The sequence below is a fragment of the Streptomyces sp. NBC_01260 genome (assembly GCF_036226405.1).
Classification (GTDB): Bacteria; Actinomycetota; Actinomycetes; order Streptomycetales; family Streptomycetaceae; genus Streptomyces; species Streptomyces laculatispora.
Genome location: NZ_CP108464.1, coordinates 8,930,179 through 9,043,403 on the forward strand (window position 1 = coordinate 8,930,179; position 113,225 = coordinate 9,043,403).

94 protein-coding genes and 28 pseudogenes (2 of these 122 only partly in view) are annotated in these 113,225 nt (G+C 68.7%); 64 read left to right on the forward strand and 58 right to left on the reverse strand.

Annotated elements, in window-relative coordinates; genetic code table 11:
• Positions 1 to 646 (forward strand): annotated as a pseudogene (locus tag OG322_RS39740) (IS5 family transposase); it begins 346 nt to the left of the window's first position.
• An 82-nt stretch (positions 647 to 728) separates the two neighbouring features.
• Positions 729 to 881 carry a hypothetical protein gene (locus OG322_RS39745; protein WP_329305896.1) on the forward strand — a complete coding sequence of 51 codons (153 nt, stop codon included), beginning with the start codon at positions 729 to 731 and terminating at the stop codon, positions 879 to 881.
• Positions 882 to 893: 12 nt separating this feature from the next.
• Here OG322_RS39745 and OG322_RS39750 read toward each other — a convergent pair whose 3' ends face one another.
• A complete protein-coding gene (locus tag OG322_RS39750; RefSeq protein ID WP_124286043.1) occupies positions 894 to 1,352 on the reverse strand; it encodes an HNH endonuclease family protein in 459 nt (152 codons plus the stop codon).
• Between the two features lie 347 nt (positions 1,353 to 1,699).
• On the opposite strand from OG322_RS39750, the gene OG322_RS39755 reads away from it, so the two are divergent.
• The 9 genes and pseudogenes from OG322_RS39755 to OG322_RS39800 all read left to right on the forward strand — a co-directional run bounded on the left by OG322_RS39755 (position 1,700) and on the right by OG322_RS39800 (position 12,193).
• Positions 1,700 to 3,091 carry a phenylacetate--CoA ligase family protein gene (locus OG322_RS39755; RefSeq protein ID WP_329305895.1) on the forward strand — a complete coding sequence of 464 codons (1,392 nt, stop codon included), beginning with the start codon at positions 1,700 to 1,702 and terminating at the stop codon, positions 3,089 to 3,091.
• Between the two features lie 311 nt (positions 3,092 to 3,402).
• Positions 3,403 to 4,326 carry an ABC transporter ATP-binding protein gene (locus OG322_RS39760; RefSeq protein WP_329305894.1) on the forward strand — a complete coding sequence of 308 codons (924 nt, stop codon included), beginning with the start codon at positions 3,403 to 3,405 and terminating at the stop codon, positions 4,324 to 4,326.
• On the forward strand, positions 4,319 to 5,113 hold the full coding sequence (locus tag OG322_RS39765) for an ABC transporter permease (protein ID WP_123465903.1): 795 nt from the start codon (positions 4,319 to 4,321) through the stop codon (positions 5,111 to 5,113). Before OG322_RS39760 ends, OG322_RS39765 begins: the two co-directional genes overlap by 8 nt.
• A complete protein-coding gene (locus OG322_RS39770; RefSeq protein ID WP_185095533.1) occupies positions 5,106 to 5,903 on the forward strand; it encodes an ABC transporter permease in 798 nt (265 codons plus the stop codon). Before OG322_RS39765 ends, OG322_RS39770 begins: the two co-directional genes overlap by 8 nt.
• 91 nt (positions 5,904 to 5,994) lie before the next feature.
• A complete protein-coding gene (locus OG322_RS39780) occupies positions 5,995 to 7,983 on the forward strand; it encodes a PfkB family carbohydrate kinase (RefSeq protein ID WP_398912395.1) in 1,989 nt (662 codons plus the stop codon).
• A complete protein-coding gene (locus tag OG322_RS39785; protein WP_329305893.1) occupies positions 7,980 to 8,579 on the forward strand; it encodes a D-glycero-alpha-D-manno-heptose-1,7-bisphosphate 7-phosphatase in 600 nt (199 codons plus the stop codon). Before OG322_RS39780 ends, OG322_RS39785 begins: the two co-directional genes overlap by 4 nt.
• A 261-nt stretch (positions 8,580 to 8,840) precedes the next feature.
• Positions 8,841 to 8,948, forward strand: a pseudogene (locus OG322_RS39790) (IS5/IS1182 family transposase); the annotation flags it as partial.
• A 606-nt stretch (positions 8,949 to 9,554) separates the two neighbouring features.
• On the forward strand, positions 9,555 to 11,663 hold the full coding sequence (locus tag OG322_RS39795; RefSeq protein WP_124286046.1) for a phosphocholine-specific phospholipase C: 2,109 nt from the start codon (positions 9,555 to 9,557) through the stop codon (positions 11,661 to 11,663).
• Positions 11,664 to 11,860: 197 nt separating this feature from the next.
• Positions 11,861 to 12,193, forward strand: a complete 333-nt coding sequence (locus tag OG322_RS39800) for a hypothetical protein (RefSeq protein ID WP_123465913.1) — start codon at positions 11,861 to 11,863, stop codon at positions 12,191 to 12,193.
• A 112-nt stretch (positions 12,194 to 12,305) separates the two neighbouring features.
• Here OG322_RS39800 and OG322_RS39805 read toward each other — a convergent pair whose 3' ends face one another.
• Complete coding sequence (locus OG322_RS39805) at positions 12,306 to 13,988, reverse strand: ISAzo13 family transposase (protein ID WP_266411580.1); 1,683 nt, start codon at positions 13,986 to 13,988, stop codon at positions 12,306 to 12,308.
• 103 nt (positions 13,989 to 14,091) lie between these two features.
• On the opposite strand from OG322_RS39805, the gene OG322_RS39810 reads away from it, so the two are divergent.
• Positions 14,092 to 14,436 (forward strand): DUF2750 domain-containing protein, encoded by a 345-nt coding sequence (locus OG322_RS39810; protein WP_123467438.1) that lies wholly within the window; start codon positions 14,092 to 14,094, stop codon positions 14,434 to 14,436.
• On the opposite strand, the gene OG322_RS39815 is transcribed toward OG322_RS39810, so the two are convergent.
• Positions 14,433 to 15,280 (reverse strand): IS5 family transposase gene (locus OG322_RS39815; RefSeq protein ID WP_260147306.1). Its coding sequence is split into 2 segments (ribosomal slippage): positions 14,433 to 14,917 and positions 14,917 to 15,280, totalling 849 coding nucleotides; the frame shifts between segments, so codons are not numbered across the junction. The genes OG322_RS39810 and OG322_RS39815 overlap by 4 nt on opposite strands.
• A gap of 106 nt (positions 15,281 to 15,386) precedes the next feature.
• Here OG322_RS39815 and OG322_RS39820 point away from each other — a divergent pair.
• From OG322_RS39820 to OG322_RS39830, 3 genes and pseudogenes are all read left to right on the forward strand, one after another.
• Entirely contained in the window at positions 15,387 to 17,069 is a 1,683-nt protein-coding gene (locus OG322_RS39820; protein WP_266411580.1) for an ISAzo13 family transposase, read from the forward strand.
• Between the two features lie 71 nt (positions 17,070 to 17,140).
• Entirely contained in the window at positions 17,141 to 18,823 is a 1,683-nt protein-coding gene (locus tag OG322_RS39825) for an ISAzo13 family transposase (RefSeq protein WP_266411580.1), read from the forward strand.
• Positions 18,824 to 19,016: 193 nt separating this feature from the next.
• Positions 19,017 to 19,244 (forward strand): annotated as a pseudogene (locus tag OG322_RS39830) (MmyB family transcriptional regulator); the annotation flags it as partial.
• A gap of 27 nt (positions 19,245 to 19,271) precedes the next feature.
• Here the strand turns inward: OG322_RS39830 and OG322_RS39835 are convergent.
• The 9 genes and pseudogenes from OG322_RS39835 to OG322_RS39880 all read right to left on the reverse strand — a co-directional run.
• Positions 19,272 to 19,968, reverse strand: a pseudogene (locus OG322_RS39835) (IS256 family transposase); the annotation flags it as partial.
• 425 nt (positions 19,969 to 20,393) lie between these two features.
• A complete protein-coding gene (locus OG322_RS39840) occupies positions 20,394 to 21,005 on the reverse strand; it encodes a hypothetical protein (protein ID WP_123465917.1) in 612 nt (203 codons plus the stop codon).
• Between the two features lie 888 nt (positions 21,006 to 21,893).
• Positions 21,894 to 22,128: pseudogene (locus OG322_RS41850) on the reverse strand (IS6 family transposase); the annotation flags it as partial.
• 246 nt (positions 22,129 to 22,374) lie between these two features.
• The gene (locus OG322_RS39855; protein WP_443066514.1) at positions 22,375 to 23,613 is read right to left on the reverse strand and encodes an alpha/beta fold hydrolase; all 1,239 of its coding nucleotides are present in this window, start codon (positions 23,611 to 23,613) and stop codon (positions 22,375 to 22,377) included.
• Between the two features lie 427 nt (positions 23,614 to 24,040).
• On the reverse strand, positions 24,041 to 24,961 hold the full coding sequence (locus OG322_RS39860) for a TniB family NTP-binding protein (protein WP_329305892.1): 921 nt from the start codon (positions 24,959 to 24,961) through the stop codon (positions 24,041 to 24,043).
• Positions 24,962 to 24,979: 18 nt separating this feature from the next.
• Positions 24,980 to 25,252 carry a DUF6225 family protein gene (locus tag OG322_RS39865; protein WP_123465927.1) on the reverse strand — a complete coding sequence of 91 codons (273 nt, stop codon included), beginning with the start codon at positions 25,250 to 25,252 and terminating at the stop codon, positions 24,980 to 24,982.
• A 67-nt stretch (positions 25,253 to 25,319) separates the two neighbouring features.
• Positions 25,320 to 26,197, reverse strand: a protein-coding gene (locus tag OG322_RS39870; protein ID WP_370375188.1) for an IS5 family transposase whose coding sequence is annotated in 2 segments (ribosomal slippage) — positions 25,320 to 25,852 and positions 25,852 to 26,197 — 879 coding nt in all. Because the reading frame shifts where the segments join, the coding sequence is not laid out codon by codon here.
• A gap of 96 nt (positions 26,198 to 26,293) precedes the next feature.
• The gene (locus OG322_RS39875; protein ID WP_123465929.1) at positions 26,294 to 26,728 is read right to left on the reverse strand and encodes a DUF6083 domain-containing protein; all 435 of its coding nucleotides are present in this window, start codon (positions 26,726 to 26,728) and stop codon (positions 26,294 to 26,296) included.
• Between the two features lie 181 nt (positions 26,729 to 26,909).
• On the reverse strand, positions 26,910 to 27,464 hold the full coding sequence (locus OG322_RS39880; protein WP_241200389.1) for a hypothetical protein: 555 nt from the start codon (positions 27,462 to 27,464) through the stop codon (positions 26,910 to 26,912).
• A 768-nt stretch (positions 27,465 to 28,232) separates the two neighbouring features.
• Here OG322_RS39880 and OG322_RS39885 point away from each other — a divergent pair.
• The 6 genes and pseudogenes from OG322_RS39885 (at position 28,233) to OG322_RS39910 (ending at position 34,863) form a co-directional block, all read left to right on the forward strand.
• The gene (locus OG322_RS39885; RefSeq protein ID WP_266412963.1) at positions 28,233 to 28,388 is read left to right on the forward strand and encodes a hypothetical protein; all 156 of its coding nucleotides are present in this window, start codon (positions 28,233 to 28,235) and stop codon (positions 28,386 to 28,388) included.
• 399 nt (positions 28,389 to 28,787) lie between these two features.
• Positions 28,788 to 29,720, forward strand: a complete 933-nt coding sequence (locus tag OG322_RS39890) for an NmrA family NAD(P)-binding protein (RefSeq protein ID WP_123465933.1) — start codon at positions 28,788 to 28,790, stop codon at positions 29,718 to 29,720.
• A gap of 586 nt (positions 29,721 to 30,306) precedes the next feature.
• Positions 30,307 to 30,513: pseudogene (locus OG322_RS39895) on the forward strand (IS982 family transposase); the annotation flags it as partial.
• A gap of 562 nt (positions 30,514 to 31,075) precedes the next feature.
• Positions 31,076 to 31,645 (forward strand): 2Fe-2S iron-sulfur cluster-binding protein, encoded by a 570-nt coding sequence (locus OG322_RS39900; RefSeq protein ID WP_398912400.1) that lies wholly within the window; start codon positions 31,076 to 31,078, stop codon positions 31,643 to 31,645.
• The gene (locus tag OG322_RS39905) at positions 31,642 to 32,625 is read left to right on the forward strand and encodes an FAD binding domain-containing protein (protein WP_123465935.1); all 984 of its coding nucleotides are present in this window, start codon (positions 31,642 to 31,644) and stop codon (positions 32,623 to 32,625) included. The genes OG322_RS39900 and OG322_RS39905 overlap by 4 nt, the downstream gene beginning before the upstream one ends.
• 9 nt (positions 32,626 to 32,634) lie before the next feature.
• Positions 32,635 to 34,863, forward strand: a complete 2,229-nt coding sequence (locus OG322_RS39910; RefSeq protein WP_123465937.1) for a xanthine dehydrogenase family protein molybdopterin-binding subunit — start codon at positions 32,635 to 32,637, stop codon at positions 34,861 to 34,863.
• A 240-nt stretch (positions 34,864 to 35,103) separates the two neighbouring features.
• On the opposite strand, the gene OG322_RS39915 is transcribed toward OG322_RS39910, so the two are convergent.
• Positions 35,104 to 35,280 (reverse strand): hypothetical protein, encoded by a 177-nt coding sequence (locus OG322_RS39915; protein WP_241200390.1) that lies wholly within the window; start codon positions 35,278 to 35,280, stop codon positions 35,104 to 35,106.
• A gap of 343 nt (positions 35,281 to 35,623) precedes the next feature.
• Here OG322_RS39915 and OG322_RS39920 point away from each other — a divergent pair.
• Positions 35,624 to 35,983 (forward strand): annotated as a pseudogene (locus tag OG322_RS39920) (SDR family NAD(P)-dependent oxidoreductase); the annotation flags it as partial.
• 184 nt (positions 35,984 to 36,167) lie between these two features.
• On the opposite strand, the gene OG322_RS39925 reads toward OG322_RS39920, so the two are convergent.
• Positions 36,168 to 37,067 carry an MBL fold metallo-hydrolase gene (locus tag OG322_RS39925; protein WP_329305891.1) on the reverse strand — a complete coding sequence of 300 codons (900 nt, stop codon included), beginning with the start codon at positions 37,065 to 37,067 and terminating at the stop codon, positions 36,168 to 36,170.
• A gap of 566 nt (positions 37,068 to 37,633) precedes the next feature.
• On the opposite strand from OG322_RS39925, the gene OG322_RS39930 reads away from it, so the two are divergent.
• Positions 37,634 to 38,092: an IS110 family transposase gene (locus tag OG322_RS39930; protein WP_266412970.1), complete on the forward strand. Its 459-nt coding sequence runs from the start codon at positions 37,634 to 37,636 to the stop codon at positions 38,090 to 38,092.
• A gap of 82 nt (positions 38,093 to 38,174) precedes the next feature.
• On the opposite strand, the gene OG322_RS39935 is transcribed toward OG322_RS39930, so the two are convergent.
• Both OG322_RS39935 and OG322_RS39940 read right to left on the reverse strand, forming a co-directional pair.
• Positions 38,175 to 38,915 (reverse strand): SDR family NAD(P)-dependent oxidoreductase, encoded by a 741-nt coding sequence (locus OG322_RS39935; RefSeq protein WP_123465943.1) that lies wholly within the window; start codon positions 38,913 to 38,915, stop codon positions 38,175 to 38,177.
• Entirely contained in the window at positions 38,912 to 39,499 is a 588-nt protein-coding gene (locus OG322_RS39940) for a DUF4158 domain-containing protein (protein WP_329305890.1), read from the reverse strand. The genes OG322_RS39935 and OG322_RS39940 overlap by 4 nt, the downstream gene beginning before the upstream one ends.
• On the opposite strand from OG322_RS39940, the gene OG322_RS39945 reads away from it, so the two are divergent.
• Complete coding sequence (locus OG322_RS39945) at positions 39,498 to 40,427, forward strand: IS5 family transposase (protein ID WP_329307685.1); 930 nt, start codon at positions 39,498 to 39,500, stop codon at positions 40,425 to 40,427. The genes OG322_RS39940 and OG322_RS39945 overlap by 2 nt on opposite strands.
• A 37-nt stretch (positions 40,428 to 40,464) precedes the next feature.
• Here the strand turns inward: OG322_RS39945 and OG322_RS39950 are convergent.
• A protein-coding gene (locus tag OG322_RS39950; RefSeq protein WP_370375188.1) for an IS5 family transposase occupies positions 40,465 to 41,342 on the reverse strand; the annotation gives its coding sequence in 2 pieces (ribosomal slippage) (positions 40,465 to 40,997 and positions 40,997 to 41,342; 879 coding nt in all).
• A 303-nt stretch (positions 41,343 to 41,645) separates the two neighbouring features.
• Between OG322_RS39950 and OG322_RS39955 the strand changes: the two genes are divergently transcribed.
• Positions 41,646 to 41,945, forward strand: a complete 300-nt coding sequence (locus tag OG322_RS39955; RefSeq protein WP_329305889.1) for a hypothetical protein — start codon at positions 41,646 to 41,648, stop codon at positions 41,943 to 41,945.
• Positions 41,946 to 41,990: 45 nt separating this feature from the next.
• Here OG322_RS39955 and OG322_RS39960 read toward each other — a convergent pair whose 3' ends face one another.
• The gene (locus OG322_RS39960) at positions 41,991 to 42,731 is read right to left on the reverse strand and encodes a class I SAM-dependent methyltransferase (protein WP_329305888.1); all 741 of its coding nucleotides are present in this window, start codon (positions 42,729 to 42,731) and stop codon (positions 41,991 to 41,993) included.
• Positions 42,732 to 42,871: 140 nt separating this feature from the next.
• Between OG322_RS39960 and OG322_RS39965 the strand changes: the two are divergent.
• Positions 42,872 to 43,064: pseudogene (locus OG322_RS39965) on the forward strand (IS630 family transposase); the annotation flags it as partial.
• A 623-nt stretch (positions 43,065 to 43,687) separates the two neighbouring features.
• Here OG322_RS39965 and OG322_RS39975 read toward each other — a convergent pair.
• Both OG322_RS39975 and OG322_RS39980 read right to left on the reverse strand, forming a co-directional pair.
• Entirely contained in the window at positions 43,688 to 43,963 is a 276-nt protein-coding gene (locus OG322_RS39975) for a hypothetical protein (RefSeq protein ID WP_123465953.1), read from the reverse strand.
• 129 nt (positions 43,964 to 44,092) lie between these two features.
• Positions 44,093 to 48,860 (reverse strand): annotated as a pseudogene (locus tag OG322_RS39980) (RHS repeat-associated core domain-containing protein); the annotation flags it as partial.
• Positions 48,861 to 48,895: 35 nt separating this feature from the next.
• Between OG322_RS39980 and OG322_RS39985 the strand changes: the two are divergent.
• Positions 48,896 to 50,136 (forward strand): IS3 family transposase gene (locus tag OG322_RS39985; RefSeq protein ID WP_260147196.1). Its coding sequence is split into 2 segments (ribosomal slippage): positions 48,896 to 49,169 and positions 49,169 to 50,136, totalling 1,242 coding nucleotides; the frame shifts between segments, so codons are not numbered across the junction.
• A gap of 22 nt (positions 50,137 to 50,158) precedes the next feature.
• Here OG322_RS39985 and OG322_RS39990 read toward each other — a convergent pair.
• From OG322_RS39990 to OG322_RS40005, 4 genes and pseudogenes are all read right to left on the reverse strand, one after another.
• Positions 50,159 to 51,391, reverse strand: a pseudogene (locus OG322_RS39990) (sugar-binding protein); the annotation flags it as partial.
• 687 nt (positions 51,392 to 52,078) lie between these two features.
• Positions 52,079 to 52,299 (reverse strand): annotated as a pseudogene (locus tag OG322_RS39995) (HNH endonuclease); the annotation flags it as partial.
• Positions 52,256 to 52,468: a hypothetical protein gene (locus OG322_RS40000; protein ID WP_164494447.1), complete on the reverse strand. Its 213-nt coding sequence runs from the start codon at positions 52,466 to 52,468 to the stop codon at positions 52,256 to 52,258. The pseudogene OG322_RS39995 and the gene OG322_RS40000, both read right to left, overlap by 44 nt.
• 287 nt (positions 52,469 to 52,755) lie before the next feature.
• The gene (locus OG322_RS40005) at positions 52,756 to 53,661 is read right to left on the reverse strand and encodes a LysR family transcriptional regulator (protein ID WP_164494521.1); all 906 of its coding nucleotides are present in this window, start codon (positions 53,659 to 53,661) and stop codon (positions 52,756 to 52,758) included.
• Positions 53,662 to 53,764: 103 nt separating this feature from the next.
• Between OG322_RS40005 and OG322_RS40010 the strand changes: the two genes are divergently transcribed.
• The 3 genes from OG322_RS40010 (at position 53,765) to OG322_RS40020 (ending at position 56,556) form a co-directional block, all read left to right on the forward strand.
• The gene (locus OG322_RS40010; protein ID WP_329305887.1) at positions 53,765 to 54,598 is read left to right on the forward strand and encodes an oxidoreductase; all 834 of its coding nucleotides are present in this window, start codon (positions 53,765 to 53,767) and stop codon (positions 54,596 to 54,598) included.
• A 364-nt stretch (positions 54,599 to 54,962) separates the two neighbouring features.
• On the forward strand, positions 54,963 to 56,378 hold the full coding sequence (locus tag OG322_RS40015) for an MFS transporter (RefSeq protein ID WP_329305886.1): 1,416 nt from the start codon (positions 54,963 to 54,965) through the stop codon (positions 56,376 to 56,378).
• Between the two features lie 7 nt (positions 56,379 to 56,385).
• Positions 56,386 to 56,556, forward strand: coding sequence for a hypothetical protein (locus OG322_RS40020; RefSeq protein WP_266412976.1), 171 nt, complete (start codon positions 56,386 to 56,388; stop codon positions 56,554 to 56,556).
• A 141-nt stretch (positions 56,557 to 56,697) separates the two neighbouring features.
• On the opposite strand, the gene OG322_RS40025 is transcribed toward OG322_RS40020, so the two are convergent.
• Entirely contained in the window at positions 56,698 to 56,940 is a 243-nt protein-coding gene (locus OG322_RS40025; RefSeq protein ID WP_266413257.1) for a helicase associated domain-containing protein, read from the reverse strand.
• On the opposite strand from OG322_RS40025, the gene OG322_RS40030 reads away from it, so the two are divergent.
• From OG322_RS40030 to OG322_RS40060, 6 genes are all read left to right on the forward strand, one after another.
• On the forward strand, positions 56,896 to 57,162 hold the full coding sequence (locus OG322_RS40030) for a hypothetical protein (RefSeq protein WP_329307815.1): 267 nt from the start codon (positions 56,896 to 56,898) through the stop codon (positions 57,160 to 57,162). The two genes, OG322_RS40025 and OG322_RS40030, sit on opposite strands and share 45 nt — an antisense overlap.
• Before the next feature lie 272 nt (positions 57,163 to 57,434).
• Positions 57,435 to 58,058, forward strand: coding sequence for an RNA polymerase sigma factor (locus tag OG322_RS40035; RefSeq protein ID WP_123465961.1), 624 nt, complete (start codon positions 57,435 to 57,437; stop codon positions 58,056 to 58,058).
• Entirely contained in the window at positions 58,055 to 59,110 is a 1,056-nt protein-coding gene (locus tag OG322_RS40040; RefSeq protein ID WP_329305885.1) for a CU044_5270 family protein, read from the forward strand. Before OG322_RS40035 ends, OG322_RS40040 begins: the two co-directional genes overlap by 4 nt.
• A 937-nt stretch (positions 59,111 to 60,047) precedes the next feature.
• Complete coding sequence (locus OG322_RS40050) at positions 60,048 to 60,947, forward strand: serine hydrolase (RefSeq protein ID WP_123465967.1); 900 nt, start codon at positions 60,048 to 60,050, stop codon at positions 60,945 to 60,947.
• 255 nt (positions 60,948 to 61,202) lie between these two features.
• On the forward strand, positions 61,203 to 61,601 hold the full coding sequence (locus OG322_RS40055; protein WP_329305884.1) for a hypothetical protein: 399 nt from the start codon (positions 61,203 to 61,205) through the stop codon (positions 61,599 to 61,601).
• Between the two features lie 332 nt (positions 61,602 to 61,933).
• The gene (locus OG322_RS40060) at positions 61,934 to 63,484 is read left to right on the forward strand and encodes a N,N-dimethylformamidase beta subunit family domain-containing protein (protein WP_260147218.1); all 1,551 of its coding nucleotides are present in this window, start codon (positions 61,934 to 61,936) and stop codon (positions 63,482 to 63,484) included.
• A 289-nt stretch (positions 63,485 to 63,773) separates the two neighbouring features.
• Here the strand turns inward: OG322_RS40060 and OG322_RS40065 are convergent, their stop codons facing one another.
• From OG322_RS40065 to OG322_RS40095, 7 genes and pseudogenes are all read right to left on the reverse strand, one after another.
• A complete protein-coding gene (locus tag OG322_RS40065) occupies positions 63,774 to 64,196 on the reverse strand; it encodes a hypothetical protein (RefSeq protein ID WP_329305883.1) in 423 nt (140 codons plus the stop codon).
• Positions 64,197 to 64,281: 85 nt separating this feature from the next.
• Positions 64,282 to 66,408, reverse strand: coding sequence for a phosphocholine-specific phospholipase C (locus tag OG322_RS40070; RefSeq protein WP_329305882.1), 2,127 nt, complete (start codon positions 66,406 to 66,408; stop codon positions 64,282 to 64,284).
• 132 nt (positions 66,409 to 66,540) lie between these two features.
• Positions 66,541 to 66,738, reverse strand: a pseudogene (locus tag OG322_RS40075) (ArsB/NhaD family transporter); the annotation flags it as partial.
• Positions 66,739 to 66,794: 56 nt separating this feature from the next.
• Positions 66,795 to 67,241 (reverse strand): hypothetical protein, encoded by a 447-nt coding sequence (locus OG322_RS40080; protein WP_266412983.1) that lies wholly within the window; start codon positions 67,239 to 67,241, stop codon positions 66,795 to 66,797.
• A 301-nt stretch (positions 67,242 to 67,542) separates the two neighbouring features.
• Positions 67,543 to 67,755, reverse strand: a complete 213-nt coding sequence (locus OG322_RS40085) for a hypothetical protein (protein WP_123465977.1) — start codon at positions 67,753 to 67,755, stop codon at positions 67,543 to 67,545.
• A gap of 278 nt (positions 67,756 to 68,033) precedes the next feature.
• Positions 68,034 to 68,474: a hypothetical protein gene (locus tag OG322_RS40090; RefSeq protein ID WP_123465979.1), complete on the reverse strand. Its 441-nt coding sequence runs from the start codon at positions 68,472 to 68,474 to the stop codon at positions 68,034 to 68,036.
• 409 nt (positions 68,475 to 68,883) lie between these two features.
• On the reverse strand, positions 68,884 to 69,462 hold the full coding sequence (locus tag OG322_RS40095) for a plasmid pRiA4b ORF-3 family protein (RefSeq protein WP_206432452.1): 579 nt from the start codon (positions 69,460 to 69,462) through the stop codon (positions 68,884 to 68,886).
• A 48-nt stretch (positions 69,463 to 69,510) separates the two neighbouring features.
• Here OG322_RS40095 and OG322_RS41855 point away from each other — a divergent pair.
• The 3 genes and pseudogenes from OG322_RS41855 to OG322_RS40105 form a co-directional block, all read left to right on the forward strand.
• Positions 69,511 to 69,954, forward strand: a pseudogene (locus tag OG322_RS41855) (helix-turn-helix domain-containing protein); the annotation flags it as partial.
• A 47-nt stretch (positions 69,955 to 70,001) separates the two neighbouring features.
• Positions 70,002 to 70,529, forward strand: coding sequence for an IS630 family transposase (locus OG322_RS40100; protein WP_266413258.1), 528 nt, complete (start codon positions 70,002 to 70,004; stop codon positions 70,527 to 70,529).
• Between the two features lie 629 nt (positions 70,530 to 71,158).
• Entirely contained in the window at positions 71,159 to 71,767 is a 609-nt protein-coding gene (locus OG322_RS40105; RefSeq protein WP_266412986.1) for a TetR/AcrR family transcriptional regulator, read from the forward strand.
• 135 nt (positions 71,768 to 71,902) lie between these two features.
• Here OG322_RS40105 and OG322_RS40110 read toward each other — a convergent pair whose 3' ends face one another.
• From OG322_RS40110 to OG322_RS40120, 3 genes and pseudogenes are all read right to left on the reverse strand, one after another.
• Positions 71,903 to 72,664 carry an SDR family NAD(P)-dependent oxidoreductase gene (locus OG322_RS40110; protein ID WP_164494524.1) on the reverse strand — a complete coding sequence of 254 codons (762 nt, stop codon included), beginning with the start codon at positions 72,662 to 72,664 and terminating at the stop codon, positions 71,903 to 71,905.
• Positions 72,665 to 73,019: 355 nt separating this feature from the next.
• A pseudogene (locus OG322_RS40115) lies at positions 73,020 to 73,704 on the reverse strand (SMI1/KNR4 family protein).
• A gap of 572 nt (positions 73,705 to 74,276) precedes the next feature.
• Positions 74,277 to 74,471, reverse strand: coding sequence for a hypothetical protein (locus tag OG322_RS40120; protein WP_124286060.1), 195 nt, complete (start codon positions 74,469 to 74,471; stop codon positions 74,277 to 74,279).
• 313 nt (positions 74,472 to 74,784) lie between these two features.
• Between OG322_RS40120 and OG322_RS40125 the strand changes: the two are divergent.
• A pseudogene (locus OG322_RS40125) lies at positions 74,785 to 75,051 on the forward strand (ISAzo13 family transposase); the annotation flags it as partial.
• 10 nt (positions 75,052 to 75,061) lie between these two features.
• Here OG322_RS40125 and OG322_RS40130 read toward each other — a convergent pair.
• Positions 75,062 to 75,993 (reverse strand): IS5 family transposase gene (locus OG322_RS40130; protein ID WP_266411293.1). Its coding sequence is split into 2 segments (ribosomal slippage): positions 75,062 to 75,643 and positions 75,646 to 75,993, totalling 930 coding nucleotides; the frame shifts between segments, so codons are not numbered across the junction.
• A 37-nt stretch (positions 75,994 to 76,030) separates the two neighbouring features.
• Here OG322_RS40130 and OG322_RS40135 point away from each other — a divergent pair.
• Positions 76,031 to 77,485 (forward strand): annotated as a pseudogene (locus tag OG322_RS40135) (ISAzo13 family transposase); the annotation flags it as partial.
• Positions 77,486 to 77,551: 66 nt separating this feature from the next.
• Here OG322_RS40135 and OG322_RS40140 read toward each other — a convergent pair.
• The 3 genes from OG322_RS40140 to OG322_RS40150 all read right to left on the reverse strand — a co-directional run bounded on the left by OG322_RS40140 (position 77,552) and on the right by OG322_RS40150 (position 78,978).
• Positions 77,552 to 77,695 (reverse strand): hypothetical protein, encoded by a 144-nt coding sequence (locus OG322_RS40140; RefSeq protein WP_329305881.1) that lies wholly within the window; start codon positions 77,693 to 77,695, stop codon positions 77,552 to 77,554.
• Positions 77,696 to 77,797: 102 nt separating this feature from the next.
• On the reverse strand, positions 77,798 to 78,670 hold the full coding sequence (locus tag OG322_RS40145) for an IS3 family transposase (protein ID WP_329305880.1): 873 nt from the start codon (positions 78,668 to 78,670) through the stop codon (positions 77,798 to 77,800).
• Positions 78,667 to 78,978, reverse strand: coding sequence for a transposase (locus OG322_RS40150; protein ID WP_443066513.1), 312 nt, complete (start codon positions 78,976 to 78,978; stop codon positions 78,667 to 78,669). The genes OG322_RS40145 and OG322_RS40150 overlap by 4 nt, the downstream gene beginning before the upstream one ends.
• Positions 78,979 to 79,491: 513 nt before the next feature.
• Between OG322_RS40150 and OG322_RS40155 the strand changes: the two genes are divergently transcribed.
• Complete coding sequence (locus OG322_RS40155) at positions 79,492 to 80,151, forward strand: NADPH-dependent FMN reductase (protein ID WP_123466001.1); 660 nt, start codon at positions 79,492 to 79,494, stop codon at positions 80,149 to 80,151.
• 478 nt (positions 80,152 to 80,629) lie between these two features.
• Here the strand turns inward: OG322_RS40155 and OG322_RS41860 are convergent.
• A pseudogene (locus OG322_RS41860) lies at positions 80,630 to 81,093 on the reverse strand (ISAzo13-like element transposase-related protein); the annotation flags it as partial.
• Positions 81,094 to 81,305: 212 nt separating this feature from the next.
• On the opposite strand from OG322_RS41860, the pseudogene OG322_RS40170 reads away from it, so the two are divergent.
• The 4 genes and pseudogenes from OG322_RS40170 to OG322_RS40185 form a co-directional block, all read left to right on the forward strand.
• Positions 81,306 to 81,536: pseudogene (locus OG322_RS40170) on the forward strand (transposase); the annotation flags it as partial.
• Between the two features lie 73 nt (positions 81,537 to 81,609).
• Positions 81,610 to 82,086: a hypothetical protein gene (locus tag OG322_RS40175; protein WP_329305879.1), complete on the forward strand. Its 477-nt coding sequence runs from the start codon at positions 81,610 to 81,612 to the stop codon at positions 82,084 to 82,086.
• A 496-nt stretch (positions 82,087 to 82,582) separates the two neighbouring features.
• A pseudogene (locus tag OG322_RS40180) lies at positions 82,583 to 82,980 on the forward strand (CehA/McbA family metallohydrolase); the annotation flags it as partial.
• A gap of 340 nt (positions 82,981 to 83,320) precedes the next feature.
• Complete coding sequence (locus OG322_RS40185; RefSeq protein WP_123466562.1) at positions 83,321 to 83,827, forward strand: SigE family RNA polymerase sigma factor; 507 nt, start codon at positions 83,321 to 83,323, stop codon at positions 83,825 to 83,827.
• Between the two features lie 84 nt (positions 83,828 to 83,911).
• Here the strand turns inward: OG322_RS40185 and OG322_RS40190 are convergent, their stop codons facing one another.
• On the reverse strand, positions 83,912 to 84,400 hold the full coding sequence (locus tag OG322_RS40190; protein ID WP_123466005.1) for a hypothetical protein: 489 nt from the start codon (positions 84,398 to 84,400) through the stop codon (positions 83,912 to 83,914).
• A 43-nt stretch (positions 84,401 to 84,443) separates the two neighbouring features.
• On the opposite strand from OG322_RS40190, the gene OG322_RS40195 reads away from it, so the two are divergent.
• The 4 genes from OG322_RS40195 (at position 84,444) to OG322_RS40210 (ending at position 88,744) form a co-directional block, all read left to right on the forward strand.
• Positions 84,444 to 85,739: a bifunctional glycosyltransferase family 2/GtrA family protein gene (locus tag OG322_RS40195; RefSeq protein WP_329305878.1), complete on the forward strand. Its 1,296-nt coding sequence runs from the start codon at positions 84,444 to 84,446 to the stop codon at positions 85,737 to 85,739.
• Positions 85,736 to 87,010, forward strand: a complete 1,275-nt coding sequence (locus OG322_RS40200) for a glycosyltransferase family 39 protein (protein WP_241200397.1) — start codon at positions 85,736 to 85,738, stop codon at positions 87,008 to 87,010. The genes OG322_RS40195 and OG322_RS40200 overlap by 4 nt, the downstream gene beginning before the upstream one ends.
• 442 nt (positions 87,011 to 87,452) lie before the next feature.
• Entirely contained in the window at positions 87,453 to 88,097 is a 645-nt protein-coding gene (locus OG322_RS40205) for a DNA polymerase ligase N-terminal domain-containing protein (RefSeq protein WP_123466008.1), read from the forward strand.
• On the forward strand, positions 88,094 to 88,744 hold the full coding sequence (locus OG322_RS40210; protein ID WP_123466009.1) for an endonuclease: 651 nt from the start codon (positions 88,094 to 88,096) through the stop codon (positions 88,742 to 88,744). The genes OG322_RS40205 and OG322_RS40210 overlap by 4 nt, the downstream gene beginning before the upstream one ends.
• 145 nt (positions 88,745 to 88,889) lie before the next feature.
• On the opposite strand, the pseudogene OG322_RS40215 reads toward OG322_RS40210, so the two are convergent.
• The 10 genes and pseudogenes from OG322_RS40215 to OG322_RS40260 all read right to left on the reverse strand — a co-directional run.
• Positions 88,890 to 89,168 (reverse strand): annotated as a pseudogene (locus tag OG322_RS40215) (GNAT family N-acetyltransferase); the annotation flags it as partial.
• Between the two features lie 104 nt (positions 89,169 to 89,272).
• Positions 89,273 to 89,877: pseudogene (locus OG322_RS40220) on the reverse strand (GlxA family transcriptional regulator); the annotation flags it as partial.
• A 34-nt stretch (positions 89,878 to 89,911) separates the two neighbouring features.
• Entirely contained in the window at positions 89,912 to 90,799 is an 888-nt protein-coding gene (locus tag OG322_RS40225; RefSeq protein ID WP_266412989.1) for a recombinase family protein, read from the reverse strand.
• 99 nt (positions 90,800 to 90,898) lie between these two features.
• Positions 90,899 to 92,173: a HAMP domain-containing sensor histidine kinase gene (locus OG322_RS40230; RefSeq protein ID WP_329307688.1), complete on the reverse strand. Its 1,275-nt coding sequence runs from the start codon at positions 92,171 to 92,173 to the stop codon at positions 90,899 to 90,901.
• Between the two features lie 35 nt (positions 92,174 to 92,208).
• Positions 92,209 to 92,916 (reverse strand): two-component system response regulator CseB, encoded by a 708-nt coding sequence (gene cseB, locus OG322_RS40235; RefSeq protein ID WP_266412990.1) that lies wholly within the window; start codon positions 92,914 to 92,916, stop codon positions 92,209 to 92,211.
• Between the two features lie 152 nt (positions 92,917 to 93,068).
• Positions 93,069 to 94,097: an endonuclease/exonuclease/phosphatase family protein gene (locus tag OG322_RS40240; protein WP_329305877.1), complete on the reverse strand. Its 1,029-nt coding sequence runs from the start codon at positions 94,095 to 94,097 to the stop codon at positions 93,069 to 93,071.
• Entirely contained in the window at positions 94,094 to 94,948 is an 855-nt protein-coding gene (locus tag OG322_RS40245; RefSeq protein WP_329305876.1) for a D-alanyl-D-alanine carboxypeptidase family protein, read from the reverse strand. The genes OG322_RS40240 and OG322_RS40245 overlap by 4 nt, the downstream gene beginning before the upstream one ends.
• Positions 94,949 to 95,289: 341 nt before the next feature.
• On the reverse strand, positions 95,290 to 95,514 hold the full coding sequence (locus OG322_RS40250) for a hypothetical protein (protein WP_329305875.1): 225 nt from the start codon (positions 95,512 to 95,514) through the stop codon (positions 95,290 to 95,292).
• Entirely contained in the window at positions 95,451 to 96,203 is a 753-nt protein-coding gene (locus OG322_RS40255) for a Tn3 family transposase (RefSeq protein ID WP_329305874.1), read from the reverse strand. Before OG322_RS40255 ends, OG322_RS40250 begins: the two co-directional genes overlap by 64 nt.
• A 420-nt stretch (positions 96,204 to 96,623) precedes the next feature.
• A pseudogene (locus OG322_RS40260) lies at positions 96,624 to 97,342 on the reverse strand (IS6 family transposase).
• 411 nt (positions 97,343 to 97,753) lie between these two features.
• On the opposite strand from OG322_RS40260, the gene OG322_RS40265 reads away from it, so the two are divergent.
• Positions 97,754 to 100,630 (forward strand): PDZ domain-containing protein, encoded by a 2,877-nt coding sequence (locus OG322_RS40265; RefSeq protein WP_329305873.1) that lies wholly within the window; start codon positions 97,754 to 97,756, stop codon positions 100,628 to 100,630.
• Between the two features lie 643 nt (positions 100,631 to 101,273).
• Positions 101,274 to 101,453, forward strand: a pseudogene (locus OG322_RS40270) (hypothetical protein); the annotation flags it as partial.
• 202 nt (positions 101,454 to 101,655) lie between these two features.
• Here OG322_RS40270 and OG322_RS40275 read toward each other — a convergent pair.
• Positions 101,656 to 102,168 (reverse strand): hypothetical protein, encoded by a 513-nt coding sequence (locus OG322_RS40275; RefSeq protein WP_329305872.1) that lies wholly within the window; start codon positions 102,166 to 102,168, stop codon positions 101,656 to 101,658.
• 3 nt (positions 102,169 to 102,171) lie between these two features.
• On the opposite strand from OG322_RS40275, the gene OG322_RS40280 reads away from it, so the two are divergent.
• From OG322_RS40280 to OG322_RS40290, 3 genes and pseudogenes are all read left to right on the forward strand, one after another.
• A complete protein-coding gene (locus OG322_RS40280; RefSeq protein WP_266412996.1) occupies positions 102,172 to 102,345 on the forward strand; it encodes a hypothetical protein in 174 nt (57 codons plus the stop codon).
• 284 nt (positions 102,346 to 102,629) lie between these two features.
• Complete coding sequence (locus OG322_RS40285) at positions 102,630 to 103,052, forward strand: FKBP-type peptidyl-prolyl cis-trans isomerase (protein WP_329305871.1); 423 nt, start codon at positions 102,630 to 102,632, stop codon at positions 103,050 to 103,052.
• Positions 103,049 to 104,040: pseudogene (locus OG322_RS40290) on the forward strand (IS5 family transposase). The gene OG322_RS40285 and the pseudogene OG322_RS40290 overlap by 4 nt, the downstream one beginning before the upstream one ends.
• 310 nt (positions 104,041 to 104,350) lie before the next feature.
• Here the strand turns inward: OG322_RS40290 and OG322_RS40295 are convergent.
• From OG322_RS40295 to OG322_RS40305, 3 genes are all read right to left on the reverse strand, one after another.
• Complete coding sequence (locus OG322_RS40295) at positions 104,351 to 104,596, reverse strand: DUF2283 domain-containing protein (protein ID WP_329305870.1); 246 nt, start codon at positions 104,594 to 104,596, stop codon at positions 104,351 to 104,353.
• A 219-nt stretch (positions 104,597 to 104,815) separates the two neighbouring features.
• Positions 104,816 to 105,160 carry a hypothetical protein gene (locus OG322_RS40300; protein ID WP_123466022.1) on the reverse strand — a complete coding sequence of 115 codons (345 nt, stop codon included), beginning with the start codon at positions 105,158 to 105,160 and terminating at the stop codon, positions 104,816 to 104,818.
• Between the two features lie 288 nt (positions 105,161 to 105,448).
• Complete coding sequence (locus OG322_RS40305; RefSeq protein ID WP_260147223.1) at positions 105,449 to 105,721, reverse strand: hypothetical protein; 273 nt, start codon at positions 105,719 to 105,721, stop codon at positions 105,449 to 105,451.
• Between OG322_RS40305 and OG322_RS40310 the strand changes: the two are divergent.
• Positions 105,696 to 105,929: pseudogene (locus OG322_RS40310) on the forward strand (transposase); the annotation flags it as partial. The gene OG322_RS40305 and the pseudogene OG322_RS40310 sit on opposite strands and share 26 nt — an antisense overlap.
• Before the next feature lie 39 nt (positions 105,930 to 105,968).
• On the opposite strand, the gene OG322_RS40315 reads toward OG322_RS40310, so the two are convergent.
• The gene (locus OG322_RS40315; protein WP_329305869.1) at positions 105,969 to 106,997 is read right to left on the reverse strand and encodes a winged helix-turn-helix domain-containing protein; all 1,029 of its coding nucleotides are present in this window, start codon (positions 106,995 to 106,997) and stop codon (positions 105,969 to 105,971) included.
• Positions 106,998 to 107,179: 182 nt separating this feature from the next.
• On the opposite strand from OG322_RS40315, the gene OG322_RS40320 reads away from it, so the two are divergent.
• The 8 genes and pseudogenes from OG322_RS40320 to OG322_RS40350 form a co-directional block, all read left to right on the forward strand.
• The gene (locus OG322_RS40320; RefSeq protein WP_185095544.1) at positions 107,180 to 107,341 is read left to right on the forward strand and encodes a hypothetical protein; all 162 of its coding nucleotides are present in this window, start codon (positions 107,180 to 107,182) and stop codon (positions 107,339 to 107,341) included.
• A gap of 28 nt (positions 107,342 to 107,369) precedes the next feature.
• Positions 107,370 to 107,609 (forward strand): annotated as a pseudogene (locus tag OG322_RS41865) (MauE/DoxX family redox-associated membrane protein); the annotation flags it as partial.
• Entirely contained in the window at positions 107,509 to 108,012 is a 504-nt protein-coding gene (locus OG322_RS40325; protein WP_329305868.1) for a MauE/DoxX family redox-associated membrane protein, read from the forward strand. The pseudogene OG322_RS41865 and the gene OG322_RS40325, both read left to right, overlap by 101 nt.
• Positions 108,013 to 108,022: 10 nt before the next feature.
• Positions 108,023 to 108,571, forward strand: coding sequence for a hypothetical protein (locus OG322_RS40330; protein WP_329305867.1), 549 nt, complete (start codon positions 108,023 to 108,025; stop codon positions 108,569 to 108,571).
• Positions 108,572 to 108,582: 11 nt separating this feature from the next.
• Positions 108,583 to 110,475 carry an ABC transporter ATP-binding protein gene (locus OG322_RS40335; protein WP_329307687.1) on the forward strand — a complete coding sequence of 631 codons (1,893 nt, stop codon included), beginning with the start codon at positions 108,583 to 108,585 and terminating at the stop codon, positions 110,473 to 110,475.
• Positions 110,472 to 111,125, forward strand: a complete 654-nt coding sequence (locus OG322_RS40340) for a S26 family signal peptidase (RefSeq protein ID WP_123466034.1) — start codon at positions 110,472 to 110,474, stop codon at positions 111,123 to 111,125. Before OG322_RS40335 ends, OG322_RS40340 begins: the two co-directional genes overlap by 4 nt.
• Before the next feature lie 146 nt (positions 111,126 to 111,271).
• Complete coding sequence (locus tag OG322_RS40345; RefSeq protein WP_329305866.1) at positions 111,272 to 111,928, forward strand: hypothetical protein; 657 nt, start codon at positions 111,272 to 111,274, stop codon at positions 111,926 to 111,928.
• 71 nt (positions 111,929 to 111,999) lie between these two features.
• A pseudogene (locus OG322_RS40350) lies at positions 112,000 to 112,269 on the forward strand (hypothetical protein); the annotation flags it as partial.
• 120 nt (positions 112,270 to 112,389) lie between these two features.
• Here OG322_RS40350 and OG322_RS40355 read toward each other — a convergent pair.
• Together OG322_RS40355 and OG322_RS40360 are read right to left on the reverse strand one after the other, a co-directional pair.
• Positions 112,390 to 112,974, reverse strand: a pseudogene (locus tag OG322_RS40355) (reverse transcriptase/maturase family protein); the annotation flags it as partial.
• Positions 112,944 to 113,225, reverse strand: partial view of a hypothetical protein gene (locus OG322_RS40360; RefSeq protein WP_329305865.1) — the 3' portion only. The gene runs 111 nt beyond the window's last position; the window shows 282 of its 393 coding nt (coding positions 112-393); the start codon falls outside the window, past its right edge; it ends in the stop codon at positions 112,944 to 112,946. The pseudogene OG322_RS40355 and the gene OG322_RS40360, both read right to left, overlap by 31 nt.

Below are 113,225 nucleotides of genomic sequence, written 5' to 3' on the forward strand. Positions count from 1 at the left end.
GAGTGCTCGACGCCCTGGAGAGGGCTGCGGAGGAGGAGAAGGCCCGTTCAAAGGGGGCACCGAAGATGAACAAACCGGGCCGGGAGCCGATGGTGCTGCCGGGCGAAGACGTCTCCGGCGGCGCCGCAAGCTCCGGCTGAAGGCTGCCTTGCTCGGGCGCTCGCGTGGCGGGCAGACCAGCAAGGTCCACATCGCCTGCGACCGTCAGTGCCGACCGCTCGTGCTGACTCTGAGCGCGGGACAGGCCGCCGACAGCCCGCAGTTCATCCCCGTTCTCGACAAGCTGCGGATCCGTGGCCCGGCCGGCAGGCCCCGCACCCGGCCCGACGCAGTCGCCGGCGACAAGGCGTACTCCTCGCGCGGCAATCGCGCCTACCTGCGCAGACGCAGCATCAAGGCCGTCATCCCGGAGAAGAAGGACCAGACCGCCAACCGGAAGAAGAAAGGCCGCCGGGGCGGCCGGCCTCTCACTCACGACACCGCCCTGTACAAGGAACGGAACACGGTCGAGCGCTCGATCAACAAGCTCAAGGCGTGGCGCGGCATCGCCACCCGCTACGACAAGACGCCCGAGAGCTACCAAGCCGGACTCCACCTCCGGGCCTCCATGATCTGGATCAAGGACCTCACGCGAACCGCTCAGTGATCACAACCCAATACGGGCCCTAGTCACCGACGCCGAGCAGGACCGGGTCCGGCTGTCGGCCCGGCTCGACCAGGTCCTCGCCGTGCATGCCGGAACAGCCCTTGCCGATGCGCCGGTGACGGGGAAACTGCGGGCCGGAGACGGGTCGTACACCGGAATCGACACGGACCTGGTGGTCGAGATCCTGGCCGGGTCAGGCCGGCACGGGACACTGACCGTGACCCGGATGCGGTGACCCCAAGTCAGGTCAGCCGACCTTGTACTTCACGACCGTGTTGGCGCAGCCCTTCGCGAGCTTCGCCAGTGCCGCACGCTCCTTGGTGTCCGCGGTGAGCTTCCACCGCAGCTTCGTCGCGATCCAGTCGGCACCGTAGGTGCACTGCGCGGACGCGGCCGGCGGAAGCCACTGCGCGGGGTCGCGGTCGGCCTTGCTGCGATTCGTCCTCGCCGTGACCGTTACCAGCGACCGTTCAGCGGTGAGGTCGTCGGCGTACTGCTCGCGCCGGTCGGCGTCCCACTTCGATGCCCCGGAATCCCAGGCTTCGGCGAGCCGCACGAGGTGGTCGATATCGAGTTTCGTCGCGGAGGTCACGGTGACTTCGTCGGAGTAGCTCAGCCACTCTCCGCCCGTCAGCGCACACCGCGCGCCTTGTTCCAGCACCTTGACCGCCTCGGCGATGAGGACTTCCTTCCGGGTTGTCTGCATAGCCTCTGAAGGGCTGAGCCACGTACGCCACAGGTGTTCCCACCTGCTGTGCCTCACAGGTCGTGATGAGAGCGTGAGGCACAAGCGTCTGGGCGATCGGCTTGCCCGTCTCCGTCACGATCCGTACAGCTCCCTCACGGAACTCCGGCTTGAACCTTCGTCGCTTCTCCGCCATGACTCCCAACTTCCCCTGCAGTCACGGACTCCACGCTACGAGGGGAAGCTCACCTCAGCAGCGACGCGTTAGCGAGACGTTAGCTCGACGCAAGAGGCGGTCATCAGACTGGTCGGCGTGAGGCACAGCGCCGGGGTGTTGGACACGGGCGCGGAGCGGAGGCGGTGGGGCATTGCGGCAGCGATTCGATCCGCTGGTGGAGCCGGAGGACGAGCGGCACTGGCGGTCGCAGTTGATCCATGAGGGGTTGCTCTTCCCGCGCGTGTACGAGGAGTACGAGCGGTACTCCGAGATCGCGAGACGGCCCGGAGCACTCAGGGACCTGCAGGGCGAGCGCCTTTCCGCGTCGCTCCGGCACGCCATCGACGCCGTCCCGGCGTATCGGCGGGCGGGGATTACGGCAGATGACCGGGGAGATCCCTGGCGGTTGCTCTCCACGTTCCCTCTGGTGAGCAAGCTCGAGCTGGCCGAGGGCATGGTCGACCATTGCGACGACGACATCGATCCGACGACCTGCCGGGTTCTGGAGACGTCGGGGACCAGCGGAGTGCCGTTGCGGATGGTCCGTCACGATGATGCGCTGGTCCACGAGTGGGCTACCGCGCTCGTCAGGAACCAGCGGCAGGGCAAGGCGTTCGACCGTACGGTGCTGATGCCGTGCCTGGCGCGGATGGACCGCTGGTTCGAGTACACCTCTCCCGGGGCGGGGTTCGCGCGGGTCGCGCAGTTCGGTCTCGCGGGACGCGAGGCGTCCGACCGCGCCGGATCCGCCGAGCGCGCCGCGTTCGCCGAGCGCGCCAGGAGCCTCCGTCCGGACGTCCTGGCGGGCACACCACGCAACCTCTTGGACTTCATGGAGCTGCTGCGCTCGCACGGCGGCCCGCTGCTGTCGGTCCGGTCCGTCGTGACGTGCGGTGAGCTTCTCGTCCCCGCCGTACGGGAAGCGCTCACGGAGTTCTTCGGCCTACCAATGATCGACATGTACGCGATGAAGGAAGCCGGCACCATCGCGGTGCAGTGCGAGGCGGGCTCTTATCACATCGAGTCCGAGCGGCTCTGGCTGGAGGTCGTCGACGACGACGGTGTACCGCTGTCGGAGGGGCACACCGGGGAGATCGTGATCACCGACCTGACCAATCGGGCGATGCCTCTGATCCGCTACCGGACCGGTGATTTCGGCTCGCTGGCGTCCGCCGCGTGCGGCTGCGGTCTCCCGCACAAAGTGATGGACCTTGTGGAAGGCCGCAACCCCGGCGAGTTGCGACGGCCTGACGGGACGGTTCTTCCCGTGCTCTGGGTCGCGCGGGCGGCTCGCCGCCACCCGGTTCGGCGTTACCAGATCGTGCAGGAGGCGGACTTCTCCGTGGCTGTACTGGTCGCACCGGCCCCGTCATTCACTGCGGCGGACGCCGCGGAGCTGACGCGGAACCTCGAGGACGTTCTCGGCGCCGGCGTCAGGTGCCGGGTGCGGACGGTCGCCGACGGCGACTTCCACAGCGCCGGCCGACGCAAGGACGTCGACTTCGTGAGCTTCCTCCCCGGCACGTCCACGGCCCCCGGGTAGAGCGTGGTCGTGGGGCGTGAAGGCGGCGCCCACGCTGCGGGAGGCCCGTCGTCCGATCAGAGGAGGAGGTGACCGACATGACCAAGGAGGAGCGCATCGCGCAGATTCAGCAGTTCCTTCGCGCCGACGGCGTGATCTAGCAGATCGCCCGGAATTCCGTCCGCGGAAGCCGGGTCCCGGGCTGGCCGGTGCCGCGCCAGCCCGGGGCAGGTCAGGTCTCTGCCGCACACGCCCGGAATATGACGAGGTGACGTGGAATGAGGATGAGGACTGTCGTAGGGCCGTGCCAGCCGGACGGAGAAGTACTACAGGTGGAGAACCTCCGCAGAACCTTCCAGGGAACCCCTCCCGTCGAGGCACTGCGCGGGGTCGGCCTTACCGTACGAATCGGTGAGATTGTCGGACTGCTCGGGGACAACGGTGCGGGCAAAACCACGCTCCTGAAGATCCTCTCCACGCTCCTCCTGCCGTCGGCGGGGGGAGCCAGCGTCTGCGGCATCGACCTGGCCAGGGATGGGCGCCTGGCGCGACGTCACCTCAGTGTGGTCTTCGGCGGCGACCGGGGCTTGTACCCCCGACTCTCGGCCCTCGACAACATCATGTTCTTCGGCGGTCTGTCCGGATCGCACCGTCACCTGCGTACGCGCTCGCTCGCTGCCCTGGAAGAGGTCGGGCTTGCCGAGCGCGCGGGGAGCCGGGTCGAGACGTTCTCCAAGGGGATGCGGCAACGCCTCCATCTGGCCGTGGGGCTGCTGAACTGGCCGTGCCTGCTCATGCTGGACGAGCCGACCATCGGCCTCGACCTCGCGGAGGCGGAGCGTGTCCGCGACACCATCGCCCGCCTCGCCCGCGCGGGCACGGCGGTCATCCTCACCAGCCATTACCCCACGGACATCGACCGCCTGGCGGGCCGGGTCGTCCTGCTCGACTCCGGAACGGTCTCCCACGACCTGCCCATTGCCGAGTTCCGGCAGCAGGCCGGTTTCACCGCCGAGGTGCGGCTGTCCGGCCCGGGAGTCGCTCCGCGCGACGCCGCCGCGCTCCTGACCGACGCGTCCGTGCGGATCCATCAGGACGAGGAAGGGTGGAGGCTCACCTTCCAGGTTGGCGCCTGGGACGCGGCCGTACTCGACCGGCTGGCCGAGGTCGTACGACGGCATCCGGTGGCGGACATCGACGTTGCCTCGCCCGGTGTCGAGGCCGTGCTGCGACGACTGGCGCTGAACCATGGGTGAGGCTCTTCGTGTTGCGAAGGCCGAGGCCTGGGCGATGTGGCGCGCCGCCGTCCTCCAGATGCGGGAGACAGCCCAGGTCAAGACCGCGACGGTCGTCTCCGTGATCCAACCGGTCGTGCTGCTGGCCGTCGTCTCCCGGGACGGCGCGCACCTGGGCCCGGAGCGGACGACCGAGATCGTGTTCGGCGTCGTGATGATCGCCCTGTGGTCGTCCACCCTCTGGGGAGCGGGAACGCTGCTCCGTCGTGAGGCGTCGCAGGGTACCCTCGCGGCCCTGCTGGTCCGCCCGGTGTCGCTGCTGTCGGTGCTGTTGGGCAAGACTCTCGGTGTCGCGGCGGCGGGTTTCGTACGCACCCTGGCCGCGGCGGCCATCGCCGTTCCCGTACTCGGGCTGCACCCGCAGCTTCCCCGGCCATCGGTGGCCGCGCTCGTCATTGTGGCGGCCGTGGTCTCCGCAGCCGCCATGGGGCTCGTCCTGAGCTGTGTCGTCTTCCTCTCCCGGGCGGGCCTGCGCATCATCGAGGCCCTCGGTTACCCGGTCTTCGTCCTCGGCGGCATCGTCATCCCTCCGGACATGCTCGCCCCGGTGCTGCGCTGGCCGGCCCAGGCCGTCAGCCTGCACCACGTGGCCGGCTTGGTCCAAGACGCCTCCCACGGCCGGGCGTTCGCCTACGCGCATCTGGCGGGCGTCCTGCTGCTGACCATGCTCTATCTCGCTGGCGGGGTGTGGGCGTTCAACGCCGTGCTGCGGCGCGGCCGAGCCGGGGGGACCCTTGAACTTGCCTGACACCGTTCGCCATGTGCTCACCACGGCCCTGAGGATCTGCCATCTTTCGTGGAAGGACTACCGTGTCGCCTCGGCCGGACTCGCGGCGTCGGCCAGCATCGGAGTCCGGACCGTCTTCCAGGTCGCCTTCTTCACCCTCCTCGGGCAGCTCACTGCCGGAGACGCCGGACGCGCCCACGCGTTCGTCGGCTCCGTCGCCTTCGCCCCGGTGGCCGCGGTCACCAGCCATGTCTCCGCCGTGGTGACCTCCGAGGTACCCCAGGGGACCATGTACCGCCTGCGCCTCGGCGACACCCCGCTGCTCGTCGTCCTGCTCCTGCGCTCCTGGGTGTACGTCGCCGAAGGGCTGGCGGCCTCGCTCCTGGCGCTGCTCGTCCTGGGGCCGACCGTTCTGGGCGGGCACGGGACGGCCGATGTTGCGGCCGGGTATCCCCTGGTGCTCCTCACCACGGTGGGCTGCCTCTGCACGGGCCTGTTCTGCTGTGCCCTCGCTCTGTCCGGCCTTGACGAGGGGCTCGTCGTCAACGTCGCCGGCTATCTGATCCTGCTCTGCGCCGGCGTGGTCGTTCCCGTGGGTCCGGAGGGCGTCCTTCATTTGGTCGGCCAGGTGCTGCCCCTGGGAGCCGGGCTGGACGCCCTGCGCTCCCTGGGCACCGGCACGGCCGGCGAGCTGTGGGGCGCGGTCGTGCACGAGACGGTCGTGGCAGGACTGTGGCTGCTCGCGACCGCTCTTCTGCTGCGGCTTCAGGCCCGGCGCGTCCGCGCCGGTGTCGCACCCGAGCCGGTGTGACACCGGCGCGTGTGACACCGGGGCGGGTGGTCGCGTGCCGCCCGGACTTCAACGGCCCTCTCCCTGTCCCAATCCTTTCGGAAGGCACATCGTGACCATATCGGGCCGAGACCACATCCATGCCCTGACCGGGGCATTGCACCGCCTCGACACCGCTGCGCTGGACCGGTGGGGTCGAGCCCTCGCCGCCGTCCTGACGGCCGGCGGGCGGCTCCTGGTCGCGGGCAACGGCGGCTCGGCGGCCGAAGCCCAGCACCTCACCTCCGAGCTCGTCGGGCGCTTCCGCGCCGAGCGTGCGCCGCTGTCGGCGATCGCACTGCACGCCGACTCCTCCTCGGTCACCGCCCTCACCAACGACTACGGGCCCGAAGAGGTCTTCGCCCGGCAGGTCCGCGCGCACGGGCGGCCCGGTGACGTCCTCCTTTTGCTCTCCGCCTCCGGAACCAGCCCCAACGTGCTCGCCGCAGCCCGGGCGGGTCGGGAGACGGGCCTGACCGTCTGGGCACTGACCGGCCCCGGCCCGAATCCCCTGGCCGAGGCGAGCGATCTGGCCGTGTACGTGGACGCCGCCCAGGTGGCGACCGTCCAGGAATGCCACCTGGTCGCCATACACCTGCTGTGCGCGGCCGTCGACGCCCACTTCGTCGAGGCCGACGCCGCCGCTGCCGAGGAACCAGGTGACACACGGCGGCTGGTGGTGGTCGGCGACGTGCTGCTAGACCGTGACATCACCGGTACGGCCGAGCGGCTGTCTCCCGAAGCCCCCGTCCCCGTCGTCTCCAACGTCCGCACCACTGAACGGCCGGGCGGCGCGGGGCTGGCCGCCGCACTCGCCGCCCGGGAACCCAACTGGAGGATCACCCTCGTGTGCGGCCTCGGGCAGGACGCGCCCGGGGCCCGGGTCCGCGCCCTCTTGGACGAAGCGGGAGTGGAGATCATAAGCCTCGCAATTGGAGGCGCCACGCCGACGAAGACCCGCGTCCGCGCGGCTGGCCGTACACTGCTGCGATTCGATGCCGACAGTGACTCCGGTGCCGACAGCGTCGGCACCGCGGCACTTCGGCTCGGCCCACTCCCGCCCGAGGCCCGTGCCCGGCTTGCGGAAGCCTCCGCCGTCCTCGTCTGCGACTACGGGCGCGGCATCACAGCCCACGACGACGTCCGTCAGGCGCTGACTGATGCGGCCACGGGCCGACCACTGGTGTGGGACCCGCATCCCCGGGGCACCGCCCCGGTACCGGGGACCGCGCTGGCCGTCCCCAACGCGGAAGAAGCCCTGGCCCTCACCGGGGACGCGGCGCCGCGCGACCTCGCGGGCGATGCAGCGAGGGCCGTACGGCTGCTCGCCCGATGGCCCGTCAAACAGGTGGCCGTCACCCGGGGCTGCGATGGCGCGGTCCTCGTCGCGGATCCCGAGAGCCACCCCCTGGTCGTCCCGGCCCGGCGGGCCACCGGGGACGCCTGCGGGGCCGGCGACCGACTGGCCGTCACCGCCGCGCTGATGCTGGGCACCGGACGACTGCCCTCGCACGCGGTGGCCGCGGCCGTCGACGCCGCCACGCAATACGTCACCTCGGGCGGCCCCTCCTCGCTGACCGCCCGGCCCGTCACCGCCACGACAGACCCGCAGGAACTGGCCGCCCGTGTGCGGAAGCACGGCGGGCGCGTGGTCGGCGCCGGGGGATGCTTCGACCTGCTGCACGCCGGGCACTTGGCGCTCCTGGAACAGGCCCGCCGCCTCGGAGACACACTGATCGTGTGCCTCAACAGCGACGCCTCCGTGCGCCGTCTCAAGGGCGAGAGCCGACCAGCCGTTGGCGAGCGGGAACGGGCGATGCTGCTGGAAGCGCTGGATTGCGTGGACGGCGTGCTCGTCTTCGACGAGGACACCCCCGAGAGGATCCTGGCCGAGCTGCGCCCGGACGTCTGGGTCAAGGGCGGCGACTACGCGGGGCAGCGCGTCCCCGAGGCCGGCCTCGTGGAGAGCTGGGGAGGCAGTGTCGTCACCGTGCCCTACCTGGACGGGCATTCGACCACCAGCCGGATCGACCGGCTCACCGGGCGGGTCGGTGCCCAGTGACCGCCACCGGCGGCAACGCGGACCGGCCCCGGCGTCCGGCGGTCCTCCTCGATCGCGACGGCACCCTCACGGAGCACCGCCACTACCCTGCCCACCCGGACGAGCTGGCCCTCCAGCCGGACATTGGTGCACCGCTGCGCGCCCTTCAGGAGGAGGGCTTCGCTCTGGTCGTGGTCACCAACCAGAGCGGGGTCGCCCGGGGCCTGCTCGACGCCACCGTCCTGGACGCGATGCACGACCGGCTCCGCGCCCTCCTGGGCCGCCAGGAGGTTCGGCTCGACGCCATCTACGCCTGCCCGCACCACCCGGAGGGCACGGTGCCCCGATACCGGCTCGTCTGCCGCTGCCGGAAGCCGGCCCCCGGCATGCTTCTCCAAGCCGCCCGCGACCTCGATCTCGACCTCGCCCGGTCGTGGATGGTCGGCGACTCCCCGCGTGACGTGGAGGCCGGCCACCGGGCGGGAACCCGTACCGCACGGGTGGGTCCTGGGCTCGATGGGGGCGTTGATCCCGAGGTGACCGGTGCAACGACGTCCGAGGTTCTCCGCCACATGCGTTTGCTCGGCGCTGTCACGTTGGCTGACCGGGTGGGATGATCTTGTGGTTGGTCGTGCCGGGGAGGGGTTCGCTCGTGTCGGGGCCTTGACCCCCGCCCCAAGAGCAAGGACACCCGTGCCCGGGAGGACTGCGGTCACCGGCAGGGCAAGGGCCGTGCAGCCGGCCAGGCCGATGACGGGCACGAGACTGTTGGGGCGGCCTCTTCAGGGGTGAGGCTCCAGACAGAGGCGTTGGCGATGGCGTCGTACCGGTGTGATGATTCGGCCGTTCGTGAGCGTGTGAGCACTCGGCCGTGGACCGTGTACGACAACTTGTGGGCACTGATCGAGCCGCTGCTGCCTCCGTGGCCGGAGCGGGCGCCGGGGCCGAGGCCGGTATCCGACCGGCTCTGTCTTCAGGGGATCCTGTTGCATCCGCCACGGACCGCTGTAGTACCCGTGCACCTTCCCCGTCAGCACCCCGCACACCGGGCAGGGCAGGGCAGGGTAAGGGAGCATCCCGGGTCCGGACGCGACCCGGATCGCCTCACCGCCATCCACCACCTCCTCGACGACCAGCGCCGCGAGCCCCGAAAACACCGTGCCCACAAGGGAATTGGCGTCACGCATGTGATGTCAACGAGACTCGTCACATGTCGTCACCACCGACTACAGAACCGAGCCGAACGTTTTGCGGTCCCGGCCCTGGACATCGGGAACCCGCCCGAGACGGTCGCCCAGCACTCTCGTCCCACAGACGGCGGGGGCCACTTTGGTGCACGGTGGGCAGCTCCCGTGCCCCAGGCGCTACGGCGCGGGCCCAGGAGCCGTCCGCATGCAGCATCTCGTCGGTGATGACCGCCGGGCGCCCACCGTGCTTTCCCTTGCGGGCCGCGGCGTGAGGACGTCGGCAGGCGGGACGGGATGTCCAGTCCGGCCTGCTGGACGTTCACCACCGGTCTGTACGCAGTCCTTCCCACCGCCACCTGGCCTGGCTAGTTTCCCGCCTGTAACCACCGGAACCGGGAGGCTTCCTTGACCACGGACATGTCACGGCGACGGCTCTTCGCCCTGGGCGGCGGAGCGCTCGGCGCCGCTGCGGCCGGATCGTTCCTGCCGCCGTCGCTCCAGGCGGCCATCGCCGCGCAGCCCGACCGCACGGGGTCCGGCGAGGGGCTGGGGTCGATCAGGCACGTGGTGATCCTCATGCAGGAGAACCGTTCTTTCGACCACTACTTCGGGACCCTGCGCGGGGTGCGCGGCTTCGCCGACCGCAACGCGATCGAGCTGCCCTCCGGCAAGAGCGTCTTCGAGCAGCCCGGCCCGCTCGGCTCGACCGTGCTGCCGTTCCCGGTGCGCGGGGCGGCCGAGCAGCAGAAGAAGGACCTCCAGTACATCGGCGCCCTCGACCACTCCTGGAACGGCGGCGCCGAAGCGTGGGGCGAGGGCTGGATGAACGGCTGGATCAGCGCGAAGACGGCCGCCACCATGGCGTACTACGACCGCCGCGACATCCCGCTGCACTACGAACTGGCCGACACCTTCACCGTCTGCGACGCTTACCACTCCTCGGTCCACACCTCGACCAGCCCCAACCGCAACCACCTGTGGAGCGGGAAGACGGGCTTCGAGGCGAACGGCGAGCGGGCCGTGGGCAACGACGCGTACGACGAGGGGACCCACCCCGGCTACGACTGGTCCACCTACGCCGAGCGGCTGGAGAAGGCCGGGCGCAGCTGGCGCACGTATACCGAGTGGGAGAACTTCACCGACAATCAGATCGAGTTCTACGCCACCTTCAAGGCGATTGCCCGCAAGGCGCTCGCCCGCACCGGCGGCCACACGTACATGGAGGCGTTCTACGCCGCCGTCCGGGACACGGACGACGCGGCGGAGCGGGAGCGGATGCTCGGGCTGCTGGAGGAGGGCGTGGTCACGCTCACCCGCCATGAGCGCAGCCTGTTCGAGCGGGGACTGCGGCGGGTGGAGACGGGGACGCTGGCGGACGAGTTCGCCAAGGACGTCGCCGCCGGAACCCTGCCCGAGGTCTCCTACCTGGTGCCCTCGGCGATCGACTCCGAGCATCCGAGCGTCTCCTCGCCCGTGCACAGCGCCACCGTCGTCTACAAGATCCTCGACGCCCTCGGCCGGAACCCCGACGTGTGGCGGCACACCGCCGTCCTGATCAACTACGACGAGAACGACGGCTTCTTCGACCACGTACCGCCGCCCGTCGCGCCCCCCGAGGTCGCCGAGGAGCGCTGGGAGGGCCGTCCCACCGGCCTCGGCATCCGGGTGCCGCTGCTGGTCGTTTCCCCGTGGACGGTCGGCGGATACGTCTGCTCGGAGGTCTTCGACCACACCTCGGTGATCCGCTTCCTGGAGCGCTGGACCGGCGTGCGCGAGCCGAACATCAGCGACTGGCGGCGCACCGCCACCGGGGACCTCACCTCCGCCTTCGACTTCACCCGCGCCCGGCGGCGGCCCGCCCTCCAGCGGCCGGGCGCCATCCCTCCGTTCGGCGGGCGCTGGCAGCCCAGGCCGCCGTCCGTCCAGCGGCTGCCCGAGCAGGAGCCCGGCGCGCGCCCGGCGAGGCCGCTGCCCTACCAGCCGGACGCGCAGGTCCGCCGCTCGCCGGGCGGCCTGCGGGTCGAGCTCCGCAACACCGGCCGTGCCGGCGCGCACTTCGCGCTCTACCCGTACGCGGACGAGGTCCCGGCCCCGCTCCACCGGGACGTGAACGGCGCGGCGCACTGGACCGTGCGGCCGGCGGGGGAGGCGTACCGGTTCACGGTCACCGGTCCGAATGGCTTCCGGCGCGAGTTCGCCGGACCGGCCGACGGCGGCGCCGAGGTCTCCTCGCGGATCGACGCCCGCGAGCGCGACCTCCACCTCACGCTGCGCAACACCGGCCGCCGCACGCTGACCTTCACCGTGCGCCCGCTCGGCTACGTCGACGAGGACGACCTGCGGGACTGGACGCGCCGGGTCGCCGTCAAGCCGGGGCGCAGCCGTACCGTCGTGCACTCGGCGGCGGACGCGCACGGCTGGTACGACCTCGACGTCACGGCGGACGGCGAGGACGGATTCCGGCGGCGGCTCATGGGGCACATCGAGAACGGCCGGGAGAGCGTCTCCGGCTGAACGGGCCCGGCGCCCCTGCGCGGGGAGGTCGCCCGGCGCACCCTGTGCAAGGAGCGGACCAGATTCTGTGACCGTGGACACGAAACAGACAAAGGATGTTTTGCTGTCAAAGTGGCGGTCTCAGGTCATGTGACGTCCACCGGCCGACCACGCTGTCCGCCGGTGGACGTCCATGAAACCGCAGGGCCTCCGTCCCGTTGGCCGCAATCGCCCGCTGGTGCATCAGGCACCGTCTCGCCGCTCTCCTCATCTGGCTCGCCGCCCTCGGAGGCACCGCCACCGCGGCGGGCTTTGCGGGTTCCGACCTCGACTTCTCACACCTGGAGGGCGGGGAGGACGAGCAGGCCGCAGGCATCGTGCGGGACGTTGTGCTCTGGCACAGCACCCAGCTCGCCTCCGAGCACCGCTCTGCGGTGCTGCTGGTGCAGCCGGCCCGGATCGGCCGGCCGCACCCGAGCGTCTGGCCCCTGCCCGTTGCCTACCGGGCATCGGCCTACGCCTTGTCGAGCTCCTTCGGCCGGGCCGCGTAGAGCGCGGCGATCCCGGCCGCCTCCTGCGGATCGGCGGTCCCGGGCCGGCGACGGTCCTGAAGGTCGGCGTGTGCGAGCGCTGAATTATTCGGCGCTTAGGGCTTGCCGGGAATCAACACGTCGGTTTGATCTTGTTTTTGTCGAGGTCGAGGAATCTCGCGATGTCAGTCGGTGTGCGAAAGCGAGCGGTCGAGGCAGGGATGTGAATTCCGTGGGCTTCCAGGAGTGGGCGGACGTCTTTCGCCGCGCGGCTGATGGTCATGGCGGTGGTGTTGAAGAGCTGGCCCAGGAGGTCCATGGTCGCGAGTTTTCGCAGGTGGAGCACGGTGGCCAGGACCCGGTCGGCTGAGGTGAGCTTGGGTTTGGCTCCTGTGCCAGGGGCCACCAGGCGTTCGTGGCCTCTGCGGGTGCGGAGCACTTGCTCGCGTTGAATCTCCATCGCTGGAGTCAGCACGTCGATGAGTTCGTTGAGCTGCCGGCGGGTCATCCCGGTCAGTTCCGGGTCCTGTAACGAACGCTGCGTGAGGCGGGCCGGTCCGTCCGCCAGGGCCTCGTCCTGTGTGCTGGTGGTGGTCGTCGTGTCCTTCGGGCGCTGGGGGTGGAGGGTGTAGTTCCAGTCGCCGTGGAAGCGGTGGCGGGTGATGGGCAGGGCGGCGATCTCGTCGTCGCTGACGCGGATGCCGGTGGGGTACTCACCGCTGTCGAGTTCGGCCTGGACGGTGAGGCCGGTGCGGCTGGTGGTCGCAGCGATGGTCTGGAGCATGACTTCATGGCTGGTCAGGGGCCTGCCTCTCCAGTTCATGGTGATGTGGGAGAACAGTCGGTGCTCGATCTTGTTCCACTTCGAGGTGCCGGGCGGCAGGTGACACACCGTGATCTCAAGGCCGGTCTCGGCGGCGAGATCGGCGAGCTGGGTCTTCCAGCCCCGGGTGCGGTAGCCGTTGGAGCCGCCACCGTCAGCGGTGATCAGCAGCCGGCGGGCGCCGGGATAGTCGTGCCGGCCGACCGCCTGCCACCAGCGCCGGATCGAGGCGACGGCGAACGCCGCCGTGTCGTGGTCGGTGCCGATGCTGACCCAGCCGGTGTTCGCCGCCACGTCGTAGATTCCGTACGGAATGGCCTTCTCGGCCTGTCCGGGGAAGTCGTGCGTCTTGACCCTCACGGGACGGCCTGCCGGCTGCCACTCGTGCCCGGCGTTCCTGTAGTCGCCGATCAGCTCCTTCTTCTTGCTGTCCACGCTGATCACCGGGTCACCGGCGTCCCGGTGGCCTCGTGCCTGCTCGTTGAGGTAGCGGAACTGGGCATCCCTGTCGGGGTGCTGGGCACCTTCGATGGTCTTGGCGTTGGCCTGCAGGCTGAAGCCTTCCTCCCGCAGCAGGCCGGCGACGGTATCGGCGGAGACCCGGTGCCCCTGGCGGGTGAGCTCCGCCGCCAGCTTCCGGGTCGACTTCGTCGTCCAGCGCAGCGGCGACATCGGGTCGCCCCGCTCGTCGGGCTCGACCAGCGCCAGCAGTGCCGGCCGCAGCCCAGAGTCCAGCTCGGCCGCCTTCTTCCGCCCTCCGCCGGGATGGCGCACCCGCCCCAACGGGGCCTGACCGGAGTCCAGTTCAGCCGCCCCACGCGAGACCGTGGCCTCCCGGACCCCGGCCGCAGCGGCGACGATCCTGATCCCACCATGCCCCAGCGACAGTGCTTCCGCCCCTATGGCCAGCCGACGCTGACGCTCGTCCAGATGCGGCAACAGCACCTGGAACTTCGCCGCCAGAACGGACTCGATCCCCTCCGGTCTCCCCATACCAGACCAACGAGCCCCACAGCTGGAAGCCACGACTTGTTTCCCGGCAAGCCCTTAGAACTCCTAACGAAATGGGTCTTGGGGAACGCTAGGCTCGGTGGCCATGAGTCAGAGCGGTTCGCAAGCGGCGGCATTCTTCCGAAACGTCCGTGAAAACAGAGTGGTCTGGCTTGTCCGGCATGACGACGGAAGTCCGACTCACCTCTCCGCGGACGGCACGCGAAGTTTTCCCTTCTGGTCGACCTCGCCCCGGGCTCAGAGGGCGGCGAAGATCTGGGGGCACGGGCTCCGCGTCGATTCCATGCCCTTGGGCACCTGGTGCGATCTTGTACTGCCCGATGCCGCCAGGGACGGACTCGTGATCGGCATCAACTGGAGCGGGCCGCGTCTGGTCGGCTGGAGCTTCACCCCCGGGGAAGTCCTTAACCGGCTAGCGGCAGATAGCTAGCCCACGGCATCGGTCACCAGAGCGCGCAGTCGCCGCCAGCAGATGAGTGCGCATCCGAGGGTGAGGAAGGCTTCGTGGATGTCGTCGCGGATCTCCCAGCGGATCCGCAGCCGGCGGAACCAGTGCAGGTGGGCGAATGCGCGCTCCACTACCCAGCGTTGGGTGCCCAGTCCTGAGCCGTGCTCGGTGCCGCGCCGGGCGATCACCGGCTTCACGCCGAGGTCCCAGACCATGCGGCGGTACTTGTCGTGGTCGTAGCCGCGGTCACCCAGCACCACGTCCGGGCGGCGCCGGGGCCGGCCACGCTTGCCCCGCACGGACGGTACGGCCTGGAGGAGTGGGATCAGCTGGGTGACATCGTTGCGGTTGCCGCCGGTCAGGGTGGCGGCGAGCGGGATGCCGGTGGCGTCGGTGATCAGGTGGTGCTTGCTGCCCGTCCTGCCCCGGTCAACAGGGCTTCGTCCCGTCTTGGAGCCCCCTTTAACGCGCGGATATGGGAGCCGTCGACGGCCGCCCGGGAGAAGTCCAGGGCGTTCGCGCTGCGGAGCCTGGCGAGGAGGGCCTCGTGCAGTCGCGACCACACCTCAGCCTCGGTCCACTCGGCCAGCCGGCGCCAGCAGGTCATTCCGGAGCCGAAGCCGAGTTCCTGCGGCAGGTGTTCCCATGCGATCCCGGTGTGCAGGACGAACAGGATGCCCTGGAACACGAGCCGGTCCGGATGCCGCTTGCGCCCGGGGTACCGGGTCCGGCGCTCAACCTTGGGCAACAGCGGCTCCAACACCGCCCACAACTCGTCATCAACTTCCCACGGCTTTGGCCGAGCCACCCCGCACCCCCGGATCATCAGTCCCGGAGCGATCCAATCACCTCGAAGATCATTTCGTTAGGAGTTCTTAGGGCTTGCCGGGAAACAAGTCGTGGCTTCCAGCTGTGGGGCTCGTTGGTCTGGTATGGGGAGACCGGAGGGGATCGAGTCCGTTCTGGCGGCGAAGTTCCAGGTGCTGTTGCCGCATCTGGACGAGCGTCAGCGTCGGCTGGCCATAGGGGCGGAAGCACTGTCGCTGGGGCATGGTGGGATCAGGATCGTCGCCGCTGCGGCCGGGGTCCGGGAGGCCACGGTCTCGCGTGGGGCGGCTGAACTGGACTCCGGTCAGGCCCCGTTGGGGCGGGTGCGCCATCCCGGCGGAGGGCGGAAGAAGGCGGCCGAGCTGGACTCTGGGCTGCGGCCGGCACTGCTGGCGCTGGTCGAGCCCGACGAGCGGGGCGACCCGATGTCGCCGCTGCGCTGGACGACGAAGTCGACCCGGAAGCTGGCGGCGGAGCTCACCCGCCAGGGGCACCGGGTCTCCGCCGATACCGTCGCCGGCCTGCTGCGGGAGGAAGGCTTCAGCCTGCAGGCCAACGCCAAGACCATCGAAGGTGCCCAGCACCCCGACAGGGATGCCCAGTTCCGCTACCTCAACGAGCAGGCACGAGGCCACCGGGACGCCGGTGACCCGGTGATCAGCGTGGACAGCAAGAAGAAGGAGCTGATCGGCGACTACAGGAACGCCGGGCACGAGTGGCAGCCGGCAGGCCGTCCCGTGAGGGTCAAGACGCACGACTTCCCCGGACAGGCCGAGAAGGCCATTCCGTACGGAATCTACGACGTGGCGGCGAACACCGGCTGGGTCAGCATCGGCACCGACCACGACACGGCGGCGTTCGCCGTCGCCTCGATCCGGCGCTGGTGGCAGGCGGTCGGCCGGCACGACTATCCCGGCGCCCGCCGGCTGCTGATCACCGCTGACGGTGGCGGCTCCAACGGCTACCGCACCCGGGGCTGGAAGACCCAGCTCGCCGATCTCGCCGCCGAGACCGGCCTTGAGATCACGGTGTGTCACCTGCCGCCCGGCACCTCGAAGTGGAACAAGATCGAGCACCGACTGTTCTCCCACATCACCATGAACTGGAGAGGCAGGCCCCTGACCAGCCATGAAGTCATGCTCCAGACCATCGCTGCGACCACCAGCCGCACCGGCCTCACCGTCCAGGCCGAACTCGACAGCGGTGAGTACCCCACCGGCATCCGCGTCAGCGACGACGAGATCGCCGCCCTGCCCATCACCCGCCACCGCTTCCACGGCGACTGGAACTACACCCTCCACCCCCAGCGCCCGAAGGACACGACGACCACCACCAGCACACAGGACGAGGCCCTGGCGGACGGACCGGCCCGCCTCACGCAGCGTTCGTTACAGGACCCGGAACTGACCGGGATGACCCGCCGGCAGCTCAACGAACTCATCGACGTGCTGACTCCAGCGATGGAGATTCAACGCGAGCAAGTGCTCCGCACCCGCAGAGGCCACGAACGCCTGGTGGCCCCTGGCACAGGAGCCAAACCCAAGCTCACCTCAGCCGACCGGGTCCTGGCCACCGTGCTCCACCTGCGAAAACTCGCGACCATGGACCTCCTGGGCCAGCTCTTCAACACCACCGCCATGACCATCAGCCGCGCGGCGAAAGACGTCCGCCCACTCCTGGAAGCCCACGGAATTCACATCCCTGCCTCGACCGCTCGCTTTCGCACACCGACTGACATCGCGAGATTCCTCGACCTCGACAAAAACAAGATCAAACCGACGTGTTGATTCCCGGCAAGCCCTTAGGGCTTGCCGGGAAACAAGTCGTGGCTTCCAGCTGTGGGGCTCGTTGGTCTGGTATGGGGAGACCGGAGGGGATCGAGTCCGTTCTGGCGGCGAAGTTCCAGGTGCTGTTGCCGCATCTGGACGAGCGTCAGCGTCGGCTGGCCATAGGGGCGGAAGCACTGTCGCTGGGGCATGGTGGGATCAGGATCGTCGCCGCTGCGGCCGGGGTCCGGGAGGCCACGGTCTCGCGTGGGGCGGCTGAACTGGACTCCGGTCAGGCCCCGTTGGGGCGGGTGCGCCATCCCGGCGGAGGGCGGAAGAAGGCGGCCGAGCTGGACTCTGGGCTGCGGCCGGCACTGCTGGCGCTGGTCGAGCCCGACGAGCGGGGCGACCCGATGTCGCCGCTGCGCTGGACGACGAAGTCGACCCGGAAGCTGGCGGCGGAGCTCACCCGCCAGGGGCACCGGGTCTCCGCCGATACCGTCGCCGGCCTGCTGCGGGAGGAAGGCTTCAGCCTGCAGGCCAACGCCAAGACCATCGAAGGTGCCCAGCACCCCGACAGGGATGCCCAGTTCCGCTACCTCAACGAGCAGGCACGAGGCCACCGGGACGCCGGTGACCCGGTGATCAGCGTGGACAGCAAGAAGAAGGAGCTGATCGGCGACTACAGGAACGCCGGGCACGAGTGGCAGCCGGCAGGCCGTCCCGTGAGGGTCAAGACGCACGACTTCCCCGGACAGGCCGAGAAGGCCATTCCGTACGGAATCTACGACGTGGCGGCGAACACCGGCTGGGTCAGCATCGGCACCGACCACGACACGGCGGCGTTCGCCGTCGCCTCGATCCGGCGCTGGTGGCAGGCGGTCGGCCGGCACGACTATCCCGGCGCCCGCCGGCTGCTGATCACCGCTGACGGTGGCGGCTCCAACGGCTACCGCACCCGGGGCTGGAAGACCCAGCTCGCCGATCTCGCCGCCGAGACCGGCCTTGAGATCACGGTGTGTCACCTGCCGCCCGGCACCTCGAAGTGGAACAAGATCGAGCACCGACTGTTCTCCCACATCACCATGAACTGGAGAGGCAGGCCCCTGACCAGCCATGAAGTCATGCTCCAGACCATCGCTGCGACCACCAGCCGCACCGGCCTCACCGTCCAGGCCGAACTCGACAGCGGTGAGTACCCCACCGGCATCCGCGTCAGCGACGACGAGATCGCCGCCCTGCCCATCACCCGCCACCGCTTCCACGGCGACTGGAACTACACCCTCCACCCCCAGCGCCCGAAGGACACGACGACCACCACCAGCACACAGGACGAGGCCCTGGCGGACGGACCGGCCCGCCTCACGCAGCGTTCGTTACAGGACCCGGAACTGACCGGGATGACCCGCCGGCAGCTCAACGAACTCATCGACGTGCTGACTCCAGCGATGGAGATTCAACGCGAGCAAGTGCTCCGCACCCGCAGAGGCCACGAACGCCTGGTGGCCCCTGGCACAGGAGCCAAACCCAAGCTCACCTCAGCCGACCGGGTCCTGGCCACCGTGCTCCACCTGCGAAAACTCGCGACCATGGACCTCCTGGGCCAGCTCTTCAACACCACCGCCATGACCATCAGCCGCGCGGCGAAAGACGTCCGCCCACTCCTGGAAGCCCACGGAATTCACATCCCTGCCTCGACCGCTCGCTTTCGCACACCGACTGACATCGCGAGATTCCTCGACCTCGACAAAAACAAGATCAAACCGACGTGTTGATTCCCGGCAAGCCCTTAGGGGGTCATGCCGAGCCGGGCCGAAGTCGCGGGTCGGCTGGGGAGCCGTGGGCAAGGGCCGCGTGCCGTCGCGGACACCGGACCAGCCCGGGTGAGGTGCGGGTGGGGCGAAACGGCCGGCGCTCCTTCTCGCCGTCGATGGCGTCCCGGCGATAGTGCTCGGCCGTCGTACGGACGTGCTGGCGTGGAACACCCTCGGGCATGCCCTGCTGGCCGGTCACCTGGACTTCCGAGACCCGGATGACCCGGTGCGACGCCCGAACATGAGCCGGATGCTGTTCCTGGACCTGCACTGTCAGGAGCTGTACGCGGACTGGAAACGCAAGGCGCGCGCGGGGGTGGGCAACCTGCGCATAGCCGTCGGCAGGTACCCGGAGGACGCGCTGCTCGCGGAGCTGATCCGCGAACTGTCGATGAAGAGCCCGGAGTTCGTCGGGCAGGCTCCTGAGCCCGTCGCAGACCAGCATCAGGTCGTCGTTGACGCTGCGGTTCTTGATCTCGGTGAGAGTGTGCATCCAGTGCTTGGCGCCCTCGTCGCCGTCGCCGGCCCACAGCTCGAGGATGTCGCGCCGGCCCTCGGCCGTGACGGCCAGGGCGACATAAATGGGCCGGTTGGCGACCGCGCCGTCGCGGATTTTCACGTGGATGGCGTGATGAAGACTATGGGGTAGACGGCGTCCAGGGGCCGGTTCTGCCATTCGGCCGTGCCGTCGAGGACCTTCTCGGTGATCGTGGAGATGGTCTGGCGGGACCCGTCGGCACCGTAGACCTCGGCGAGGCGGGCCTGTACCTCGCCGGTGGTCAGACCCTTCGCCGTGAGCGAGACGGCCATCTCGTCCACACCGGACAGACGCTTCTGCCGCTTCTTGACGATCTTCGGTTGAAGGAGCCCTCACGGTCGCGGGGCACGGTTATCTCCACCGGGCCGACATCGGTCAACACGGTCCTGGCACGGGTGCCGTTGCGCGAGTTGCCGTCGTTCTTCCCGGCCGGATCGTGCTCGTCGTAGCCGGCGTGGTCGGTGATCTCACCCTCGAGAGCCGACTCCAGGAGCCGCTTGGTCAGCTGCTGGAGCAGTCCGCCCTCGCCGGTCAGCTGAAGGCCCTCGGCCTGAGCCCGGCCCACCAGCTAGTCAATCAGCCGGTCGTCCACAGACTTCGACGGCGTCGCCTCAGACCTCTCAACGGTCTCGACCTTGGTCACGTTGTCACTGGTCATCGACGCATCATCCTGATCGGGAGTTACACCGAACGTTTTACAGTTCCACGTTCAGATCAACCGCGACATCCTTGAACGTTCGCCTGCCGGCCGAGGCCCGCCACAGCGCGATCGCGTCGGACCGGAACTCCGCACTGTACTTCGAGAGCCGTGCCACAGAGATCTACACCTTCCAGGATCAACAAGATTCATTGTCAGGTGTGTCCACACCGCGGGGGTCATCTCACACGGCGGTGCCCCGCAACGGCACCACACACCGGTGCGCCGGTATGTGTGGTACGCCGGCCCGATTCCGGCGGGCCGGCGTACCACGTCACGTCGCGCGGGCGATCCGGTCAGTAGTCGTAGTGGTCGTTCTCGATCACTCGGAAGCTGCCCCCTACTCCGTTGCTGACGAACACACCCCCTTCGACGCGGTTCGGGAACACGCCTTCAGTGGAACCGTGGGGGCCGACGGTGGCGACGGGGGCGCCGTTGTCGCAGGTCGCCCCGCTGAAGACCTCGACGGTTCGCCGGCTGTCGTTGAAGATGTTGAAGCTGGTGGAGCCCAGGCCGCTGGCCACGCTGACGCAGCCGCCGGGGGAGGCGGAGTACGTGCGCTCGTTGAGGTGAATCCTGCCCTCGTCGTCGTCCCGGCCTCCGTGACCCCGGTCCTGGTCGCCTCCGCGCTCGCCGCCGCCTTCGTCGTTGCCTCGGCCCTGATTGCCGCGGTCCTCGTCGTTGCCGCCTCGGCCTTCGTTGTCGCTCCGGCCTTCGTTGCTCCTTCCGGCGTCACCTCTGTCCTTGGGAGCCCTAGCGGGGGCTGGGGCTGGGGCTGCGGCCTTTTGGACGACCGGGGCGGCTTGGGGCGGCTCGTTCGTGGCGGCCGAGGTGAAGGTGCTGCCGGTGGCGGTCAGGGCCGCGGCGGCGGTGATGGCGGCAGTGAGGACGGTGGAACGTGCGGTCATGTCGTTTCTCCTGTCTCGGAGTGAGGCCGGCTGAGCAGCGGACCCGTGATTGAACGTACGTAGGGACTCCATAGCTGTCATATCGGGGCATAACGAAACGCCGATGCCGGAGCATCGGCTGGGACGGCAGTCACCCGTATGTCATTCGGGTGCAACGTGGCGCATCTGTCCGGGCTCGGGGAGCACCGGACCACTGCAGGTCAGAGACCGGTCGTCCCCTGCGCGTACGGGCTGCACCTCACCTCACCAACCCCCACCCAGGACGGCCAGGGTCGTCCCCTGCGAGTACGGGCTGCACCCTTCGTGACGTGCAGTGTTAGAACAGCCTTGTCTGCTCTTCACTCGAGTTGGGGGACGTCGGCGAATTGCTCCGCCGAGGTGACACCGTGCCAGGTGGTCCGGTGCCTTCCCGTTTCGCTGTCTCCTGCTTCCGGCCCCGAGAGGCCGGGAGTCTGATGGGGACTCCACTGGCGTTCTGCGTCTCCCCCATACCGAGGGAGACGGGTGGAACGGGGTGTGCGTCAGCGACGACGGCGTGCCGTTTGATGTTTCAGGCGGCGTTCAGGTCCCGATCCATCGCCAGGCCGCAGACGGCGCAGTGGAATACCCGGTCGGCGAGCTGGGAGCCGTACCAGGAAGCTTTGTAGGTGAGCTGACGGCGCAACTCGCCGGGGGGCGGAATCCAGGATGGCCCGGTTGAGGCCAGCTTTCTGTCGGACCTTCTTCCCGCGCGCTTCGATGGTGCGCGGGCTGAGCGGGTCATGCCCGCCACGTGCAGGTCTTCCACGGCAACTGTCGCGCAGCCGGTCGTGGGCGTTGTCACGTTGTTGGGTATGCGGGTCTCTGACGGTGCGTCGAGGCGTGGCGGGGCCGGGTGCCGGCCTGGGCTCAGGCCGCGGTAGGCCGGCCGGTGGCGCCGGTGATCTGCTCCCAGATGGCGAAGCGGACGGTCATCTCGGCGCGGCGTTGGGGTGCGGTCATCAGGTGGCGGCGGGGTCGGAGGTGCGGTGAGATGCCACTGAAACGCCGACAGGAACCGCTGCGCTCCACCGATGGAGCGGAAGCCCTTCATCGCTCGTTCACGCTGCCGGGTCGGCTGATGGGAGTTCTCGGCCCGGTTGGTCGCCTGGGATCGATGGTGCTGGGCGCGACCGCCCCGGTCCAACAACGCCTGGCCGAGCACGGCATCAGGCCCGCCGAGCACTACCTCGACTCTGGCTATTCGTCCGCCGACCTCATCGCCGCCGCACGGGAACAGGGCACCCGTATGGTCACCCCAGCCCTGCTCGATCACTCCGGTCCCGACAGCCTCGTCAACGAATCCGTACACCACGTCCGTGGACGCAGCCGCGCCTTGGACCGTTCAGAGTCAGAGGCGGTCGTGCGTTCCCGGGGAGCCCGGGGGTATTGCGTGCGGGGTTGCTACTTCTGCCCGGTCGTAGCCCGGCAGGTCAGGTCCTTGGCGTGGAGCCTGCCCGTGTTCAGGTAGACCGTGGCGGCCTTGTCTGCGCAGGGATTGCCGTCGGGCGCGTAGAGGACGCCGTGTCCCTCGCCCGTCGGCGACGGTGAGCATCCGGGAGCCGCGCAGGGCCCGGTGCATGGCCTGGCCTGCGAAGAGGGGCGTCTGGGAGTCCCACTCGTTCTGTGTGATCAGTGCACCGACTTTGTTGTCAATCGTGGTCTGCGGCTCGTTTCCCTGCTTCCAGAAGGCACATGGGGTGATGGTGGCCGCGAAGTCGCCGCACAGCGGATGCCGGGCCGTGTCGCGGCGGTACCGTTCGGGCACGTGCGACCAGGTGCGATTGTCGGCGCGGATGCCTTCACCGGCGAGGGTCTGCCCGTCGAAAGGAAGGGGCTCGCGGTCCGCCCGCGCGATCAGGTTCCAGAAGGTCTGGCGGACCTTGGCCGGGGTGTCGCCCAGTCCGTACGTCGTGTGCCGCCGGGCGGTCCATTCGGTCCATCGCGTGAAAGCCCGCTCGGCCGCCTTCGCCATGTCCTGGAACATCCCCCGGTAGATCCGCGTGGGGTCGGTCGCACTGTCCAGGACGATCCGGTCGGCGCGCTGGGGAAACAGCTGCATGTAGACGGCGCCGAGGTAGGTGCCGTAGGAGATCCCCAGGTAGGAGATCCTCTTCTGGCCCAGCGCGGCGCGGATGACGTCCATGTCACGGGCGCTGTTGCGGGTGGTGAGCTGCGGCAGCTTGTCACCGGCCTTGGCCCGGCACTTCCCGGCGACCGTACGTACCCGGTCCGCGCCCTTCGCGAAGGTCCCGGCCTTGTACGGCTGGTCGGACTGTTCCTCGGCGGTCAGACCGCAGCTGACGGGAGAGCTCTGCCCGGCGCCCCTCAGGTCGAAGCCGACGAGGTCGTACCGCCGCTTCACTTCCGCGGGGAACTTCATGAGCGGGTCGGCAGGCAGATGCAGTCCCGGTGCGCCGGGGCCGCCCGGGTTGAGCAGCAGAACGCCGCGACGTTCCTTCGTGCTGCCCGCCGTCAGCCGGGATATCGCGAGGCCGATCGTCTTGCCGCCGGGGTCGCTGTAGTCCAGCGGCATCTTGAGTGTCGCGCACTGAAAGGTGTCGGGGCCCTTCGCTCGCAGCGTTTCCACTGGAGCTTCTGCTGCGTGTACTTCCGCAGGGGGTCCTTGGCGGTGGAGGCGTCGGATGCCTTGGAAGCGGCGAAGGTCAGCGCCGAAAGGGCGGCCGTCGCGAGGCCGGCGGCGAGTAGGGGGCTATGCGGGTGTTTCTGTTTCGCACGGTGGTGCTCGTCCTTGTCGAGGAGGGTGGGCAGCCGGTTCACCGGTGAGGGAAGGCCGATCAGTTTCCGTTGAGGTGTTGGCGGACGCACCGCGTGTACTGGTGGAACCTGTCGGGCTGGTAGCACTCCTGCGTCTTGTTCGTGTACCGGACCATGAAGACGGCGACCACAAAGAGAGTCCGTGAAGCCCACGGGCACATCGCGGGAAGGTGGTGACAAACCCAAGGCGGCCCGGGGCAGGCCAGGGGGCTCTGGCAGACCTATGTGGACGGGTGGGGTTAGCGGTCTCGGGCGCGGGGGCGGTGGTGGGGTTCCGCGAGGTGATCGAGGCGGATGGTCTCGAGTGTGGTTTTGGTGATGCGTTCGGTGCCGTCGGTGATGGCGGCTTGGCGGATGAGTCGGGTGAGGGATCCGATGCGGCCGACGGTGCGCTGGTGGAGGTAGGGGGCGTGGCGGGGGAGTGTGCCGGGTTTGTGCTGTTGGAGGTCGAGGTTGTTTTCGATGTCGGTGATGACGTTGCGGAACGGTTGGCGGGTGCCGTGGCGGGCGTGGAGGGGCCCGCAGTCGACCAGGGTGGCGCGTCCGGCGAGCTGGGCGCCTCTCACGCCGGTGAACAGGGGTGTGTCGGTGACGTTGATGCCGGCGTAGACGAAGGTCGCGGGCAGGCGTTCGGTGAGGTCTTTGATCAGGTCGGCGGTTTGGGCGCCGGTGGTGGTGCGGGGGTTGAGGCGGTGGATTTCGACGATGAGGACGAGTTGGATACCAGCTTGGGTGTAGGTGTGGCAGACGGCGTCGGTGATCTGGGTCTGGGTCATGCGGGTGGTGGTGGGGATGCCGAGGTAGCGGGCGAACTCGGTGATGAGGGTTTTCGCGGTGGCGCCGGGCGGCACGAGGACGTACGCGACGGGTACCGCGGCGTGCGCTGGTCCGGTCGGGGGCGGGTTATTGCGGGTGTGGGCGAGGTGGCAGGCACGCCCGACGTGGAGGAGGGCGGTGGTCTTCCCTGCGACGACGACGGCGTCGATCGCTGCGATGGCGATGATGGCGGCGGGCAGGGAATGGGACCGCTGCAACCCGCGGCCGCAGAACGATGACACCGCCGCGGGCCCGAACCTCGCCCCCGAGGTGTAGAGAACCAGCCGACATGCCGGCAGTTGCACCGCGGCATCCGCGACTTCGTCGATGCGATGCCCGCCCATTGCGGACAGCGGCTCAGCTCAGTCCAGACGGTCGTAGGCGCCCGGCTCCCAGTCCGCGAACAGTGTCAGGGCCTTCTCTGTCTCCGTTCGCTCCGGAGCGGCATTGGTGGCCGGCCACCAGTTCTCGACCTGATGCGCGTCCACGAGCACACCGGGGCGGTACCCGTCGAAGTCGCCGGGGTCGCCTGCCATGCCGATATGGATGGGTGCGTCGTCAGGCAGGTCCTTCAGTGCGTCGCGGAGCTGCGCGGCGTTCCAGACCTGCGGGGCGTGCTCAAAGACGTCGGTCATGCACACAGATTGCCGGACCGGACCGTCTTGGTGGTGGAGACACGGCTAGGACGTGTTTGAGATGTGGTCACAGCGTCTGCCGTATGAGGGTGAGCTGAACGGTCGACTCGTAGCGGACAGCGAGCTTGTCGTATCTGGTCGCGACGCCTCTCGCCTGCTTCAGAAGGCCGATCCGGCACTCGACTTTGTGCCTGCGTTTGTACATTTCGCGGTCGAAGCCGGGAGGACGGCCGCCGGCAGAACCGCGGCGGAGCCGGTGTCCGGCCTGGTCCCGCTTCTCCGGGATGGTGTGCGCGATCCCGCGTTTGCGCAGGTAGGAGCGAATCTGACGGGAGGAGTACGCCCGGTCGGCAAGCACATGTTCCGGCCGGGTGCGGGGGCGTCCACCGCTGACCCGGGGAACACGGATTCGCTCCATCACCTGCACGAAGGCGGGCGCGTCGCCCCGTTGGCCAGCAGTGATGACGGCTGCGAGGACGTGGAAAGAGGCATCGACGGCGAGGTGAATCTTGGTAGTCAGTCCGCCGCGCGAGCGTCCCAGGCCGTGGTCGTCCGGCTCGGCCGCGAGGCCATTCGGACGCGTCCGGCCTGGATCGTCAGCCCCCTTTTGCGGGCCCCGGCGGCGTGCTGGTGGGCCCGGCAGACGGTGGAGTCGACCGAGACTTCCCACTCGATGATCCCGTCTGCGTCTGCCTTGACCTGCAACTTCTTTAGGACGCGGGCCCATGTTTCGTCGATCTGCCATCGCCGGAACACCGCATACGCCGTCTCCCAGGGGCCGTATCGCTCGGGCAGGTCCCGCCAAGGCGAGCCGGTCCGGGCCCGCCACCAGATCCCGTCGAAGACCTGCCGCCGATCCCTCGGAGGTCGGCCCATCTTCGGTATCAGCGGCAACACCGCTTCCAGCCGCTCCCACTGTGCATCCGTCAGGTCGCCACGAGACATCTGAAGATCGTTTCACGACCTTGATCGACATCTCAAACACGTCCTAGAGCTGTGACACCGGGACGCGCAAGGACCGTACTCGGAGCTGGGGCTTGTTCAGCTGGCATCGGGCAGGTCCCGTAGGTCCGGGAGGTTGAACAGCCGGCCGGCCCGGCGCTCGTTCTCCTTGCGCATCGCCGTACCCCATGGCCACGTCCAGGGGGCGGGTTCGAGGTGCGGGCAGAGCATTCGGTGTGCCACCCGGCATTCGGCTCCGGGTGTGGGCTCGGCGTCCCACGTGTTGACCGCGATGCCGTCCACGGTGATGACCCATCGGCGGCGCGGCGGCAGATGGTGGGCGGGGGCGATCACGTCGGGTTCGAGGAGAACCCAGTGCCCGTCGTACAGGGTGGGGTAGCGGTCTTGTGTGAGGCCGCAGTGCGGGCAGTTCGGTGGTTCGGGGGGTGGTGGGGCGCTGACGCCTTCGCGGAGTGCCTGCAGTGCGTCGTCTGAGTTGCCCGGCCCGGGTTCGGTGTTTTCGGTGTCCCCCATGACTGAAAGGGTCCGGACGGGCCGTCAGGTACGCCAGGGCGCGATCCGGCCGGTACGGCGGGGGTCTGGCGTGACGAGGTGGCTGTACGGCGCCACACGGGGTACACATGGTCCCGCTCACCCCCGCGGCGGTGGCCGAACCTCAGCCGTCACTCGAACAGGAACGGCCAGACGAACATGATCACGGCGAGAGGAGGCGGGTGGCTGCCCCGTCGAGCACCCAGTGCCCTTCGGGCGGCTCCCCGCAGGTGACGCAGACGCCGGGGAACAGGAGCCCCTCGAAGTAGTCGTGGGCGAATCCGCCGGGGCCGTCGTAGTCGCGCCGTGCGACCTCCGAGCAGTCCCGGCTTCGGCTGGTCCTGCACCGGCCGCAACAGTCATGCCCGGTGATGGAGGGTCTCATCTTCTTGGTGCACGGTCCGTGGCTGCACAGGACGTAGCCGCCCATGTGGTTGGTGACCCGGCGGATGAGTTCCGGGACGACTGGGCTGTCGTCGTTGCTCTCGTCGTTGCCGTCACTGTCGTCGTCGCACTCAGGCCCGGCCGAAGACCTACGAGCGCCCGCAAGGACGATGATGCCTCCCACCACGGTGATGACCACGCCGCCGATCACGACTGCCTTACCCGCGACGTTGAGACTGTTCCAACGGTCAGCGACGCGCCGACGTAGAGATCTCTGTGTGTCCTCGGGGTCTGGGGTCGGCTCGGGCGCCTGGTCATCGGTGGTGTCGGTCATGATTCCCCCTGTGAAAGTGATGGGTAGTCGTCCGCCCTGGCCGACCACACAGGACCGGCCCGGGCAGGTTGTCAGGCTTCCTCGCGGTGGCGGGCGACTGTCTCTACGGCGTAAGCCTGAGCGTTGACGGTCGGCGGGCCATCAGCTCGGAATGACGTCACGCCACCTCCTTGCGCACCCTTGCATCTCCTCGTAATTCCTGCGGCACGATCAGTGCTCCCGTTGCCACTCCGGTCCCGACATGCTTGCGGGCATGCCACAGCCGAAGCGGCACTGCGGGATCTGGTTACCTGACGCGTCGAGCGCAACCTCGACGGTCTCCGCTTCCCGGGCACGGGTCTCGAGGACGATCATTCGACTCCCGCGCCTCTCCTTCGGTTCAGCTCGCACGTCCGAGGCCGGACGGTCCTCGGTGCGCCGATCTTTCCGGTCGCCCTGCCGAACTGATGGTGCGCGCTCCTGGTCGTCCACGGCAGGTCCGTTAGCTGCCAGGTACATCTGCCACTGCCGCGCCCGGGAGCCAGCCGTGGTAACCGCCCCGCTGGAACGGTGCGGCCTCCAAGATGAACTGGCGTGAGGGTCAGGCCGTCCTCTCCTTCGAAGGCACTCGGTTGATGGGCGGGGACGAGGATGCGGTGCCAGCCCCAGCAGTACGCGTCTGCGGTGGGATTGTCCGGGTCGTAGGGTCTCTCCGGGCATCGGGCGAGCGTGCCGCCCGGACGGCACTGGCCCACCGGCACCTCCTGGTTTCACTCACACGCCGACATGATGTCCGCTGCCCAGGTCGCGGGCGGCGAGTCCGGCATCATCGTCGTCGAGGGCCTGCGGAACCAACTGCCGCCGTCGTTGCGCGGCATCATCGAGCACGCGGTCGCGCTCAAGGACTTCCAAGTGCAGGCGATTCGATCAAGACCCATCCCCTGAGCATCGGCTCACCCACAAATTACTTTCCAGTAACTGTCGGGGCTTCGCGGCGGCAGCCACGACCAGCTCGTCGCCCCGAGATCACTGTTCACCTGGGCCAAGCGGGCAGGACTGATCTTCCGCAACCCGACCAGCTGGATCAAGGCCGGGCAGTACCAGTACGACGTGCCGCAACCGCTCGTCCCCGCTCAGGTCGACCGGTCCGTCGCGGCAGCCACCACCCCGGCCACACGGCTCATCCTCGCCTTCGCCAACCGCCGTTCCGTTGTACCTGAGCCGGGGCTTGCCTGGTTTCTCGGTGCGTACCCGCGTACCCGAGGAGGCTCCGCCGAGCGGCTCCGCTTCATCGGGTGGATGGCTTCGGTTGCGTCCTGGCCGTGTGCGTCGCAGGCTGCCGTTATGGACCACCCCCCGGGAGCCAGTGCGCTGCCCGTCCTGGTGACCGGTGCCGCGGGCAGTGTCGGCGCCGTCGGACGTTCCGTCGTCGAGGGCCTTCGGCGACGCGGCCTGCCCGTCCGGGCCGCGGTACGTCGCGAGGACGATCGCGCACGGGCGCTGCGGGCGACCGGCGCCGAGGTCGTGGTCGCAGACCTGACGCGTGCGGGCGAGGTTGCCGGCGCCCTGGACGGTTGCGGGCGGATGTACTTCGGCATGGGCGTGTCGGCGCAGTACCTGGACGCGGCCCTGACGGCAGCGGTCGTCGCGCGCGCGTACGGGCGCCTGGAGGTGTTCGTAAACATGTCACAGCTGACCGTCGCCGAGATGGACCTGACCCATACCTCCGAGTCGGATCAGCAGCGGCAGCAGTGGCTGGTCGAGCAGGTCCTCGACTGGTCGGGCCTGCCCGTTGTCCAGATCAGGCCAACCGTGTTCCTGGAGAACCCGCTCTTCCGCGTCGGCTTCTCCTCGATCGCGAAGACGGGCACCATCAGTCTGCCCTTCGGCGAGGCAAAGACCTCCCCGGTGGCGGCCGGCGACGTCGCTGCGGTCGTGGAAGAGGTCCTGGCCGACCCGCCTCCGCACATCGGGCGGATCTACGAGCTGACCGGCCCCCGTTCGGAGGGCATCACCGCAATGGCGGCGCAGGTCTCCGCAGTCCTGGGCCGGCCGGTCGGCTACCGCGACGTTCCTCTGCAGGAGTGGATCGACCACGATCTCAGGCCGCTTGGGCTGCCGGATCACGTCTTCCAGCACATTTCCACCATGGCCCGCCTCCACGCGGAGAACCGGTATGACCGCGAGGCGGACGGTGTGGAGCGGGTCACCGGGCGGCCCTCTTCGGAAGTGGCCGACTTCGTCCGGACCCACGCCGACCTGTTCACCGGCCCATGAACGGCGAACTCCTCGACCCGGCCGTCGCCACGGCGGGCGGCCGGGCACTGTGGAGCACTTTTGGCCGAAGGCACGGGCTCAGTCTGCTTTGGATGTGCCGAGTTCGATTCGCCGCAGGGCTGGCAGGAGCAGGGGTAGCAGCATGGCTACCACCGTCAAGGCGCCACCGGTTGTGGCCACCGACAACGACGCGTTCGAGGTCGACACCACCCCCGTCGAGCACCCTGCCGCCCCGCACGGCCAGTCGCTGAACTGCCCCGAGCGGCCACCGCCCGCGGCCGTTCAGTGCCGCCGCTTTGACCCGGGTGACATCGTGGGCGTCGGACAGAGCGACTGCATCGGCTGCGGAGCCCCGGTCGGCTTCCTCGACCGGCAGTACTGCTGTCGCTGCACGGCCTGGCAGAAAGAGGCTGCGGCCAGGGCCGCTTGCCCCCGCTGCGACCAAACAGCGCGTCCTCCAGGAGGACACCGCCCGGTGCATCACCTGCTCACGCGTGTGCACTGGCTGCGGTCACCCGGTGAGAGACAAGACAGCGACGTTGTGCCGGGACTGCTTGCGCAAGACGGAACGCGACGCCGCCACTCGATCACCGACTCCACGCCGGTGGAGTGCGGTCGCTCGCGTCCGACGGTGAAGCGGTCGGACACGGCCGGCTGGGCCGGACACGGGTACTGCGCCTCGCACTCCCGGTTCTTCTGACGCCTGCGCCTGTACCTGGTGGGTAACCAGACCGGGCTGCCCATCCTGTGGGCACTGGCGAACCCGAAGCCGGACGAGTGGGATACCGGGCAGGGATTTCGCGCGTCCGGGACTGTCCGACCATCTGACCGACAGGGGCTTCGGGCGGGACTGTGCGAGCTCGTTGGCTTCCGCTGCCGTCCGGCCTGCACGCTGTCAGCCGCTCACTGTGAGGGGCGGCGATTCCGCCCCCTTCGGGGAAGGGGACGGAATCGGGGCTGCCTCGCCCTCCACTGCTGCCCCACGAACCACGCTCCCTGTCCGGCCCGGCTGACCCAGGTGCGCGGGTCCCGCCGCCACTATCGACTCTCCGCTTCACTGAGAAGCAGATCGCGGATCCGAAAGCCAGCTCATCGAGCGTGGTCAGTCTCCACCGCACATTGCCACCCGGCTGATTCGAGAGCATCTTCGCCGCCCGGCGCCGGTTCGCGGGGTGGCTGCGCGGGATGCGCGCCGGGCTGCCGCGCAGAAACGCCCGGCCGGGTAAGGCGGCGCGGTTGAGCACCTTCCGACGAGCGGTCCATCGGTTTTTGCGAGACCTTGAGGAGGAGCGCGCCCCACGGTGGCGACGCATACCCAGGGTGACACCCGCACCCAGCGAGGAAGGAGGGCTGTGGTGAGTGATTCGGATACGGGCGCCGCTGGGCGGAGCCAGGGCGAGATGGCCCAACTCTCGGCGATCGAGTTGAACGTCAACGATCAGGTGCGACGGCTTGAGGTAGATCCACGGACCTCGCTGCTCGACGCGCTGCGCGAGCACCTGCGCCTGAGCGGGACCAAGAAGGGGTGTGATCACGGGCAGTGCGGCGCCTGCACCGTGCTGATCAACGGCCGACGCGTCAACTCTTGTTTGACGCTCGCCGTGATGCATGAGGACGATGAGATCGTGACGATCGAAGGCCTGGGCGATCCCGATGGTCTGCACCCCATGCAACGTGCCTTCGTCGAGCGCGACGGCTTCCAATGTGGCTACTGCACTCCCGGCCAGATCTGTTCGGCTGTCGGCATGCTCGCCGAGGTGGAGGCGGGCTGGCCCAGCCACGCCACCGCTGACGTGGCCTCGCTGCGGATCGCGTTGACCGATGAGGAGATCCGCGAGCGGATGAGCGGCAACATCTGTCGGTGCGCCGCCTACCCGAACATCGTCGCGGCCATCCGTGGCATCGCGGTGGGCCGCCCGGAATGAGATCCTTCACGTACGAGCGAGCAACCGACGCACAGGCCGCCGTCGCTGCGGTGTCCAGAACCGGCGCGAAGTTCATCAGTGGCGGCACCAACCTGCTCGACCTGATGAAGCTCGACATCGAGAAGCCCAGCCATCTGGTCGATATCAGTCGGCTTCCGTTGCGGGGCGTCGATGAGCTCCCCGACGGCGGACTGCGTATCGGGGCACAGGCGGCAAATTCCGATGTGGCCGCCGATGCCCGAGTGCGTACCCGCTACCCGGTGCTGTCGGAGGCGCTGGTGGCCGGTGCCTCGGGCCAGCTGCGCAACAAGGCGTCCACCGGTGGAAATCTGTTGCAGCGTACTCGCTGCCCCTACTTCTACGACACGGCTGCGGGCTGCAACAAACGGGATCCCGGTTCCGGATGCTCGGCGATCGGCGGGTTCAACCGGATTCACGCCCTCCTCGGCGTCAGCGACTCCTGCATCGCCACCCACCCCTCGGACATGGCCGTCGCGTTGACCGCGCTGGAGGCGGAGATCGAGCTGCTCGACGCCGACGGGTCGGTACGCCGCGTCGCCATCGCAGACTTCTACCGGCTGCCGGGCGATACGCCGCACATCGAGACCGTGCTGGGTCCTCGCGAGATGATCACGAGCGTGCTCCTTCCCCCGCCCCTGTCGGGCCGGCAGATCTACCGCAAGGTGCGAGACCGGGCGTCGTACGAGTTCGCGCTGGTCTCCGTGGCGGCTGTCGTCTCGACCGATCAGGGAGCGATCAGTGAGGCGCGAGTGGCTTTCGGCGGTGTGGCGCACAAGCCCTGGCGGTCCATCGAGGCGGAGGCCGCGTTGACCGGCCGTCCCGCCACGATGGTCACCTATCGCGCCGCCGCCGAGGCCGCGATGCGCGACGCCGTGGGGCAGGGGCACAACGACTTCAAGATCGAGCTGGCCAGGCGCACGCTGTGCCGCACGCTGGCGCAAGCGGCTCAGGCGAGCTGAGGAGACGAGATGATCGGGCAAGCTCTGAACCGCGTCGACGGCCCGTTGAAGGTCGCCGGCCGGGCCACATACGCCTACGAGCAGTGGGGGGCCGGCCAACCTCTCTACGGGGTCATCGCCGGCGCGACGATCGGCAAAGGCCGCATCACCCGGATCGACACCGAGAGCGCCGAACGCGCACCCGGCGTAAAGATGGTGATGACCTATCATAACGCCCCCATGCAGGGTGTCCGTGATGAGTCCGTTCCGTTCGAATACTGGCGCGCCCAACCGGTGCTGACCGGCCCCGACATCCACTATTACGGCGAGCCGGTGGCACTCGTTGTTGCCACGACCCTCGAACAGGCCCGAGCGGCGGCCGATCTGGTCGAAGTCGAATACAGCGGCGGGCGGGGACGTTTCAACTTTGCCGAGCAGGAAGAGGAGGTGTACATCCCGAAAGTCGTCAACGCCGGAATCCCCACCGACACTGCGGTCGGTGATTTCGATGCCGGATTCGACAGCGCGGCGGTGAAGGTCGACCAGCAGTACTCGACGCCGTACGAGTTCTCGATGCCGATGGAACCGCACGCGTGTCTGGTGGAACCGCGCGACGAGGACCTGGTCGTCTACGTCAGCTGCCAGATCGTCGACGCGGCGCGGGCCTCGGTCGCCGGCACGCTTCGGATCGACCCGGAGCGGGTTCACATCGTCACCCCCTTCGTCGGCGGGGGATTCGGCTCCAAGCTGGGCGTCCATTCCGAGACGATCCTGGCGGCGCTCGCCGCTCGCGAGTTGCGCCAACCGGTCAAGGTCGCGATGACCCGGCAGCAGATCTTCCAGCTCGTCGGCAACCGTCCCACATCCAGCCAGCGGGTTCGACTGGGCGCGGACCAGGACGGACGGCTGACCGCGATCGCCCATGACGTCACCATGCACACCAACCCTGACGTGGAGTACGCCGAGCAGACCGCCGCCACGACCCGCAGCCTCTACGCCGCGCCCCACCGGTTGACCAGCCACCGGCTGGCGCCGCTCGATCTGCCGCCCGGGACGGACGTACGCGCGCCGGGCGAAGCGCCGGGCATGCTGGCGGTCGAGTCGGCGATGGACGAGCTGGCCCATGCGCTCGGGATGGACCCGGTCGAGCTGCGGATCCTGAACGAGCCCACCGTCGATCCCGAGCGAGACGTGCCGTACAGCGACCGGCACCTGGTCGAGTGTCTGCGCGAAGGCGCGCGCCGGTTCGGCTGGGAGCACCGCCCCGCTGCCCCGGCGAGTGTGAGCGACGGGCGGTGGTTGGTCGGCTACGGCATGTCGGCCGCCATCCGCGGACACTTCCAAGGGCCGACAGCGGCGCGGGTGCGGTTGGAGGCCGACGGCACCGCCGTCGTCCAGACAGATATGACCGATCTCGGCACGGGCACGTACACCGTCCTGACCCAGGTCGCGGCCGACGGGCTCGGGCTGCCGCCCGATCGGGTGCGGATCGAGCTCGGGCGTTCCGATTTTCCCACCAGCTGGGGGTCCGGCGGCTCGTGGGGCGCCGCCGGCTCGAGCACTGCGGTGCATGGTGCGTGTATGGCCCTGCGCGAGCAGCTCCTGGATGCGGCGTGCGACGACACGCGCTCCCCGCTGCACGGCCTGGACCCGGCGGGCGCCGTGTTCTCCGACGGCAACGTGGCTATCGGCGGCGCGTGCGAGGCGCTGAACGAGATCGTCGCACGCAACCATCCGGAAGGTGTCGAGGCGGAAGGCGATACCCGCTTCATGGGCGACGATCCGAACTACACGGACTACTCGATCAACACCTACGGGGCCCATTTCGCTGAAGTGGGGGTCGACGCGGACACCGCCGAGATCCGTCTGCGGCGGATGCTCGGCGTGTTCTCGGTGGGCCGCGTGCTCAACGCCAAGACGGCTCGCTCGCAGCTGATCGGCGGCATGATCTGGGGAGCCGGCGCGGCCCTCGAAGAAGAGGCCGTGGTCGACCTGCGATCCGGCGCCTTCGTCAATCGGGACTTCGCGCAATACCTGGTGCCGGTCCACGCCGACATCCCCGACGTCGACGCAGTCGTCCTTGACGGGTACGACGACAAGGCCAACGTCCTGGGCGCGAAGGGCGTCGGCGAGCTGGGCATCTGCGGGGCCGGTGCGTCGGTCGCGAACGCGGTGTTCAACGCCACCGGCGTGCGCGTGCGCGACTTCCCCATCACCATCGAGAAGGTGCTGCCCGGTCTACCACTGATGGATAATTGAATCCGTGGCAACGGCGCCGGTCCGAGGGCCATGGCGTGGCACGGGGGTTCCTCAGTTCTCGGTGGGCCGGCTCGAGCCGATGGCGTAGCCGGTGAGCAGCGCGGTCAGGATGTCGGTCAGGCGGGCGTTCGACATCGACGACGGAGCGGGACAGTTCGGGTTCGCTCTCGTAGAAGGCGCGCAGTTGGGTGCCGGGGGCGGCCATCTGCCACAGGACGCCGGCCATCGAGGTGGTGGTCGTCACGACTGCTCGCGCCTGTCGGCCTCCAGCGGCGTGATCGCGGACAGCGTGTCGGCGGTCCGCTCGACCTCGGTGATCGCGCCCTTCTTGAACGTCCGGACGGTGTCGGTGGAGACGTTGCGTTCCAGGTTTAGCGGGGTGTGTGCCAGCAGGTCGCAGAACAGCGGTCGCGCCACCAGTGACTGGGAAAGCTCTGGGGGCGATCGAGTGGGCAGTTTCGTCCCACTCCTTGGAGGCGTTGTCGGGGCAGGGGGCGGTCTCCTTGAGGCGGTCGCGTGCCTCGGCCGACCAGTCGTGCCAGGCGGTGGTGGTCAGGCGCAGGAAGATGTCCTCGCGCGTTTCGAAATAGCGCAGCATCGCGGACTTGTGCATGCCGACCTCGTCGGCGATCGCGGTCATGGTCACCTCCCGTACGCCCTTCGCCGTGGCGAGGTGTGCCGCCGCGGAGAGGATCTCGGTCTCCCGGGTGGCTTTGGCCTTGGGACTGCGGGCCCGCAGGAAACCAGCTCTGGTCACTCCGTCGTCCTCGACGTGACCGACCGGTCCGCCGCCGCTGCGGGCCTGCGGGCGGCCCTCGAGCGGGGCGGCAGGGTCGACGTCGTGGTCAACAACGCCGGCTACGCCGACGCCTCGGCCGTGGAGACCACGCCGGAGGACGACTTCCGCCGCCAGTTCGACACGAACTTCTGGGGCGCCTACAACGTCTCGACCGAAGCACTCCCGGTCCTGCGTGCCCAGGGCGGCGGCACGATCGTGCAGTTCTCCTCCATCGGCGGCCGTGCCGTCGGTACCCCGGGGCTCGGCTCCTATCAGGCGGCGAAGTACGCCGCGGACGGCTTCACCCGCGTGATGGCGGCCGAGACCGCCCCGTTCGGCGTCATACGCAGCACAACGACTGGGGAGCCCCGAGGAGGCCCCGTCGGGACGCTGGTCTGATCAGTCCGGCGCCCTGCGTCGGCCCCGGCCACCGGATGCCGGCTCCGAGTCGGCCGTCCGCATGTGTCGGTGCTGTGAACCGCGCCGTGCCCGGCCGGGCCCGCGTAAGGGACGCCGCGGAATACTCTTACCGCCATGCCGCCCATTTCTTCACCGCGAACCGGTCGCCGACGCGCCGCACCTCGGCTGCGCCCGGTCCGGGGAAATGCGCGGGGAACAACAGGGCGCCCCGGTCTGCAGCCTCCCCCAGCAGGCGGCGCCGGCTGTCCCGTGCGCGGGGTTCGTCCTCGTCGAACCCGGGGCAGTCGTCCGGTTCCGCGATCTGCAGTGGGCTGTGCAGCAGATCCCCGGCGAACACTGCCGGGTCCGAGCCCGACCGCAGCCATACGACGGAGGAGCCGGGCGTGTGGCCGGGGGCGGGCTCGATATGGAGCTGGGCGTCGATGTCGTAGTGCTCGCCCTCCCACAGCACTGTCTGCCCGGCCTGGTGTACGGGGGCGACGCTGTCCTCGAAGACGTTGGCCATCTGGGGGCCGGAGCGGGTCCGGTGTCCGTTGGCCGGGTTCCAGTAGTCGAAGTCGGCGCGCGAGATGACGTACTGGGCGTTGGGGAAGGTCGGTCGCCACTCCCCGTCGTCTGCCAGGCGGGTGTTCCAGCCGACGTGGTCGCCGTGGACATGGGTGCAGATCACCGTGTCCACGTCCTGCGGGCGGACGCCTGCCGCGGCCAGCTCATCGAGGTAGTGGGTGTTCAGATGGTGGAAGGCCGGCATGGCCGGGCGCTCCCGGTCGTTGCCGATTCCGGTGTCGATCAGGATCGTCCGGCCCTCGCTGCGAATCAGCCAGGTCTGCATCATGGTGCGGACCTCGTCGGCGGCCTGGTCCAGGAAAGTGGGGACGAGCCAGTTCTCATGCGCCTCCCAGTGCTCGATGGGCACGTCGGGGAAGATGTAGTCGCGGGCGCTGCCTCTGGCAGGCAGTTCGACCACGCGGGTGATTTCCACGTCTCCAAGCGCGATGGTGTCCATGCCCCCAGCCTGCGCGCTGGATGACGCAGGCGCTATCGGCCACACCCCGCACCTCACAGGGAGCGGGGTGTGGCGCGATACGGCCGGTCTGGCAACACGCGACACCAGGTGGGAGTCGGACGGTGACCCTGGTGGGGCGGAAGAGCGAGAGCGTGACCGTTCTCGGTCTGGCCAACGGTGCGTTTATCCGTGACGGCGGCACCGGGCGCGGCAAGAACACCCCGCTGGGGCCCGCACCAGACCGGCATCAGGGCCACGTGCAGTCCATCCGCACAGGTCAGCGATCCAGCGTACCTTCGGTGCGCGCCGGGGGTGTGGTAAATGCCGTGGCGTGCGCTGGGGGGTGCTTCTGTCCGCTCTGACGTGGGATGTTGCCGGTTCGGGATGCTGGTGGGGTTCGTTCCGGCCGAAACCGATGTCTCTGTGATGCCTGTGAGTTCGCAGGTCAGCGTGGTGCTGGGGGCGTTCACGGGGACCGTGGAGTATTGCTGTGAGCACGTGCGTCAGAATTCCTGATTCACCCTGGCCCTCCCGGAACGGCATACCGACCGGGAGGGAGCGGGAGCATGGACGTACTGCACGAACGGTGCGTCGGCCTGGACATCGGCAAGAAGGACGCCAAGGTGTGCGTCCGGACCCCGAGTGCAAAGCGGCGGGGATCGTTCACCGACGGGACCACGACCTGGGGTTCGACGACGAACGCGGTCCTGGCCCTGCTCGGCCACCTGCTCGCCGCCGAGGTCACCCTGGTGGTGATCGAGGCGACCCCGGACTACTGGAAACCCTTCTCCTACGTGCTGGCCGACGATCTGAACGTGATCCTCGTCAACGCCCGCCAGGTCAAGAACCTGCCCGGCCGTAACGATGAGATTGATCTTGGTTCGGCCCGCGTAGCGAGACGCCCTGAGGTGCAGGGTGAGTTGTCCCGCTTCGGTCCAGGTGATGGCGATCAAGGGCTAGGGTCGGCGGGAGCACTCGCCCACTGGGGTGAATGTCGGTCCTGCCCCGGGGCGCCCTCCGCTTGAGGGTCTTCCTGCTGACCGTGGCCCGCCGTTTCCACCACATGGTGGTGCATGGCGTCGATCAGTAGCAGCGCCTCCCCTGGAGTCAGCCGATCGCGAGTTGTCCGCCGAGAACCTCAAGGACCGTGCCGGTGATGTAGCTGGCGCGGGAGGAAGCAAGGAACAGAACTGCTTCCGCGATCTCTTCAGGCTCTGCGACCCGCCTCAGCACGGTGGTTCGCCCAATCACCTGGAGGGCTTCATCTCCCATCTCCTTCGTCCCGGGGGTATGGACAGGGCCGGGGGCCACGGCGTTCACGCGGACACCCTGGGCACCGAACTCGTCAGCCCACACGCGGGTGAGGAGTTCGAGCGCGGCTTTGGAGGCCCCATAGGCTGCCGCGCCCCGGACCGGCGTGGTGGCTGCCCCTGTACTCAGACTCACGATGACGCCGCGTCCCCGTGTGGCCATTGCCGGTGCGAGCGCACCGACCAGGAGCATCGGCGCACGCGAGTTGATGGCCATATGAGTGTCGAACATCTCGGCTGTCGTCTCCGGGGTACTGGCGAACCGATAGATGCCGGCGTTGTTGATCAGAACGTCCACCTCGCCTGCTTCAACCGCAAGACGCAGCACCTCCTCAGGCTTGCTCAGATCCGCGGCAACGAACCGGGCGTTTCCGCCTGCGGCGGTGACTTCGTCGACGGTCTCGGCACCGCGCTCCTCGTCCCGCCCATGGACGACGACCGAGGCCCCCAAGGCGGCCAGGCGAAGGGCAATGACCCGGCCGATGCCAGCGGTGGCGCCGGTCACAAGAGCGGTGGATCCGGCCAGTTCTGCAGTCATGTGAGGCTCCTCGAAGACAAGACATACAACGTGCTGTCGGCTGTCCCTCGCATAACCGTCAGGGCCTGCTCGGCGATACGGACCTCGGTGCCCAGGTAGGCCAGCCGGGTGATCCCGGGCAGCAGGCACCGGTTGCGCCGCAGCCGCGTCACCGCGCGGTCGAACAGAGCCCGCGGTCCCTCGTTGGACACCCATACCCGGCCCGCGACGTACTGTCGCAGTTCCAACTCGCCGTCCTCGACATCCCGAATCCCCAGCAGAGCCCGTGACGCTGGGAGGGGGTTTGTTCGTGCGCAGGGCGGCTGCTGGCCTGGTGTGTTGTTGGTTCGCGGTATGGGGTGTGGCGGGGAAGGGTGCCGGCTGAGGCCGTGGGTGAGCCTGTCGTCGAGGCCTTGGACGAGTTGCTGGGCGACGGTGATATTCGATTCCAGGCGCTGGAGGTGTCCGCTGTCGGATGTGGTGTTGATCTGGCCCACGTAGGCGCTGATCCTGCCGCGGGTGTAGGCCTGGGCTTCAGCCTGTCCTAGGTCCTGTTTCTCGGATCTCCTGACCTGCGAGGGGTGTTGGGGCCAGGCTGGGTTCATGGGCCGTGGGGATCTGACGAATGCGGAGTGGGATCGGCTGGAGTCGTTCCTACCTCCTGGTGGTACGCGTGGAGGTCGGTGGAGCGATCACCGCCGGGTGATCAACGGGGTTCTCTACCGGGTGCGGACCGGCGTGCAGTGGCGGGATCTGCCGGAGCGATTCGGGCCATGGGAGACGGTCTATAAACGACATCGTCGCTGGTCAGCCGATGGAACCTGGCAGATGCTGCTGTCTCGCATCCAGGTAGCCGAGGACGCCGAGGGCGGCATCGACTGGGACGTGTCGGTGGACTCGACAGCCGTGCGAGCCCACCAGCACGCCGCCGGTGCGAGGAAAGCGCCCCCGGCCGCCGTCCCTCAAGGGGGCCAAGTGGGGGACGAACCAGGTCGATCCGGTACTGCGGAGACTGACCATCCGCCTGGAGGAGGTGGTCAGGTCGGCGAATGTCTGGGACGTTCCCGCGGAGGATTCACCACCAAGATCCACCTCGTTGCCGAGGGACGATGCCGGCCCCTCGCCTTCGTCCTGACACCCGGACACTACGGAGACGGACCCCAGCTCGAGCGGGTGCTGGAACAGGTTCTGGTGCCGCGAGCCGGAGTCGGCCGGCCACGCACCCGGCCCGACCATGTCTTGGCGGACAAGGCCTACACGTCCCGGAAGAACCGCCGCTACCTGCGACGACGCGGAATCCGGCACACCATCCCCGAACGTCTCGACCAGCAGAGACACCGCAAGAACCGAGGTTCACGCGGCGGTCGGCCTACCGGTTTCGACAGCGAGCTCTACAAGAAGCGCAACACCGTCGAACGCACCATCAACCGCCTCAAAGGCTTCCGCGCCGTCGCGACCCGCTACGAGAAACGCGCCTACATCTACCTCGGCACCGTCACACTCGCAGCACTCATGATCTGGCTCCGTACATGATCCGAGAAACAGGACCTAGGACGTGTTTGAGATGTGGTCACAGCGTCTGCCGTATGAGGGTGAGCTGAACGGTCGACTCGTAGCGGACAGCGAGCTTGTCGTATCTGGTCGCGACGCCTCTCGCCTGCTTCAGAAGGCCGATCCGGCACTCGACTTTGTGCCTGCGTTTGTACATTTCGCGGTCGAAGCCGGGAGGACGGCCGCCGGCAGAACCGCGGCGGAGCCGGTGTCCGGCCTGGTCCCGCTTCTCCGGGATGGTGTGCGCGATCCCGCGTTTGCGCAGGTAGGAGCGAATCTGACGGGAGGAGTACGCCCGGTCGGCAAGCACATGTTCCGGCCGGGTGCGGGGGCGTCCACCGCTGACCCGGGGAACACGGATTCGCTCCATCACCTGCACGAAGGCGGGCGCGTCGCCCCGTTGGCCAGCAGTGATGACGGCTGCGAGGACGTGGAAAGAGGCATCGACGGCGAGGTGAATCTTGGTAGTCAGTCCGCCGCGCGAGCGTCCCAGGCCGTGGTCGTCCGGCTCGGCCGCGAGGCCATTCGGACGCGTCCGGCCTGGATCGTCAGCCCCCTTTTGCGGGCCCCGGCGGCGTGCTGGTGGGCCCGGCAGACGGTGGAGTCGACCGAGACTTCCCACTCGATGATCCCGTCTGCGTCTGCCTTGACCTGCAACTTCTTTAGGACGCGGGCCCATGTTTCGTCGATCTGCCATCGCCGGAACACCGCATACGCCGTCTCCCAGGGGCCGTATCGCTCGGGCAGGTCCCGCCAAGGCGAGCCGGTCCGGGCCCGCCACCAGATCCCGTCGAAGACCTGCCGCCGATCCCTCGGAGGTCGGCCCATCTTCGGTATCAGCGGCAACACCGCTTCCAGCCGCTCCCACTGTGCATCCGTCAGGTCGCCACGAGACATCTGAAGATCGTTTCACGACCTTGATCGACATCTCAAACACGTCCTAGGGCGCGTATTTGCTTGTGATCAATGGGTGGTCCGGGTGAGGTGCTCGAGCCAGATAAGGTGCCCCCGAAGTCAGGCATGGGGGGATCGCGTTGGAGCGACGGAAGGTGATCGGGATCGGGGCGGGGCTGGCGGTCCTACCCGGCTGGTGGGCCCTGCGTCAGGTGGCGAACGGGGCCAAGGGGGACTGGCACACCGAACACCACACCGCTGGAGCGGGCGTTCCCGCTGCTGGGCCCGCTGACCGACGCCAAGTGGGTGAGCAGCCGGGACAACGATCGGGGCGTACCGTCGCCGGAGCGGGTGATGTCGGGCTTCGCCCGGCTGACACCGGGGAAACTTGCCGAGCTGACGGCGGCCCACGCCTTCGTCTCCGAGAGGCCGGCCGATGACTTCTCCTCGTGGTTCGAGAAGCCGCTCAAGGGCGAGGGGCCGGAGAACCCCCAGTGGATCCGGTCGCACGAGCTTGACCGCGACGGCAGCGGCTACTCCACCAAACTGTGGTTTGACCGTCGCAGCGACACCGTCCGCTTCTGGGCACTCAACCCGTACGGCTAGGGCCTACCGGGGAGGAGATACCTTCACGTCCCGGTGCGGCGGTGCTTACGGTTTGTGGGTTACCCAGAGCATTTCTGCCGGCCAGCGGTATGCCCAGTCAGGCGGGTCGGTCTGGTTGTAGCCGTTGGCTGTTCCGGGTTCGGGCCGCGGCTCGATGAGGTCGTCGATGACGAGACCTGCGCCGCGCAGGACCTTGATCCAGGCGCCGTAGGTGAGCTGATAGCTGACCGCGCCCTGGTCTTCGGCGATGGTGTCCAGCCCGAAGTAGTCCTGGTGCAGCGTCGTGGTTACGCGGCTGGCGGCTTCGTCGTAGCAGGCTTCGAACCATGGGCTGGCGACATTGAACACCAGGCGCCCACCGCGGCGCAGGATGCGTGCGGCCTGCGGGACGGCCAGGTGCGGGGGAGCCCAGCTAAGCCCGCCGTAGTCACAGAACACCAGGTCGAAGCTGTCGGCGGCGAACGGGAGGTGTTCGGCGGCGCCTTGCACCAGCGGGTAGCGGGCCGCTCCCATCGCGCGAGCTGCCGCGGCGAGCTGGGCTTCGGACAGGTCGAGCCCGACCACGGTGGCGCCCTCAGCGGCGAGCGCCCTGGACCACTGGCCGGCGCCGCAGCCGAGTTCGAGGACGCGCTTGCCTGTGACGTCGCCAAGGGCGTGCAGGTGCGCGTCGGGTATGGCGTACGTGCCCCACAGCCGGGGCATGGCGCCGATCTGCGGGTCGTGCTTGTGCTGGTAGGCGCTGCTGATCTGGTTCCAGAACCGCCGGTTGGTAGAAATGCTGTCCACGCGCCGACTCAAGCACTGCCTGCCGGGGGCGGTCAACACGATTGTGCTGCGACCGGGAAGGTTCACCGGTTCACGGGTGTCCTGTCTGGCTGCCGATGTGATCGGGTGGGATCGATCGACCCGATTCAGCGTCAGGAGACGTGGCGACAGCACGGGTTCAAGTCCGCAGGATCGCCGACTATGAGGGGCAGAAGCTGCAGCAGATCGTCCGGCGGGGCAACACGAACAGCGCGCGCTACCGGCGGGCGATGATCCTGCCGGCCTCTGCGGGCGACAACACCGTCCCTGTCATCGCCCATCTCGTGGCCGCCGACGAGGACACCGTCCGCGAAGGTCAGCCCCCAGCGCTTGAGCTACTTGCCAACCCCGGGCTCGGTGAAGCGGACCCCGTACAGCTTGAAGATCAGCCGGCCTATCTGCCCCCGCGTCCACAGCTGACCGGAAGGCCCCAGGCCGGATGGGGTGTGATCGAGGACAGCCTGCCGTACGGCGGCCTGCTCGGCCTCGGACAGAACCTGATGTTCACCCCGCGTCGGCCCCGCGGCCGGGACAGCAGCGCGTCCCGCCCGCCGGCCTGCCACCTCGCCCACCAGTTGTCCACGACCCTGACCGACACCTTGAACAGGTCCGCAACCTCCACCCGGTCCCGGCCCTCCGCGAGCGCCGACACCGCCAGCAACCGCACGGCCTCCTGCGCGTCCGGCGACCAGGTCCGCGCGTCCCCCACCAGATCACTCACACGCCATCAACGAGCCTGAACGCAAAGCGTTCCGGATCAATAAGGCTCCACGCTAGGAGGAGCAGGTCACAACAGAGCGGGATGTCTCACCCCAGCTTGACAGAGAGGGGTCGTTGGCGCTGACGAGCGGGCTACTTGCTCCCTGGTGTCCGAGCCGGAACTACCGGGCGTATGGGGCGGGTCCTCCCGTGCCAGAAGCGTTTCGGGTGTGGGTCTTCTACTGCGTCACCGTTGATGTGCGCCGGTTGCTCTCGGCCCGTACTTCCATCAGGGACACCGCGATCGCGGCCAGGAGCAGGGGGAAGGCGACAGCGTTCGCGACCTGGGGGATGTCGGCGGCTCGCAGCAGGCTGGCTGCGATGGACAGCACAAGAAGGCTGAGAGGGAAGAATCTGCGCCACGCGGGCAGGCCGCGCATTCTGGCAACGCGCACCGAGTGCCACAGGGTGAAGCCGAGTATGGAGATTCCGATGATGGCGATGACGAACAGCATGAGTGTCTCCGGTGCGGGTCTGCGAGGGCGGGCAGGCCTTCACCAGTTGTTGAAGGCTGTAAGCGAATGTGGCGCTCCGCAGAGGGATCCGCGGAGCGCCACATTACTCAGGTTCGGTCGGTGCCCGGATCAGCCTCTGGTGTAGACGATGCTGTAGGAGGAGACGTAGGTCCGTGATGTTCGGGTCCAGCTCCAGCCGCCGGTGCGGGTCCACTTGTAGCCCGACCATGCGACGCGGTACGTGGTGCGGTCGCGGTAGGAGTACTGGTAGCGGGTTTCGAAGGACGCGAGGATTTTCTGCCGGCCCCAGCCGTACCAGGCCACGACCTTGCACTTGAAGACGTACTGCTTGCGGTACTTGTACTGGCGCTTCCAGGACGTGATGGGCAGCGGGCCCCAGTCGCCGCTGACGACGTCCCAGAACCAGTGGTAGTTGTAGTTCTGCCAGCTGCCGTAGCTCCAGCCGGTCACTTCCTCGTTGTTGATCGGGTCGGCGCAGGCGTAGTCGTAGGCGTTGCAGCTACCGCCGGGGACCGGGTCTGCGGACAGGAAGCGCCCCAGGGTGGGGCTGTAGAGGCGCACGCCCATGAGGGTGAGGTCCGTGAGGGTCTCGCCGGAGCGGTGCTGTCCGCCGTGCCAGCCATAGCGGGTGGCGGCTTGGTCCGCGGCGCGGTTGCCGTACTCGTCGGTGTTGAGGACCGTGGCGGCCTGTCCGGCGGTGGTGGGCAGCTGGATTGCCACGTCACCGTGCAGGTTGACCAGTTGCAGGATGGTTCCGCCGGTTTTGGCAGTGGTCGCGGCGAGCTGGCCGTCGAAGCCGTTGACGCTGCGGGTCAGGGCGCCGGTGGCGGTGTCTTCGACGATCCAGCGCGGGGTGTCGGCGTCGGAGCTGTAGTGGTTGAGTTTTGACTGGGTCTTGGTCCAGGTGCCCGAGGCGTTGGTCTCGACCGTCCAGGCTCGGGAGCGCAGCTGGGAGTCGAGGGTCCAGATCTGGCGCTGGTTTCCGGTGGCCTGCTGGCGGACCAGGTCGTTGGTGTAGTACGCCAACGTGGTGCTGGGGGTTGTGGTGGTGCGACCAAAGGCGTCGTAGGTGTAGCCGGCGCCGACCAGGCGGTCGGCGCTGTCGTAGGTGTGGCTGGTGGTCGTCGCGCCTGTGGTGGTGCACTCCAGTCCGGAGGCCGCGGCCGCGGTGGCCAGCGTCTTGCGGTTGGAATTGTTGTCGAAGGCGTAGCTGCGGGTTACGCGGGTGCCGTCGACCGCGTCGTCCGCTGCCCGGGTGAGTCGGCCGGCCTTGTCGTAGGTGTAGGTCTGGTCGGCGGTCTGGCCGGCGGAGCCGGTGTAGGAGGAGCGCTGCCCGTGGATCGGTGGGCACGATGGTTTCGGAGAAGAGGACTTCCCCGTCGCTGTCGCGGCTGTAGCTGCGGTCGGTGGGCATGCCCGCCGGGTTGGTGTTTTGGCGCATGGTGAAGCCGCCGGGCAGTTTCCGGGTCAGGACCTGGCCATCGGCGTCGTAGGTGACGGTGAACTTACCCGCTACCGAGTCGGTGATGGGGGTGGGAAGTCCCCGGGGGTCGGCCGTGGTGTCGTAGCCGTAGGCAGTGCTGGAGGGGATGTTGTCGCTCACCAGGAGCGGCTGCCCTTCGGCGTCGTACTGGCTGGTGGTCACTCCGCCGTCGGCGTCGGTGTAGGAGATCAGCCGTCCGAGCTGGTCGTAGCCCTTCTTGACCGTTCCACCGTCGGTGGATGTGATCGTGGCGACCTTGCCACTGTCGGGGTTGTACGTCGTGGTCACGGCCGGGACGGCAGTGCCGGTCCCTCCACTGATGGTGACCTTGGATGCGCGGCCTGCGGCGTCGTAGGTGGTGCTCGTGACGCGGGTGCTTCCGTTGGCGGTTTCGGTCAGCTTGGCGGTCTCGCCCCACCGGTCGTACTCGGCGGTCGTGGTCACCAGCTCGGTGGGGTTGGATCCGCCGCCGGTGACCGTGGCGGCTGGGCGTGTGCGGCACTCCTCGTCGGCCCATTCGGGCTTTCCGCCACAGACGCCGGTGCCGTCACCGGTGTAGTAGTCGGTGATCTGGGTGCCGGCGTCGGTTCCGCCGGAAGCGGGCAGGCTGCGGCTGATCAGGCGCCCGGAGCTGTCGTGCGTGGCCTTCTCTGTGATGGCCAGACCGCCCGGGTCCTGGATGGTGCTGGTGAGCTGGCCCTTGACCCAGTCGTAGACCGTCTGGGTGACCCGCGCGTCAGCCGTGAGGGCTGGCCAGTTGCGCAGTTGCGCGCTCACCGTGTTCTTGGTGACCTTGTCGGAGACGGATGCCGTGCCGTCGGTGGGGCGCCCGTTGTCGTATTCGCTGACCGTGCGGTGCCGGGCGATGGCCTGCTCGCCCGAGGCCGCCACCGTGGTCGCGCTTTCCTTCAGGTCCGCTGCCAGCACGACGCGGTGCAGGGGACCGAGCGTCTCGACCTCACGGGAACCGTCGGCGTTGTAGATGCCGCGGTTGGAGAGCAGGTCCGCTCGCTCCGCTGCGGGCAGGGCTGCGATACCAAGATCGGCGAGCTGCGCCTTGGCCGTGTCGGTGCTCCCGAGCGCCAGGGCGCGGTTGGCTGCCGACAACTCCCTGACCGCGTTGCCGAACTGGTCGTACTCGGTGGTGGTGATGTTCTTGCCGGCGTCAGCGGTGTTGACCTCTCGGCCGGAGCCGTCGAGGTAATGCAGCATGGCGCGACGGTAGTCGCCCGCGGTCAGCGCCTGGCCGTCATTCGAGGAGGGCACCACGTCGGTGGGGAAGACGGCCGTGGCGTCGGTGGGCGCCTCAAGCTGCCCCCATGCCTTGACGTCACTGGCGCCCAGCAAATGGGGTGCCTTCGTCCCGGTCAGCGGAACGCCATAGACGATGGATGTCTGCGCGGTGCTGCCGTCCGTCTCCCCGGCGGATCCGGCCTTGAGGGTCGGGCGAGTGACCTTGAGGAGCATCCCCTCACCGGAGAGCGGGTCGCTACCCACCTTGCCGTAGCTGAAGCTCCACGGCAGTTGCCCCGGGGGCTTCATCTGGGTCACGCGCCCCGTGCTGTCGTAGCTGTAGGACATCTTCAGCGCAGGGCTGATCCTGGGGTCCCAGGTCTCACGCAGACGCCCGGCGTCGTCGTAGGTGTATGACGCCACGGCGGTCGCGGTGGCTGCAGAGGCACCGGGGGACGTCGCCCACATGCGGATCTCGGAGACCTGGTCCTTGAAGTTGCCCAGGGACGAGCCGGTCGCTGTGGTGGAGGCGGCGTAAATGAACTCCATAACCCGACAGCCACGGGTCGACGGGGTGGCCTCGCAGGTGCCGAGCGTCACCGCGCTGGTCGCGGCGATGACGCGCTTGGGCCGAGCCAGGACCTTGCCGTCCACGGTGACGGCTTCGGAGACAACCTCGGTGGTGGAGTTGGCCTGCCCGTCGATCAGCGAGCGGGAGACGGGCCATGCGGTACTCGAACCCGCCACGGGGCTGAAGGTGGTGACGCTTCCGTCGGTGTTCGACAGGGTGAAGTCACCAGATGCGAGAGAACCCTTCAGGGTCAGCTCCTCGCTGCCGGGCTCGGGGACCCATCCTGTCTTGGCCGCATTGGCGGTGAAGGAGAACGTCTCACCGTCGGCCGTGACGACGTCCAGAGAGGTTGCCGAGGTCTTGCGCAGCTCGGAGTAGTCCGACTGGACCGCCTGGGCGAGTGTTCCCGCCAGCCACTCCTTGCCGAAGATCGGCGCCTGGCCGTCCTGCTTGGCGCCGGCGTTCGGTGAGCGGGAAGAGACACTGCGGGTGACCGTCATGCCCAGCACCGATACATCGGTACCTGACAGGGTGTAGTCGCCGGTGAGGAGGTTGAGCGAGCCGGGGCCGGCCTCGGCTGCTGCGGTGCCATCAGCGTTGCGGTCGACTACGACTGCCAGCGGCTGGGTCTCGCCACTGGCGCTGGACGGGCCGGTGAAGTCGGCCTTGATCTGAACCGAACCATCAGGGTCGACCGTCTCGGTGGCGTTCCACACCAGAGCAGCGTTCTTGCCGTTCGTCAGTGGCACCGGCCACGCGGTCAGAGGTGTTCCCCCAGCCGTGACGTGACCGGCGGGGATCTTCGTCCACGCGTCGGCCTCCGAGCGGCACCACGAGAAGGACACCTTGTCGTACTTGCCGGCTTCGGCCTCGGCAACCAAGGGCACCCGGCGCGCGGTGCGCTCACCGTCGGCTGGCTGGACGCATCCGCCAGGTCCGGCGTGGAAGGTGTACTCGACGGGTTCCGACTTGTTGTCGGCCTTGTCCACGGACCGGACCTGAAGGGTGTGGGTGCCGTTCTTCGGCGGGTTAACGGAAATGCTCTTGTCCGCGCTCGCGCCGCCGGTGGCGACCTTGGACCAGGTCACACCGTCCAGTGACCATTCCAGCCAGTTATGGTCGGCCGCGGGCGGGGTGACGGTAAAGGTACCTGCCTGCCCCGCGCCCTTGATCCACTTGTCCGACGGGTAGTCCGTCGAAGTGATCTTCGTCGGGGCCGAGGGAGAGCTGGTGTCGATGGTGAACGTCTTCCACGCCGACCAGCCCAGGTTGTAGTGGCTGCCGTCATACGGCGAGGTGCGGAACTTGTAGGTCTTGCCGTTGCTCAGCACGCCTGAGGGCACCGTGACCGAGGCGACCTGCCCGGAGGGGACGTATGGAGAGACGATGACATCGCCGACCTGCGTGTTGGTCGCGTTGTCGAAGATCTGGAAGGTGCCGTTGACCTTGTCACCGTTGGCATCGACGAACGTGTCGCGCAGCGTGGGTGTGACGGTGTAGGCGCCGGCGAAGGAGAAGTACGGGGGTCCGGCTTCCTGCCTGGCGCCTGTCCGCGGCCTGTAGTTGTAGGTGAACCGTTCCGGGTTTGATCGAGACTCGATCTTTTGGAAGGATCGAGTCCGTTATGGCGAAGCAATACCCCAAGGAGCTCAAGGAGCGGGCCGTGCGCCTGGTCCTGGAGACTCGTGATCAGTACAAGACCGAGTCCGCGGCTATCGGCTCGATCGGAGCGAAGCTCGACATCGGGCCGGAGTCCCTGCGCAACTGGGTGCGGCAGGCCGAGGTCGACGCCGGTGCTCGGACCGGGACAACGACCGAGGAATCCGCCCAGCTCAAAGCCCTCAAGAAGGAGGTCGCCGAGCTGAAGCGGGCGAACGAGATCTTGAAGGCGGCGGCGAGTTTCTTCGCGGCCGAGCTCGACCGGCCACACACACGCTCGTAGCGTTCATCGACGAGCAACGGGACCGCTTCGGCGGAGTCGAGCCGATCTGCAGGACGCTCACCGAGCACGATTGCAGCATCCACCCGTCCACCTACTACGCACACAAGAAGCGCCCGCTGTCAGCCCGTGCCATGCGGGACGCGGAACTGGCTCCGTTGATCGTGGAGATATTCCGGGACAACTACAGCGTCTACGGGGCCCGCAAGATCTGGGCCGAGCTGAAGCGGCAAGGTCATCAGGTGGCGCGGTGCACTGTTGAGCGCCTGATGAAAGCCGAGGGCCTCACGGGGGCGGTGCGCGGGAAGAAGATCGTCACCACCAGGGCGGACAAGGAAGCCGACCGGGCGCCGGACCGGCTGGGCCGGCAGTTCGTGGCCAGCGCCCCCAACCGGGTGTGGGTCGCCGACTTCACCTACGTGGCCACCTGGTCCGGCACCGTCTACGTCGCGTTCGTCGTGGACACCTTCTCCCGCCGGATTGTCGGCTGGTCCGCCGCGACGAACAAGCAGACCCCGCTGGTGCTGTCCGCACTCGAGATGGGCCTGTGGCAACGTGACCGCGCGAACACCCCTGTGATGGCACGGGAGTTGATCCATCACTCCGATGCCGGTTCGCAATACACCAGCTTCCGGCTCGCCGCCCACCTGGCGTCCGAACAGATCGCGGCCTCCATCGGCACCGTCGGCGACGCCCTGGACAACGCCCTGATGGAATCGACCATCGGTCTGTACAAAACCGAGCTGATCAAACCGCAGCGTCCCTGGAAGGCCCTGAGCGACGTCGAGTTGGCCACGGCCGAATGGGCCGACTGGTACAACCACCGACGACTCCACGGTGAAATAGGACACGTCCCACCAGTCGAATACGAAGCCACCTACTACCAACAGAACACCCAAGAACCGCAGGTCACAGCCACAATCTAGAGTCTCTACCGAACCCGGAACGGTTCAAGGTGACGACCAGCTTGGGCGGGTTGGACGCAGCGTTGGCGGAGTTGACCCGCTTTTTCCTGTACCAGCGTCGTGACGTTGGCGTTGATCCACCCGTCCGGCTGCGTGGTGCACGAGGTGTTGCCGCGCGTCTCGGTGGAGGTGGCCTTCTTGGTCGTCATGGTGGGCCGGTTCGTCCACCGGCTGGACGTAGAGGCCGCGCTGGACGACCATACCTCCCACGGGTATGCCTTGCAGTCCACGTTGTTGCCCGAGTGGAAGTTCCACAGGGACAGCTTCGCATCGGATACGAGCGCGTCCTGGATTGGCGAGGTGTTCCAGGAGATGAAGGACTGCGCGGTGCGGAAGGTGCCGTCGGCGTTCTTCGTTCCCGGGTTGCCCAAGTCCAGCTCTACATCGTTCGACCAGTCGACGGTCTCGCCCTGCTGGACATAGGTGTCGAAAACGCTGGAGAGGGAGGAGGTGGAGGGGTCCACCGTCACCGGATACTTCGTCTTGGGGTCGGCGAGGAACTTCGCGTCCGGTGTGATTACCAGGTTGACCGAGGACCCCTTGGGCACGACCTTCATCGCGACGGGAACGCGGCGGGTGTGCTCACCGGATCGCTTGTCGACGGTGGAGTCCCACATCACCGGCGCCGGCATCAGCGCCTGCTTTTTGTTGATTTTATCGGTGAACAGCACGCTGCCATCGGCTTGCTGCTTGGCTTTGAGGCCCTTGGCCCTCAGCGGCAGGGTGTAGGAGAAGGTGTCAGTGGTGGGCTTCTGCTTGACTCGGCACGCGTGCCGTCCAGCTTCGGCGCGGGCAGGCCGCCCTTCCACTGCAGAGTTATCTGCTGATCCCCCTCGCCGAGCGTGACCAGGTCCGTGGCTTTGGAGGCTTGCGCTGCCTTCAGCGAGGCAGTGGGACCGCCGGTCCTGCCCGCAATCTTCAGTCCGCGGGGGTGCGCCTTCGGCTCCACGGATCCATCCGCGCCGCGGACCAGATCCAGGTCGACGTCCCGCCACGCACCGGTGGTCTCGTCCTCGAAGCGGATCGGACCCGCCGTCAGCTCAGTGGTGAGCGAACCGTTCTTGTTGGCCCACGTTGTGGACGTTTCCGTCCGCTCCGACAGAGCCTCGACGCGCTTGCCGGACAGTCGCGCGGTCACCCGCGTGGACGCAATGTCAGCTGCCTGGGTGGCTGCGGGCTTCTCCGGTGCTGAGGCTGCCTGCTGAGGTGCAGACATGGCCGGACTTGTGCTGTCGAGCAGGGTGATGGCCAGAGCCAGGGTCAGACTCCCCGCTGTGAAGCGAAGATTCCCCCCGGACCAAGGCCGCCCGCGCCCATGAAGCGTGGGTCTGTGAACCGTCATCATTCCTCAGCTTCTTCTTCACATGTGCACCATCTATGTGGTGTACATGTGAAGATGCCGAGGAGTAAAAGACGTGTAAGTAGGCCAAGTGCAAGCGAAATTGAACATAGCGTTCCGCCTGCGCGGCGGTTCAGATGTCGCATGACATGTGACGTCTTCCGGAGGCGCTGTCGACCCGCCACGGCTCAGGCCGCCTTGCTGACACTTACTTCGCGCGCGCCTACGTCACCCCCGCCGGCTGACCGGCCGCCAGGTTCAGGTGTGCGCACCATAGGCTCCGGGCGCCTGTGCCAGGTCCGCATGCCCTACAACGCCTCAACACCCTCGCCTCCGACGCACCCCTCGCCACGCTGCGCGCGATCGCCACCCCGGGACACACCCTCAACCAGGCCGGCCGGACAGCAGCCTTCCATGCGGAGGCGGACGACACGGCCGGGAACGCGATCGGCCCCGGCCTCGGCCTGCCTGACCGCGACGCCCGCGCCCGCCTCCTTCACTACACCCTGCGCCGACAAGCACCGCTCACCGAACCGGCGTCCTTTCCCTTGAAGGCGGGTTCACTTACGGAGCGGGCTCGTAGACCACCACGGTGGTCGGGCACTCGACGGCCAGGTTCTGCAGTGCCTGGAGTTCGGCCTCGTCGGCGGCCAGGTTCCAGCGGAGTTTGGTGGGCGTCCACTCCGCGGCGTACTGGCACCGGAGCCGACGGCCGGCGGAAGCCACTGCGCCGGGTCCTTGTCAGCTTTGGAGCGATTCGACTTTGCCGTAACGGCGAGAGGCGAGCACCAGGTGGTCAGGGCTCGCATCGTCAAGGCCCCGGAGATCGAGAACCCGCCGGCCACACTGACCGCCGAGCCGTCCCGGCAGATCATCGCGGCCGCCCGGACCGCGCGTGATCGTCTCCTGCTCGGCGTTCTTCTCGACGGGGGGCACCGAGCGGGTGTTGCTCACCTGCGACCAGGCCGTCCACGACTACGAACTGCCCGCGACCGAAGGCAAGCGCGGCGACCCGAGGTGGCCGGCCGTCGCGCGCCGCCACGGTTTCGAGATCGAGCACCCCGTGCAGTGCGAGGTCGTAGCGCTGGAGCCGGACGAACCCCAGGCGAAGGAGGCCAGGGCGCGGCGCTGCTCTTCCTGCCGGGCGGTCTGCCGTCTGCCAGTTCTGGTGCTGGGTGGTGATCCACCGGCGTCGAACCATCCGCCTCAGTACCTCCGCCAGGGCGCGGCTGCGCCCCGCCTCAGTCCGTTGTCCCGGTCGCCACCTCACATGCGCGCACGTACTCCTGCACCAGCGGGCGGCGGTCGTCGGCGCGCCAGGCCAGGGCGAAGCGGCTGGGCGAGATACCCCTCACCTCACGGGTGACGACTCCGCCGAGGGTGATCAGCGGGGTGTTCCCGGCCGCCAGCAGGACCACGCCGAGACCTGCGACGAGCGCCTCGTACGTCTCCTCGGTGCTTGCCACTTCCGCACCAATGAGTGCCGGCTTCCCGCCGCGGGCGTCGATGGCAAGCCAGTAGTCCCGCAGCGGCCCGGCGCTGTCGGGCAGAGCGAGGAACGGCTCGTCCCGCAGGTCGGTGAAGTCGATGATCTCCCGGTCGGCGAGCGGGTGAGTATCGGCCATGGCGACCAAGCGGGGTTCCTCGGCGACCACCACCCACCGGTAGCGGTCCGGATCGGGCAGCGGGAGCCAGACGAACGCCGCGTCGCACGTGCCGTCGGCGAGCCCGGCGGTCGAGTCGTGCCAGGGGACCTGGCGAAGTCTGAGGCGGGCATCGGGGCGTGCGGCGGTGAAGCGGGAGCGGATCGCCGGCAGCACGCCCCCGCGCCCCGGGCTGGTACTCATCCCCACGACGAGGACGGCCGCCTGGTCGGCCACGACCCGGGCGACCGCCTCCTGGGCTGCCTCCCACTCGGCGAGAATGCGCTGAACATGCGGCAGCAGCGCTGCACCGACCGCGCTCAGACGCACTTCGCGCCGGTTGCGCTCGAACAACGCGGCCCCCACCTGTTTCTCCAGCATCCTGATCTGCTTGCTCAGTGCAGGCTGCGAGACGTACAGCCGCTCGGCTGCGCGCGTGAAGTGCAGCTCCTCGGCCACTGCGGCGAAATACCTCAGGTCCCGTCCGTGAACGTCCATAACCATCGGCTATCACAGCAGATCTTGGACGGGCAACCGGTTTGCCCCGCAAGGTAGTTCACACACGGACCGCCGAGAGCAGCGGATCACCTGGCACAAGGAGAAGAACATGAACAAGGTATGGCTGGTCACCGGGGCGAGCAGCGGGTTCGGCCGGGCGATCACCGAAGCGGCGGTGGCTGCGGGCGACATCGTGGTCGCCGCCGCCCGCCGCACTGCGCTGCTCGACGACCTGGTGGCTGCGCACCCGGACCAGGTCGAGGCACTACCGCTGGACGTCACTGACATCGCGGGCGTCCAAGCCGCGGTCGACGGCGTGGCAGCCCGGCACGGCCGGATCGACATCCTGGTCAACAACGCCGGACGCGGCATGGTGGGGGCGGTCGAGGAGACCACCGACGCGGAGCTGCGGGACCTGATGGACCTGCACTTCTTCGGCCCGGCCGCGCTCACCCGGGCCGTGCTGCCGCACATGCGCCGCCGGGGCTCGGGCGCCATCGTGCAGCTGACCAGCATGGGCGGCCGGTTCGCCTTCGCGGGAGTCGGCGCCTACTGCGCCACCAAGTTCGCCCTGGAGGGGCTCTCCGAGGCGTTGGCCGCCGAGGTCGTCCCGCACGGCATTCGGGTGCTGATCGTCGAGCCCGGCGCGTTCCGTACCGGCTTCGCCGGCGCCGCAGCACTGCGGCCCTCCCCGGCCCTGGGCGCCTACCAGGACACCGTGGGCCCCGTCCTTTCCGGGCTGCCGGGCGGAAGCGGCCAGGAACCCGGGGACCCGGCCAAAGCCGCGGCCGCCATCCTCACCGCTCTGGACGCCGACGAACCGCCGCTGCGTCTGCCGCTCGGCAACGACGCCGCCGATGCGATCACCGACCACCTCGGCCGGGCCCGCACAGAACTCCATTCCTGGGAAAAGCTCACCCGATCCACCGACTTCGACGACTGACACCTCCAGCCGCCTCCGCCCCCGTCCCGCCCACCGTCTCCACGCAGGCGCGGCGGGACTCAGGCAGCGGGCGCTGCGGACGGTGTACTGCCCATAAAGGGCGCCGCGGTCGGGCGCGCACCTTCCGACCGCGATCGTCGCGACGCGCTCCGACCAGCGCATTCCGGCCCAGTGATGACAGCGAGCTGTGGTGACGGCAACTGCCCGCACAGACAGCAGGCTGGCCGCACATACCAGTACGCCGGACGGCGGATCCCTGTCGCACCCGGGACGTGGCTCCCTGCTGCAGGCCGGTCTGTCCGTGGTCGCCACCTGGCTTCCAGACTCGGCCGCATACCTTCAAGAACGCCTCAGGAGTGTCCTGATGAAACCCCTGCTCAAGTCCTCCCCGGCCGCCCGCACCGCGGGCACGACGCCGGATCCGCCCCGGGGCGGATCCCCGACGGTGCTCGGTGCCGCCCTGCTGGGCTTCTTCCTCATCTCTCTGGACGCGTTGATCGTCACGGTCGCGCTGCCCGACATCGGCCGCAGCCTCGGCGGCGGCATGTCCGGCCTGCAATGGGTCGTGGACGGATACACGCTGATCTTCGCCGCCCTGATGCTCTCCGCAGGTGCCCTCTCCGACCGCATCGGGGCCAGGCGGGCGTACGGCGGCGGCCTTGTGCTCTTCGCACTGGCCTCGGCCGCGTGCGGCCTGGCGCCCAACCTCGGCGTGCTGGTGGCGGCGCGACTGGTTCAGGGAGGTGCGGCGGCGGTGATGATGCCGACGTCGCTGGCGCTGGTCCGGCAGGGCTTTCCCGACCAGGCGAAGCGGGCTCGGGCCATCGCCATCTGGACCGTGGGCGGCGCGGTCGCGGTGGCCGCCGGGCCGGTGCTCGGCGGGGCACTCACCGCTTCCGTCGGCTGGCGATGGATCTTCTTCGTCAACCTCCCGGCGAGCCTGCTGGCCCTCGCCCTGCTTACCCGTGTACCCGCCTCCCCGCGGCTGCCCGCCCGGCTCGACGCAATCGGGCAGGTGACAGCGGCGGTCGCGATGGGCGCGTTGACGTATGGCGTGATCGAGGGCGGCGCCGAGGGTTTCGGCCAGCCGTTCGTGGTGGCGTCACTGCTGGTAGCCGCGGCCGCAGCAGCCGCCTTCCTGGCCGCGCAGGGCAGGGGCGCGCACCCGATGCTCCCGCTGCCGCTGTTCCGATCGCGGGTGGTGGCGGTGTCCTTGATGGTCGGCTTCATGCTCAACGCCACCTACTACGGTGGGGTTTTCGTCTTCAGCCTGTACCTACAGCAGGAGCGCGGGCAGACCGCGCTGCACGCGGGCCTGATGTTCATTCCGATGACGGCACTGGTCGCAGTGGTGAACCTGGCCTCGGCGAAGCTGGCCGAGCTGTTCGGCCCGCGCGTGCCGATGGTGGCGGGACAACTGATCGGGACAGCCGGGCTACTGGCGCTGCTCACCATCGGCGCGCACACCAACATATGGGCGGTGGCGGCGCTGATGGTGCCGGTCGGCCTCGGCGGGGCGCTGACCGTGCCGGCGCTGACCGCGATGATGCTGGACGCGGTGCCCGCGGAACGGGCGGGTACCGCCTCTGCCGTACTCAACACCGGCCGCCAGGTCGGCGGCGCGATCGCGGTGGCAGTCTTCGGAGCGCTGCTGGCGGGAGCGGACACGTTCCTGGCTGGCATGCGGTGGAGCGTGCTGCTCGCGGCGGCCGGGCTCGTACTGACGGCGGGCGCGACGCTGACGCTGTCGCGGGACGGGCGCCGGGGTGCGGAGATGTGAGCTGGCCATGCAGTTGCTACTGCTGGACCTCGACAACACCCTGGTCGACCGCGATGTGGCCTTCCGTGCTGCCGTCGCCGACTTCCTTGCCCAGCACGGCCTGCCCGATTCCGACCTCACGCGAGTGGCGACGATACGCCAGCGGCTACTCCGCGCTGCACGAAGTCGCCTCGGCTGACCGACAGATACGGCGACGCCGTGCCAACCACGGCTGTCCGCGCCCTTCTCGACATCGGCGTCGCCGACCATGCCGTCCTGGCGCACTCATCCCGTGAAGCGCTGAGCGAAACACAGGACGACGGCTGGACCTGCGTGATCGTCACCAACGGCCCCGCAATGCCGCCGGCGGTCCACCGCATTCCGACCTTGGACAGCCGCTCCGCCCGCTCCGTGTCAGTGTCGCTGCCCGGGTCCGCTGGTTGGCGACCCAGGCGCCGAGCTTGAGAGGCCGCTGCTTCTGGTCACCGCTGTCTCCGTTGACGGTGATGGTTTCGACGTGCTTGCGAGGTAGACGGATGTGCCCGTCACGCTCGAAGTGCTGCCGGGCGGCGGTCAGGTGCATGACCCATTTCTCGCCTTGGCTGATGCGTGGCTTCAGATTCTTGTCCTCGCCTGCCGGCTCGATCCCCAGTACCTGCTCGCACATCCACGGCCGACCACCGCCGAGCTGCTCACACCCGAGCCTCACCGATGCCAGTCACCGTCCGAGGTCCTCGCCCAGGCGCACGACACTGCCCGCCAGGGTGGGCAGCGTCCCGCCGGCGTCCAGGTGCCCCCCTCGTGAGGGGGAAGCAGCGCTGCCACGCCACCGGCCATGCCGGACACCAGGACGGGGGGCGCCGTCGCGTAAACCCGCGTCGACCCCTGGGCTCACGCGGGACAAGCACCCCTCAGTACCCTCTCTCCCGGTGGGCGGTAACCCGGCCCGTCTGTCCACCCGCCCGGCTGTGGCGCAGGTCACAGGAACTGGGGCGTGGTCGCGGAGAGATACTGAGTGTGAGGGAACCACCAGAGTCAGAGGCCCCGGAAAACTCGGATAGCCCGGAGAACGACGATGTGCGCCGACGTCTGCGCGCGGGGGACCGCGAGGCGTTCGCCGGGCTGTACGAGCGGTACGCCCACGCCGTCTACCGTCACGCGCTGCGCCTTACGGGTGACTGGTCGGCCGCCGAGGACGTCATGGGCGAGACCTTCCTCGCCGCCTGGCAGGGGTGGGAGCGGCTGGAGGAGGGCCGGGGTTCCGCGCTGCCGTGGCTCCTCGGCATCGCCACGCACAAGTGCGAGAACACCCGGCGGGGACTGCGGCGCCGGCTCGCCTTCCTTGCCCGTCAGCCGGCGCCCGCCGCCGTGGCCGACTTCTCGGGCGAGACCGCGTCTCGGCTCGACGACCGGCGCTATCTCCAGGCGGTCTCAGTGGCGCTCGGCCAACTGCGCCGCCAAGAAAGGGAAGTGCTGTCCCTGCACGTGTGGTCCGGGCTGGACTACCAGCAGACGGCCGAAGCGCTCGGCGTCCCGGTGGGCACGGTGCGCTCGCGTCTCTCGCGGGCCCGCAAGAAGCTTGCGCGGCTCGCGCAGGTTGCGGAACTCCCCAGCGAGGAAGCGGAACCCACGAGGGCCCGCGGAGAGGTAATGAATACAGCCGCACTCGCGGCTCTGCCCGTGCGGGAGGAAACCCGATGAACCGCGAAGACGCCGCCCCTCCTCAGAAGGACGGGAACGACGACGGCCAGCACCTGGCCCGGCTGCTTCCGGCTCCGGTGACCGAGGACCTGTCGCCCGAGCAATTCCGTCGCCAGAAAGAAATCCTGATGAACCGCATCGACGCCGACCAGGCCACCGCCCCCCGTCGCGACCGTCCGGCCGCCGCCGCTCCCCGTCCGGCCCGCGGTCTCCTGCGCCCGGCCCTCCTCGTTCCCGTGTCGGCGGTGGCGCTGGCCGGGGTACTCGCGGGAGGCATCGCCCTCAGCACGGGCGACGACCACGGCACCACGGCGGCCACCTCGTCCGCCCCGGCGGTCCGGGGCGCGGGCGGCCTGCTGCACCGCCTCTCGACCGTCGCCCTCGCGAGTGATGCCCCCGTCGTACGCGACGACCAGTTCCTCTACACCCGCTCCAAGATCCAGGAGGCCGATATCACCAGCGGCAAGGCCGTGCTGAGCCCGCTGCACGAGGAGCAGGTCTGGTCGGCGCAGGACCCGCGCCCGCTCAAGAAGCTCGGCCTGGTCCGGGCCGACGGCGAGGACAGCGTCATCAACGCCCCGCTGGGCGACGACAACGGCACTCCCGCCGGGCTGGACCGCCCCACCTACAACTGGCTCGCCACGCTTTCCACCGACCCCGACGAACTCCTGGCCTACCTGTACGCCCACGTCACGAAGGACCCCGACCAGGAAACCGATCAGATCGTCTTCGAGCAGATCGGTTCCTGGCTCGGGGGACTGGTGCCGCCGAAGACGGCCGCGGCCCTCTACCAGGCGGCGGCGAAGATCCCGGGCGTCCAAGAAGTCCCGGACGCCAAGGACGCGATCGGCCGCAGCGGCCTCGGCATCGTCCGCGAGGACACCCGGTACGGCAACCGCAGCGAGTGGGTCTTCGACAAGGATGACTACTCCTTCCTCGGCTCCCGCAACTACCTGACGAAGGACACCCCGTGGGGAGAGTCGGGAACCCTCCTGTCGAGCAGTGCCGAGATCGAGCACGGCGTCGCCGACAAGGCGGGACAGGCCTCCTGAGGCGGCACGCAAGGCCGCCTGGAAGCGGCAGGCGAGCTGACCGCCCCCGCGCGTCCCGGACCCTCGCGGGGGCGGGTCCGGGACGCGCGGGGAGGTGCCTGCGGTGGCCCGCTCGGCACGACCGCCGACGACGACGGTCCCCGGATTCCGTGTGCACCGGCGCGGCAGCAACGATGAGGATCGCTGCCGACTGGGCTCATTCCTCAGAACGGCGAGGTCGAGTCGGCGGAGGCGTGCGGGGTCGGCGATCACCTCGTACGCGGCGATCCGTCCCTTCTCGATGGTGAAGGTGAGCGCGATCAGCAGCTGACCACGCGGGGCCACCACGGGCAATTGGTCGGACGCGCCGACCTCGGCCGCCGCGCCGGCACCCTCACTGTCCTGCAAGTCGACCTTGTCCCCGATGCCGGACGGACCGCCGCGACCCAGTTCGCCCACGCCTGCCATACGCTCGCTGGAGCGACCGGCCAAAACCGCGTCGAACTCACCGACAAAGCGACGTACCCAGCAAGAGTGACCTCCCTGAAGACCGCGCTCGACGGACTTCGCCTGGCTCATCCGCTGGTGTATCGCGGGTACTGACGGGAAGCCGCCGCGTGGGTCGTCCCGGTACGAGCGGGCCCGGGTCGCCAGCCTCGCCCTGCATGAGTTGGCGTAGGTCCTCGGCGAGTGGGCGGGCGGAGTTGGGTGTGTGCGGTGACGATCAGCCAGGTCCACGGGCCGTTCGTGGCGGGGTGACGGACACGTGGCGCGGTCCAGTCGAGCGTCTGCTTGATCATTCTGAAGGTGTGCTCGATGCCGAACCGCCTGTGGGTCTAATCACAATTCGGGTCGAAACGGGTCATGAGTGACGAGGGTTACTTCACCTGGCACGCTTTTCGTCTACTTTCGCCATGCAATTCCATTTTAGTGACCTATTGCCGAGGCCTGCCTGACCATGCCCTACTCGCATTCCATACCGCATTCGAAGACCTCAGCCAGGCACCGAGGTAGCCGTGCCGGCGCCTGCGCCGGTGTGTTCCTGGCTTCGGTGACATCCCTCTTCTCCCTCGCCGCGCTGCACGCGGCGCCCGCTGCCGCCGCGCCCGCGCCGTCGGAGCAGACCCGTGCCACGGCTGGCGTCAACGCCGCGGTGCAGCCTCAGAGCAAGCCGCGTGTGACAGCGGCGGTGCTCAGTCTGGACGGCGGGAGCCGGAAGCCTTTGCTGTATGGCGAGGACGCCCCTTACGACACCGCCAGCATCGTTAAGGTCGACATTCTCGCGGCGCTGCTGCTGCAGGCACAGGACGCGGGCCGGCATCTCACGGTCCAGGAACGCGCGCTAGCCGAACCGATGATCCGGAACAGCGACAATGCGGCGGCGAACGCCCTGTGGAGCGAGATCGGCCGGGCACCGGGCTTGGACGCGGCCAACAAGCGCCTGGGACTGGCCTCGACCAAGGGCGGCCCCGGTACGAAGTGGGGGCTGACGCGGACGACGGCGAGTGATCAGATCAGGCTCCTGCTCACCGTGTTCGACAGCGCTGCGACGTCGAAGACCGACTCCCCGCTGAACAAGGAATCCCAGGCCTACATCCAGACCCTTATGAGCCGTGTCGCGAGCGACCAGGCGTGGGGTGTATCGAAAGCCTCCGGCGCCGAGTATGCGTTGAAGAACGGCTGGCTGCAGCGCACTGCCTCCGGGCTCTGGGACGTCAACAGTGTCGGCCGGGTCACTGCGGACGGACACCGCTACCTCGTCGCCGTACTGTCGGACGGCAGTGCGTCGATGAGCGACGGCATCTCACTGGTGGAGCGGGCGGCCCGGCAGGCCGTGCCCGCGACTGCCCGGACCTGACGAGCCGACGCGTCCGGAACCGGAGGACCGCTTCAGGATCGTGCCGCTGCCCTGCGGCGTATATACGCCGCTCGGCGATCACGGCGGCCACAGCGGACGGCAGCTCCGGCGTCCGCGCGGCGATGTCCAGGAGCGCGGCAGCGTCGTTGTGGTGGCCCAGCCACGCGGCCTATACGCGGCGGAGGTAACGAGGTTCGTTGTTGAGTGACGGGTGGTCAGTGATGTTCCGGCCTCGCGGGCCAGCCGAATCCCCGTGTGGTAGACGCGCTGAGCCTGAGGGTGTTGGCGTGCGTCGAAGAGCATCCAGTCGACACCACCCGGGAAGTGCTCTGCCAGATGCCGAGGCCCCAGGTGAGGTCGCCGCTGGCGCTCCCGGTGGAGTCGTCCATCTCCCGGAGGTCCCGGACGGCGCTTTCGATCGAGCGAACGAGCTTCTCGTTCAGGCGCGTGGCAGCTGGCGCGGCGCTGGCGCGCTATCGGGCCGAGCAGGAGTGTGAGAGCGGGCGCGGTGGCTGCCGCTTTGGTGAGCATGAGCAGGTTTCGGCGGTCCATGATGTCTCCCTGGCTGATTTCGTGGAGCAGAGCCTCCGGGGGGCGTCTCCGGGCGTCTCCGGGCGTGTCGAGGTGATGGTGACGATTCCGAGGACGATGTAGGTCCCATCCGACGTCGGACGCGGTGATGCGCCGCCCGGCCCTGGCGGTGAGCACGGCCAGGGCGTCCGCCTGGTTGGTCAGGCTGCGGGTGTTCACGAGTGGGTGCGAGGTGCGGCGATGAAGCCCGTCGGAGATCATTTCCCGTCTCACCGGACATCGTTCCCCACCGCTGCGCGAACGCTCGAACCCGGGCGGTCGATGCACCCGGAAGGCTGCGGGACCGGCCGGGCATCCGGCCCCTCCCTGGTGGCCGGAGGCGCGGTGCTCGACCACGATTGCGGCAAGAGCACGCGAGGCCTCTGACACGTGGGACGGATCCGATGGATGTTCCGATGGACGCGGAGCGAGAACGCGCCGGGGGCGGTGGTGACGGCACAGGCCTGGACCGCAGGCGGTTCCTCGGGGCGACCGCGGCGGCCGGGGTCTGGGCCGCGGGCACGATGCTGGCAGGCTGCGACATGGCGTCCGGCGGCGACCCGGGCGCGTCGGCCGGCCCGTCCGAGGCCTCCCGTCCGGGCGACTCCGGCTGGCGCATCCGTTCGGCGGGTCCGCCCGAGGCCGCGCTCGGCTATACCGACAAGGTGAGCGTTCTGCCGGGCGAGGACTTCGGGCTGTACGTGTCCACCACTGCGCCGGGGTTCCGTGTCTCGGCGTACCGGATGGGCTGGTACAAAGGCGCGCAGGCCCGCCTGGTCTGGCACTCCGGCAGGGTGGCCGGGCGCATCCAGGGAGAGCCGGGTCTGGCTCCCAGAACGCGTACGGTGCGGGCGGACTGGAAGCGTACGGTCCTCGTACACACCGACGGCTGGCCGGAGGGTGCCTACCTGCTCCGCCTCGACGCGGAGAACGGTCACCAGCGATACGTCCCCCTGATCGTTCGCTCGGCGAACGCCAGGGGGAAGACCCTGCTGATCCATGCGCCGGCGACCTGGCAGGCGTACAACCAGTGGGGCGGCTACAGCCTTTACGAGGGCGCCGGCGCGTCGTACGGGACGCGTGCCCTGGCCGTCTCCTTCGCCCGGCCGTACGACAGCAACGGAGCCGAGAAGTTCCTGGTGTACGAGCGGGCCATGGTCGTCCTCGCGGAGCGGCTGGGCATACCGCTGGCGTACACCACCGGCATCGACATCCACCGCGATCCTGCGGTGCTGCGGAGTGCCGTGTCCGCGGTCACGCTCGGCCACGACGAGTACTGGACACCCCAGCAGCGGCAGTCCATGACCCGGGCCCGCGACGCCGGCACCAACCTGGCCTTCCTCGGCGCCAACACCTGCTTTCGCCGGATCAGGATCGAGGACGGGGACCGCACCGTGGTCTGCTACAAGACCGACTACCGCCACGATCCCCTGTATCCCCGCCACGGCGCCCTGGTGACCACCGACTTCCGTCAGGTACCCGATCCCGACCCGGAATCGTCCTTGACGGGAGTCCTCTACGAGGGCTATCCCACAAACGCTCCCTATGTCGTACGCAACGCCGGTCACTGGCTCTTCGCGGGCACTGGAGTGAAGCAGGGCGACTCCTTCCCCCACCTCGTCGGCGTCGAGTACGACCGTGTCACCCCGGGAGCACTTCCGGACGCGCCGATCGAGATCATCGCCCACTCCTCCTTGGTCTGCAACGGCAGGCGAAGCCACTCCGATTCGGCGTACTACACGGTGCCGAGCGGGGCGGGCGTCTTCGCGTCCGGGACGATGCGGTGGGTCGAGGGCCTCATGGCCGGGACGGGGGAGAACGGCCGCAACCACGGCATGGACGCGCGCACCGGAGCCTTCGTGACCCGCACCACCGAGAACCTGCTCCGGGCCTTCGCGGAGGGACCGGCCGCGAAGACCAGGCCGGCACCCCGCGACAACGTGCGCGAGGTCTACGGCTCGGCGTGAGACGGACGCGCATGCGCCGACCGGCCGTCGCGCTGATGATGTGCGGCGAGACGTCAGGCCGACGACCGTCCGGCAACCCGACCCCGCGTACCAGCAGTTCGCATGGGCGACGACGACATAACCGGCGAGAGAGGCTCGGGAGAAGCTGCTGGGCGGCGTGGCGTGGATCTCCAGGTCCCAGAACGGATCACCGTTCGGATAGTCGTTGAGCACACTGCCCAGGCTGCGGATGTTGCCCGGTGGCCTTCCGGGATGATCTCGGGGACGCCGTCCGTGCTGCCCGGCAGGATCACATCGGCGGCTGTCCGCGCCCATCCGGCGGCGTTGCGGGGCAGGCCTCGGGCCCGTCCCACTCAGCGAGCGGAACCTGGACCTCCGGCGCGCCGAGCAGCGCGTCCGCGTCCGTGTCCCACTCCTCCAGGCTCCCGGTGCACGGATGAGCCGCGTGCCCGCACCCGCCGGCCTGGAGGTGCTGCTCGTCCATGGCCTCGACGGCGGCGCCGAGCGCGTCCACCACGGCCCGCTCGACGGGGGCGTCGCGTCGCCCGAGGACGTACCGCGCCATGTTCACCAGACCGAAGGTCAGCAGGACCGCCTGCTCGCCGTCCGGTTCGGCGGCGAGCAGGCGGGCGCACTCCAGGACGACGGGGTCCGCCTCCTCGGGGGCGGCGCCCGCCGTGACTCCGGCCCATCTCTCGATCAGTTCAGTCATGATCAAGGAAATGCCGGCCGCGCCGCGGCGGTTCCGGTGGGCGCCGAACTCCCGTACGTAATGCAGGGCCTGCCGGGGCGGCCCGTCAGCCGGAGACGCTCGCCCGGCCGTTCTCGATGTGCCCCATCAGCCGTCGCCGGAAGACATCGTCCCCGTTGACGGTGACGGACAGGTCGTACCAGCCGTGTGCGTCGGCCGCCGAGTGCACGACCGTACGGCTGCGTCCCGGCTTGACCTTGACGGTCCTGGTCCAGTCCCGCAGGTCCGCCTCCTCGACGTAGCCCAGCGGCCGTACGGTGAAGGTGAGCGTCGTCCGCCCCGTGTTGCGCAGGGTGAGATGCAGATCCCGCTCATGCGCGTCGACCCGCGAGGCGACCTCGGCCCCGGCCGAAGCGCCGTCCTTCGCGGGCCCGGCGAACTCGCGCCGGAAGCCGTTCGGGCCTGTCACCGTGAACCGGTACGCCGCACCGGTAAGGGGCACCGTCCATTGCGCCGTGCCCTTTACATCCCGGTGCTGCGGTACGGGGAACTCCCCCGCGTACGGATACAGCGCGAAGTGCGCGGACGAGCGCCCCGTGTTGCTCAGGGCCACCTGCACCGCCCCGTCCACCAGCTTCGCCTGGGCGTCCGGCTGGTACGGCAGCGCGCGGGCCGGGCGGGCCCCGGACTCCTGTACGGGCATGTGCTGCACGAGCGGCGGTTTCGGCGCCCAGCGTCCGCTGAACGGCGGGATGGCACCGGGCTGCTCGACCTTGGGCCGGCGCCGCGCGCGCTCGAAGTCGAAGGCCGAGGTCAGATCGCCGGTGGCGGTGCGCCGCCAGTCGCTGATGTTCGGTTCCTTCACGCCGGTCCAGCGCTCCAGGAAGCGGATCACAGAGGTGTGGTCGAAGACCTCGGAGCAGACGTAGCCGCCCACGGTCCACGGCGACACGACGAGCAGCGGCACCCGGATCCCGAGACCGGTGGGCTTGCCCTCCCACTGCTCCTCGGCCACCTCGGGCGGTGCGACCGGCGGCGGCACGTGGTCGAAGAAGCCGTCGTTCTCGTCGTAGTTGATGAGGACGGCGGTGTGCCGCCACACATCGGGGTGCTTGCCCAGCGCGTCCAGGACCTTGTAGACGATCGTCGCGCTGTGGATCGGCGAGGAGACGCTCGGGTGCTCGGAGTCGACGGCCGACGGCACCAGATAGGAGACCTCGGGCAGCGTGCCCGCCGCCACGTCCTTGGCGAACTCATCGGCCAGCTTTCCGGTCTCCACCCGGCGCAACGCACGCTCGAAGAGGCTGCGCTCAGCCTTGTCCAGGGTGGCGACACCTTCTTCGAGCAGACCGAACAGCCGCTCCCGCTCCGTGGCGTCCGCGTCCCGTACCGCCGAGTAGAACGACTCCATGTATGTATGGCCGCCGGTCTGCGCCAACGCCTTGCGGGCGATCGCCTTGAAGGTGGCGAAGAACTCGATCTGGTTGTCGGTGAAGTTCTCCCACTCGGTGTACGTGCGCCAGCTGCGCCCGGCCTTCTCCAGCCGCTCCGCGTACGTGCCCCAGTCGTACCCGGGGTGCGTGCCCTCGTTGTACGCGTCGTTCCCGACGGCCCGCTTGCCGTTCGCCTCGTTGCCCGTCTTCCCGCTCCACAGGTGGTTGCGGTTGGGGCTGGTCGAGGTGTGGATGGAGGAGTGGTAGGCGTCGCAGACCGTGAAGGTGTCGGCCAGTTCGTAGTGCAGCGGGATGTCACGGCGGTCGTAGTACGCCATGGTGGCGGCCGTCTTCGCAGTCACCCAGCCGTTCATCCACCCCCCGGCCCATGCCTTCCCGCCACCGCTCCAGGAGTGGTCGAGCGCGCCGATGTACTGGAGTTCTTTCTTCTGCGTCTCGGCAGCGCCCCGCACCGGGAACGGCAGCACAGAGGTGCCCAGCAGCGCGGGCTGCTCGAAGACCGGCTTGCCGGAGGGCAGCTCGACGGCGTTGCGGTCGCCGAAGCCGCGCACTCCCCGGAGCGTCCCGAAGTAATGGTCGAAGGAACGGTTCTCCTGCATCAGGATCACCACATGCTTGATGGCTCCGAGCCCGTCACCGCCACCGGACCCCGCCGAATGTGCCGGCTGCGCGGCAATCGCGACCTGCAGTGACGGCGGAAGCAGCGACCCCGCAGCCGCGACGCCGAGTGCACCGCCGCCGAGCGCGAAGAGCCGGCGCCGTGAAATGTCCGTGGTCAAGCGAGCCTCCCGAGTCGTGTCGTTCAGCCCGGAGACTAATCAAGCCAGGTGACGCCGGGAGGGATTCCGTACGGCTCGGTGGTGAACGTCCAACAGGTCGGCCAGGAAAGTCCAACCGCGCCCCGCACCTGGTCACACTCCGATCAGCTGCGGCGCACCCCACAGCACGACCGTCGACACGGCGAGCGTCGCCGGTACGGTCAGCAGTCCGAGCCGGGTGAAGTGGCCGAGGTCGGGCGCGGCGCCGTGGGTGTGCAGGATGCGGCGCCAGAGCAGGGTGGCGAGCGAGCCGACGTAGGTGAGGTTCGGGCCGAGGTTCACCCCAATTATTCATAGGAAGAGAGGGGTGCCTCCCCGCATCCGGGGAGGCACCCCAGCCCATTACGTCAGCAACTGGCGACAGGGGTCTGGAAGTTACCCTGGCCAGAGACATTCATGAAGGTGGAGTTACAGACCCAGTCGTAGTCGTTACGAGTCCAAGTGTTGGTCTTTGTCGTACCGGAGGCCTGAGTGAAGGTGCCTCCCCAGTAGGTCGTGCCCTTGTAGGTGTACCCGAGCTTGGCAGTAATGCTGGATCCACTCAACTTCGTGTACTTCGTAGCTGTTGAGGTCGCCGTGGCGCCCGAATGACCCTTCGGGTGGAAGAGGGCGCCACTCGACAGGGAGGTGCAAACGTAATTGTTGTTGAACCGCTCGTAACTGGGGCATCCAGCAGTGAGTACCGACGCATCATCACCTTCGGTGGCATACGCAGTTTCCGTAATCCCGCTCAGCGCCATGGTCGCAGGAGCGGCTAAAAGATATACAACTGCCTTACGCGAGGACTTCTTCATTGCGATTTCCCCCAAATGTAAGACTGAGTAAAGCCCTGACCCCGGGAGGAGGTTCACGATGAAAGCGCAACATCTCCGCGAATCCCTCCGGTTCGTTCTGTAACGTAAAACCCAAGTGTGCGGCTGGACAGATCGATCGACGACGGGTAGACAAGCACGCGAAGCTCCTGGCCGACACGGGTGATCTTGGTCGTGAATCCAGGAGCTTCGTCATGTTGTACAGCCGACCAACTCACGCTCCGGAACATCAGGTTGGAAGAGGCTCAGTGGCTGGCCTGATCCGTGGGCGCCCTGTTTCAGTTCAGAGGGCGTGTCCGTGGTGGTCGATGGCTGCGGGCAGGGCACGGAGCTGTTCGGTCGGGGCATGCGGCTGCGGAGCTTCGGCGCGAGCGCGGGGCTGTTGGTGGTGTCCGAGGGCGAGGTCGGCTTCGGCCTGGTGGAGGTTGAGCTCGGGGTCGTCGAACCCGAGCCTGCCCGGCGCGGTGCCGGATGGGTCGGCTTCCAGTTCCGCCAACGCTGTGCGCAGGCCCGGTCGGCGTCGTCGGCGCGTTGCAGGTGGGCAAGAGTCGACAGCAGGCCCCAGGCACACAGCTGTGTCCGGGGCAGGCCGACCGGGCGCTGCCGGAAGCCGTTGGCCGCCACCATTCACGGTGGTCCCCGGCGGGTCGGCCCGGCCTCCCCGCCGGCCACCCGGCCGCGGTCCGCCACGCGCCCGTGGGTCGGCTTGTGTCAGGGCAGGTCGATGTGGGCCAACGGTTCAGTTCGACGCGAGTGTGCGCTGATGATCCCCGGTCAGCGGCGGCCGGTGGCCAAGGTGACGAGGAACTGGCCGCCGCCCGCTTCGATGGCGGCGGTCACTGGCAGCCCCGGTACCAGGCGGGAGAACCGATCCACCAGCCAATCCGCCGCCTCTTGGGCGTCCTGCCTGTTCGGACAACGGCCCACCATCTCGCGGCCCCCCTTGCGCTCCAGCCTTTCGGCAACGGTGATCAGCGGCGCGGGGTCGACCACGTACAGGCGGTCCGGCCAGGCGATGACCACTTTGACCGCGCCCTTGCGGGTGTTGCACCCGCGGTGCGCGAGCCGCTCGGCGACCTTGGCCTTCCGGTCGGCGGTCCGGCTGTCAACGCTGGGCCCCCGCGGGTCGTTCACCGACATGTCGGGATTGACCGGTTCGTCGCACACCCAGCACCGCCAGCCGTCGCGCTCGGCCACATCATCAAGGAGAGTCACCCGACCAACCTAGTGCAGCACCGCGTTGATCCTGCGGGGGTTTGACTGGTGCTTGGGCTGTTCACTGCTGTTCTGTTTGGTGTTCGGCCCATGCGTCTCCCGCTGGCGTGTTCTCGATCCAGCAGCCGTCACCCATCGGCTGCCAGTCGAATGCCACGCACTGGGACATCAGTCGGCTCGTGACCTGTTCGGGGGTGCCTGGCCACGGGATGATCCGTTCGCAGGGGTTGCCGATCTTGGCCAGGCCACCTTCGAGCAGGGCCCGGGCGGCGTCGGATACAAGCTCGCGGTGGGTCCGACTGCTGCTCTTCCGCCGCGACCCGCGAGTACCAAACCAGGTGGTGGAGGGATACGAAGTCGTCCGTTCCCTCGACCAGGACGTCGTTGACCACACGGCGAACCGCCGGCTTCACTGGTCCACCTTCTTTGCCGAAGCGGCGGCCAGGGCGGCGTTGACGGCGGCGAGGTCGAAGGCCGTCGGGTCGAACTGCTCGGCGGAGTCGAGGCCGAGCCAGTCCAGCCGCTCGTCGTGCTCGTCGTGGGCAGGGTCGGCGAGGATCTCGACGAGTTCCTCGTAGCCCCACATACCGCCGCAGTCCTCCGGTGGGCAGGCGCGACGGCCGCTCAGGCAGTGCGGGTAGGCAGTGCCGGGCTCGGCGGCGTAAACGGCCTCGACGAGGATGTCGTGCTCCCAGGCGTCGCCGAAGTCGTAGGTGTAGCGGAGCCGGTCGCCTGCCCGGGCGACGTCGCGGAGCTTCTTCGCGGCAGCGCTGCGGTGGCCCAACTCGGGATCCGATATGCCGAATTCCCCCCACGGGGTCTCGATGACCCACAGGTGGTAGCCCTGCCAGCCGAAGGCTTCCTGCACGATGCGGTGCAACTGCTGCAGGGTGCCGGTGGAGGGAACCTCCAGGCGGCGCCAGATCGGGGGCTTGGACCCGCGTAGGGTGACCTTGATCCGGTGGACGCTGCTGCGGGTGTTCGCCATGGAACCATCCTGCCAGCCGTCCGGTCCAGCAAGCGGACAGCAGCCCCGATGACGTATACGGCGCGCGACACTGACCGCCATGACCATGGACGCCGGGGGTGGGGCACGGCGGTGAGCAGTCCGTTCACAGTGATCTGGGACAACGGCCGGCGAGAACTGCTGGAGGAGTTGGCGCTGGCGAACCGCCCGCTGCGGCGCGTCCAGCGTGCGCGCACTGCTCTGGCCGCCGCCGGCACCGCCGACGCCGTGATCGCGCGGACGCTGGGCCTGCACCTGGACACCGTTCGGCGCCGGCGCAGACGGCTGGCCGCCGAGGGCCTGGCCGCGCTTGAGGACCGGCCCCGACCGGGCCGCCCCCGCCGCTATGGACCCGATGTGCACTTGGCCATCGTTGCCACGGTGACCTGGGCCAGGCCCGCCACCGAGAGCCACTGGCCCCATCGCGCCATCGCCCAGCACCTGCCCGCCACCGGGACCTCCGCCTCCCAGGTCGGACGGATCCTGGCCGACCTGGACCTCAAGCCCCATCTCGTGCGCGGCTGGCTCACCCGCCCGAGGACCCCGACTTCTTCCTCAAAGCGGCCGAGCTCTGCGCGCTCCACCTGCACTGTCCGCCCGGATCGGTGGTGCTCAGCGTGGACGAGAAGACCGCGATGCAGGCCCGCTCCCGCCGACACCCGACGCGCACCGCCCGCCGGGGCGACGTCAAGCGCCGCGAGTTCGAGTACCGCCGGCACGGCACCGCATCCATCGTCGCGGCCCTGGACATCCACACCGGACAGGTTCTGATCGAGAGCATCGCCCGCAACGACTCGGCCACCTTCATCCGGTTCCTACGCCTGCTCGATCACAGCATCGCCCCGGACCTGACCATCCACCCGGCGATGGACAACGGCTCCTCGCACACGTCCAAGGCCACCCGGGCCTGGCTGGAGGCACACCCACGGTTCGCCGTGCACCACACTCTCAAGCACGCCTCCTGGCTCAACCAAGTCGAGATCTTCTTCTCTATCCTGGCCCGCCGCCGCCTCCTACACCGTGGCGAGTTCACTTCCCGCCAGGACTGATCGACCAGATCAGGGACTTCACCCTCGCCTACGACGACCAGGGCTGCCCGTTCCGCTGGACCTACGACGGCACCCCGCTCAAGGCAGCCTGACCCCCGCAGGATCAACGAGGCGCTGCACTAGAGATTGACGAAGGGCCTTCGACCGGGCAGACAGACTCTCTGCCCCGTCCTCGCGCACAAGGTCCCTTGCACAGTGGCGGTTCCCCAGGGGCGGGGTAGACCAAGTCCGGCCCGCTCATCCTTCAGGGCTGCACCCTTCCAGAGGTCCAGGCCGACCCGAGGGGCCATGATCAGTTCTCCGGCCATGCGGATCGCGTCGTGGCGGGGTCCGGGCTGCGGAGCTGCTCTTTGGCGTCGGGCAGGCGTACGTCCAGTACCGCGTGGAGGGTCAGCAGAAGGAATGTGGTGCGTGAGTGCGATGGTGTCATTCGAGGCCGGCGAACGCAGCGGCTGTCTGCAGTTGCTTGTCATCCTTGTTGACACCAGTTCCGAAGGGCCGGCCCCAGGGTGAGGTGTGTGCCCGAGGACCACGTCCGGGGGCCTTCGCATTCATAGCGCGGCTGACCCGTAGACGTCGATGCGGCAGGGTTAAAATGGACCATGAAGTCCATTTTGAGGAGGCGGAGCATGCCAGGGGAGCTGACGGCGAAGGGTAAGGCGACGCGGAGCCGGATCGTCGAGGGGGCCGCGGCGATGCTGCGGGAGAAAGGCGTCGCCGCGACGACGCTGGACGACATCATGGCGCGGACCGGCACCAGTAAGAGCCAGTTGTTCCACTACTTCCCGGCCGGCAAGGACGAACTGCTCCTCGCGGTGGCCCGGTTCGAGGCGGATCAGGTCTTGGAGGACCAGCAGCCGTATCTGGGCCGCCTCGACTCGTGGGAGGCCTGGGAGCGGTGGCGGGACGTGCTGATCGAGCGCTACGAAGAGCAGGGGGAACAGTGTCCGCTCGGGTCGCTGTTCCTTCAGATCGGGCGTTCGACTCCCGGGGCGCGGGCGATCGTGATCGAGTTGATGCGCCGCTGGCAGGAGAGCCTGGTGGTGGGCATCCGGGCGCTGCAGGCGGCTGGCTTGCTTCCCGCCGAGCTCGATGTCGACGTGCGGGCCGCGGCGCTGTTGGCCGCGATCCAGGGCGGCGTGTCGATTCTGCTGACGACGGGTCGGTCCACGCATTTGCGCGCCGCTCTCGATCAAGGGATCGCAGACCTGCGCCGGGCTGGTTGCGCCGTGGCGTGACCCGGTGTCGGCTGATTCACGGTCCGGCCTCGGGCTGGGCGCCGTCGTGCCGGGCTGCCGCGCACCTGCCCCCGCGCGGTGCGTTCGCGTGCGAACGCGAAACGGGCCGGGCGCTTCTGGGGAAGGTGCCGCACGTCAGCCGGCGATGACGGCGGTGGTGGTGCGGCCGCCGTCGACGTCGAGCACGATGCCGTGGACGAACGAGGACTCGGCGCAGGCCAGATACACGGCGGCGTTCGCGATGGCATCGGGGGTGCCCATCCGTCCGTAGGGGGTGCCCTTCATCATGATCTCGCCGGGGTGAGCCTCTCCGGGTGCGGACGTCTGCACCACGCCCGGAGAGATCGCGTTGACGCGAATGCCCTGCGGCCCGAACTCCGCTGCCCAGGCCCGGGTCAGGGTCTCCATGGCCCCCTTGGTGGAGCTGTAGAGGGCGCTGGGAATGCCCAATCGCGCGATCCAGGAGCCCAGGTTGATGATCACCCCGCCGCCGGCCTCCACCATGGCGGGTGCGATGGCGGCGGTCAGGAAGAACGGGGCCTTCACGTTGACCGCGTAGACCTGGTCGAAGGTCTTCTCGTCGGTGGTCGCCGTGGTGTTGCTGGGGTAGATGCCGGCGTTGTTGACCAGGACGTCGATACGGCCGCCGAGGATCTGCGCAGCCTCCTGGGCCAGCGCCTGCGAAGCGGCGGCACTTCCGTCCAGGTCAGCCTGCACGAAGTCGGCGCGGCCGCCGCATACGCGGATCCCGTCGACGACCTCCTTGCCACGCTCGGCGTTGCGGCCCGAGACGGCGACGTGCGCGCCCTCGGCGGCAAAAGCCTCCGCGATCGCACGCCCGATGTTGCTGGTCGCTCCGGTCACCAGGGCGGTCAGGCCCTCAAGCCGCATAGACATGATCCACTCCATTGGTTGGTTCTCCACCGTTAACCCGAACGGCCGGACCGCATGCCGCCTTCGACCGGACGGGGCCCTGGACAACCAGGGCGCAGTGCCACTGTGCAACGGCAAAATTGGACTCGCAAGTCCAAAGTTGAGGTGTTCCGGACCGTGGGCCGACGCGGGTCCGATCCGTCCGCGACCGGACCGCGCACCTGCCCGCGTCGAAGGCGAGCCCAGATGGCGGCCGTGGATCTCGGTGGAACTCCCGGCGGATGGCGACCTCTGCCCGCAGGGCGGGTGGCAGGACCGTGAAGGTACGCGACACTCATCGTGAAGGCGGGCCCCTGGCGTGCCTCACCGTCAATCGGCGTCAGGTTCTCGCGGGTGGGTGATGCGCAATGAGCTCTGCCTTCTCCAGCCAGCCGGTATACCAGTGAGTGAAGGTGACCGGCTTCCCGTCGGCGAGGAGTGGGGCGAGGTCGGCGTCGTCCGCGCGGCAGTCGGACCAGATGGTGCCGCGGTGGGTGCCGCTGATGATCAGCCATTCCCTCTGGGCGCAGCCGAGGTGGGAGATCACGATGGCGCCTGCGGTGCGCTCGGGGGCGAACATCAGAGCGCCCCACCGTTCGTCCCATGCTTCGATGGCGTCGTCGAAGTCCTCGATCTCGTCGAAGTCCTCTTCTTCAGGGCGTTCGGCGAGGAGTGCGTCGAGGGATTCGAGGTCAGGACCGGTCGGGAAACGGCCGGGCGAGCATGGACAGGTCGGCCAGGTCGGCACCGTCCCCTTCCCAGCGCCAGCGGCCTTGCACGCGGTGCACGGGGAAGAGGCCGTATGCGGGACCTGCGCCGCCGGCGCCCACGCAGGTGAGGAAATCCCGGTAGTCCCCCGGCAGCCGCACACCCACCTGCGCTTCGAGCTCGGCAAGCTCCTCATCGGTCAGCGGGTCTTCCAGGATCCACCCGTGCCCGGGTGAGCCGAACACCGTGCCGCTCCCCGGCTGGGTACCCAATGCGGCCACGCGCCGGCGTATATCGTTCCACTGCTGATCAACCATGCGCAGACCGTATGCGGAGCCAGTGACAGCGGGAGCGACCCGGGCTCACTGCACGCCGAAAGGCCAACTACGACGCTCAGCCGGGCCAAGCAGTTCGCCATAGGGCCAACTGGAGCGCTCTCTCAACATGCCGATCGGCGGCCGGAATTCGTTGTCAACAGCTATCGTGGACGGGGAAAATGGCTGTACGGCTTCCTGGTGGCCTGCGGAAGGAGCGAGCGTCTCGGCGTACCGGGACCTTCCTGATCGGCCGTCCATGCCCCGATTCTGGCGGTCAATTTTCGTGAGCAATGGGCAACTTGCGCGTTTTGCCCAAACATCCTCGATGCACACCAACCCGTTCAGCACGGCCGGTCGTCGGGGGAGCGGCACCTGCATACCCACCGACGACCGGGCCGTCAATGTCACCCGAAGCCGCCTCGGACGCCTCACCCGCCAAGGCTTCCTCACCCACCCCGACGAGGCCGCTACAAGAGAGCCCCCTTTGTGTACACGGACCGGCCGTTGCGACCGTCCGTGGAAGTGGTGGAGCGAAAGGGGCGCGCCGGTAGCTCGGGGGAGTGGTAGTGAGGTCAGGTGCGGTGCAGCCACCACCAGGCGTTGGGATTGGCGACCAGCAGGCTCTGGAGCGACCGATTGATCGTGTCGTTGCTGTGGTAGCTCAAGGCGGGGCCAATGCCGTCGTAGTACCAGGTCATCATCATGGTGAGGTCGATCTCCTGGCCGTTCGCCTGCCAGTCGGCCTGCAGGACATCCCCATCGCCCATGAAAGGGCTGGTCCAACGAACACCAGGCCCGGCTGGATCTTTTCCGATGGCTGCACCGATACAACACCGCCCGCCACCGTGAACTCGCGGGACACGGTCCTCAGACCAGGGATCAGAGCGCAATGACGTACAGGCAACGGAGCTCCGTGAGTGGCAGAAGTATTGGCGGACTACCTGCTCCAACGGGGCTCCGTCGCCTATGTTCCCTCCCGCGTCAAAGTCACCGCCAACACGCTTGCTACCAGCGCGAATGCGTTAAGGGCCTGCGGAGAATCAAGTCGTTGCTTCCCGCCTTGAGCCTCGTTGATGTGGTATGGGGAGTTCGGAGGAGATCGAGGAGGCGTTGGCCGCGAAGGTTCAGGCGCTGTTCCCGCACCTGGACGAGCGTCAGCGTCGGCTGGCCATAGGAGCGGAGGCTCGCTCGCTGGGCCATGGCGGGATCCGGCTGGTGGCCCGGGCCGCTGACGTCCGTGAGGGCACCGTGTCGCGTGGGGTGGCTGAACTGGAGTCGGGCGAAGCCCCGTTGGGACGGGTGCGCCGGGAGGGCGGCGGCCGCAAGCGTGCGGTGGACCTAGGTCCTGTTTCTCGGATCATGTACGGAGCCAGATCATGAGTGCTGCGAGTGTGACGGTGCCGAGGTAGATGTAGGCGCGTTTCTCGTAGCGGGTCGCGACGGCGCGGAAGCCTTTGAGGCGGTTGATGGTGCGTTCGACGGTGTTGCGCTTCTTGTAGAGCTCGCTGTCGAAACCGGTAGGCCGACCGCCGCGTGAACCTCGGTTCTTGCGGTGTCTCTGCTGGTCGAGACGTTCGGGGATGGTGTGCCGGATTCCGCGTCGTCGCAGGTAGCGGCGGTTCTTCCGGGACGTGTAGGCCTTGTCCGCCAAGACATGGTCGGGCCGGGTGCGTGGCCGGCCGACTCCGGCTCGCGGCACCAGAACCTGTTCCAGCACCCGCTCGAGCTGGGGTCCGTCTCCGTAGTGTCCGGGTGTCAGGACGAAGGCGAGGGGCCGGCATCGTCCCTCGGCAACGAGGTGGATCTTGGTGGTGAATCCTCCGCGGGAACGTCCCAGACATTCGCCGACCTGACCACCTCCTCCAGGCGGATGGTCAGTCTCCGCAGTACCGGATCGACCTGGTTCGTCCCCCACTTGGCCCCCCTTTGAGGGACGGCGGCCGGGGGCGCTTTCCTCGCACCGGCGGCGTGCTGGTGGGCTCGCACGGCTGTCGAGTCCACCGACACGTCCCAGTCGATGCCGCCCTCGGCGTCCTCGGCTACCTGGATGCGAGACAGCAGCATCTGCCAGGTTCCATCGGCTGACCAGCGACGATGTCGTTTATAGACCGTCTCCCATGGCCCGAATCGCTCCGGCAGATCCCGCCACTGCACGCCGGTCCGCACCCGGTAGAGAACCCCGTTGATCACCCGGCGGTGATCGCTCCACCGACCTCCACGCGTACCACCAGGAGGTAGGAACGACTCCAGCCGATCCCACTCCGCATTCGTCAGATCCCCACGGCCCATGAACCCAGCCTGGCCCCAACACCCCTCGCAGGTCAGGAGATCCGAGAAACAGGACCTAGACCCGGGCCTGCGGCCCGCGCTGCTGGCCCTGGTCGAACCGGACATGCGGGGTGATCCGATGTCGCCGCTGCGCTGGACGACGAAGTCGACCCGTCACCTGGCCGCCGAGCTGACCGGGCAGGGACACCGTGTCTCGGCGGAGACTGTGGCCGACCTGCTGCGGGAGGAGGGCTTCAGTCTGCAGGGCAACGCCAAGACCATCGAGGGCAGGCAACACCCGGACCGAGACGCCCAGTTCCGTTACATCAACGAACGCGCCAAGGACTACCAGGCTGGCGGGGACCCGGTGGTCAGCGTGGACACCAAGAAGAAGGAGCTGGTCGGTAACTACAAGAACGCCGGCCACGAGTGGCAGCGCGAGGGCGAACCGACCCGGGTGCACACTCACGACTTCCCGGACCGCGAGCTGGGCAAGGCGATCCCGTACGGAATCTACGACCTGACCGCAAACACCGGCTGGGTCAGCGTGGGCACCGACCACGACACCGCCGCCTTCGCCGTCGAATCCGTCCGCCGCTGGTGGAACAGCCAAGGACGCGGCGCCTATCCGCACTCCCGGCGGCTTCTGATCACCGCGGACGCGGGCGGCTCGAACGGCTACCGCACCCGCGCCTGGAAGAGCGAACTCGCCGCCCTGGCCGTGGAAACCGGCCTGGAAATCACCGTCTGTCACTTTCCGCCAGGTACTTCAAAATGGAACAGAATCGAGCACCGGCTGTTCTCCCATATCACGATGAACTGGCGCGGCAGGCCGCTGACCAGCCACGAAGTCATCGTGAACAGTATCGCCGCGACCACCACGCGCACCGGGCTTACCGTGCACGCTGAACTCGACACCGGCGCCTACGAGACCGGAGTCCGCATCGGTGACCGGCAGATGGACGCGCTGCCCCTGCACAGCCACGACTGGCACGGCGACTGGAACTACACGCTGCACCCCCAGGAGCACTGCCGGGACGGGATCCCGCCGCTCCCGCCCCAGAACCAGCCCGGCCAGGGCCGGGAGTGGCTCGCTCATCCGGCCCTGACCGGCATCCAGCCGGATCAGTGGGACCAGCTGTTCGCCGAACTCGCAGCGGCCCGCGAGACCCAGCGGGAGGAAGTCCTGCAGCAGCGACGCGGCGGCGACCGGCAGAAGGTGCCCGCAGCCGGCCTCTATACCGGCCGGCGCCCCGGCCTCAGCCTCGTCGACCGGCTTCTGGCCACCCTCCTCTACGAACGTCACGGGCTCCCGCAAGTGACGATCGCCCCGCTCTTCGGAGTAGTACCCCAGAGCCTCAACCGGGTCATCAGCCAGACCCGACATCTTCTCCACGAAGTCGACTACACCATCGAACCCACCGAGACACAGCTGGCCACCCTCGACGATCTCACCGACCTCGCCGCACACCTCGACATCCCCACCCCAGAGATCAACACGGCGAGTTATTGATCCGCAGGCCCTAACTACCCGGCCTTGGATCAAGGTCCCCGGCCCAGATGCCCCGCCTCTCGATGGCTACATCCGCACGCTCCACGCCGAGGCGATGGCCACGGACACCGCCGGGGAGCGCTGGCTGTTGACGTGCTGGGCCGTCGCAAGGATGGCGCGGCCGGAGTGCTTGCCGTCGTAGAGGGCCGCGTCGGCGGCCCTCTGCAGCACGGTTAGGTCGCGGGTAGCGATCACGTCCGGTGTCGCGGCTCCGACCGATGCGGCGACGGTCGTGAGCTTGTTCCGCTTTGACGGACACCATTGGTGTGGTGGTCAGGCTGTGAGTGCAGTCTCGTACTCGGCGGGGCTGAGGTAGCCGAGGCTGCTGTGCAGTCGGTGCAAGTTGTACCAGCCCTCGATGAAATCGAAGATCGCGGTTCGGGCGGCGGCCCGGCTGGGCCAGGCGGAGGTGCCGAGCAGTTCGCGTTTGATGGTCGAGAAGAACGACTCGGCGAGCGCGTTGTCCCAGCACTGGCCGGTGCGACCGACCGAAAGTCGGACCCCGAACTGGGCTGCCAGGGAAGCGAATTGCTGGCTGGTGTATTGACAGCCGCGATCCGAATGGAAGATCACGGGGTGGGTGGGGCGACGCTGCTGGCAGGCGGCTGTCAGCGCCTCGGCCACCAGCTCGGTCCGCAGGTGATCAGCGGTTGCCCAGCCGACCACGCGCCGGGAGGCGATGTCGATGACCGTGGCCAGATAGAGCCAGCCCTCCTCGGTCGGGACATACGTGATGTCGCCGCACCAGCGGGCATCGAGCCCGGCGCGGTCGGGCTGGAAGTCCCGGACGATGAGGTCGGGACGGAAGGCAGCCCTGGGATCGGGGATCGTGGTCACGTGCCGTCGTCTGCGGTGCCGGCCCTGCAGCCCGGCGGCCCGCATCAGTCGTGCGACACGACGACGGCCACACCCGGCACCCTCGCGCTTGAGCACGGCATGCACGCGCGGGGACCCGTAGGTTCCGCGGGACTTCGCATGGGCCTCGAGAATCTGCTCGGTCAGCTCGGCATTCCGCAACGCGCGGGGTCCGGGCAGGCCGGAGCGACGGGCATAGAAGGCGGTCCGGGAGACCTTCATCAGCTCACACGCCCGTTTGACGCTGTGACCTGCGCGTTTCTCCGCCTCGATGAACGGGTGCACCGTCACCGGGTCTCCTTCGCGAAGAAAGCTGTGGCCCGCTTGAGGACGTCGACATCCTCACGCAGCCGGCGGTTCTCCCGCCGCAACGCGGCCAGTTCCTCGCGCTCACTGCTGGTCAGCCCGTTGCGCTCGCCCGCGTCGACCTCGGCCTGCTTCACCCAGTCCCGCACCGTCGTCTCGGTCAGTTCGAAGTCTCTGGCGACCTGCCCGACCGAGCGGTCACCTCGTCGGCACAGACCGACGATCTCGGCCTTGAACTCCGGCGTGAACGAACGACGAGGGCGGCGAGGCTTCTTCTTCCCCATGCTCTCCATGATGGACATCCTCCCGGGGCAGAACCCCAGATCTCGAATGTCCGTCAAAGCGGATCAAGCCCACCCCGCCCTTGCCCCGCACGGTGTACAGCCGGTCCCGGTCCTGGCAGACCGCCAGCCCCCACACGGAATCGACCTCGATCCGGGCCACCGTCTTCAGGGGCCCGATCTCGATCACCAGCACCCCGTCGTCCGTGCCCAGGTAGAGGTGAGTGCCGGCCTTGTTCCCCGCCAGCAGCCCGAGCCCCCGGCGGACCCGGCCCCAGTCTCGCCCCGGATCGGACACGGTTCCCAGCACCTCGCCCGACTCGGGGGCGACCGCGGAAACCGCCCACCGTGCCCGCCGCGGAGGGCGATGCCCACCCTGGCGGCCCCGAGCGGGCGCCGAACCATCGGCCTGGCCGGCTCCGGGCTGTCGGTTTCCGGCCCTGTCGCACGGCGGCGCTCTCGGAACCACACTGGTCGGTGGGGCGCCCCGTCTGGGGCGCGTGCCCACGACGGAAGGACCGAGCCATGCCCACGGACACACATCCCGGCCCGCTGCGGGTTCTGGTTTTCGGCGCGGCGCTGCGGGCCGATTCGACCAACGCCCGTCTCGCCGCCCTCGTGGCCCGCCTCATCTCCGACACCGGTGCCACGGCTGACCTCGCCCCTATGCGCGACTTCGACATGCCCTTGTACGACGGCGACATGGAGACCGCCGGAGGACTGCCGCAAGGGGCCCTCGCCCTGCGCGACCGACTCGAGCAGAGCGACGCCTTCGTCATCTCCTCGCCGGAGTACAACGCCTCCGTGCCGGGAGTGCTGAAGAACGCGATCGACTGGGTCTCCCGTGTCCGGCCGCAGCCGTTCAAGACCAAGCACGCGATGCTCGTCTCCGCCTCGCCGTCCCTGATCGGCGGCAACCGCGGGCTGTGGACCCTGAGGATTCCCCTGGAGCACCTGGGTACCCGCGTCTACCCGGACATGTTCAGCCTGGCCAATAGCTACCAGGCCTTCGCCGAGGACGGAACGTTGACCGACCCGGGGCTGCAGCAACGTCTCACCGAGACCGTGACGGCTTTCCTCAGCCTCGTCGAAGCGGACGTGCGACACGTCTGCCTGGAACGCCGGTGGTACGAGTTCCTGGGAGACCGCACCGAGGCAGCCATCACCCAAAGGGCCGAGGCGTGATGCCGGGACGTCATGAGGCCCTACGCACGGGCTGTCGGCGCAGAAATTCACCACGCGACTTCTCATCCGTAGGCGCGTGCACCCCGACTGCACGTCAGGGGGACCAGCGCCTGAGGCCCCTGCCTCAGCCTCATTCATGGCAGAGGGGTCCTCAGCGGACCGCCGGTGTACGTGCCTGTTGATGTCACCCGCTGATGTCAGGGCCGCGGGCGCCACCCCGCAGGTGATCGTGTCACTCGGCAGGACCGGCGCGTTTGGCGGCCGACGAGGTCCCGTTCGTCGGCATGGATCGAACGGGACCTCGTGGCTTCCCAAGTGTGGTTCAGCTCGCTACGCGGTCTGCCGCGTGGGCGTTGTCGTCCTTGGCCTGGGCGCGGGTACCGGGAGCGACGCAGGCCAGGTCGATGGCTCTCGCCTCACGCCAACGAGCAGCGCGACGGCGGGCACGCCGTGGCGGCGGGCGGTGGTGATCAGGTCGGCGGACGTCTTTCGCTGCGCGGCTGATGGTCATGGCGGTGGTGTAGAAGAGCTGGCCCAGGAGGTCCATGGTTGCGAGTTTTCGCAGGTGGAGCACGGTGGCCAGGACTCGGTCGGCTGAGGTGAGCTTGGCTTTGGCACCTGCGCCAGGGGCCACCAGGCGCTCGTGACCTCGACGTGTGCGGAGTATTTGCTCGCGTTGAACCCCCATCGCTGGAGTCAACGCGTCGATGAGTTCGCTGAGCTGTCGGCGGGGCATCCCGGTCAGTTCTGGGTCCTGAGTGAATGCCGCGTGAGGCGAGTCGGTCGGTCCGCCAGGGCCTCGTCCGGTGTGCTGCCGGTGGTCGCCCCGTCCATCGGACGCTGGGGGTGGAGGGTGTAGTTCCAGTCGCCGTGGAAGCGATGGCGAGTGATGGGCAGGGCAGCGATCTCGTCGTCGCTAATGCGGATGCCGGTGGGGTACTCACCGAGCGCCCCCTCCTGGAATCCCATGGTATTTACCTCCCCGCCTCAACGGCCAGTTTCCGCAGAGCGGAAGACGTCGCCAGTTTCCTCGACCCCGACAGAATCAAGACCAAATCGACGAGTTGATTCCCGGCAAGCCCTAACTGATCGTTTCAGAATGAGTTCAGCTGAGGGTCTTGTGCTCAACGATCTTGGTCGGCAGGGTGTCCGGGGTGCGTGCTGATCTTGTTCCTGACGATCTGTGGGAGCGGGTGGCCCCGCTGCTGCCGGCCGCTCCCGAACGGCGCCGTCGCCACCCTGGGCGGCTGCGTGTTCCCGACCGAGTGGCGCTCGCGGGCGTCCTGTACGTGCTGCGGACCGGTGTGGCATGGCGCGATGTCCCTGCGGAGACCGTGGGCTGCTCAGGGGTGACGGCCTGGCGCCGGCTGCGGGACTGGACCGAGGGCCGGTGCTGACGGGGATCTCCCGGACGCCCGTGCAGCGGCGGGGCAGCGGATCGTTGGTGGCGGCGATGACGTGGCAGGCGTAGCCGTCGGCGGACGTGTCGGAAGCGGCGTCGATGAGCGTGTCGATGAGGCGGTGTCCGGTCGCCTGATCGACGGCTCCGAGGTCGGCGAGCGGCGAGTCGATGATGAGCAACGGCGGAACCCGGACCGAGGGGTCGGCGCGGCCGAGGTCGCGCAGGGCCGGCAGCGCCGCGACGTTGATGATGGCCCTGGGGCTTCCCATGACGGAGCTGTCCTGGAAGGTCTTGTCGGGGTTGTCGCGCTTTTCGACGCGGGTGGTGAAGTCGGCGGGGTCGATGTACGCGGTCTCGACGTCGGGGTTGATCTGCTTCAGCCGGGTGAGGAACAGTTCGGTCCAGCGGCCGACGATCTCCTTGCGGCGTACCTCGTGGGCGGTGAGGGCTGTGTCCCGGGCGGCCGCGGCCTTCTCGCTTTCCGCTTTGGCGTTGTCGATGATGATCTGCTGTTTGCCGAGGTAGTCGGATGAGTCCAGCCACTCCTTGAGCCGGGCGGCGTCCCGGCTCAAGCCGTGCGCTGCCTTCTCGGCCTGCTGGGCGGTGGAGCGGGTCGGCTGCAGGTGGTCCTGATCGTAGGTGTCACGGCTTGTCAGCGCGGCGGCAGCCGCGTCGCCGGCCCTGTCCGCCGCGGCGGTGGCGGTGGCCAGGGCGTCCTCCAGGCGACGCAGCTTCTGCTGCAGGTGCTCGGCCTTCGCCCGGGCAGTGGCGATCTTCCGTTCGTGGTGGCTGTCGCCGTCCGGGCACGACTGCCCGCACTGCTGGCACAGTCCCGCCTCGCGTTCGGGCAGGACGTGGCCGCAGCGGGTGCAGTCGCCGGGGAGCGGGGCGAGGAGTTCGCTGAGGGCGCCTTTGGCCCGGGCGTGTTCGGCGGTTGCGGACTGAAGCTTCTCGTGGGCGACAGTGGTCTGCTTTCCGGCCTTGCGGCGGTCGGCGTCGGCTGCCTTGTGCAGAGCGAGATGTCGGCTGCCGCAGACCGTCGTCCTCGCCGACGAGCTGTCGCGCGAGGCGATCACGGCCGGAATCCGGGCCGGGCACTCTACATCGCCGAGTCGTCCGCCGTCCCTCTGTCCTTCGGGGCCTCGGGCGGGCGCGGCCTGCGTGCGGGGATCGGTGAACGGCTGCGGGTGGACGGGGACGACACCTCGGTCACCGTACGGCTGGAGGTGACCGGGGCACCCGGCTGCACCGCGCACTTCGTCACCGACCAGGGCACGCTGTTCACGGCCACGCTGCCGGACTCGGGGACGGTCCAGTGGCGTACGACGCCGGTGTACGCGGCCTATGTGCGGGCCGAGGTCCGGCACCCGGCGACGGTGCCGGGGCTGCCGGGGGCTCTGGCGGCGCTCACCAATCCGGTGTTCCTGGAGGGTTGGGTCCGGCCCTTGGTGCCGCGACCGGTGAGGATCCCGCCGCGGGCCCGTCGGCGAGCCCGGTCGTGTGCACACAGAATCTGTCTTCCTCATGGAACGACGGAGACCCCGGACAAGCCTCGTCGTCCCAACGCGGCGGCGAGGCCAGGGCGATGTGCTGCCCGGCCCTGACTCGGCGCCTTGGACGATCGGTCGGCAGGAAATCGTGCGGAGGGCGATCGAGCCTCGCTCGAGGCGGGACGTGACATGAGTCACTGGGGCGAAGTGCATCGCAGCGAGGGGGCCAATGTCTTCTCTAGGTGTAGGGGGTTGGCCGGAACGGGAGACGGTGCAGATGGAGCAGGATCGAGCCAAGGGGTTCGACGCGTTCGTGGCGGCCCGCTGGTCGGCGCTGTTCCATCTCGCTCTCCTGCTCGTCGGAGGCGATCGGCACCGGGCCGAGGACCTGCTCCAGGAAGCCCTGGTCAAGCTCTGGTTCGTCTGGCCCAAGATCGCAGAGGAGGCCCCCGAGGCGTACATACGCAAGGTTTTGGCGCGCGCGGCGGCACGCTCGGCGCGACGACGCTGGTGGGGCGAGCGACCGGCCGAGCAACTGCCTGACCTGGCGGAGGTGGGTGACCTGTCCGCCTCCGTGGTGGAGCGCTCGCGGCTGGGAGCCGCGTTGGCCCAGTTGCCGCCGCGGCAGCGGGCCGCGGTGGTGCTGCGCTACTACCTCGACCTGCCCGAGAGGCAGGTCGCGGAGATGCTGGGGTGCCCGGTGGGCACCGCTCGATCCCATGCGTCTCGTGGCGTGGCGCGACTGCGTCGGATCCTGGCCGATGTCACCGAACCAGTGGGGTGAAGGGGAATCCATGGATCACTTCGAGCGGGAGCTGGCGCGCATGATGCGCGACGCCCAGGATCACACCCCCTTCGAGCCGAAGCATCAGAGCCGCCTCCGGTCCGGCGTGCGGGCCCGACGTTGTGCCCGCGCGGTGCGGAAGGCCGTCGGCTCCGTCCTGGCCGTCGCCGGACTCACCATGGGCCTTTTCCTGCTGCCCCACGAGCGAGTCGAGAACAGGCCGCAGGCTCCCCTCCCGGAGCCCGTGACGAGCCCGGCGTCCCCGCGTCCGAGCACGTCACTGACATCGGACGTGCCGCCGAGCCCGACCGGGACTGCGGGCGGGGCCACCACCATGCCCGCGGCCCCGCCCACGACAGGAGGTTCGGCAACGGCGCCCTCGGGCCCGACCACAACCGAGCCCGGGGCACCGTCGCCTTCCGACTCGGGAACGCTGAGCGCACCGCCGACACCGTAGAGCACCGCCACCCCTACGACGGTGGTGTCGTCGTCAGTGGGTTCGGCGGCCACCGGCTGGCGGAAGCCGCTCCGCCCCCCGCCACCGTCACCGCTGATCGCAGCGCTGCCGTACATGACTTCGGTCTGCCCTGTGCCAGAACACAAACCTGGATGAACCATGATAGAAGCAGGATCGGTCACCGTGAAGCACCCCTCTTCCTCCAAGGACGACTCACCGAACGACCCGACCGGCCGACTACCACTGCGCACACCCGTGTCGGCGCATCAGCGGGAACCCGTCCTGGACGTGGTCGTCCCGGTGTTCAACGAGGAGCGTGATCTGGAGCGAAGCGTACGGCGGCTGCACGCGCACCTGCGCGAGACCTTCCCCTACCCGTTCCGGATCACCGTCGCGGACAACGCCAGCACGGACGAGACTCCGCGGATCGCGGCCCGGCTGGCCGCCGAGCTGCCCGAGGCGCAGTGGCTGCGGCTGGCCGAGAAGGGACGGGGCCGGGCGCTGCACGCCGCGTGGTCGGACTCGCCGGCGCCGGTGCTGGCGTACCTGGATGTGGACCTGTCGACCGACCTGAGGGCACTACTGCCCCTCGTCGCCCCCCTGATCTCCGGCCACTCCGACATCGCCATCGGCACGCGCCTCGCACGCGGTTCACGGGTGGTACGCGGACCCAAGCGCGAGACCATCTCCCGCTGCTACAACGCCCTGCTGCGCTCCACGCTCGCCGTGGGCTTCTCCGACGCGCAGTGCGGTTTCAAAGCCGTACGGCGCGACGTCGCCGAACGGCTGCTGCCCCTGGTGAAGGACTCGGGGTGGTTCTTCGACACCGAGCTGCTGGTGATCGCCGAGCGGGCCGGGCTACGGATACACGAGGTGCCGGTCGACTGGGTGGACGACCCCGACAGCCGGGTCGACATCCTGTCCACGGCGCTGGCCGACCTGCGCGGCATCACCAGGATCGGCCGGGCACTGGCCTGCGGCACGCTCCCGTTGGCCGGGCTGCGCCGGAGAGCCGACGGCGACCGGCCGGGAAGCCCGGGCCTGGCCGGCCAACTGCTGCGCTTCGCCGCCGTGGGAACCCTGAGCACCGTCGGATACGTGCTGCTCTACGCCACGTTGCGCCCGGCGGCGGGACCGCAGGGCGCCAACGCGCTGGCACTGCTGATCTGCGCGGTCGCCAACACGGCCGCGAACCGGCGGCTCACCTTCGGACTGCGCGGCCGAGGCGGTGTGATGCGCCACCAGGCCAAGGGCTTGCTGGTCTTCGTGATCGGCCTCGTCATCACCAGTGGATCGCTCGCCGCGCTACATGACGTGGCGCCCCGCGCCGCGCGCCCCACCGAGGTCGGAGTGCTCGTCGCCGCCAACCTGGCGGCAACCCTCCTGCGGTTTCTGCTCTTCCGGGCCTGGGTGTTTCCTGCCCGCCGCCCCGGGACGGGAGCCACGGCAGCATGAACCACACGATGACGCCGACAGCCGGCCCCTGCATCAGCACCCCCGAATCCTCCGAGCGGGTCCCCGGCCCGGACCGCGGCCATGGGCCGCGCCTGCGCCATGCGGTTCGGCAGTACGGACCCGTACTCGCCCTGTACGGCGTACTGAAGCTCATCGGCTTCTGCGTCTTCATGCACCTGCTCGACTCCTCCGGTGACTTCCGGAAGAAGCACCCGCGCTTCGGCGGCGGCGCGCATGCCTGGGACGTACTGGCCTCCTGGGACGGCTGGTGGTACCAGCAGATCGCCTCACACGGCTACCACCCCGCGCTCGTCCCCGTCCCCGGAGCCACCGGGCTGATCACCCTCGAAGGCAACTCCGCGGCGTTCTTCCCCCTCTACCCCGCGGCGATGCGGCTGGTCTCCTCCTGCACGGGCCTCGGCCTGTACGGCGCCGGCATGCTGGTCTCGGTCGTCGCCTCGTTCGCCGCCTCCCTCGGCATCTACGCCGTCACCGCCAGGTTCGGCGGCAGGCGCGCCGGGTTGGCCGCGGCCGGACTGTGGGCCGTCTGGCCCGGCTCCGGCGTGGAGTGGTCGGTCTACTCGGATTCCCTCTACGTCGCCCTCGCCGTCTGGGCCTGCCACGCCGTCATGAGCGACCGCTGGCTCACCGCGGGAGTCCTCACCTTCGCTGCCGGCCTCAACCGGCCCACCGCCGTCGCCCTCATCGCCGCCCTCACCGTCGCCGCGCTGCTGACACTCCATCGTCGCCGAGAAGACCACGCACGCCCGTGGACCGCGGTACTCATTGCGCCGCTCGGGCTCATCGGCTACCTGCTCTGGGTCGGCAATCGGATGGGCGACCTCGGCGGCTACTTCAAACTCCAGGAGGGCGCCTGGGCTCACACCTTCGACTACGGCAAGCAGACCCTCGACGTCTTCACCTCCATAGCGGTGGGCCGCTTCGACTACCTCTTCGCATACCCCTTCGAGGACACCATCGGCGCGCTGACCGTCCTGCTGGGCGTGCTTCTGATCCCTCTCCTGTTCCACCTGCGTCTCCCAGCCGTCCTGACCGTCTACACGGTCTTGACCTTCGCCCTGGTCCTGGGCAGCCAGCAGATATTCGGCAACGTCTCCCGCTACCTTCTCCCGGCCTTCCCCCTCTTCATTCCCCTCGCCGTCCAACTGCGCAATATCCGTCTGCCCATGCTGTTCGCGTTGCTCGGCATCGCGGCGGTCGCGTCGGGTTCGTACGCGGGATACGTACTCTTCGAACTGGGGGTCCCTTAGACCTACGCGGGGGTGGTCTCTTCGGGGCTGGCGGTGCGAGAGTGCGAAGCCGTCGCGTACAGGCCCGTCGTCGCACGACCGAGAGGCCTGCGACCACCGCGCCCGGCACCAGCCGCCGGCCCTGCGGCCATCACCACGCCGGTCAGCAGCGGCCGCCCGGAGGACTGCGCAGCTGGGCCGGCAGGCCCCGCCCGGCCTTCGAGGTGTCCGGTTCCCCGCCGCCCTTGCCGCGCCGCATCGCATGCCCCCTCCGACATGCCTCGACATCAAGAGATCAATGAATCAAGGGGGAGAATGCCGGGAGAGCCGTCTCGATGCCAAGATACTTGACGTCGACATACCTCGCGTTCGCGCGGGCACACCCCGTCCCTGTGCGCTTCACGGCCGGGAGCGTCACAGTGGAAGGGGGACACCGGGTGGGCCTGCCGGAGGAGGTATCCGGATGGATGTGACCGGCGAAAACGACGACCGGCTCCGGGACTACCGCAGCGAACGGCGCTTCGACGCGACCGCGGAGCCGCGCGGCGACGGGGAGCGGCCGGGTGCGGCGCCCTGTTTCGTCGTACAGATCCACCAGGCGCGGCGCATGCACTTCGACTTCCGGCTGGAGGTCGGCGGCGTACTGAAGTCATGGGCGGTGCCGCGCGGACCCTCGGAGAACCCGCGCGAGAGGCGGCTGGCCGTCCCCACGGAGGACCACCCGCTGGAGTACCGCACGTTCGAGGGAGTCATCGCGAAGGGCGAGTACGGCGGCGGCACGGTGATCGTCTGGGACCAGGGCACCTACCGGCCGCTCAGCCACGACCGCTGGGGCGCACCCGTGCCGTTCGAGCAGTCCCTGGAGGACGGGCACGCGACCTTCTGGCTCGACGGCACCAAGCTGCACGGCGAGTTCGCCCTCACCCGCTTCAAGGGAGGCGGTGACGGCGGCGCCCCGGGCGAGGAGATATGGCTGCTGATCAAGGCCAAGGACGGGCGCGCCCCCCATGACGGGCCGGACACACCGGACCCGTTCCGGGCACGTTCGGCCCGTACGGGGCGCACCCTGCAGCAGGTCGCCGCCGAGGAAGGGGGCGGAGCTTCGTGACCGCCCGCAGGACCGTGGAGGTCCTTCTCAGCCGCTACGGCACCACCTACGCCGCAGAGGCCGGTATCAGGCTGCGGAACACACCGCAGCCTCTGTACCAACTCCTCGTGCTCTGCGATCTGTTGAGCGCCCGCATCCGGGCATCCGTGGCGGTGGCGGCGGCACGCGCGCTGTTCACCCACGGCATGCGGTCCCCGGACCGGATGATCGGGACGACATGGCAGCAGCGCGTCGACGCACTGGGCGAGGGCGGCTACCGGCGCTACGACGAACGCACCGCCACCCAGCTCGGCGACGGGGCAGAGCTCCTGCTGGTCGAGTACGGGGGCGATCTGCGGCGGCTGCGCAAGGAGGCCGACGGCGACCTGGACATCCTGCGGTCCGGGCTGCGCAGAACCCCGGGCATGGGCCCGGCAGGTGCGGACATCTTCGTACGCGAGGTGCAGGCCGTGTGGCCGGAGGCGGCACCGTTCCTGGACGGAATGGCTCTCCAGGGCGCCGAGAAGCTGGGGCTGCCCGCCTCGCCGGCGAAGCTCGCACGACTGGCGGAGCAGGCCGACGACCGCGGGCCCGCCGTGCTCGCGGCGGCCCTGGTGCGCGCCGCGCTGGACAAGCACGTCGTGGACGACGTCGCGGCGCGGGCCTGAGGGAGCGGCCCGCCGCCCCGGCCCGCTGCACGCCCGCTGCGGCCCTCCGGCTCAGAAACGCCGGCCGGGCACGCTTCTCCGGCTTGTCGATCTCCGGGACGAGTTCGAAGCCCGCCCGGACCATCCGCGCGACGGCCTTCTCGTTGCGGGCGTCCGGCTCGACGACGACCCGCAGGTGCGCCGGGTCGCTGAGGACGTAGCCGATGAGCACCGAGAGCAGGGCGGCCGTGAAGTCGCGTTCGGCGGTGGCGCCCGGACCGACCAGGAGGTGGACGCCGAAGTCGCCGGGCCGGACGTCGTAGCAGTCGGCCAGCGGGTCGGCGGCCGGTTCGTACGTACGGAAGAGGGCGACCGGAACACCGTCGCGCAGGGCCAGAAAGGCATGGTGCGTGGTGAGCGAGTCCAGGGACTCGTAGGTCTCCAGACCTCTTCACGGCTCGCGTCGCCCATGCCCCAGAAGCGGGCGCGCTCCTCGGTGACCCAGCCGTGGATCAGGTCGAGGTCCGCGGCGGGGTCCACGGGGACGAGGCGGACGGCCCCGAAGCCGGGGGCCTCCTGCTCGTGGACGGGTGTGCGCACCGCGCTCGCCTGCCCGCCCTCCCGGTGCGGGGGGACAACAGTGCGCCGGGCGACCGTGTTCGCCACGTCAGCGCCGTGGTCGCTGCGGATCATGTGCAGGCACAGATCGATGCCGGCGGCGCCCCCTGCCGAGGTCAGCACGCCCCGGTCGTCCGTGTAGAGCACGTCCGGGTCGACGCCGATCTCCGGGTACAACGTCCGCAGCTCGTCGCACGACTTCCAGTGTGTCGTCGCACGCCGCCCCGCCAGCAGTCCGGCTGCCGCCAGCACAAACGACCCGGTGCAGATCGAACCCACCCGCGCTCCAACCGGGATCCGCTCCAGGGCCGACGCACCGGCTCGGCCAGCCGCCCGCGCTCTTGCGGTTCGTAGTCCTCCACGGCCGCTGGCACGAGCATTGTGTCGGCGCTCTCCAACGCCTCAGGGCCATCTGACACGTTCACGGTGAAGTCGGCGTCCGTGGTCAGTTCACCGGGTTGCGGCGCACAGGTCACCACCGAGCACAACGGCCGGCCGTCGTCTCCGAGCGCCGTCCCGAACAGCCGGTGGACGATACCCTGCCAGTAGGTTCCGGTCCTGGACTTGTCGTTATGTGCCCGCCGGTTCGGCGGCCCGTTCGTCGTGTTCGCGGAGCATCTGCATGACGGTGGCGGGTGAGGGGTGTTGTCCCTTCTTCTTGCCGGTGGTGATGATGAGCCGCTTGGCAATGTCGCGCAGGCTCATCTCCTGGTCGCGCAGGTGGAGGGCCATGGAGAGCATGGAGTCGTCGGTGACGCCGGCGCCGCCGATGGTCTTGCCGCGCTTGCGGGCGGACTCGTGGCCTTCGAGGGTGCGGTCGCGGATGTACTCGCGCTCCATGCCGGACATGGCGGCCAGCACGGTGAAGACGATGCCGGAGGGGGCGTGCGAGCCCTTCAGCTCCCCGGTGAGGAACTCCAGGCCGACGTCGTTGGCCTTCAGCTCTTCGGCGAGCATGGCGAGTTCGATGCCGCGGCCGAGCCGTTTGTGTTCGTGGACGACGAGGGCGACGGCGACGCCGGAGGAGCGGATCTCCCCGGCGAGCTTGACGGCGGCTTCCAGCTCGGGGCGCCTGGTGGCGCGGGTGGAGATCTTCTCGGAGAAGACCCGGGTGACCCCGGCCTCGGTGAGGGAGTCCAGTTGCGCGTCCAGGGACTGCCGCGCGGTCGAGGCGCGGGCGTACCCGAGCCGGACGTGGCCGACCGGTTCGGCGCTGGCGCTCGCGGACCGGGGCAGCTCGGTCCAGACCGAGCCGGGCTTGCGTACGGCGGGTGTCGGCGCGCTGAGGACCTTGGCGAGTTGGGGCACCAGGCGGAAGCGGGCGGTGTGGTATTGGATGGCCACCTTGCCCTTGCCGGTCCGGCACGGGGAGCCCGCGGGGGCGGCGCAGGTGGACATCGGACAGGGGTGCGCTTCCACGCGCTTGAAGTCGTCGCTCACGAGCACCGACTGTTTCATGAGCGACCACCTATGAAACGCCCATGGATACGCTTCACCGGTCCACCCTGCCGTCTGCAGTCGCGCTCGGAGAAGGAAGTATCAGGTTCGTCGGCTGCTCTACGGCTGCCCCGGTCGCAGGTCGAGGGTGACGACCGCGCCGGTGTCGTCGTTCGCGAGGGTCAGCCGGGCGCCGATCACCTGGGCGTGGCCGGCCGCGATGGTCAGGCCCAGGCCGTGTCCGTGGCCGCGTTCGGTGGCGCCGGTGCGGAATCGCTGCGGGCCTTCGGCGAGCAGCTCCGCAGGGAAGCCGGGGCCGTGGTCACGGACGGCGACGGTGGCGTCCTCGACCGTGATCTCGACCGGCGGGCCGCCGTGGACATGTGCGTTGACGACCAGGTTGGTGACGATGCGGTCGAGGCGGCGGGGGTCGGTCTCGACGACCGGGTGACCGGTGGCGGCGATCCGGGGGGCGAGCCCCGTGCGCCGTACGGACTCCTCGACCAGCTCGTCCAGCGGCACCGGCTGCAGCTCTGCCCGCTCCGCGCCCGCGTCGAGGCGAGAGATCTCCAGCAGGTCGTCGACCAGGGCGTGCAGCACCTTCACCCGGTCCCGTACGAGATCGGTGGCCTCGCTCTCCGGGAGCAGTGTGGCGGAGGTGACCAACCCCGCGAGCGGGGTGCGCAGTTCGTGGGCGACGTCGGCGGTGAAGCGCTGCTCGGTGTGGAGGCGGCCCTGGAGCGCGTCGGCCATGTGGTTGACGGCCGAGGAGATCTCGCTGATCTCGTCGTGCCCCCGGCCGGTGGTCCGCGCGTCGAGGTCGCCGTGGCGAATGCGGCGGGCGGTGCCTGCGACCTGGCGCAGCCTGCGCACCACCAGTTCGGCGGCGAGCAGGGTGAGGGGGACGACGGCGGCGAGGGTGGCGAGCGCCGCGTACCGCATGTGCCGGTCGAGGGCCTGGCGGCTGTACAGGTCGGAGATCATGTTGACGCTGACGGCGATCGGGGTGCCGTCGACCTCCGTGGCCGCCCACATGGACGGGCCGTGGGCCGGCTTGCTGGTGTCGTACCAAGTGACCGGCGCCGGTCCGGCGGCGAGCAGGTCGAGGAGATGGCCCGGTACCTCGTCGCCGGTGCGGTACCCGGGCTGCGGCGAACTGCTGGGCCGGGCGCCGCTGAACTCGGCCTTGGCGGCGTCCAGTTCGCGCAGGGCGTCGGCCCGCCCGATGCTCATCGAGCGGGTCTCGGTGGTGCGGTGGACCAGGAGGCCGATGCCCAGGGCCATCGCGCAGGCCGCGGCGGCGACCCCTGCGGCGATCTTCCAGCGCAGGGATCTCGGGTCGGCCAGGCGCCACAGGGACCGGCCGGTGTCGCCGGGTGGGGGCGCAGGGTCCATCATTCGCTCACGTTCTCTCTCGGCCCGCCTGGCGCTCAGCGGCGGAACTTGTAGCCGAAGCCGCGCACGGTCTCGATGTGGTCGGCGCCGATCTTCTTGCGCAGCCGCTGCACCGCCAGGTCGACGACCCGGATGTCGCCGTCCCAGCCGTAGTCCCACACCTTGCGCAGCAGGGTCGCGCGCTGCAGGGCGATGCCGGGTACGGCCACGAATTCCAGGAGCAGCCGCAGTTCGGTGGGAGTCAGTGCGAGCGGCCTGCCGTCCTTGCGGACCTCGAGGCCGCGGGTGTCGACGGTCAGGTCCCGGAAGGCGAGCAGACCCGTGCCGTCGCCGGTGGCGGGATCGGGCTCGACGGGAGCCGTGAAGGTGGCGCGGCGCAGCAGGGTGCGGATGCGGGCCAGCAGCACAGTGGTGTCGACCGGTTTGACGACGTAGTCGTCGGCGCCCGCCTCCAGACCCGCGACCACGTCCAGGGAGTCGCCGCGGGCCGACATCATCAGGACCGGGGTCTGGCTGGTCTCGCGGACCTTGCGGCACAGCCCGATTCCGTCGAGGTGCGGCAGCATGATGTCGAGGAGCAGTAGGTCGTGCTCCGTCTCCCGGAACATCTCCAGGCCGGTCAGGCCGTCGGGGGCGGCCGAGACCCGGTAGCCGTAGCGCTCCAGGGACAGGCCCACGGACCTGCGGATTGTGTCGTCGTCCTCGACGAGGAGGATGTGCACGGGGGCGGGCTGGTCGCGCATGTGGTCGCCTGAGGTCGATTCGTGAGCGTCTGCCGGCGTCTGCCGGTGTCTGTCGATGTCCGTCTTGGGGGCCGTGCTGCTGGTCCTGACAGTATCTGCCGACCCGGCGCCGCCGTGTCCGCCATCCCGTCCCGCCCGCCGCTCGCCTTCCTTCACAGCCGCAGGGAGGCCGCGACCGGCAGATGGTCGCTCCCCGTGCGGGGCAGCGTCCACGCGGAGACCGGGGTGACGCCCTTCACCAGGATCTGGTCGATCCTGACCACCGGGAACGACGCGGGCCAGCTGAACCCGAAGCCTGCCCCGGCCTCGTCCTGCGCCGAGCGGAGCCCCGCGGTGACCGGGCCGAGGGCGGTGTCGTCGGTGGTGCCGTTGAAGTCGCCGACCACGACGACCCGGTGCAGCGGCTCGGCGCGTACGGCGTTGGCGAGCTTGGCGGCCGCGTCGTTGCGGCGCGCGGTGTTGAAGCCCTTGGTGAGACTGGCCCGCACCGAGGCGAGGTGCGCGGTGTACACGGCGAGCGGCCCCTTCGGAGTGTCGACCGTGGCCCGCAGGGCGCGGGTCCACGGCATGATCTCGACAGGCCGCACATCCCGCAGCGGATAGGTGCTCCACAGCCCGACCGTGCCCTGCACCGAATGGTACGGATAGGAATCCGCCAGCGCCCGTTCGTACGCGGGGGCCGTGCGCGGCGACAGCTCCTCCAGGGCGATCACCTGGGCGCCGGAAGCGGCGAGGGAGCGGGTGGTGCCCACCGGGTCGGGGTTCCCGTCGTGCACGTTGTGACTGACGACGGTGAGGTCCCCGCCCGCCGCGCCGTCCCCGCGCCTATCGACGAGCACCACGCCGAACAGGGAGCACCAGACCACGGCCGGGACCAGGACGGCTACGGCGGCGACCACCGACTGCCGCACGGCGGCCAGGGCGAGAAGCGCAAGCACGCCCACTCCCGACCAGGGCAGGAACGTCTGCATTAGGCTCCCGAAGCTGCCCATCGCGGCGGGCAGCCAGGCGGCGACGACCATGCCGATGCCGCAGAGGACGACCGCGGTGGCGAGGAGGCGGCCGCGCCGGAGCAGCCGGGGCGTGGTGCGGGGCGGCCGTGGGGCGCCGTCGCCCGGGGAGTTGCCGGTGCGGTCGGTCGTCGCGGCGCTCAGCCCTTTGGGGCCCATGACCGTGATCACGTCCGGTCCCCCTGTTCGCCGAGCGCCGCCGGGAGTTCCTTCTGCACGGCGTCTATCAGCGCACCGCTCTTCTCGAAGGCTGCTTCGAGTCCCTCGGCGGGCGTGGTCCCGGCCCGCTGGCCGAGCACCACCCCGAGCACGAAGTGGCGCTTGCCGCCGGTACCCGCCTCGGCGGCCCACATCAGAGCTCCGCCCGCCGGGGTGCTCGACCCCGTCTTGAGGCCGACGACACCGGGCCGGTCGAGGAGCCGGTTGGTGTTGACGACCGGGTCGGGTTCGCCCGGCACGGTCGTGCTCCGCATGGCGACGACGGCGCGCAACGTCGGATCCTTCATGGTCTGCCGGGCCAGCTTGAGCTGGTCGTCGGCGGTGCTCCTGGTGGTGGCCTCGAGCCCGCTCGCACCTGTGTACGTGGTGCGGTGCATCCCGAGGTCGCGCGCGGCCCGGTTCATCTTGGCCACGAACGCCTGCTGGCTGCCCGCGTCCCAACGGGCCAGCAGCCGGGCCACGTTGTTGCCCGACGGGAGCAGCAGAAGCTCCAGCATCCGGCGCTCGGAGAGCCGCTGGCCCTCGCGCAGCGGTGCGGTGGACTCGGTCAGCGAGTGCGACTCCTGCGCGGCGGCCGCGTCCACCGCGACGGCGGGGCCTTGCTCGCCGTCGGCCAGCGGATGCTCCTTGAGGATCACGTACGCCGTCATCACCTTGGTGACGCTGGCGATCGGCAGCGGACGCTGCCCGGCGGTGGCGCCCAGCTTGCCGAGCCCCTCCACCTCGATGCTCGCCTGTCCCTCGTCGGGCCACGGCAGATCAAGCCGGTCGGCGACCGCTGCCCGCGCGTCCGCCGAGGCCACGGCGTCACCACTCGCCTGACCGAATGCGTTCGGGCCGTCGCCCCGCAAGCCGATCCATCCACCGGCCGCGGCGCCAACCAGAACCACAGCAGCCGCGCACACCGTCCAAGTCCGCATCAGGCCAGTCCAGGCCGCGTGTGTCCGTAGGTCAGTCACCAGCAATCCCCTCTTCAAGTCGAGCTGCACGCGGTGCCCGCGCACGTCTCAAGCCTTGGTGAGGACCACATCCAGGCGATCAGGACGGTGCGTCCAGAAACGCTCAGAATTATGTCAACGGCGTATCAGCCTCCCTGGTCAGAAGGTACGGGCCGTCCTCGGCCCTGGATGGAACGCCCGCTTCGTCACTGGATTCGATCGGTCGGCGGCGTCCGCTGGCCTGCGGGGATGGGCGCGGCTGAGGCTGGCCTGAGGTTGAGGCGCTTGTTCATGTCGAGGCGGAAGGTGCCGTACGGGTTGATGTTGGACCAGAACAGCGCGGTCAGTCCGCGCCGGTCCTCGCCGCTCAGCTTCTTCTCCCACACGGGTTCGGCCAGGACCTGCTGCACCAGCAGGGTGTCGACGTGCACGAGCGCGGACTGGAGCAGGTGCAGGGGGGCATGGAGGTCTCGGCGTGCTCCTTGTCGGGGCCGGTCAGGGCGCCGTCCTTGCCGTAGCGGAGCACGGTGTTCGCGCTGTTCCAGTTCTCCACGACCTGGAGGCCGCCGTGGATCTCGCGGCGCAGACCGGGGCTGGCCAGGTAGTCGCAGGCGAAGACCGTGCGGACCGCGCGCCCGAGCTCTTCGAGCGCGGCGTAGGTGGGGTGCTTGGGGCCGCCGCGGGTGAAGCGTCGCAGCGCCTGCTCGGCCTCCGCTGTGCCGAGGCGTAGGGCTGTCGCGTACTTGATCATCTGGCCGTACTGCTGGGCGATGAGGTCCCGGCGGATCGGCCGCGTCAGCGAGGCCCCGAGGGCGGGCCAGCCGGGCGGGGCGTCGTCCGGGCGGTACAGGCGGATGCTGCCGATGTGCTTCGGCCGCGGCAGCAGCCGGAAGCTGAGCAGCTCCGTGAAGGCGAACCCGACGACGCTCGCACCGTGGGTGTCGACGTAGTTCGACTCGATCTCGGCATCCGTGCAGTGCTGCAGCAGGCCCGCGATCATCGCCGCAACCTCGGACGACGAACAGGACTTGAGCTGGGAGTAGATACAGACGTTCTTCCGCTCGACGTGCCAGAACACCATCACGCCGTTGCCGCCGTAGCGGGCGTGGTACTCGGTCATGAAGTTTGAGGACCAGGACCCAAACTTCCGAGTCCGACGCGCATGCGGTCCCGGAGCCCCACCAGGCGGCGTCCCGAGCGGCGAACGTGCCGTTGACCAGCCTGGACCGCCGAGCAGCTGCGCCACATGCAGGACGCCTTCACGAAGGCCGGCGACGGAGCCCGCGCGAGGACGAAGAAATACACCGACCCCGAGGACGCCCCCGCACCCGCCCGGCGCGCGAGGACGACCAGCGCGCGCACGCCCCCAGCAGCCCGGCCCGCACCGCGGACCGGAGGCCGGCCACTGAGCGCACCCGGTGCGGTCCACTCGATCGGGCCGGTGCGCACCGGAGATGTCCGGCAGGCGTTGTCACGTTGGTGGGGTGTTGAGCGATTGAGGGCGCGTCAGGGGCGTGTAGGGGTCGGGCGGGGGCCTGGGTCACGCTGTGGTGGGCGGGGCGGCGGCGCCGGTGATCTGGTCCCAGATCACGAAGCGGGTGGTCATCTCGGCGCGGTATTCGGTGGCGGTCATCAGGTGGCGGCGGGGCCGGAAGTGGGGTGAGATGCCGCTGAACGCGGCCAGGAACCGCTGGGCTCCGCCGACGCTACGGAAGCCCTTCATGGCGCGTTCGCGCTGCCGGGTGGGCTGATGGCTGTTCTCGGCCTGGTTGTTCAGGCGCTTGTGGGAGCGGTGCTTGAGCGAGGGCCGGACCTCGCGGTGGGCCGCGCCGTAGGAGCGGAGCTTGTCGGTGACCACCACCCGCGGCACCGAACACGTCTTCTTCATAAGGCGGCGGAAGAAACGCCTGGCTGCGGCTGTGTGCCGGCGGTCCTGCAGGAGGATGCCGAACACGTTGCCGTCGGCGTCGACGGCCCGACAGAGCTACTTCTGCTCTCCGTTGATTTTGATGAAGACCTCGTCCAGATGCCCTTGTCGCCGGGGCGGGGTCGCCGGCGACGCAGGTCGTTGGAGTGGGCCTGGCCGAACTTCGCGCACCAGCGGCGGACGGTCTCGTGGGAGACGAGCACACCGCGCTCGAGCATCAGTTCCTCGACCTCGCGGAAGCTGAGCGGGAGGCGGAAGTGCAGCCACACGCAGTGCGCGATGACCTCGACCGGGTGCCGGTGCCCCTTGTACGACGGCAGCGCGGACGACACGAGCGAACCCCTCCCCAGAACGACCAACTCCAAGATCATCCCAGGCCGGTCAGCCAACGTGACAACGCCCCCGCGGGAGCTCAAGGGTGTACGCCGGCAGTAACCCTCGCGGTGCGCCAGGGCACAGAAAGGGGTGGTCCACATGAACGTCCCCTTCCGATCTTCCCTGATACATCGGACAACTTGATGGCGGGCGAAGATCGCTGATCCAGCGCAGAAGAGGGAGTTGGGACTCTCTGCGTCAACTGAACTCGCTGTAGTAGAGCGTGTTTGGCCGGATCCCTTGACACTTGGATGAAGCGGATAGCAGAGTTCCGCCCGGTCGTGAATTCATCGATACATCCGATGAAAGATGGTCGCGGCAGACGTTTCTGCTGGATAGTTCGCCCCTACCATGTCAGGGAGTCAGACGTGCACCGCAGTTCAGACGGCAGACCAGGAAGCAGAGCCACCCGGAAACGGCGGCTTGCGACGGCGGCGGTCCTCGCCTCGGTGACCGTGGGCGCGGTCCCCGCGCTCACCGCGGGCACCGCGGCGGCGGCCCACGCCCCTTCGGACAGGAACATCTACGTATCGGCGTCCGGCAGCGACCGGAACACCGGACAGTCGACCAGCAAACCCCTGCTGACCCTGGCGGCCGCGCAGGTCTCCGCGAGGGAGGCCTCCAGGGCAGGCCACCCTGTTCATGTGTGGGTCCGCGGCGGCACCTACCACCTCGCCGCCACCATGAAGTTCAGCGCCGCGGACTCGGGCAGCGCGTCCGCCCCGGTGACCTACTCCTCCTACCCCGGAGAGCGAGCCGTGCTCAGCGGGGGCCGCAGGGTGACGGCCAGATGGAAGGCCGACCAGCACAACAGCGCGATCCGGGTGGCGGACATCGGTGCGCACCGGAAGATCGACGGGCTGTTCGTGGGCGGCGCCAGGCAGGTGCTCGCCCGCTACCCCAATTTCGACCCGGACACGGCCGTGCTCAACGGCTCGACCACCATGGCCATCCTCAACTCCCGTTCCGTGCAGTGGAAGAACCCGTCCACCGGCGACATCCGCGGCCTGCACTCCTCCCACTGGGGAGGCAACGACTACACGATCACCGGGCGCGACGGGTCCGGACTCACGCTGAAGTGGGTCGGCGACAACAACCGGGGCGGCGACGTGGACACCGCGCACGTTGTCGCGGAGGGCGTGTTCGAGGAACTCGACGCACCCGGGGAGTGGTTCTACGACAAGGACGCCGGGAAGCTGTACGTGATCCCGTCGGCCGGCACCGATCTGTCGAAGTCCACGGTGGACACCGCCGAACTGGACGAACTCGTCCGGGTCGAGGGCGCGTCCGCTTCCCGCCCCGTCCATGACCTCACCTTCGACGGCTTCACCTACACCGCGACGCACCGGACTCTCTTCGACACCCCGTACGAGCCACTGCAGCTCGGTGACTGGGCGGTGGCGCGGGCCGGGGCCGTCCACATCAAGAACGCCAGAAACATCACTGTCTCCCGCTCCTCCTTCGCCCAGGTCGGCGGCAACGGTGTCTTCATCGACGGCTACAACAAGGGCGACGCCGTCACCGGGAACAGCTTCACCGGGTCCGGCGCGAGCGACGTACAGGTGGTGGGCTCCACCCAGGCCGTACGGAACCCCTCGACCTGGGCGCACATGGTCGATCCGCCCACGGACCTGGCCCCCGGCCCCAGGACCGACGACTACCCCCGCGACATCGACGTCAGCCACAACAGCATGGCGGACATGGGACGGTTCGAGAAGCAGAGCGCCGGTGTCAACATCTCGATGAGCAGCCGGGTCACCGTCGCCCACAACACCATCCACGGCAGCCCGCGGTCCTGCGTCAACGTCAACGACGGCACCTGGGGCGGCCACCGGATCCAGGACAACGACATCTTCGACTGCGTGAAGGAGACGTCGGACCACGGGCCGGTCAACGCCTGGGGCCGGGACAGGTACTGGCCCATCGCCGGGCCCGGCATCAACCCCAGCGCGGAGTCCGACGCCCTGCAGAAGAGCTACTCGCAGCTCGACGTTGTCCAGCCGATCACCATCAGCAACAACCGGATCTGGCACAACAGCGAGTGGGCGGTCGACCTGGACGACGGTTCGAGCAACTACGTCGTGAAGAACAACCTGCTGCTGGGCGCGGGCATCAAGCTGCGCGACGGGTTCAACCGGACCGTCACGAACAACATCGTCGTGGGCGGCTCCGTCTACGAGCAGATCTCGCACCGCGACAACGGCGACGCCATCAGCAGGAACATCATCCTGGCGGACTCGCCCTACTCGCTCACCGGCAGCGATCCCGCCGCCGCCAAGTACACCGCGGACAAGAACCTGTTCTGGGACAACGGCCGGCCGGTCGCCCTGCCCAGTGTCTGGCGCACCAGCGGCCTGGACACCCACTCGGTGACCGCGGACCCGCGGTTCGCCGGGGGATCGCCGTGGGACTCGCCCGGCATGACGGACTACACGCCGGCCGCGGACTCACCCGCCAAGGCCCTGGGGTTCGTCAGCTTCCCGATGAACCGGTTCGGCACCGGGAGGCCGGGAGAGGCGACATCCCCCGCGGTCGGCTGGCCTGCCGCCCCGGAACCCGACACCGTGATCGAGACCCAGCCCGAGCCGCTGATGGGCGCCACCGCCCGTCAGGTCTACGACAAGGCCACCCAGTCGGCCGTCGGACTCGGTGACTTCGACGGGCTCTACCTCCAGGGCGTACCGTCCACCTCGTACGCCTACGAGCAGGGGCTGCGTCCCCTCGACGTGATCCGGTCCGTGAACGGGACCGGTGTAACGGACCGTGGCAGCTTCTGGACCGTCTACAATAAGCTCGCCCCTGGCAGCGCCGTCACCCTGAGCGTCTGGCGTGCGCAGGCAGCCACCACCGTCAGCCTCGTCAAGCCCACCGGGCCGCAGCAGTACAACAACACCGCGGGCGTGACATACACCGGGACCGGCTGGGGATGGCGCGGTGCCACGGCCGGCGGCCAGGACTCGTTTCAGAACGACATCGACGCCACCACCACCATCGGCGAGTCCTTCACCATCACCTTCAACGGCACCGGAGCGGACTTCCTCACCGAGCTGAACTCGGACGAGGGAACGATCGACATCGCCGTCGACGGCGTCCACCGGGAGACGGTCGACGCCACGAGCGGCTCCCGTCAGTACCAGCAGAAGCTCTACTCGGTCAGCGGTCTCCCGGCCGGGGTGCACACCCTCACAGGAACGATGAAGACCGGGCAGTACATGATCGTGGACGGCTTCATCGTGCGGAGCTGACGTACGGGTCACCCCCTCCGCCCGCACATCCCCGCGCTGCCGGCCGGACCGGAACACGTCCGCCCGGCAGCGCTCCGTTCCCGGTTCCCGGAACTCAGCCGGAGGCCCGGACGGCGAGGCGATTCACCTTCGGATGGGCGAACTGGGTCCAAGCCGTCGGGTCATGCCCCGAGCCACAGCCGGATTGCCGCCACAGCCGACGCTCTACCGGGGATCACACGATGACCGCTCAGTAGCCCCTCACCTACGAGGCACCTGTCGAACGGCTCTCCGCGCCGGTTCCCGTTCTGGGCATCATCGAGTCATCATCGACGGGACACGCATCGAAGGACAGCCGTTCGAGTCTCACAGCTCGCAGTCCTGGGGAATGATGATGCCCGCTCGGGCGCAGGAGGCTCAGAACGGTCAGCAGCCTGTGCCAGTGCCCGCAATGCCTGACCCCATCCTCCGGAACGGGCAGCAGCGATTTCTCACGGCGACCAGTGCGGCTGCGCGGGGTCTCGCTCAAGATTGAGTGAGAACGCTCGACCTTGGCTGAGACGGACCATGGTGCAACCTGTCGGACAGCCCTTAGCTGCCTAGGCGCTGCGGCTCAGCTGGCCATCTCAGTTTCACGCGTGGAAGTGACCAGGAGGCCTCCCTCCGGTTCCTGGCCGCGTTCAGCGGCATCTCAACCCACTTCCGACCCCGCCGCCACCTGATGACCGCCACCGAATACCGCGCCGAGATAACCACTCGCTTCGCGATCTGGGACCAGATCACCGCCCCGCCCCGCCCACCACAGGGTGACCCAGGCCCCCGCCCGACCCCTACACGCCCCTGACGCGCCCTCAATCGCTCAACACCCCACCAACGTGACAACGCCCACGAGCTCGATCGCGTGCCGCTTGTACTCGTCCGAGTACCGCTTCGTGTTTCGAGGGGGCGATGCCGTGCAGGACGGTGTGGACGGAGACGGTTTTGCCCGCGCCTGGCCCATCCCTGCCTGTGCCGCTGCCGGAGCGCAGCGCAGGATTGTTCACTGCTCAGCGTTTGCGTTGCCGGGCTCGGCTGGTGCTGTGGGGCTGCTTGCGGCCAGAGGCAGGGCGCGTCTGTGCTGTCGTCGGTTCAGGCTGCAGGCGGACGGAGACAAGCCCTCCGGCAAGGAGCCCGCTAGTGCAGCGCCCGGCGAGGTTCCCATAGACGGGGTCGGAGGACAGGAACAACAGGGCATGGCAACGGGCGAGGGTGAATTCGTCGCGGAGCGTCGGATCCTGCTCGAACAAGGGGAGGCCGACAGCCATGATGGCGGCAGCCTCGTCCTGTTGCTGTCGATGGAGGGTATCGCTTGCGACGCCCGCGAGGCGTGGGATCAGCCCGGCATAGATCCGCTCCCAGACGCTTCCGGGATCGTGCGGGTCGGTGAACATCTTGTCGGTGAGCTGCCGTATCAGCTCCATCACCGTGGAAGAGTCGCCCTCCTCCGCCATGGCCTTCCAGCCGGCATACGCCACGCGCAGGAGAGTGAAACGAGCCACATCAGTGGGTGTCTCGAACACGGGATGCTGGAGGACACCGGTCTCCTCCAGCAGTCGGCCGAGGCTCTGGCCAGGGTGGATCGGGAAGCTGGTGCGGCCCACCTCCTCGCCGACAACACCACCCTGGACTACGCCTCCCGGATACTGCAGGCCATGCAGGCCAGGCGGGCCGGGAAGCCGGTGCGGCCCCTTACCTGACCCGCCCCGCCGCCGACGTGGCTACGCAGCCCATTCCAGCCCCGGCGCGGTCAGACCCGGGGCCATACCCGCGGACGCGGGGGGCAGGGCCTCGCCATCATCGAGTACGAGCGCAGCGTACCGATGACGTAGCACGCCCAGCCACGCTGAGCATCGTGCTCCGTTGGGCTTGATGTACTCCAGGAGATCAGCGTTCACGGCAGCATGGTGATCTACTGCAGAGAGTGACCATGCGCCTGGCTGGTCTGTATGAGGGCTTCCGGCGGCGAGCGAATGAGGCTGCAATGAGTGATCTGACGAAGCCCGAGATCGACCTTCCGGAGGGTGACGCTCCCACCGAGCTGACAATCCGCGACCTCGTCGTCGGGGACGGGCTTGAGGCGAAGCCGGGCAGGGTTGTCCAGGTTCACTACGTCGGGGTCACCTTCGAGTCTGGAAAGGAATTCGACACCTCCTGGGACCGGGGCCAGACGTTCAAGTTCGCCGTGGGCGGTGGCAAGGTCATCAAGGGCTGGGACCGCGGGGTCAGAGGGATGAAGGTCGGCGGCCGGCGCGAGATCAGCGTTCCCCCGCACCTCGGCTACGGCAACCAGTCACCCTCGCCGTTGATCCCGGCGGGCTCGACACTAGGGCGTGTATCGGGTCGTGATCAATCTGTGGGTTTTGTTCTCGTGGAGCGGGTGGATCGGGTAGTCCGGTGTGTATGACACGGCGGCAACTGACGGACCAGGAGTGGGAGTACGTCGAGCCGTACCTGCCGATCGGCGAGTACGGTCCGTATCCCGCACGACTTCGGCAGCAGTTCGAGGGCGTGATCTGGAAGTTCCGCTCGGGAGCGCAGTGGCGGGAGATGCCGGCCGAGTTCGGCCCGTGGTCCACCGTGCACAACCGCTTCCGGCAGTGGCGGGACGCCGGAGTCTTCGAGACCCTGCTGGAAGGGCTGATCGCGCAGGCGGCCGCGCGGGGTGAGGTGGACCTCTCCCTGGTCAGCGTGGACTCCACCACCGCCCGGGCCCACCAGGACGCGGCCGGTATGCGTCTGGCCCCCGGCGTGCTCGACGCCCTGGAGAAGGCCGCGGAGGAAGAGAAGGTCCGGTCAAAGGGGGCACCGAAGAAGAACAAACCGGACCGGGCGCCGATGGCGTCGCCGCGCGAAGACGCCTCCGGCACCGCCGCAAGCTCCGGTTGAAAGCCGCCCTGCTCGGACGCTCGCGGGGCGGCCAGACCAGCAAGGTACACATCGCCTGCGACCGCAAGTGCCGACCGCTCGTACTGACCCTGACCGTGGGCCAGGCCGCCGACAGCCCGCAGTTCATCCCGGTCCTGGACAAGCTGCGGGTCCGCGGCCCGGCCGGCCGACCCCGCACCCGGCCCGGCGCCGTCGCCGGCGACAAGGCGTACTCCTCCCGCGGCAACCGCGCCTACCGGCGCAGACGAAACATCAAGGCTGTCATCCCTGAGAAGAAGGACCAGACCACCCACCGGAAGAACAAGGGCCGCCAGGGCGGCCGACCCCTCACCCACGACACCGACCTGTACAAGGAACGCAACACTGTCGAGCGCCTGATCAACAAGCTCAAGGCGTGGCGCGGCATCGCCACCCGCTACGACAAGACCCCCGAGAGCTACCTTGCCGGCCTGCAACTGCGTGCCTCGATGATCTGGATCAAAGACCTCACCCGGACCGTCGATTGATCCCGACTCGATACACGCCCTAGTCTTCGTGGTGGACCTGCTCTCCGTCGCAGTCTGAGGCCTTCTGCTACCCGGCCTCTCCGCCCGGGCAGGAAGCAGCGGCCTGTGGACTCCCGTGGCACTCCCATGATCGTCTCGCAGGCGATAGCGCGCGTCCATGACTTGGCGGGGACCGACATATCGGATGGTGGATGGGGAGAGGATCGATGGGGCCTGGTTCCACATCTGGCGGCGTTATCGACCAGACAGTGAGCCTTTTCCAACCTGCGGCAGAGCGTGGCGGGTGGGGCGATCGCCGTGCTTGACTGCTTCATATGTCGTCGGCGTCCAGCCGCTCCGCGGACTTGAGCAGGTACTCGGGCAGTTTTGAACCGGCCGCCAACACCTCGATGCCGATGAGGCGGCCGTGCTCGTCGAAGTCGAGGTTGATCATGCCGTCGACGTCCACCGGAGCGCAGGGATACATGTGCGCAGACCGTGCGCGGACCTGGGGTTCGGTGAAGTACACGTACGCTGCGTCCACGGACTTGTCGTAGGTGACTTTGACCTCTGTCACAGTGAGCCCATTTCCGATCTGGGTGGCTTGTTGAGCAGTTGGGCTGAAAACGTGGTGAAGCCCCTGGTAGATGGGTTTTCGACCGAGAGAACCGTCTCCACCAGAGGCTTCACATGATTGTTTACCCGTCCGGCGTGGACGTGTCCACCTCTTCCCTGCGCCTCCGCGCTCAGCAACTACTGAGATTTAACTCGTGGTGTCGTCATGCGGATCTGATGGTCAGGCCGGTCTCGGTGAGGCAGCCGTCGATAAGGTTGCGAAGTGCATGACGATGCCCTTGGCGCCGGCGGCGACTTCGTCGATGAGTTCGTGGCCGCGGGGGTCATCGGGGTGGTTGCGGACCCAGGTCATGGCGTAGCTGATGATCTGGTTGATGTCGCTGGGGCGCAAGAAGATGGCGTCGCCGGTGTGGAGCCGCTCAGGGGCCTTGTGCTGCCACAGCCGGTAGTACCGGCCCTCGACATCGTTGAAGCCGAGATGCCGGTCGCCGTGCGGGTTGATCAGGTGGGTGGTGAAGGGCAGGTCGTTCGGGCCCGGCTGCCAGGGCTGCTCCGGCTGGCTCAACGCATCCTCCGTCGACGTTCGGTGATCCGGAAGTGACGAGTGTGTCAGCGCCGGTCCGGGGCGGGCAGGGATTCCGGCCGCTTCGCCCGTCCCGGCTGGAACGCACGGTGAAACATCACCGTGCAACGGCCCGCGTTTCACATCTGGCCTGCGGGAACGCCCGTATGGAGCCGGGGCGGCCCGTGCGTTTCAGGCCCTCGCGGACATCGAGGCCGAACAGCCGGCCTGCCGACGGCACGAGACCCCGGCCCTTGGCAGGCCCGGGGTCCGGTCGGGAGCGGGGAGCGGTCAGTAGTCGTCGCGTTCGGAGGGCCCGTACTGCTCGATGAGGTCGCAGGTGCAGTTTCCGCCCTCGTAGAGCGTCTTGTCGCACTCATCGTGGTGCTGCTCCCGCTGCGGCAGGCGCGTCGGCGGTGCGGCCTGCACGGCGGGCTGCGCCGGAGCGGCCTGGGCGACCGGCGCCGGCCTTGCCCAGTCGACGCCCAGCGCGGCGAGGGCGGCGAGCTGGGCTGCGGTGAGCTTGTCCCGCCTCGATTTGGTGTTCGACGTCGAAGTCGTCAACAGAAACCCCGGAGTTCGCGGATTTCACGTCGTGAAAAGACGCTGGGTAGTCGAGCGGAGCATCGGCTGGATCACGATGCACCGCCGCCTGGCCCGCGACTTCGAGACCCTCACCGCCAGCTCCGAAGCCATGATCCACATTGCCTCGATTGACAACCTCGCCAAGCGCATAACGGACGAGACCGCACCAACCTGGCGAGGAAATTAATAGGTCATAAGCGGCAATTCGCCTACAGCAAACGCCCTCTCAGGGTAGTTGGATTCCCCCGCTGCCGGTCGCGGTCGAGATGAGTTTGGTTCTTAAGGCGGTTGTGGTGTGTCGCATTGTGTTGGCTTGCCGGAGGCTGGTGACGAGGCCGGCGTCTCGCAGTGCGGTGACGTGTTCCGAGGCTGTGGCGGGTGAGATGGCGAGAGTCTGGGCGAGTCGTTTGGTGGTGTGGCCGGCAGGGGATGCCAGGGCCTCCAGGACGGCCGCGCGGGTGCGGCCGAGCAGTGTCGCCAGGGCTGTCGATGAGCGTGGCCGGGTATCCGGTGGTGTGGCGACGACGCTGTCGCTCTGGAGATTCCAGACGGGCGCGTACACAAGAACGGGGGTGCCGACCTCGTTGAGCAGTGCCCGGGGGCGGGAGCCGCAGAAGATGTGGGCGGACAGGAGGAGTCCTCGCCCCTCCAGGTGGAAGTCGATCTGGCCCTGTCCGGATGGGCCGGGTAGCTCCAGCACGGGTTCTTCCCAGCGTACTTGTGGGTGCAGGCCGGCCAGTACCGCGCCGACGCCGAGGCTTGTCAGGGTGTGCACCCGCCAGGCACGGTCCGCGTCCAGTACGGCCCGCATGCGGTCGACGAACGGGGTTACCGCGACGTCGTAGTAGGCGGCCAGAGTGTCGGTCACCACGTCCAGCGTGGCGCGGTCCCCGTCGGCCAGCAGCTGTGCCCAGGCGGGCAGAGGGTGGTGGTGCGACAGGCGGCGCAGTTCGGCCGTGAGACGCCTTTGCGGCGTGGCTCGTATCGCGTCGAACGCCCCTGTGGTGGGGGATGCGTGGTCGGGGCCCGGGGTCAGGAAGTCCGGAGCCCAGCCGGAGGCCGGTACCAGGGAACCGAGCAGTGACGCCCGTGCGGGCAGCTGCTTTCCGACAGCGTGCCGCCACGCGGAGAACCGCGGGCCCGAACGATGACGGAGCGCTTGCAGACTCATCACGGCCTCACTCACCGGCAGCGAGCTGTTGTAGCCGAGCGCCACCCGCGCCAGATCTTTCGAAGTGAAGTGGATTCGCAGCATAAAGCCCCCGGTGTCCGAATTCATCGGCGTGGCACGCGCTGACCAGGGACATTCGGCTACAGCCGACGGTCTTTGTCGAGTGCACGCCCGGCCAAAGAAGATGTGTCCAGGCCGAAGCCGGCCTGGCGCTGGCCACCGAGGTGGGTTGGCCGGGCGGAGCCCGATCACGTGAGGAGTGGGACATGTACAGAAAGCTGGAGGCGGTGGGCAGCAGCCTTCTCGCCCGTTTCGTGCCCAAGGCCGAGGCGTCGGCCGCCAGCTGCGGCCCGGTGTGCACGGGAGGCTGGTGGTGGTGGTGCTGCGTCGGTTCGGGGTGCACGTCGCGGTCGGAGAGCCGCTGCTGACAGGGCCGACGAGGCGGGGCAGCCGTCGATGGCTGCCCCGCCTCTGGCCCAGCTGGAAACTGCCGTTGACGACCCGACGGGGGTACCTGTGGATTACCTGACGGTCGGCCTGCGCGGCCTGGTGGGGGTGGTGTTCCTGGTCTCCTTCATCAGCAAAGTGCGGAGCCGTGACGCCTTCCGGACGTTCGGCGCGTTCCTGCGGGACCTGCGGCTGCTGCCCACCCCGCTGGTCCGGCCGGTGGCACTGGGAATCGCCGTCGCAGAGTGCGCGGTCTGCGGACCTCTCCGCGCCCTTCCCGGCCCCTGCGGCGGCCGGCTTCACCATCGCGGTGGCCCTGCTGACCGTGTTCACCGCCGGGATCGCCCTGCTGCTCCGCCGAGGGGTGCGGGCACCCTGCCAGTGTTTCGGCGAGTCTGCGGTCCCGATCGGGCTGCGGCACGTCGTACGCAACGTGCTGCTCGCCGTGCTCGCGGGCGTCGGCCTGTCCACGGCCTTCGCCGCGGGTCCTCCGCAGGTCGGCGGAGCGGTCGTGGCAACGCTGGCTGGCCTGCTTCTGGGTGGGTTGACCGTCTCGCTCGACGACCTGGTCGAACTCTTCCAACCCGTCAACAGCTCAGTCCCGAATCGGCTTCGGGGCGTTCCCGCGGTCCGGGACGAGTCGAGTCGATAGGAGAACCTCCGTGCCCGTCCTCATCGCGGCCGTCATTCTTGTGGGCCTGCTCTGCGCGCTCGACCTGGTGCTGACACTCGGCGTGGTCAAGAGGCTGCGCGAGCACACCGCCCTGCTGTCCAGCCCGCCGGCGATGACCGAACTGCCGGTCATCGCGGTGGGCGAGGAGATCGGTGAGTTCGCGACGTCCACCGTCGCGGGCGAGCCGGTGAACAGCGCCGATCTGGCTGCCGACACGTTGGTGGCATTCCTCTCGCCTTCCTGCACACCGTGCCGGGAGAAGCTGGCGGACTTTGTGGCATACATGCATGCCCGTTCGATCGATCGTGATGACGTCCTGGTGACGGTGGTGGGGGATGCCGCCGAGGCCTCGTCGTTCGTCTCAAGGCTGAGCCCGGTGGCCCGCGTGGTCGTCGAGGCCCCTGACGGTCCTGTCAGCACTGCTTTCAGGGCCAAGGCGTACCCGACGATGCTGCGCGTCTCACCGGTCGGCGCCGGCAGGCTCGTGGTGACCGCCAACCAGGTAGATCTGGCCGTACCGGCTGCGGCGGCGGCGTGAGCGGCCGGCGGATGCCGTCCGGCGGCCGCGGCGCGAACATCCCGGACCCCGGTACGGGCCGGCCCACGTCCGTCGCACGGCGAGCCGCCGCCGCCTGCTCGCTCGTGGCGAGAGCGGCTCCCGGGTCGCTGGCGCTGTACACGCTGCTGACTTCGGCAGCCGGGGCGCTGCCCGTGGTGACGGCGTGGCTGACCAAAACGGTGCTGGACGGCCTGGTTTCGGGCGCTGCGGCCAGCACGCTGATCAGGTCCGGTGTGGGCCTTGCCGTGGCCGGTGTCGTCATCGGGACCGTGCCGCATGCGATCCAGTACCAGCGGACGGAGCTGGAACGCGCGGTCGGACTGTTCGCCCAGGACCGACTGTTCACCGCGGTGGACGGCTTCTTGGGGCTGGCCCGCTTCGAGGACCCGGCCTTTCTGGACCGGCTACGCCTCGCCCAGCAGTCCGGCCGTAACTCCCCGACCCGGACGGTCGAAGGGGTGCTGGGCATCGTTCGGGCAGGGGTCACCGTCGTCGGATTCCTGGGCTCGCTGATGGTGATCAGCCCGCTGATGGCCCTGCTGGTCGTGGCGGCCGGTTTGCCGGGACTCCTCGCGGAACTCGCCATGTCGCGCAGGCGAGCGCGCATGTTCTGGAACCTTGGGCCGGTCGAACGGCGGGAACTCTTCTACAGCGAGCTGCTCTCCAACGTGGACGCGGCCAAGGAGGTGCGCCTGTTCGGCATCGGCGCCTTCCTGCGGCAGCGGATGCTTGGCGAGCGGCGGGCGGCTAACTCCGCCAAGCGGGCCACCGACCGGCGCGAGGCCCGCCTACAGGCAGGTCTGGGACTGCTGACCGCCCTCATGTCGGGCGGTGGCATGCTGTGGGCGGTGAGTGCGGCGCACGCCGGGACTCTGTCGGTCGGCGGGGTGACCATCTTCGTGGCCGCGGTGGCCGGCGTGCAGGCGGCGCTGGCCACGCTCGCGAACGAGGTGGCCCAGGGCCACCAGGCGCTGCTGATGTTCGACCACTACCTGGCGGTGACCACCGCCGGACCCGACCTGCCCGCGCCCGCCGCGCCCCGCGCGCTGCCTCCGCTTAGGACCGGGATCGAACTGCGCGATCTGTGGTTCCGCTACTCCGACGACCATCCCTGGATCCTGAGGGGCGTCGACCTCTTCGTACCCCATGGGACGTCGCTGGCTCTGGTGGGACTGAACGGGGCGGGGAAGTCGACCTTGGTCAAGCTGCTGTGCCGGTTCTACGATCCCACCCGCGGCTCGATCCGCTGGAACGGCGTGGACCTGCGCGACATCGACCCTGCCGAACTGCGGCAACGGATCAGCGCGGTGTTCCAGGACCACATGGACTACAACATGACGGCCGCCGAGAACATAGGGCTGGGCGATCTGACAGCGTTCGACGACCGTGCGCGCATCCGCGCGGCCGCCGAACGGGCCGGCATCCACACCAGGCTTGCCGCGCTGCCGTACGGCTACGACACCCTGCTCTCGCGAATGTTCTTCATGGAATCCGAGAGGAGCGACCCGACCACCGGTGTGGTGCTCTCCGGCGGCCAGCGCCAGCGCCTCGCGCTGGCCCGCGCCTTCCTACGCGACCGACGCGACCTGATGATCCTCGACGAGCCCTCCTCCGGCCTGGACGCCGCTGCCGAGAGTGAGATCCACAGCTCCCTCAGGCGCCATCGGGCCGGGCGGACCAGTCTGCTCATCTCCCACCGACTCGGCGCTGTGCGCGACGCCGACCTCATCGTGGTTCTCGCGGAGGGAAGGATCACGGAACAGGGCAACCACTCCGAGCTGATGGCGGCCGACGGGGAGTACGCCCGCCTCTTCGCTCTCCAGGCGTCGGGATACCGGGCCGATACCCCGGACAAACCCACTTTCGCAGGAGGACCCTCATGAAGCGAGGTCTCGAGAGGAGATGCTCCGCAGCGGACCGATTCGGCGAACCACGCGCACCGCGGGCCCGACGGGCACTGGTGCTCGGTGCGGTGGTGCTCTGGTGCGGCGCCCCCGCCCTGGCTGCCGTCAGCGCCTGCGCCTGGGCATTGCTGTGCGGCGTCGCCGCGCTCGCGTTCAGCCTCGGCCTCGTCGCCACCGCGCTGCTGGCGCGCAGCATGGTCGCGGTGACCGTGCGCGGCGCGAGCATGGAGCCGCTCTACCGGGACGGCGACAGGGTGCTCGTCCGCCGCAGACGCAATCCCGGGGTGGGGGAGGTGGTCGTCGTCGAGCAGCCGATGCCCGACGGCTCATGGTCTCCCGCGTCGCCACGCGCCTGCGCGCCCACGACGGTGCCGCCGTCCCATGGCACGTGGGTGATCAAGCGTGTCGTCGCAGTGCCGGGCGACCCGGTACCGCGAGACCTGGTCCCCTCGCTCGCGCGGGTGCCGGAAACACGCGTGCCAGCAGGAAGGCTCGTCGTCCTGGGCGACAACCCCCAAGCCAGCGCCGACTCCCGGCAGGCCGGTTACTTCCCGGGCGACCGCGTATTCGGCGTGGCGCTGCGCCTCCGGGCACGGTACGGCGCGAGTCCCGCCGTACCGGGGAAATGAGGCTCTTCGGTCGCTTCCGTGGATGGGTTCATGCGGCTTGACGCCTGGTAGGTGGGGTCGGTGTCCGCCGAGGTTGAGCATGGCGAGGGCGATGAGGGCGTCGGCGCACGCTCATCCGGGATGGAAGGCGACCGCAGGGGGGCGTCATGTTGGCAGAGGACTTCGGATACCAGGTCTCGCCAAGACCGGCAGGAGAGATGACACCAGAAGTGCGGACGGATGTCGCCTCACTGCTGGAAGTGAAGAAGCAGTGGGTGGAGAAGCAGGAACCCGGCGGTGCCTACGTCGGGGGACTTTTCCTAATCATCGGAGGCTTTGTTTTCGCGATCACAACTCAGACGCTTCCTATACTTCTTGTCGCCATAGCTCTCGCTCTGGCGATCGGCCATTCTGCCGAGAAAAATAGCGGGCAGGCAAAAGAAGAGTTGGCCGACTTCGAGCGCGTTTCAACGGCGGCAGTTGCGAGCCCCTGGCAAGCTTGGCCCTGCCGAGTGCAGGAAATAGCCGGGGTAGGCGACAAGGCGGTGCTGCTCCTAGGCCCCGAGGGAGAGGTGGCCTGCACGTATCAGTCCCCCATGCCCGAGGACGTATGGACCGGACTGACTGACGGGCGAGGAGTGGTCTGGTTCGCGGGTGACGTGAGGTTCGGTGGACTTCTTGCTCTGCCCGGAGGGCATCCCCGATGGTGGGCACGCATCCCGAAGGTGGAGATAACCCCTCGCCCAATTAGCGATCGGCAGCTTCATATCGAGGAGGAATTGACCCGTCAGGCTGTCGCCTACGTTTTCAGCGAATGGCTCTGACGGCGCACAATAAGTCTATCTCGGCTGTCGTGAGCCCTGTTGGTACGGTGCCCCAGAGTCAAGGCTATTCTCTCGCGTGGACCGGCCCCGACACGCTCGCAATCCGCGACTACGAGCAGATCGCTCTCCGGCTCGCCGGGCACGCCCGTGCGGTCGCCTCCGACGTCCGGCGCCACGCCGCCGCGCTGCCCAGGAGTGACGGCCGCGGCGCCCTTGCCGAAGTCGTCCTCCGCGAAGCCGCCGGCCGCCTGTCGGCACCGCTGGAGCAGGGACTCCAGCGACAAGCCGACGTTTTGCCGTCCGGTCAGTTTCTTCACCTTGCCCGTCGCGGAACGTACTGACTTCCGTGCCGGATAGGTGTAGATGTACTGCCGGTCAGTGCCCAGTTTCCGGTGACGATGGATGCGCCATCCGAGAAAATTCAGGCCCTCGTCAATGTGCGTGATCTTTGTCTTCTCCACCGACAGGCGAAGGCTCATCGGCTTCAACGCCTCCGTGACCTCGTCGCGTAATGCCTCGGCATGCTCACGGCGCCCGAAGACAAGCACGAGGAAATCATCCGCATACCGGACCAGCCGATAGTTGGGCAATCCACGGCGCCGTCTCCTGCGTCGATCCTCGGAGGTGTTACCTGATCCTCCAATCCCCTGGGCGATGTAATCGTCCAGAACCGAGAGCGCGATGTTGGCCAGCAGCGGCGACAAAATCCCGCCCTGCGGGGTCCCGGTGCGTGTGTCCGTGAAGGCTCCGTCCCGGGACAGGATCCCGGACTTCAAGAACGCCTTCACCAAGGACAGCACCCGCTTGTCCCCGACTCGATGCCTCACCCGCTCCATGAGAGACAGGTGCGAGATCTCATCGAAGCACGCCGTGATGTCGCCCTCCACCACCCACTCATATCCGTGGTTGGCGAGGTAGCGAGTCTCGGCGATCGCGTCATGAGCCCGGCGAATCGGGCGGAACCCATAGGAACACGGGAGGAAATCCGCTTCGAACACCGGCTCCAGCACCAGTTTCAAGGACGCCTGGACCACTCGGTCCGCCACGGTCGGAATTCCAAGGCGACGGAGTTTCCGTTCGCCCTGGGAATCATCCGCTCACGCACGGGAACCGGCCGGAAGCTGCGATCTCTGATCTGAGCCCGCAGCCTGCCGAGAAACACCTCGACTCCCTGCCCGGCCTCAATGGAGCGGGCGGTCTTCCCGTCCACTCCGGCCGTGCGGGCACCCTTGTTTCCCCGGACACGGTCCCACGCCACCAACAGGAAGGCGGGATCGGCCACGAGGTTGAACAGATC

What these genes read in the sequence shown, in the direction of transcription:
- OG322_RS39825 (WP_266411580.1), top strand. Translation starts at nt 17,141, where the DNA reads ATGGGGAGACCGGAGGGGATCGAGTCCGTTCTGGCGGCGAAGTTCCAG.
- OG322_RS40315 (WP_329305869.1), bottom strand. Translation starts at nt 106,997, where the DNA reads ATGCTGCGAATCCACTTCACTTCGAAAGATCTGGCGCGGGTGGCGCTC.
- OG322_RS40065 (WP_329305883.1), bottom strand. Translation starts at nt 64,196, where the DNA reads ATGACTGAACTGATCGAGAGATGGGCCGGAGTCACGGCGGGCGCCGCC.
- OG322_RS39940 (WP_329305890.1), bottom strand. Translation starts at nt 39,499, where the DNA reads ATGAACCCAGCCTGGCCCCAACACCCCTCGCAGGTCAGGAGATCCGAG.
- OG322_RS40340 (WP_123466034.1), top strand. Translation starts at nt 110,472, where the DNA reads ATGAAGCGAGGTCTCGAGAGGAGATGCTCCGCAGCGGACCGATTCGGC.
- OG322_RS39875 (WP_123465929.1), bottom strand. Translation starts at nt 26,728, where the DNA reads ATGGGGGACACCGAAAACACCGAACCCGGGCCGGGCAACTCAGACGAC.
- OG322_RS40205 (WP_123466008.1), top strand. Translation starts at nt 87,453, where the DNA reads ATGGATGTGACCGGCGAAAACGACGACCGGCTCCGGGACTACCGCAGC.
- OG322_RS40345 (WP_329305866.1), top strand. Translation starts at nt 111,272, where the DNA reads ATGTTGGCAGAGGACTTCGGATACCAGGTCTCGCCAAGACCGGCAGGA.
- OG322_RS39930 (WP_266412970.1), top strand. Translation starts at nt 37,634, where the DNA reads ATGGACGTACTGCACGAACGGTGCGTCGGCCTGGACATCGGCAAGAAG.
- OG322_RS40335 (WP_329307687.1), top strand. Translation starts at nt 108,583, where the DNA reads ATGCCGTCCGGCGGCCGCGGCGCGAACATCCCGGACCCCGGTACGGGC.
- OG322_RS40120 (WP_124286060.1), bottom strand. Translation starts at nt 74,471, where the DNA reads ATGGGCGATGGGGATGTCCTGCAGGCCGACTGGCAGGCGAACGGCCAG.
- OG322_RS39945 (WP_329307685.1), top strand. Translation starts at nt 39,498, where the DNA reads ATGGGCCGTGGGGATCTGACGAATGCGGAGTGGGATCGGCTGGAGTCG.
- cseB (WP_266412990.1), bottom strand. Translation starts at nt 92,916, where the DNA reads ATGCGCGACCAGCCCGCCCCCGTGCACATCCTCCTCGTCGAGGACGAC.
- OG322_RS40050 (WP_123465967.1), top strand. Translation starts at nt 60,048, where the DNA reads ATGCCCTACTCGCATTCCATACCGCATTCGAAGACCTCAGCCAGGCAC.
- OG322_RS39880 (WP_241200389.1), bottom strand. Translation starts at nt 27,464, where the DNA reads ATGACCGACACCACCGATGACCAGGCGCCCGAGCCGACCCCAGACCCC.
- OG322_RS39840 (WP_123465917.1), bottom strand. Translation starts at nt 21,005, where the DNA reads ATGACCGCACGTTCCACCGTCCTCACTGCCGCCATCACCGCCGCCGCG.
- OG322_RS39925 (WP_329305891.1), bottom strand. Translation starts at nt 37,067, where the DNA reads ATGGACACCATCGCGCTTGGAGACGTGGAAATCACCCGCGTGGTCGAA.
- OG322_RS39810 (WP_123467438.1), top strand. Translation starts at nt 14,092, where the DNA reads ATGAGTCAGAGCGGTTCGCAAGCGGCGGCATTCTTCCGAAACGTCCGT.
- OG322_RS40040 (WP_329305885.1), top strand. Translation starts at nt 58,055, where the DNA reads ATGAACCGCGAAGACGCCGCCCCTCCTCAGAAGGACGGGAACGACGAC.
- OG322_RS40155 (WP_123466001.1), top strand. Translation starts at nt 79,492, where the DNA reads ATGCCCACGGACACACATCCCGGCCCGCTGCGGGTTCTGGTTTTCGGC.
- OG322_RS40225 (WP_266412989.1), bottom strand. Translation starts at nt 90,799, where the DNA reads ATGAAACAGTCGGTGCTCGTGAGCGACGACTTCAAGCGCGTGGAAGCG.
- OG322_RS39975 (WP_123465953.1), bottom strand. Translation starts at nt 43,963, where the DNA reads ATGCTGTTCGTCATCGCCATCATCGGAATCTCCATACTCGGCTTCACC.
- OG322_RS39750 (WP_124286043.1), bottom strand. Translation starts at nt 1,352, where the DNA reads ATGCAGACAACCCGGAAGGAAGTCCTCATCGCCGAGGCGGTCAAGGTG.
- OG322_RS40025 (WP_266413257.1), bottom strand. Translation starts at nt 56,940, where the DNA reads ATGCACCTGACCGCCGCCCGGCAGCACTTCGAGCGTGACGGGCACATC.
- OG322_RS40255 (WP_329305874.1), bottom strand. Translation starts at nt 96,203, where the DNA reads ATGACCGAGTACCACGCCCGCTACGGCGGCAACGGCGTGATGGTGTTC.
- OG322_RS40020 (WP_266412976.1), top strand. Translation starts at nt 56,386, where the DNA reads ATGCAGTTGCTACTGCTGGACCTCGACAACACCCTGGTCGACCGCGAT.
- OG322_RS40095 (WP_206432452.1), bottom strand. Translation starts at nt 69,462, where the DNA reads ATGGCGAACACCCGCAGCAGCGTCCACCGGATCAAGGTCACCCTACGC.
- OG322_RS39805 (WP_266411580.1), bottom strand. Translation starts at nt 13,988, where the DNA reads ATGGGGAGACCGGAGGGGATCGAGTCCGTTCTGGCGGCGAAGTTCCAG.
- OG322_RS39890 (WP_123465933.1), top strand. Translation starts at nt 28,788, where the DNA reads ATGGACCACCCCCCGGGAGCCAGTGCGCTGCCCGTCCTGGTGACCGGT.
- OG322_RS39765 (WP_123465903.1), top strand. Translation starts at nt 4,319, where the DNA reads ATGGGTGAGGCTCTTCGTGTTGCGAAGGCCGAGGCCTGGGCGATGTGG.
- OG322_RS40060 (WP_260147218.1), top strand. Translation starts at nt 61,934, where the DNA reads ATGGACGCGGAGCGAGAACGCGCCGGGGGCGGTGGTGACGGCACAGGC.
- OG322_RS39820 (WP_266411580.1), top strand. Translation starts at nt 15,387, where the DNA reads ATGGGGAGACCGGAGGGGATCGAGTCCGTTCTGGCGGCGAAGTTCCAG.
- OG322_RS40110 (WP_164494524.1), bottom strand. Translation starts at nt 72,664, where the DNA reads ATGTCTATGCGGCTTGAGGGCCTGACCGCCCTGGTGACCGGAGCGACC.
- OG322_RS40005 (WP_164494521.1), bottom strand. Translation starts at nt 53,661, where the DNA reads ATGGTTATGGACGTTCACGGACGGGACCTGAGGTATTTCGCCGCAGTG.
- OG322_RS40190 (WP_123466005.1), bottom strand. Translation starts at nt 84,400, where the DNA reads ATGTACGGCAGCGCTGCGATCAGCGGTGACGGTGGCGGGGGGCGGAGC.
- OG322_RS40015 (WP_329305886.1), top strand. Translation starts at nt 54,963, where the DNA reads ATGAAACCCCTGCTCAAGTCCTCCCCGGCCGCCCGCACCGCGGGCACG.
- OG322_RS39935 (WP_123465943.1), bottom strand. Translation starts at nt 38,915, where the DNA reads ATGACTGCAGAACTGGCCGGATCCACCGCTCTTGTGACCGGCGCCACC.
- OG322_RS39885 (WP_266412963.1), top strand. Translation starts at nt 28,233, where the DNA reads ATGTCCGCTGCCCAGGTCGCGGGCGGCGAGTCCGGCATCATCGTCGTC.
- OG322_RS40200 (WP_241200397.1), top strand. Translation starts at nt 85,736, where the DNA reads ATGAACCACACGATGACGCCGACAGCCGGCCCCTGCATCAGCACCCCC.
- OG322_RS39905 (WP_123465935.1), top strand. Translation starts at nt 31,642, where the DNA reads ATGAGATCCTTCACGTACGAGCGAGCAACCGACGCACAGGCCGCCGTC.
- OG322_RS40185 (WP_123466562.1), top strand. Translation starts at nt 83,321, where the DNA reads ATGGAGCAGGATCGAGCCAAGGGGTTCGACGCGTTCGTGGCGGCCCGC.
- OG322_RS40320 (WP_185095544.1), top strand. Translation starts at nt 107,180, where the DNA reads ATGTACAGAAAGCTGGAGGCGGTGGGCAGCAGCCTTCTCGCCCGTTTC.
- OG322_RS39860 (WP_329305892.1), bottom strand. Translation starts at nt 24,961, where the DNA reads ATGGGCGGGCATCGCATCGACGAAGTCGCGGATGCCGCGGTGCAACTG.
- OG322_RS40285 (WP_329305871.1), top strand. Translation starts at nt 102,630, where the DNA reads ATGAGTGATCTGACGAAGCCCGAGATCGACCTTCCGGAGGGTGACGCT.
- OG322_RS40195 (WP_329305878.1), top strand. Translation starts at nt 84,444, where the DNA reads ATGATAGAAGCAGGATCGGTCACCGTGAAGCACCCCTCTTCCTCCAAG.
- OG322_RS39865 (WP_123465927.1), bottom strand. Translation starts at nt 25,252, where the DNA reads ATGACCGACGTCTTTGAGCACGCCCCGCAGGTCTGGAACGCCGCGCAG.
- OG322_RS40230 (WP_329307688.1), bottom strand. Translation starts at nt 92,173, where the DNA reads ATGGACCCTGCGCCCCCACCCGGCGACACCGGCCGGTCCCTGTGGCGC.
- OG322_RS40010 (WP_329305887.1), top strand. Translation starts at nt 53,765, where the DNA reads ATGAACAAGGTATGGCTGGTCACCGGGGCGAGCAGCGGGTTCGGCCGG.
- OG322_RS40105 (WP_266412986.1), top strand. Translation starts at nt 71,159, where the DNA reads ATGCCAGGGGAGCTGACGGCGAAGGGTAAGGCGACGCGGAGCCGGATC.
- OG322_RS39910 (WP_123465937.1), top strand. Translation starts at nt 32,635, where the DNA reads ATGATCGGGCAAGCTCTGAACCGCGTCGACGGCCCGTTGAAGGTCGCC.
- OG322_RS40080 (WP_266412983.1), bottom strand. Translation starts at nt 67,241, where the DNA reads ATGAAGAAGTCCTCGCGTAAGGCAGTTGTATATCTTTTAGCCGCTCCT.
- OG322_RS40280 (WP_266412996.1), top strand. Translation starts at nt 102,172, where the DNA reads ATGCTGGAGGACACCGGTCTCCTCCAGCAGTCGGCCGAGGCTCTGGCC.
- OG322_RS40150 (WP_443066513.1), bottom strand. Translation starts at nt 78,978, where the DNA reads ATGGAGAGCATGGGGAAGAAGAAGCCTCGCCGCCCTCGTCGTTCGTTC.